This is a genomic window from Hymenobacter ginkgonis (assembly GCF_009755225.1).
Lineage (GTDB): Bacteria > Bacteroidota > Bacteroidia > Cytophagales > Hymenobacteraceae > Hymenobacter > Hymenobacter ginkgonis.
The window spans coordinates 115,344-230,686 of the sequence record NZ_WQKZ01000005.1 but is presented as its reverse complement, the minus strand read 5'-3'; the positions used below and the strand labels follow the sequence as shown (position 1 = coordinate 230,686).

At 57.5% G+C, this 115,343-nt stretch carries 94 protein-coding genes (2 of these 94 cut by a window edge); 52 read left to right on the top strand and 42 right to left on the bottom strand.

The window, feature by feature from the left end; all coding sequences use genetic code 11:
* The 3 genes from GO988_RS19665 to GO988_RS19655 all read right to left on the bottom strand — a co-directional run.
* Window positions 1-2,912, bottom strand: partial view of a glycoside hydrolase family 3 N-terminal domain-containing protein gene (locus tag GO988_RS19665; protein WP_157568774.1) — the 5' portion only. It extends 238 nt beyond the left edge of the window; 2,912 of the gene's 3,150 nt are visible here — the first part of the coding sequence; its start codon is at window positions 2,910-2,912; its stop codon lies off the left edge, out of view.
* 56 nt (window positions 2,913-2,968) lie between these two features.
* Window positions 2,969-3,691, bottom strand: coding sequence for an adenine nucleotide alpha hydrolase (locus GO988_RS19660; RefSeq protein WP_232341605.1), 723 nt, complete (start codon window positions 3,689-3,691; stop codon window positions 2,969-2,971).
* A 181-nt stretch (window positions 3,692-3,872) separates the two neighbouring features.
* The gene (locus GO988_RS19655) at window positions 3,873-4,826 is read right to left on the bottom strand and encodes a hypothetical protein (RefSeq protein WP_157568772.1); all 954 of its coding nucleotides are present in this window, start codon (window positions 4,824-4,826) and stop codon (window positions 3,873-3,875) included.
* Between the two features lie 125 nt (window positions 4,827-4,951).
* On the opposite strand from GO988_RS19655, the gene GO988_RS19650 reads away from it, so the two are divergent.
* From GO988_RS19650 to GO988_RS19640, 3 genes are read left to right on the top strand one after another with little or no spacing between them, the layout of a single operon-like run.
* Window positions 4,952-5,563, top strand: coding sequence for a methyltransferase domain-containing protein (locus GO988_RS19650; RefSeq protein ID WP_157568770.1), 612 nt, complete (start codon window positions 4,952-4,954; stop codon window positions 5,561-5,563).
* A 60-nt stretch (window positions 5,564-5,623) separates the two neighbouring features.
* Window positions 5,624-6,484, top strand: a complete 861-nt coding sequence (gene kdsA / locus GO988_RS19645; RefSeq protein ID WP_157568768.1) for a 3-deoxy-8-phosphooctulonate synthase — start codon at window positions 5,624-5,626, stop codon at window positions 6,482-6,484.
* Between the two features lie 40 nt (window positions 6,485-6,524).
* Window positions 6,525-7,052, top strand: coding sequence for an STM3941 family protein (locus GO988_RS19640; protein ID WP_157568766.1), 528 nt, complete (start codon window positions 6,525-6,527; stop codon window positions 7,050-7,052).
* A gap of 16 nt (window positions 7,053-7,068) precedes the next feature.
* Here GO988_RS19640 and GO988_RS19635 read toward each other — a convergent pair whose 3' ends face one another.
* Both GO988_RS19635 and apaG read right to left on the bottom strand, forming a co-directional pair.
* Complete coding sequence (locus GO988_RS19635) at window positions 7,069-7,854, bottom strand: O-methyltransferase (protein WP_317164934.1); 786 nt, start codon at window positions 7,852-7,854, stop codon at window positions 7,069-7,071.
* Between the two features lie 110 nt (window positions 7,855-7,964).
* Complete coding sequence (gene apaG, locus GO988_RS19630; protein WP_157568764.1) at window positions 7,965-8,351, bottom strand: Co2+/Mg2+ efflux protein ApaG; 387 nt, start codon at window positions 8,349-8,351, stop codon at window positions 7,965-7,967.
* A 130-nt stretch (window positions 8,352-8,481) separates the two neighbouring features.
* On the opposite strand from apaG, the gene GO988_RS19625 reads away from it, so the two are divergent.
* Entirely contained in the window at window positions 8,482-9,147 is a 666-nt protein-coding gene (locus tag GO988_RS19625; protein WP_317164939.1) for a uracil-DNA glycosylase, read from the top strand.
* 130 nt (window positions 9,148-9,277) lie between these two features.
* On the opposite strand, the gene GO988_RS19620 is transcribed toward GO988_RS19625, so the two are convergent.
* From GO988_RS19620 to tsaD, 3 genes are all read right to left on the bottom strand, one after another.
* Entirely contained in the window at window positions 9,278-10,066 is a 789-nt protein-coding gene (locus tag GO988_RS19620; RefSeq protein WP_157568760.1) for a C40 family peptidase, read from the bottom strand.
* Between the two features lie 30 nt (window positions 10,067-10,096).
* On the bottom strand, window positions 10,097-10,558 hold the full coding sequence (smpB, locus tag GO988_RS19615) for an SsrA-binding protein SmpB (RefSeq protein WP_157568758.1): 462 nt from the start codon (window positions 10,556-10,558) through the stop codon (window positions 10,097-10,099).
* 102 nt (window positions 10,559-10,660) lie between these two features.
* Window positions 10,661-11,734 (bottom strand): tRNA (adenosine(37)-N6)-threonylcarbamoyltransferase complex transferase subunit TsaD, encoded by a 1,074-nt coding sequence (gene tsaD, locus GO988_RS19610; RefSeq protein ID WP_157568756.1) that lies wholly within the window; start codon window positions 11,732-11,734, stop codon window positions 10,661-10,663.
* Between the two features lie 232 nt (window positions 11,735-11,966).
* On the opposite strand from tsaD, the gene GO988_RS24665 reads away from it, so the two are divergent.
* The 19 genes from GO988_RS24665 (at window position 11,967) to GO988_RS19515 (ending at window position 35,958) form a co-directional block, all read left to right on the top strand.
* Window positions 11,967-16,580: a translocation/assembly module TamB domain-containing protein gene (locus tag GO988_RS24665; protein ID WP_157568754.1), complete on the top strand. Its 4,614-nt coding sequence runs from the start codon at window positions 11,967-11,969 to the stop codon at window positions 16,578-16,580.
* A 160-nt stretch (window positions 16,581-16,740) separates the two neighbouring features.
* Window positions 16,741-17,625, top strand: a complete 885-nt coding sequence (locus GO988_RS19600; RefSeq protein WP_157568752.1) for a cell division protein FtsX — start codon at window positions 16,741-16,743, stop codon at window positions 17,623-17,625.
* 94 nt (window positions 17,626-17,719) lie between these two features.
* Window positions 17,720-18,073, top strand: coding sequence for a DUF3098 domain-containing protein (locus GO988_RS23845; RefSeq protein ID WP_198172917.1), 354 nt, complete (start codon window positions 17,720-17,722; stop codon window positions 18,071-18,073).
* A 109-nt stretch (window positions 18,074-18,182) separates the two neighbouring features.
* A complete protein-coding gene (locus tag GO988_RS19590) occupies window positions 18,183-19,013 on the top strand; it encodes an undecaprenyl-diphosphate phosphatase (protein ID WP_157568750.1) in 831 nt (276 codons plus the stop codon).
* Window positions 19,010-19,870, top strand: a complete 861-nt coding sequence (truB, locus tag GO988_RS19585) for a tRNA pseudouridine(55) synthase TruB (RefSeq protein WP_157568748.1) — start codon at window positions 19,010-19,012, stop codon at window positions 19,868-19,870. The genes GO988_RS19590 and truB overlap by 4 nt, the downstream gene beginning before the upstream one ends.
* A gap of 11 nt (window positions 19,871-19,881) precedes the next feature.
* The gene (locus GO988_RS19580; protein WP_157568746.1) at window positions 19,882-20,829 is read left to right on the top strand and encodes a bifunctional riboflavin kinase/FAD synthetase; all 948 of its coding nucleotides are present in this window, start codon (window positions 19,882-19,884) and stop codon (window positions 20,827-20,829) included.
* 36 nt (window positions 20,830-20,865) lie between these two features.
* The gene (locus tag GO988_RS19575; protein WP_157568744.1) at window positions 20,866-22,110 is read left to right on the top strand and encodes a carboxypeptidase-like regulatory domain-containing protein; all 1,245 of its coding nucleotides are present in this window, start codon (window positions 20,866-20,868) and stop codon (window positions 22,108-22,110) included.
* 128 nt (window positions 22,111-22,238) lie between these two features.
* Window positions 22,239-23,423, top strand: coding sequence for a carboxypeptidase-like regulatory domain-containing protein (locus GO988_RS19570; RefSeq protein WP_198172915.1), 1,185 nt, complete (start codon window positions 22,239-22,241; stop codon window positions 23,421-23,423).
* Window positions 23,420-24,121, top strand: a complete 702-nt coding sequence (locus GO988_RS19565) for a CoA transferase subunit A (RefSeq protein ID WP_157568739.1) — start codon at window positions 23,420-23,422, stop codon at window positions 24,119-24,121. The genes GO988_RS19570 and GO988_RS19565 overlap by 4 nt, the downstream gene beginning before the upstream one ends.
* 72 nt (window positions 24,122-24,193) lie before the next feature.
* The gene (locus tag GO988_RS19560) at window positions 24,194-25,510 is read left to right on the top strand and encodes a serine hydrolase domain-containing protein (RefSeq protein ID WP_157568737.1); all 1,317 of its coding nucleotides are present in this window, start codon (window positions 24,194-24,196) and stop codon (window positions 25,508-25,510) included.
* A 110-nt stretch (window positions 25,511-25,620) separates the two neighbouring features.
* Window positions 25,621-26,286: a 3-oxoacid CoA-transferase subunit B gene (locus GO988_RS19555; protein ID WP_157568735.1), complete on the top strand. Its 666-nt coding sequence runs from the start codon at window positions 25,621-25,623 to the stop codon at window positions 26,284-26,286.
* Between the two features lie 72 nt (window positions 26,287-26,358).
* Window positions 26,359-27,483 carry a T9SS type A sorting domain-containing protein gene (locus GO988_RS19550; protein ID WP_157568733.1) on the top strand — a complete coding sequence of 375 codons (1,125 nt, stop codon included), beginning with the start codon at window positions 26,359-26,361 and terminating at the stop codon, window positions 27,481-27,483.
* A gap of 284 nt (window positions 27,484-27,767) precedes the next feature.
* Window positions 27,768-29,315 carry a carbon-nitrogen hydrolase family protein gene (locus GO988_RS19545; protein WP_232341614.1) on the top strand — a complete coding sequence of 516 codons (1,548 nt, stop codon included), beginning with the start codon at window positions 27,768-27,770 and terminating at the stop codon, window positions 29,313-29,315.
* 79 nt (window positions 29,316-29,394) lie between these two features.
* Window positions 29,395-30,078, top strand: a complete 684-nt coding sequence (locus GO988_RS19540) for an energy transducer TonB (RefSeq protein ID WP_157568729.1) — start codon at window positions 29,395-29,397, stop codon at window positions 30,076-30,078.
* Between the two features lie 29 nt (window positions 30,079-30,107).
* Window positions 30,108-30,479 carry a DMT family protein gene (locus GO988_RS19535; RefSeq protein ID WP_157568727.1) on the top strand — a complete coding sequence of 124 codons (372 nt, stop codon included), beginning with the start codon at window positions 30,108-30,110 and terminating at the stop codon, window positions 30,477-30,479.
* A gap of 177 nt (window positions 30,480-30,656) precedes the next feature.
* On the top strand, window positions 30,657-31,493 hold the full coding sequence (locus GO988_RS19530) for a hypothetical protein (RefSeq protein WP_157568725.1): 837 nt from the start codon (window positions 30,657-30,659) through the stop codon (window positions 31,491-31,493).
* A 117-nt stretch (window positions 31,494-31,610) separates the two neighbouring features.
* The gene (locus GO988_RS19525; RefSeq protein WP_317164932.1) at window positions 31,611-32,297 is read left to right on the top strand and encodes a response regulator transcription factor; all 687 of its coding nucleotides are present in this window, start codon (window positions 31,611-31,613) and stop codon (window positions 32,295-32,297) included.
* A 3-nt stretch (window positions 32,298-32,300) separates the two neighbouring features.
* Window positions 32,301-33,740: a sensor histidine kinase gene (locus GO988_RS19520; protein ID WP_157568721.1), complete on the top strand. Its 1,440-nt coding sequence runs from the start codon at window positions 32,301-32,303 to the stop codon at window positions 33,738-33,740.
* Window positions 33,741-33,948: 208 nt separating this feature from the next.
* A complete protein-coding gene (locus tag GO988_RS19515) occupies window positions 33,949-35,958 on the top strand; it encodes a DUF4394 domain-containing protein (RefSeq protein WP_157568719.1) in 2,010 nt (669 codons plus the stop codon).
* A gap of 248 nt (window positions 35,959-36,206) precedes the next feature.
* Here GO988_RS19515 and GO988_RS19510 read toward each other — a convergent pair whose 3' ends face one another.
* Window positions 36,207-36,932 (bottom strand): RDD family protein, encoded by a 726-nt coding sequence (locus tag GO988_RS19510; protein WP_157568717.1) that lies wholly within the window; start codon window positions 36,930-36,932, stop codon window positions 36,207-36,209.
* A 98-nt stretch (window positions 36,933-37,030) separates the two neighbouring features.
* Here GO988_RS19510 and GO988_RS19505 point away from each other — a divergent pair, with 98 nt between their 5' ends.
* The 8 genes from GO988_RS19505 to GO988_RS19470 all read left to right on the top strand — a co-directional run bounded on the left by GO988_RS19505 (window position 37,031) and on the right by GO988_RS19470 (window position 45,765).
* Window positions 37,031-38,038, top strand: coding sequence for a stage II sporulation protein M (locus GO988_RS19505; protein ID WP_157568716.1), 1,008 nt, complete (start codon window positions 37,031-37,033; stop codon window positions 38,036-38,038).
* A gap of 34 nt (window positions 38,039-38,072) precedes the next feature.
* Window positions 38,073-39,089, top strand: coding sequence for a hypothetical protein (locus GO988_RS19500; protein ID WP_157568714.1), 1,017 nt, complete (start codon window positions 38,073-38,075; stop codon window positions 39,087-39,089).
* Window positions 39,070-39,903 carry a DUF4129 domain-containing protein gene (locus GO988_RS19495; RefSeq protein ID WP_157568712.1) on the top strand — a complete coding sequence of 278 codons (834 nt, stop codon included), beginning with the start codon at window positions 39,070-39,072 and terminating at the stop codon, window positions 39,901-39,903. Before GO988_RS19500 ends, GO988_RS19495 begins: the two co-directional genes overlap by 20 nt.
* 30 nt (window positions 39,904-39,933) lie before the next feature.
* Entirely contained in the window at window positions 39,934-41,007 is a 1,074-nt protein-coding gene (locus GO988_RS19490) for a glycosyltransferase family 4 protein (RefSeq protein WP_157568710.1), read from the top strand.
* A 165-nt stretch (window positions 41,008-41,172) separates the two neighbouring features.
* Window positions 41,173-42,576: a DUF4350 domain-containing protein gene (locus tag GO988_RS19485; protein ID WP_157568708.1), complete on the top strand. Its 1,404-nt coding sequence runs from the start codon at window positions 41,173-41,175 to the stop codon at window positions 42,574-42,576.
* Window positions 42,577-42,778: 202 nt separating this feature from the next.
* A complete protein-coding gene (locus tag GO988_RS19480; protein ID WP_157568706.1) occupies window positions 42,779-43,867 on the top strand; it encodes an AAA family ATPase in 1,089 nt (362 codons plus the stop codon).
* Window positions 43,868-44,419, top strand: a complete 552-nt coding sequence (locus tag GO988_RS19475) for an NADAR family protein (RefSeq protein ID WP_157568704.1) — start codon at window positions 43,868-43,870, stop codon at window positions 44,417-44,419.
* On the top strand, window positions 44,416-45,765 hold the full coding sequence (locus tag GO988_RS19470; protein WP_157568702.1) for a DUF58 domain-containing protein: 1,350 nt from the start codon (window positions 44,416-44,418) through the stop codon (window positions 45,763-45,765). The genes GO988_RS19475 and GO988_RS19470 overlap by 4 nt, the downstream gene beginning before the upstream one ends.
* 8 nt (window positions 45,766-45,773) lie before the next feature.
* On the opposite strand, the gene GO988_RS19465 is transcribed toward GO988_RS19470, so the two are convergent.
* Window positions 45,774-47,570: a DUF2339 domain-containing protein gene (locus GO988_RS19465; RefSeq protein WP_157568700.1), complete on the bottom strand. Its 1,797-nt coding sequence runs from the start codon at window positions 47,568-47,570 to the stop codon at window positions 45,774-45,776.
* 84 nt (window positions 47,571-47,654) lie between these two features.
* Here GO988_RS19465 and GO988_RS19460 point away from each other — a divergent pair, with 84 nt between their 5' ends.
* Entirely contained in the window at window positions 47,655-49,667 is a 2,013-nt protein-coding gene (locus GO988_RS19460) for a beta-N-acetylhexosaminidase (RefSeq protein WP_157568698.1), read from the top strand.
* 59 nt (window positions 49,668-49,726) lie between these two features.
* The gene (locus tag GO988_RS19455; protein WP_157568696.1) at window positions 49,727-49,921 is read left to right on the top strand and encodes a hypothetical protein; all 195 of its coding nucleotides are present in this window, start codon (window positions 49,727-49,729) and stop codon (window positions 49,919-49,921) included.
* Between the two features lie 91 nt (window positions 49,922-50,012).
* Here the strand turns inward: GO988_RS19455 and GO988_RS19450 are convergent, their stop codons facing one another.
* Both GO988_RS19450 and pucL read right to left on the bottom strand, forming a co-directional pair.
* Window positions 50,013-50,972, bottom strand: coding sequence for an XdhC family protein (locus tag GO988_RS19450; RefSeq protein WP_157568694.1), 960 nt, complete (start codon window positions 50,970-50,972; stop codon window positions 50,013-50,015).
* A 96-nt stretch (window positions 50,973-51,068) separates the two neighbouring features.
* On the bottom strand, window positions 51,069-51,917 hold the full coding sequence (pucL, locus tag GO988_RS19445) for a factor-independent urate hydroxylase (RefSeq protein ID WP_157568692.1): 849 nt from the start codon (window positions 51,915-51,917) through the stop codon (window positions 51,069-51,071).
* Between the two features lie 57 nt (window positions 51,918-51,974).
* Between pucL and allB the strand changes: the two genes are divergently transcribed.
* From allB to GO988_RS19415, 6 genes are all read left to right on the top strand, one after another.
* Complete coding sequence (gene allB, locus GO988_RS19440; RefSeq protein ID WP_157568690.1) at window positions 51,975-53,309, top strand: allantoinase AllB; 1,335 nt, start codon at window positions 51,975-51,977, stop codon at window positions 53,307-53,309.
* Window positions 53,310-53,405: 96 nt separating this feature from the next.
* Window positions 53,406-54,656 (top strand): allantoate amidohydrolase, encoded by a 1,251-nt coding sequence (locus tag GO988_RS19435; RefSeq protein WP_157568688.1) that lies wholly within the window; start codon window positions 53,406-53,408, stop codon window positions 54,654-54,656.
* Between the two features lie 53 nt (window positions 54,657-54,709).
* Window positions 54,710-55,459, top strand: coding sequence for a (S)-ureidoglycine aminohydrolase (allE, locus tag GO988_RS19430; RefSeq protein ID WP_157568686.1), 750 nt, complete (start codon window positions 54,710-54,712; stop codon window positions 55,457-55,459).
* A 61-nt stretch (window positions 55,460-55,520) separates the two neighbouring features.
* Window positions 55,521-56,024, top strand: a complete 504-nt coding sequence (gene uraD / locus GO988_RS19425; protein ID WP_157568684.1) for a 2-oxo-4-hydroxy-4-carboxy-5-ureidoimidazoline decarboxylase — start codon at window positions 55,521-55,523, stop codon at window positions 56,022-56,024.
* Complete coding sequence (gene uraH, locus GO988_RS19420; RefSeq protein ID WP_157568682.1) at window positions 56,021-56,359, top strand: hydroxyisourate hydrolase; 339 nt, start codon at window positions 56,021-56,023, stop codon at window positions 56,357-56,359. The genes uraD and uraH overlap by 4 nt, the downstream gene beginning before the upstream one ends.
* 58 nt (window positions 56,360-56,417) lie before the next feature.
* Window positions 56,418-57,851, top strand: a complete 1,434-nt coding sequence (locus GO988_RS19415) for a DUF6986 family protein (RefSeq protein WP_157568680.1) — start codon at window positions 56,418-56,420, stop codon at window positions 57,849-57,851.
* Between the two features lie 93 nt (window positions 57,852-57,944).
* Here GO988_RS19415 and GO988_RS19410 read toward each other — a convergent pair whose 3' ends face one another.
* From GO988_RS19410 to GO988_RS19310, 21 genes are all read right to left on the bottom strand, one after another.
* A complete protein-coding gene (locus GO988_RS19410) occupies window positions 57,945-60,236 on the bottom strand; it encodes a xanthine dehydrogenase molybdopterin binding subunit (protein WP_157568678.1) in 2,292 nt (763 codons plus the stop codon).
* A gap of 141 nt (window positions 60,237-60,377) precedes the next feature.
* Window positions 60,378-61,907, bottom strand: coding sequence for an FAD binding domain-containing protein (locus GO988_RS19405; RefSeq protein WP_157568676.1), 1,530 nt, complete (start codon window positions 61,905-61,907; stop codon window positions 60,378-60,380).
* An 87-nt stretch (window positions 61,908-61,994) separates the two neighbouring features.
* Entirely contained in the window at window positions 61,995-65,876 is a 3,882-nt protein-coding gene (locus GO988_RS19400; protein ID WP_157568674.1) for a hypothetical protein, read from the bottom strand.
* A gap of 61 nt (window positions 65,877-65,937) precedes the next feature.
* Complete coding sequence (locus GO988_RS19395; protein ID WP_157568672.1) at window positions 65,938-69,726, bottom strand: sensor histidine kinase; 3,789 nt, start codon at window positions 69,724-69,726, stop codon at window positions 65,938-65,940.
* Between the two features lie 45 nt (window positions 69,727-69,771).
* Window positions 69,772-70,053, bottom strand: a complete 282-nt coding sequence (locus GO988_RS19390; RefSeq protein ID WP_157568670.1) for a DUF983 domain-containing protein — start codon at window positions 70,051-70,053, stop codon at window positions 69,772-69,774.
* Between the two features lie 107 nt (window positions 70,054-70,160).
* Entirely contained in the window at window positions 70,161-70,412 is a 252-nt protein-coding gene (locus tag GO988_RS19385) for a hypothetical protein (RefSeq protein WP_157568668.1), read from the bottom strand.
* A 59-nt stretch (window positions 70,413-70,471) separates the two neighbouring features.
* Entirely contained in the window at window positions 70,472-71,053 is a 582-nt protein-coding gene (locus GO988_RS19380) for a DUF420 domain-containing protein (RefSeq protein ID WP_157568666.1), read from the bottom strand.
* Window positions 71,037-71,711 (bottom strand): hypothetical protein, encoded by a 675-nt coding sequence (locus GO988_RS19375; RefSeq protein ID WP_157568664.1) that lies wholly within the window; start codon window positions 71,709-71,711, stop codon window positions 71,037-71,039. Before GO988_RS19375 ends, GO988_RS19380 begins: the two co-directional genes overlap by 17 nt.
* 24 nt (window positions 71,712-71,735) lie before the next feature.
* Window positions 71,736-72,089, bottom strand: coding sequence for a cytochrome C oxidase subunit IV family protein (locus GO988_RS19370; RefSeq protein ID WP_157568662.1), 354 nt, complete (start codon window positions 72,087-72,089; stop codon window positions 71,736-71,738).
* A 91-nt stretch (window positions 72,090-72,180) separates the two neighbouring features.
* Complete coding sequence (locus GO988_RS19365; protein WP_157568660.1) at window positions 72,181-72,960, bottom strand: cytochrome c oxidase subunit 3; 780 nt, start codon at window positions 72,958-72,960, stop codon at window positions 72,181-72,183.
* Between the two features lie 44 nt (window positions 72,961-73,004).
* Window positions 73,005-73,595 (bottom strand): cytochrome c oxidase subunit 3, encoded by a 591-nt coding sequence (locus GO988_RS19360; protein ID WP_157568658.1) that lies wholly within the window; start codon window positions 73,593-73,595, stop codon window positions 73,005-73,007.
* A gap of 103 nt (window positions 73,596-73,698) precedes the next feature.
* Window positions 73,699-74,550 (bottom strand): heme o synthase, encoded by an 852-nt coding sequence (gene cyoE, locus GO988_RS19355; protein WP_157568656.1) that lies wholly within the window; start codon window positions 74,548-74,550, stop codon window positions 73,699-73,701.
* A 54-nt stretch (window positions 74,551-74,604) separates the two neighbouring features.
* Window positions 74,605-75,795, bottom strand: coding sequence for a COX15/CtaA family protein (locus GO988_RS19350; RefSeq protein ID WP_317164931.1), 1,191 nt, complete (start codon window positions 75,793-75,795; stop codon window positions 74,605-74,607).
* Window positions 75,796-75,861: 66 nt separating this feature from the next.
* Entirely contained in the window at window positions 75,862-77,727 is a 1,866-nt protein-coding gene (locus GO988_RS19345) for a cytochrome c oxidase subunit I (protein WP_157568652.1), read from the bottom strand.
* A gap of 29 nt (window positions 77,728-77,756) precedes the next feature.
* Entirely contained in the window at window positions 77,757-78,857 is a 1,101-nt protein-coding gene (locus GO988_RS19340; protein ID WP_157568650.1) for a cytochrome c oxidase subunit II, read from the bottom strand.
* Between the two features lie 99 nt (window positions 78,858-78,956).
* The gene (locus GO988_RS19335) at window positions 78,957-80,279 is read right to left on the bottom strand and encodes a quinol:cytochrome C oxidoreductase (RefSeq protein WP_232341604.1); all 1,323 of its coding nucleotides are present in this window, start codon (window positions 80,277-80,279) and stop codon (window positions 78,957-78,959) included.
* Between the two features lie 4 nt (window positions 80,280-80,283).
* Window positions 80,284-81,036, bottom strand: coding sequence for a c-type cytochrome (locus tag GO988_RS19330; RefSeq protein WP_232341603.1), 753 nt, complete (start codon window positions 81,034-81,036; stop codon window positions 80,284-80,286).
* Entirely contained in the window at window positions 81,036-81,563 is a 528-nt protein-coding gene (locus GO988_RS19325) for a DUF3341 domain-containing protein (RefSeq protein WP_157568648.1), read from the bottom strand. Before GO988_RS19325 ends, GO988_RS19330 begins: the two co-directional genes overlap by 1 nt.
* On the bottom strand, window positions 81,556-83,031 hold the full coding sequence (gene nrfD / locus GO988_RS19320; RefSeq protein WP_232341602.1) for an NrfD/PsrC family molybdoenzyme membrane anchor subunit: 1,476 nt from the start codon (window positions 83,029-83,031) through the stop codon (window positions 81,556-81,558). Before nrfD ends, GO988_RS19325 begins: the two co-directional genes overlap by 8 nt.
* Before the next feature lie 50 nt (window positions 83,032-83,081).
* Window positions 83,082-86,147, bottom strand: a complete 3,066-nt coding sequence (locus GO988_RS19315) for a TAT-variant-translocated molybdopterin oxidoreductase (RefSeq protein WP_157568646.1) — start codon at window positions 86,145-86,147, stop codon at window positions 83,082-83,084.
* A 117-nt stretch (window positions 86,148-86,264) separates the two neighbouring features.
* Complete coding sequence (locus tag GO988_RS19310; protein WP_232341601.1) at window positions 86,265-87,620, bottom strand: cytochrome c3 family protein; 1,356 nt, start codon at window positions 87,618-87,620, stop codon at window positions 86,265-86,267.
* Window positions 87,621-88,067: 447 nt separating this feature from the next.
* On the opposite strand from GO988_RS19310, the gene rpsF reads away from it, so the two are divergent.
* The 6 genes from rpsF (at window position 88,068) to priA (ending at window position 96,264) form a co-directional block, all read left to right on the top strand.
* A complete protein-coding gene (gene rpsF, locus GO988_RS19305) occupies window positions 88,068-88,445 on the top strand; it encodes a 30S ribosomal protein S6 (RefSeq protein WP_157568644.1) in 378 nt (125 codons plus the stop codon).
* Window positions 88,446-88,464: 19 nt separating this feature from the next.
* On the top strand, window positions 88,465-88,737 hold the full coding sequence (gene rpsR / locus GO988_RS19300; protein ID WP_157568642.1) for a 30S ribosomal protein S18: 273 nt from the start codon (window positions 88,465-88,467) through the stop codon (window positions 88,735-88,737).
* A gap of 93 nt (window positions 88,738-88,830) precedes the next feature.
* Window positions 88,831-89,274, top strand: a complete 444-nt coding sequence (gene rplI / locus GO988_RS19295; RefSeq protein WP_157568640.1) for a 50S ribosomal protein L9 — start codon at window positions 88,831-88,833, stop codon at window positions 89,272-89,274.
* Between the two features lie 78 nt (window positions 89,275-89,352).
* A complete protein-coding gene (locus GO988_RS19290) occupies window positions 89,353-91,524 on the top strand; it encodes a GSCFA domain-containing protein (RefSeq protein ID WP_157568638.1) in 2,172 nt (723 codons plus the stop codon).
* A 59-nt stretch (window positions 91,525-91,583) separates the two neighbouring features.
* On the top strand, window positions 91,584-93,650 hold the full coding sequence (locus GO988_RS19285; RefSeq protein ID WP_157568636.1) for a thioredoxin domain-containing protein: 2,067 nt from the start codon (window positions 91,584-91,586) through the stop codon (window positions 93,648-93,650).
* 73 nt (window positions 93,651-93,723) lie between these two features.
* Window positions 93,724-96,264: a replication restart helicase PriA gene (priA, locus tag GO988_RS19280; protein WP_317164930.1), complete on the top strand. Its 2,541-nt coding sequence runs from the start codon at window positions 93,724-93,726 to the stop codon at window positions 96,262-96,264.
* A gap of 89 nt (window positions 96,265-96,353) precedes the next feature.
* On the opposite strand, the gene GO988_RS23840 is transcribed toward priA, so the two are convergent.
* On the bottom strand, window positions 96,354-96,965 hold the full coding sequence (locus GO988_RS23840) for a hypothetical protein (RefSeq protein ID WP_198172913.1): 612 nt from the start codon (window positions 96,963-96,965) through the stop codon (window positions 96,354-96,356).
* A gap of 197 nt (window positions 96,966-97,162) precedes the next feature.
* Between GO988_RS23840 and GO988_RS19270 the strand changes: the two genes are divergently transcribed.
* Window positions 97,163-97,963: a class I SAM-dependent methyltransferase gene (locus GO988_RS19270; protein ID WP_232341600.1), complete on the top strand. Its 801-nt coding sequence runs from the start codon at window positions 97,163-97,165 to the stop codon at window positions 97,961-97,963.
* Between the two features lie 146 nt (window positions 97,964-98,109).
* On the opposite strand, the gene GO988_RS19265 is transcribed toward GO988_RS19270, so the two are convergent.
* Complete coding sequence (locus GO988_RS19265) at window positions 98,110-99,399, bottom strand: aminopeptidase P family protein (RefSeq protein ID WP_157568634.1); 1,290 nt, start codon at window positions 99,397-99,399, stop codon at window positions 98,110-98,112.
* 124 nt (window positions 99,400-99,523) lie between these two features.
* Between GO988_RS19265 and GO988_RS19260 the strand changes: the two genes are divergently transcribed.
* A complete protein-coding gene (locus tag GO988_RS19260; protein ID WP_157568632.1) occupies window positions 99,524-100,240 on the top strand; it encodes a phosphatase PAP2 family protein in 717 nt (238 codons plus the stop codon).
* Between the two features lie 7 nt (window positions 100,241-100,247).
* Here GO988_RS19260 and GO988_RS19255 read toward each other — a convergent pair whose 3' ends face one another.
* Window positions 100,248-101,315, bottom strand: coding sequence for a fatty acid desaturase family protein (locus GO988_RS19255; protein ID WP_157568630.1), 1,068 nt, complete (start codon window positions 101,313-101,315; stop codon window positions 100,248-100,250).
* 342 nt (window positions 101,316-101,657) lie between these two features.
* Between GO988_RS19255 and GO988_RS19250 the strand changes: the two genes are divergently transcribed.
* From GO988_RS19250 to GO988_RS19235, 4 genes are all read left to right on the top strand, one after another.
* Window positions 101,658-102,980 carry a flavin monoamine oxidase family protein gene (locus GO988_RS19250; RefSeq protein WP_157568627.1) on the top strand — a complete coding sequence of 441 codons (1,323 nt, stop codon included), beginning with the start codon at window positions 101,658-101,660 and terminating at the stop codon, window positions 102,978-102,980.
* A gap of 304 nt (window positions 102,981-103,284) precedes the next feature.
* Window positions 103,285-107,001, top strand: coding sequence for a DNA polymerase III subunit alpha (dnaE, locus tag GO988_RS19245; protein WP_157568625.1), 3,717 nt, complete (start codon window positions 103,285-103,287; stop codon window positions 106,999-107,001).
* Window positions 107,002-107,119: 118 nt separating this feature from the next.
* Window positions 107,120-107,449 (top strand): thioredoxin, encoded by a 330-nt coding sequence (gene trxA, locus GO988_RS19240; RefSeq protein WP_157568623.1) that lies wholly within the window; start codon window positions 107,120-107,122, stop codon window positions 107,447-107,449.
* Window positions 107,450-107,761: 312 nt separating this feature from the next.
* Complete coding sequence (locus GO988_RS19235) at window positions 107,762-108,139, top strand: hypothetical protein (RefSeq protein WP_157568621.1); 378 nt, start codon at window positions 107,762-107,764, stop codon at window positions 108,137-108,139.
* Window positions 108,140-108,212: 73 nt separating this feature from the next.
* Here the strand turns inward: GO988_RS19235 and GO988_RS19230 are convergent, their stop codons facing one another.
* On the bottom strand, window positions 108,213-108,698 hold the full coding sequence (locus GO988_RS19230; protein WP_157568619.1) for an Lrp/AsnC family transcriptional regulator: 486 nt from the start codon (window positions 108,696-108,698) through the stop codon (window positions 108,213-108,215).
* Window positions 108,699-109,170: 472 nt separating this feature from the next.
* Here GO988_RS19230 and GO988_RS19225 point away from each other — a divergent pair, with 472 nt between their 5' ends.
* Entirely contained in the window at window positions 109,171-110,496 is a 1,326-nt protein-coding gene (locus tag GO988_RS19225; RefSeq protein WP_157568617.1) for a hemolysin family protein, read from the top strand.
* 98 nt (window positions 110,497-110,594) lie between these two features.
* Here GO988_RS19225 and GO988_RS19220 read toward each other — a convergent pair whose 3' ends face one another.
* The 5 genes from GO988_RS19220 to GO988_RS19200 form a co-directional block, all read right to left on the bottom strand.
* Window positions 110,595-112,043, bottom strand: a complete 1,449-nt coding sequence (locus tag GO988_RS19220) for a Gfo/Idh/MocA family protein (protein ID WP_157568615.1) — start codon at window positions 112,041-112,043, stop codon at window positions 110,595-110,597.
* 186 nt (window positions 112,044-112,229) lie between these two features.
* Window positions 112,230-112,739 carry a gamma carbonic anhydrase family protein gene (locus tag GO988_RS19215; RefSeq protein ID WP_157568613.1) on the bottom strand — a complete coding sequence of 170 codons (510 nt, stop codon included), beginning with the start codon at window positions 112,737-112,739 and terminating at the stop codon, window positions 112,230-112,232.
* A 45-nt stretch (window positions 112,740-112,784) separates the two neighbouring features.
* A complete protein-coding gene (locus GO988_RS19210; protein WP_157568611.1) occupies window positions 112,785-113,771 on the bottom strand; it encodes a radical SAM protein in 987 nt (328 codons plus the stop codon).
* 71 nt (window positions 113,772-113,842) lie between these two features.
* Window positions 113,843-114,619: an endonuclease III domain-containing protein gene (locus GO988_RS19205; RefSeq protein ID WP_157568609.1), complete on the bottom strand. Its 777-nt coding sequence runs from the start codon at window positions 114,617-114,619 to the stop codon at window positions 113,843-113,845.
* Window positions 114,620-114,693: 74 nt separating this feature from the next.
* Window positions 114,694-115,343 carry the 3' portion of a DMT family transporter gene (locus tag GO988_RS19200; RefSeq protein ID WP_157568606.1) on the bottom strand. The gene runs 277 nt beyond the window's last position, so 650 of the gene's 927 nt are visible here — the last part of the coding sequence; the start codon falls outside the window, past its right edge — the gene reads right to left on this strand; it ends in the stop codon at window positions 114,694-114,696.

Sequence of the window (115,343 nt, the reverse complement as noted above, 5' to 3'; positions counted from 1 at the left end):
CCGCGCCGGTTGCCAGTGCCGCAAAATTGGCAGCGCGTGTAATCAGCCAGCACATTGGCTTGGAAGATTTGCTGGCCGCCGTAGCGCCCGCCCCAGGCGTAGGCCTGCGCGAGCTGCGCCACATCGTTGGCCGAGCCGAAGAGCCCCGCGTGGCCCGAAATGCCGCCCAACAGCGCCGCGCCTTCGTCGTCGACGTAGCCGCGCAGCAGTTGGCGGCGGAACAGCGAGTCGTACTCGGTAGGCACTAGGCGGCCTTCGGCAAAATGGTGCAGGGGCTGAAAATGCAGGTTAGAACCCAGTGGCCGGTATATGTGCTTGGTCAGAAAATCCTCAAAGTGCTGGCCCGTTCGCCGCTGCACCAGCCAGGGGTAGAGGTAAAAAGACAAATCGGAATACACGTAGCCCGGCTTGGCATTGAGGGGCGCCGCCCCAATTTGGGCGTAGATATAAGCCGGCAATTTGCGCCTACCCCACAGCCCGCGCGCCACCGGCAGCGGAAACCGCGCCGACGAATCAGCCCGGAACCAACGGCGGCGCAGCGTGCCATCGGGTTTGGTTAGCGCCTTCCAAAACGGAATCCAAGCGGGCAGCCCGGCCTGGTGGGCTAGCACATCGCGCAGCTTCAGGTTGGCCTTATTCGTCTTTTGCAGAAAAGGAAAGAACTGGCCCAACGTACTGTCTGGGCTGAATTTGCCTTGCTCTTGTAGCTTAAGCAGCGCCGGCGTAGATGCCAGCACTTTGGTGAGCGACGCGAGGTCGTATACATCGGTATTCTGCACCAAGCGCGGGCCAACTGGCCGGGGAGCAGCGGCAACTGAGCTAGCCCCAGCGGCGCCTGGCTCACTCCCAAAGTTACCCGCCGCCGACGCCACTATGCCAGTCGGCGTAGCGGCTACTGGCGACGCAGCCCCACTTATAGCAGCCTGATAGCCATAGCTTTTGCGCAACACTACCACTCCTCGGTGAGCAATGAGCACCTGGCCACCCGGGGTAGCCTGGGCGGCCAGCGCTTGCTGCATAAGGCTATCGACGCGGGCTTCGAGGCGCCGGTCCATACCGGCATCTTCGGGATGAGCGTAGGCTAGGCGCAGGCCGGGCGTGGTGCTGAGGCCGAAGCCGGCGGGCAGGTTGTTAGCGACCGTCACCGGCAGCTTTCCACTGGCGCCGATGCCGCCAAAAATGAGTTGGGCCGCCAGTTCCTGCGCTTGCGGGCTTTCTTGGTAGGCCAGCACCACAGCGCTGGCACGGTCGAAGTCGCGCACCTTCGCCACGGCGTAGGCCGAGCCAAATACGCTAAGTATTACCTGCTGGCCGGGTTTGGTTAGCTCGCGCAGCAGCAAGTTGTCCTCGGGTGTAATGCCAAAACTGGTGGCGGGCAGGCGGCCCAGACTTTGCAGGGCCACCAGCACCACATCATACGAAAACAGCTTGGCCCGAATATCCACCAATTCATCCAGCGTGGGTGCGGCGGGCAGGTGGAAGTGCACTACCGGCGCATAGTCGGCCACGGCGCGTTGAAAATCAGTTGTATCGCCAGGCGTGCCCCCCAGTACCAGCGTGGCAATGCGCAGGGTGTCAAGCCGCTGCAAGGGCAAGATAGTGTGTTGGTTACGCAGCAGGGTGATGCTGCGCTCAGTTAGTCGGTGGCTGACGTAGCGGGCGTGCGCGGGGTTTAGGTCCTCGAAAATATGCTGCTCCGATACGGGCTGGTAAGCTTTCAGGCCCGCCCACTGCTTGAGAGCCAGCACGCGGCGGCAGCTTTCGTCGATGCGTGCCTGCGAAATACGGCCGCTGTCTACGGCCGCCAGCACAGTTTGCAGGGCAAGGGGCACGTTTTTGCTGAATTCCAGCACGTCGTTGCCAGCTAGCAGCGCCCGCACCTCGGCCTCGCCGGGCGGCACCCGCTTGATAACGCCCTGCATATTCATGGCATCCGTAAACACTACCCCTTTAAAACCAAGCTGTTGGCGCAGCACGCCCGTTACGATAAGCTTCGACAGGGTGCTAGGGTCGCCCGACGTGTCGAGGGTTGGCACGTTGAGGTGGGCCACCATCATGCCGCCAATACCGCTGCTAATCATGCTTTTGAAGGGCGGCAGCTCCAACGAATCGAGCCTACCCCTATCTACCCGCACGAGGGGTAGGGCGAGGTGCGAGTCGGCATCGACGTCGCCGTGGCCAGGAAAATGTTTGGCTACGGCTAACACGCCCGCATCCTGCATTCCTTTCATATACAGGCGACTAAGACGCGACACAGCCACTGGGTCTTCGCCCCACGAGCGGAAGCCGATGACCGGGTTGGCCGGGTTATTATTGACATCGACTACGGGCGCAAAGTTGACGTGCATGCCGAGCCGCCGAAACTGCTGCGCCACCTCGCGCCCCATCTCGTAGATGAGCGCCGAATCGGCCTGCGGCACCGCGCCCAAACTCATCTGGTACGGGAAGCGCAGCACGCTGTCTAGGCGCATGCCGGCGCCCCATTCGCCGTCCATCGCCACTAGTAGCGGCACCTGGCTTTGGCTTTGGAAGCGATTGAGCAGCCGCGTTTGCCGCACTGGCCCACCCTGAAAATAGATGAGGCCCCCAATGCCGTACTGCTTTATCAGCGTGGAAATAGAGTCTTGGTAAATAGCAGGCTTGTTTGAGTAAGCCGCCACCATAAATAGCTGCGCCACCCGCTGCCGGGGTGTGAGCGTGCGCATCAGGCTATCAACCCAGGGAGAATGCAGGTAGCGCAAAAAGGCAGGGGTAGTACCCGAAACTGGCGCGGGCTTCAGGGCAACCGTTTTTTTGGTGGGCCGGGCAGCCGAGCGGCGCTGGCCAACCGCCAGCAGCGGCCCCACCAGCAACAGGAAGAGCAAAAGGTATTTGGTGCGCAACGGAAATACGGCAAGGGATGAGACGAGCAAAAGTCGGCAGTAATCCTAGAATCTGCCTACCTCCGCTACTCTTGCCCCGCCGCAGCTTATGCTGGCTGCAAATCGCAGTACCAAAAGCCTGCCGCGAAGGGGTCGCCTACCCCCCTATCGGTAGCGCTGCCTGCGGGCGGCGCGTAGGTGCGGCGCACCAATTCGCCCTTTGTGAAGGCAATGGGCTGGCTGAAATACGGTGCATCAAACACGAAGCTGTGGTACTCGCCATTCTCGCCGCAGGGGTCTACGCCAGGCGGCAAGTCACGCAGGAAATCGCGGTCGAGCAGCCGGCCACAAAAGCTGGCGTCGAGGTAGCGGTCGTTCACGCACACGATTATTGCCTGAAAACCTTCATCCAAAAACTCACGCAAAATAGCACCGCTCGCCATTTGCCACAGCGGAAACACGCCGTGCAGCGGCACCCGCGCCAACTGCTGCTCGCGGTAGGCGCGCAGGTCCTCCAAAAAAATGTCGCCGTAGATGACGTGGGTAGCGCCTTGCTGCCGTAGTTCCGTCAGCGTTGTAAGCAGGGCGTGGTCGTAGTCGGCCATAGAAGGCATTTCGGGCAACAGCAACTGCGTGAGCGGCAACCCAAGGCGCTGGGCTTGCGCTTCGAGCAGCTCTATCCGCACGCCGTGCATCGATACGCGCTGGTAGTGCGCATTCACGCTCGTGAGCAGGTCGCTGACGTGGTAACGCGGGTCGCGCAGGGCATGGTGCAGCGCCAGGGCCGAATCCTTACCCCCACTCCAACTCATAAAGGCTTGCTCAGGCATTGCGCTAGCTAGTTTTTGGGGGGATGGTGAGAACGTTCTATTTATAAAAAAGAACGTCCTGCTGAGCTGGCCGAAGCATCTCGCTCTCGCCGCTGGGTTACTAAACCCAACGAGGCAAACAAGATATTTCGACCAGCTCAGCAGGACGCTCTTTCTGTTTTTTTAGCTCAGCTAAAACCTTCTATTTCAAAGTAAACACCGTCTTGCCCATTAGGGCACCGCCCTCGTAGAGTTCCACCGTGTGCTGGCCAATTTTGTAGTCGCCGCCTTTGGCATACACAAAGTTCAGCGCTTGCTTGGTGTTGTCGTACACCACATCTTGCTTCATGGTATAGAAGGCCTCCTGGCCATCGACGGTGAACGTACCACCGCCGGTGCTCAGGTTATACAGCGCCGCACCGTCGGGCTCCAAAATGCGCAGGTAAATCTGCTTGGTTTCTTTGGGCGACACGTCATTGCGAGCCAAATTGAAGGTCACTTTCACGCGGTCCACTTTCTTGGCCTTAAACTCCTCCTTGTCGTCGTCCTTCTCCTTGTCCTTCTTATTCAGTACACTTACGTGAATATTATCGGCTTGCAGGCGTGAGGCTATCGTTACTTTATCGCTCAGGTCGCGGTTGGTTTTGGCAATGGTGCTGATGGTGTCGGTCAATTTATTCTGCCGTTCCTTCAGGGTCGTAGTTTCGGTATACAAGTTTTCGTTCGACTGCTTCAGCTCCGCAATCTGGTCATCCTTCTTTTTCAGCTGGCTTTCCAGGTTGAGGGCGCGCTGCTTGAAGCGCTGCTGCTCGGCCACCGAAAACGAGCCCGCTTTAAACGAGCGCAGCTTCAGCAAGTCGGCGTTGATGCCGGCAATGCGAGCCTGGAGCGAGTCGTTGCTCAGGCCTAGCTTTTGCAGGTCTTGGCTTTGGCGCTCGTAATTGGCTTTGAGGTCTTCAAATTCTTTAATTTGAGCTTGCAGCTTATTGTCAGTCACTTGCACCTGGGTAGTGAGCTGCTCATTTTCCGTTTTCTTCTGGGTATTCAGGTAAAAAAGCACCCCGTTGATGCCTAGCAGCACGAGGACGAGCGCGACCCAGAGTAGGACGCGGCTGTTGTTCTTGCGGGGTTCGGGATATTCCTGTTGAGGGTCCATGTGGGAGAGAACGAAGGTGAAAGATGCGAAAAATCAGGACCAGCCGAGGCCGGCTCCTACCTTTGTGGCGGGTAAAAATAGCGTTTTTTTCTACCCCGCGCTGGTTTCGTGTATACTTGGCTGCCATGCAAACAGTTTCTTCTGCCTTCGATGCTGCTTATTGGCAAGGCCGTTATGCCACAGCTGGCCGCGATACCTGGAGCGTTGGGCGCATCACGCCGCCGCTGCAAGCCTATCTCGACCAGCTGGGGGTAGGGCCGCAGCCCCGCATCCTGATTCCGGGGGCCGGGCGCGGCTACGAAGCGGAGTATCTGCACCAGCGCGGCTTCCGGCACGTGATGGTGGCCGACTTTGCCCCCGAGCCTTTAGCTGAGCTAGCTGACCGCGTGCCCGGCTTTCCGCCGGAAAATCTGTGGCAGGCCGATTTCTTCCAGCTGGCTCCAACCGAGCCGTTTGATTTACTCATCGAGCAAACCTTCTTTTGCGCCCTACCCCCTGCTTTGCGGCCAGCCTACGCCCAGCAGTGCGCCGCGCTGCTACGGCCCGGCGGCAAGCTGGCCGGCCTGCTTTTCGATACCCCATTTGCGGGCGCTACCGAGCCCCCGTTTGGCGGCAGCCGCGAGGAATACCGCGCTTACTTTGAGCCGTATTTCGCGTTTATTCACTTTGACACTGCGTACAACTCCTTGCCTGCTCGCGCCGGCCGCGAGCTGTTTATTTGCCTACAAAAACTGTAATCCTGCGGCGCAGCTCTTCGCGTCCCTACCCTCTTCTAAATTTTCAGCTCGCTCCCGCTCATGCTCGCCTCCCTCGCCAAAGCCCTACCCCACTTCCGCAACACCAACTCCGGCCAGTTCTTTTTAATGGCGGGGCCGTGCGTCATCGAGGGCGAAGACATGGCGCTGCGCATTGCCGAACGCATCAAGCATATCACCGATAAGTTGCAGATTCCCTACATCTTCAAGGGCTCGTACCGCAAGGCTAACCGCTCGCGGCTCGACTCGTTTACGGGCATTGGCGACGAAACGGCGTTGCGCATTCTGCAAAAAGTAGGGCGTGAAATTGGCGTGCCAACCGTGACCGATATTCACGAATCGGACGAGGCTGCTCGGGCCGCCGAGTACGTCGATGTACTGCAAATTCCGGCCTTTCTCTGCCGCCAAACCGACTTGCTGGTGGCCGCTGCTAAAACCGGCAAAGTGGTGAATATCAAGAAAGGCCAGTTTTTGAACGGCGAGGCCATGCGCTGGGCCATGGATAAAGTAAATGGCGCCGGCAATCCTAACGTTATCCTTACCGACCGCGGCAACTCGTTCGGCTACAGCGACTTGGTAGTAGATTTTCGTAATCTGCCCACCATGCGCCAATTTGGAGTGCCCGTGGTGATGGACGTGACGCATTCGCTGCAACAGCCCAACCAGGCTAGCGGCGTCACGGGTGGCCAGCCCGCACTCATCGAAACCATTGCCAAAGCGGCCATTGCCGTGGGCGCCGATGGCTTATTCATCGAAACGCACCCTACCCCCGCTACCGCCCTCTCCGACGGTGCCAACATGCTGCCCCTCGACCAGCTCGAAGCGCTACTCCAGCGCCTTACTCGCGTGCGCGAAGCCGTGCGCCCCGCCGGCGACATCGACCCGCACGGCCTGAATGCTTAGAAATTTATATTCTCTTTGCTAAACGTCTTACAGTTAAGCAATGCCGGAAATTAAATTTTATAAGTCACGCTGGAAGGGTATTAGGTTAATGTTTCTCTGCTCGCTATTCGTAGCAGCCGGAATCCTCATGCTGAATCAGGCAGATAGCCCAAAACTGATAGCTTGGCTTGCTATTTTATTTTTCGGCTTAGGGTATCCTGCTGGTTTATACCAGCTATTCGACAGGCGACCACAAATTATCATTAATGAGCTCGGCATCTTTGACCGCACAACCCATCATGATTTTATCAACTGGGAAATCATCCAAGATGCTTATATATCCGAAGTGCATAAGCAAACTTTCATTTGCTTGGTAGTTAATGAGGAGTTTGAACCGTCGAGAAAAAAGGGCAAGTTTCGACAAACTGTAGCCGAGCTTAATAAGGAGCTTGGTTTTCAAGAACTCAATCTATCGCTCTCTTACGTAGGCATTGATGCAACACGCCTACTCCACTTTATCCTCGTCGCCCGAACGGCAGAACGACCTCAGCGAGAAACGCTGTTGCAGCAGTTAGCGGCTTCGGTCTAGCTACTGCAATCTGGCTTCAAATACGCAAGCTAAAATCCTGACGCGGCTGCTTTTTGCGGAAAAACACCAGTCCCACGTAGAATAAATCGACCGTAATCGTCACGGCAGGATTGGCTTTAATTGCTTCCCAGGCCCGCTCCATTTCGGCCGACCAGTGGATGTCATCTAGCACGAACACACTGTCTTCATGGGCTTTAGCTAAGCACTGCTCGAAATAGCGCAGCGTAGGCTCGTAGCGGTGGTTGCCGTCGAAGAACACAAAATCGAGGGGGGTAGGCAGGCTAGCCAGCGTGGTAGGTAGCGTGGCGTCGAGGTTGCCTTCTACTAGCTGCACATTTTTCAGCGCCAGCTTAGCAAATGTGTCGCGGGCCACGGATGCGGTATTCGGGCAGCCCTCAAACGTGATAATGTGGCTGCGCGAGTCGGCCGCCGCCAAGTAGGCCGTGGTTAGGCCCAGCGACGTGCCCAGTTCCAGGATAGTAGCGGGCCGAAAGTGATTGACGAGCCGAAACAATAGTTGCGCCAGGCGCGGCGGCTTGGCGGCGTGGCGGGCAATGTCGCGCAGGCGGCGCTGCTGCCCACCCGCGCCTGCTACCTGCGAGCCAGCCCCAAAATCTGCTACGGCAATGCTGTCAGCACTGGCCAACAGCTCTTTGCGCCGAGCCTCAATACGCTCAAATGCCGCGAATTGGCCATCGTGGCGAATAACTGTGGTGTACAGCCCGAACACGAAAGGCGAATGCAGGCCGTGCGCATTGCCCGAGCGCATCCAATAGCGGAAGTAAGAAAAAAGTTGGTACAAGCGTCTTTATAGAACGTCATGCTACATCCAGGGCTGCCACTTTTCGGACTTGCGAGGGTGCGAATCTGCGCGGAGCAGCCGCTCTAGGGGTAACACGACTTGCGAAACTGCTAATTCAAGCGGAACGGCACCACGAGCGTAAACTCCGGAATATTAACCCGAAACTGCTCGCCGTTGGCGAGGCGCTCCATAAGGTAGGTACCGCGCATCTTCCCTACCCCCGACTTTAGGTTGCAGCCACTCACGTATTGGTGGATTTCGCCGGTTTCGAGCACGGGCTGGCGGCCCACCACTCCTTCGCCTTCTACCTCACGGGTAGCCGTGCTGGCATCGGATATGTACCAATGACGCCGCAATAGCTTGACTGTAAAGGCACTGTCATTGCGGATTTCAATGCGGTAGGCAAAAACAAAATGCTCCTGCGCAGGGCTGGAGTAATCTGGCAAGTAATTGGTCGTAACCGTAACGGTTACGCCCTGCGTAGTGGTAGTAGGCATAGCGGCGGCCGGCGAAATTACGCTACGGGGCTAACAGTGGTCTCGAAACTTTGGTTTTATTTAGCAGCTTAGCCTCTAACAACTCGCTAGCGCCATTATTTTTTTTTATCCTGAATCCCTTTCTTCTCCCATCATGGTTAAAATTGCCGAAAGCTGGCAGCCGGTATTAGCGGCCGAGTTCGAAAAGCCTTATTTTCAGAAGCTCACGGCCTGGGTGCGGGGCGAGTACGCTACCACCACTGTGTACCCGCTCGGCTCGCAGATTTTTCACGCCTTCGACGCCTGCCCGTTTGATGAGGTGAAAGTCGTTATCCTGGGCCAAGACCCTTACCACGGCAAAAACCAGGCGCATGGCTTGGCCTTTTCGGTAAATGAAGGGGTACGCACGCCACCATCGCTACAAAATATTTTCAAAGAACTGCAAGACGACATTCCTGGCACCCCTCCCCCCCCCAATGGCAACCTCGACCGCTGGGCCCAGCAAGGCGTGCTGCTGCTCAATGCTACGCTCACTGTACGGGCTGCTACCCCCGGCTCACACCAAAAGAAAGGCTGGGAAGAATTTACCGACGAAGTTATTCGCAAGGTGTCGGCGGGCCGGCCGCACGTCGTGTTCATCCTCTGGGGAGCCTATGCGCAAAAAAAGGCAGAGCTAATTGATGAGCGCAAACACCTGATTTTAAAGGCTGCGCACCCTTCGCCCTACTCAGCCGACCGTGGCTTCTTCGGCTCGAAGCCCTTTAGCCAAACCAATGCGTGGCTCGAAAAGAACGGCGAACAACCGATACAGTGGTAAGCTGCATAAGACCGTCTTGCTGAACGAAAGGAAGCAGCTTTACCGCGCTGTTAGGACGACTAATCCAACGGCGCGGTGAAGCTGCTTCCTTTCGTTCAGCAAGACGGTTTTCCTGCCCTCGTCCCTTACCCTACAATACCCGCTTGATTAAGCGCAGCTTATGGCTATATTTCTGCCGGTCGCGGTTGAAAATGCCGTGGTGGTCGAGCGGGTCGAGGCGCACTTCGCCGTGGGCGTGCAAGATGAGGCTATCGTCGAGCACGAGCCCTACGTGCACGATGGCACCGTCGGCATTGTCGAAGAATGCCAAATCGCCGGGGCGAGCCTGCGTCACAAAATCAACGGTTTCGCCGCGTTCAATCTGCTGGCGGGCATCGCGGGGTAGCTGCACACCGACCAAGCCAAATAGCTGCTGGGTGAGGCCCGAGCAGTCGAGCCCAAAAATGCTTTTGCCGCCCCACACGTAGGGCGCCCGCAGGTAGTGCTGCCCCATTTTGCGCAGCAGTGCTAGCTGGCGCTCGGGCTGGCAGGGCTGCCCCGTATTGGTGGCTTGGCCGTTATAGAATAGCGGGCGGTCGTCGCCCAGCCTCAGGGTCATGCCGTCGAAGAAGGGTAGGCGGCAGCCAAGCGTGATGGGCTGGCGCGTAGCCGCATCCGATACCACCTGCACCACGTCGAGCGCCCGTGGGTGGTCTTGCGCGCACCAGGCTTGGAAGTAAACCGGGCTTACCGGGCAATGCTGCTTAAAATCTATCCAGCCCAAGTAGTTATCGGCGGCAATTTCGATGCGCAGCCAGTTGCCCTGCGTGAGTAGCACGGTGTAACAGTCACCAAAAAGCAGTTCGGTTACCAGCTCGGCCTTATCACTGGCCTCGGCGCGGACGGGAACGGCGCTGAGCGCGCAAATACCGTAGTTCAATGCGTGAATAAGTAAATGAGTAATTGCCAGTTAGCGAACGAAGCGCTCCATTTCACGCCTTTCATCCTTGGCCTTGAGGTCTTGGCGCTTGTCGAAGAGCTTTTTGCCCTGGCCCAGCGCAATTTCGAGCTTGGCAAAGCCACGGTCGGTCACGAACAAGCGCAGCGGAATGATGGTTAGGCCCGCGTCTTGGCTTTTGCTGGCGAGCTGCCGCAGTTCGCGCTTGTTCAGCAGCAGCTTGCGGGCCCGCATGGCGTCGTGGTTGTTGTAAGTCCCTAAGGTATAAGGCGCAATACGCACGCTGTGCACCCACAGGTCGCCCTTGTGGTCGAAGGTGCAGTAGCCATCCTGCAGGTTGACTTCGCCAGCGCGGATGCTTTTTATTTCGGTGCCTTGCAGCATCATACCCGCGTCGTACTTGGCCAGAATCGTGTATTCGTGGGTGGCGCGGCGATTCTTGATGTTAATGTTGGCGGGCGTCTTGTCTTTCATAATAAGCGCTGATTTTGCAGATTGGGCAGATTCCGCAGAGGCAATCGGCGTGGGCGTAAAGGTATTGGCGGAGCTTTACGAATAAGTGGGGGGTAGGGCTGGCTACGTCAGCTTCAGGCGCGGGTCGGGGCTGGTGAGCTGGCTAGCGAAATCGCCGGCTTCGTACTGAAATAGGGCGGCTTGGCCTACCATCGCTGCATTATCAGTGCAAAACTCAAAATCGGGGATAAACACCTCCCAACCTTCAGCCTCGGCCAGCGCCTGCAAGCCTTGGCGCAGGCCCGAATTAGCTGCTACCCCCCCAGCCAGCGCTACCTGCCGCAAACCAGTAGCGTAGGCCGCACGCTTGAGCTGGCGCAGAAGCGTTTGCACAATCGTGTGCTGAATACTGGCGCAGAGGTCGGCCAGGTTTTCCTGCACGAAGGCGGGGTTGGCGGCGGTTTGCTTCTTGAGAAAATACAGCACCGACGTTTTCAACCCGCTGAAGGAAAAATTGTAGCCTTCGAGCGCGCCTTCGGGAAATGGAAAGCGGAGCGGGTTGCCGGTTTGGGCCAGCTTGTCTAGCCGCGGGCCGCCGGGGTAGGGCAAGCCGAGCAGCTTGGCGGTTTTGTCGAAGGCCTCGCCAGCTGCATCGTCGATGGTTTGGCCCAGTATTTCCATATCGGCCGGGCTGCGCACTACCACTAGCTGCGTGTGGCCGCCGCTCACGGTGAGGCACAGAAAGGGAAAAGCCGGCCGCGGCGCCCGAATAAAATGCGCTAAAATGTGCGCCCGCATGTGGTTGACGGCCAGCAGGGGCTTGCCCAAAGCCAGGGCCAGGGTTTTGGCAAACAGATTCCCTACTAATAAGGAGCCCAGCAGCCCTGGCCCCTGGGTAACGGCCACCGCATCGAGCTCGTTTTTGCTGATGCCAGCTTGGCGCAGCGCCGCCGTCACCACGGGCAGCAAGTGCTGCTGGTGCGCCCGCGAGGCCAGTTCGGGCACTACCCCTCCGTATTGCTCGTGCACGGCTTGGCCAGCTACTACATTGCTGAGCAGCTGGCCATTGCGGAACACGGCCGCGCCAGTGTCGTCGCAGCTAGATTCGATAGCAAGAAGCGTAAGAGTTGAAAAGGTATCCACCGTATTTTCTACTTCTGAATAAATAATAGCTGTTCTGCTGAGTTGGCGAAGCATCACTACCGCACTAACGGATTCTCCCGCTGATGCAATAGCGGTGCTTCGCCAGCTCAGCAGAACGTTCTTTTAGGGTGAGGGCTAGCTATTCCTACCCTCCCCACGCAAGCAAAGGTCGGGCTGAACCCGCGAACCGCCCCACACGTTTGCGCCCTCACTGTGCGCTAAAAGCCGCACCTTTGCGTTTTAAGCGTCAGCCCTCCTGTTTGATAACCTGCCTTCGCTGTATTTCGTGCGTCGTTTTTTCTCCCTTCTGCTAAGAATTGTGCTAGGCCTGGTGGTGCTGGTGCTGCTGCTAGTGGGCGGAATATTGGTGGCCTTACGGGTGCCGAGCGTGCAAACGCGGGTGGCCCACGAAGCCGCCAGCGTGCTGACGAAAAAGCTGGGCCAAGTAGTAGAAATCGGCAGCGTCGATGTGCGGCCCTTTAGCCACGTATTGCTCGAAGGCGTGCGAGTGCTGGACCGGCGCGGCGGCGATTTATTCGGGGTAGGGCAAGTGGATGCCGATATCCAGCTGTTTTCGGTGTTCAATCCGCGGCACTTGCACGTGGGCACGCTCACGCTCACCGAGCCGCAGTTTGCGCTCCGCGACGTGGCTGGGCAACCCGATTCGACCACGCTCGACCAGTTTTTGCGGGCGGTGAAGCGCTTGACGGGGCCGCCCGACACGACGAAGACCGACGCCCCGCCGTTTGATTTCCAGGTGCACGATATTGCGTTGCGCAATGGCCATTTTACCCTCGACCGGCCCGACCGGGCCCGCGACCCCGCCTATGGCCGTAGCATCGACTACGCCCACATGCAGGTCGATAGCATCTACGCCGATGTGTCGGCCCTCGACTGGCATACCGATACGCTGCGCGTGCGCGTGGCGGGGCTGCGGGCCGTAGAAACGCCCTCGCAAACCCACCTGCGCGAGCTCACGGCCGATATGCAGTACAACGCCCATTTCTGGGATTTCGCGGGCCTGACGTTGCGCGTGGGCCGCAGCGAGCTGCGCAAGTACGTGCGCTTTGAGTACCACCGCTTTGGCAATTTTTCTGATTTCAACGATTCGATGCGGGTGGTGACGCAGCTACGAGGCGCCAAAATCTACTCGGATGATATCGCCAAGTTTGCGCCGCAGCTGGCAAGCCTGAAAGATTCGGTGCAGATTTCGGGCGATGCCAAGGGCTACGTGCGTGATTTTCAGATAAAAAATCTCGATGTGCGCTACGGCCGTCGCACCCACGTGGTGGCTACCCGTGCCCACGCCGACAACCTACCCCGCTGGCGCGAGAGCTTGATTGACCTGCGTTTACAGCCTTCCCAAGTCGATGCGGCCGACCTGCGCCGCTTCCTACCCCCCGCCGCCAACCGGCTGGTGCAGCGCCTGGGCCTTATCAAGCTGAACGGGCAGTTTGTGGGCTTTTACAATGACTTTGTGGGCAAGGCCTCGTTCAACACGGCCCTGGGCCAGGTTTCGACTGACCTTAACCTGAAGACCAAGAGCGATTTCGACCACGCCGTGTACGAAGGCACGGTGCAGAGCACGGCCTTTAACCTAGGCAAGTTTTTGGGCGACGAGTCGATGATTCGCGACATTACGTTGAGCGGCCGGGTGCGCGGTACGGGCTTCGTGCCGCCCATTGCCAAAGGCCACGCAGTCGTGACGGTGCCCGCTATTTGGCTGAATGGCTATCGCTACCACAACCTGAGCCTTGATGGCGATTTTGCAGGCCAAGGCTTCAAAGGGAAGGTAACGGCCAATGACCCAGCCGTGCAGTTCACCGCCACTGGCGACTTCAACCTCGACCCGCGCCACCAGCACATCAACGTGAGCGCCAACGTGAACCGGGCCAACCTGGGTACGCTGGGCCTGCTGCCTACCCCCCTCATTGTGAGCACCACGGCCCGCGTGAACCTGCGCGGCACCCAGCTCGACTCGCTGCTGGGTACGGCCACGCTGCGCAACTCTACCTTCCGGCTCCGCGACCAGCGACTGGACCTCGATACGCTCGATGTCAGCAGTACCCGCAGCCGCCAGGGCCAGCGCCGCGTGTCATTGCGCTCGGAACTAGTGGACCTGACGGCCAACGGCAGGTTTGAAACCGCCGCCGTGACGCGCGACATGGAAGTGCTGTGGCACGAATACCGCCTCAATTTTGAGAGCAATGCCGCCGCCACGGCGGCCTACTACCGGCGCAAGCAGCAGCGCCGCCTGCCCAACTACGAGGTTGACCTAGAACTGAACCTCAAGCACTTAAACCCAGTGCTAAACCTGTTTATGCCCGACTTGCAGGTGGCCGACCACAGCCGGCTCGATGGCTCGTTTCGGCAGGGAGAAACCTCGATTTTGCAGCTTGGCGGCAAGTTCGACAGCATCTGGTACGGGCCAGTGCATACCGTAGCCACGGAGTTTGACTTCACCACTTCCAAACCACCTTACCAGCCCGAGGTATTGGCCCAGGCCAGTGTCACGTCTGACAGGCAAATACTGCCCGGCCTTGGCCGCACCGAAAAATTTGTGGTGGAGGGAGTGTGGGACCAGCAAAAAATCAATTTCTCGACCTCTTTGGCGCAATCTGGCACTACTAACCGCGCCAATATCAACGGCTCGCTGGAGTTTTTGCCGCGCACCGTGCAGGTGGTTTTTCGCCAAAGCGGCCTGCACCTACTGGACAAGGAATACACGATTGCGGCCGATAACGTGGTGCGCATCAGCGACTACGGCCGGCAAATTGATATTCAAAACTTCGTACTCAGCAATGGCAACCAGCGGCTGAGTGCGCAGGGCGTCATCTCGCCCGACGCGCACCAGCCGCCACTCAAGCTCGACATTGCCAACTTCGAGTTAGGCACGCTCAACTCGGTCATCAACCAGCGGCTGGGGGGTAGGGTGAATATGCAGGCTACGGTAAGTGGCATTTATAACCAACTGGCTATCAGTGGCACGCTGGCCGTTGACTCGCTAGTGTACGAAGGTACCCCCATAGGCTCGGTGGCGGGGCGAGGCGACTGGGACAACCCCAGCGGCCAACTACGCGTGAACCTAGATGTGGCGCGCCAACAACAGCGCGTGCTCACGGTAACGGGCTACCTGGCGCCCAAATCTGAAACCCAACAGTTTAACCTCACCGGCGAGCTGGCTGATGCGCCAGTTGTGTTGGCGCAGCCTTTTCTAGCTGGTATTCTGAATAACCTGGGCGGCACGGGTGAGGGTTCGCTGCACCTCGGCGGCATGTTTAGTGCGCCTACCCTAGCGGGGGCGGTTGATGTGAAGGATGGCCGCTTTACCTTCGGCTACCTGGGCACTACCTACACCTTTGCCGACCGCATTACGTTCACTACCAGCACTATCCAGCTCCAAAACATCCGGCTGCGCGACGTACAGGGCAACCAGGGCACCGTGGACGGCGTCATCACGCACCAGGGTTTTCAAAATATGCGGCTGAGTTTGAACGCAAGCTTTCGGAAGTTTCAGGTGCTAAGCACCACGCGGCGCGACAACGACCTGTATTTTGGCACCGCCTACGCTACGGGTACCGCTACCGTGCGCGGCCCCACCGACGACCTGGTGGTAGAGGTACGCGCCACCTCGGAGGCCGGTACACGCCTGGCCCTACCCCTCGACAATGCGGCCAAGGCCCAGCAGGCCAGCTACATCAAGTTTGTGAACCGCAACCTGCCCGACTCGGTGCTGCGCCGCCAAGCCATCACGGCGGCCACGGTTGCCGCCCAGAACAAGGTGGATTTGTCGGGCATTCAGCTGAATATGAATTTGACGGTGACGCCCGATGCCTACCTCGAGATTTTGCTTGATGAGGCTACCGGCGACGTCATCCGGGGTGCGGCGACTGGGCAGCTGCGCCTAAACATCGATACGCGCGGCGACTTCAACATGTATGGGCAGGTAGAGATTGTACGCGGCGCCTACAATTTTACTCTGCAAGGCCTTGTTAATAAAGAATTTGTAGTGCGGCCCGGCGGAGTTATTACCTGGAACGGCGACCCGCTCGACGGCCAAATGAACGTAACGGCCACCTACACGCAGCGCACCTCGCTAGCACCAATTCTGCAAACAGCGGGCTCGGGGGCGGGAGCGGCGGTAGTGCCCGTCACGGCCGTTATGAACCTTACTGGGCCACTGCTGCTGCCGACAATCAAGCTAGCGCTGGAGTTTGATGATGCGCCAAGCTCATTGCAAAACGACCTGGCAGCCTTTATTGCATTGCTGCGCAACGACGAGCAGGAGTTAAATCGACAGGTATTCAGCTTATTGGTTTTCAGAACCTTATCGCCCCAGAATGCGAATGGGTTCAGCAGTATTTCGCTCACGGGGCAAGGCAATGCCGTGCAAAACAGTCTGGGTCAGATTATTTCGTCGCAGCTTGGGCTGCTGACTTCGCAGATTGACCCCAACCTGGAAATCGATTTCAATATCAACGGCCTCACCGCCGAGCAGCTGCAAGCGCTGCAAGTGCGCCTGAGCTATTCGTTTCTCAATGGCCGCCTGCGCCTCACCCGCGAGGGCGGCATCAGCAACTCGAGCGGCAACACAATCAACCCCACCACTGGCCTACCCTATACCACCGGCCAGTCGTCGCTGCTCGGCGATTTTAGCCTTGAATATTTCCTGCGGCCCGACGGTAAGTTCCGCGCTAAACTGCGCTACGAAACCACCCCGCGCGACAACATCGTAACCACCGTGAACCAACCGCGGGCAGGGATTTCGCTGCTCCAAACCAAAGAATTTAACAACCTTGGCGAGCTGTTTGGCCGTCAAAACCCGAGCCGCCGCGAGCGCGACACCCGCCGCGCCCGCCAAGTACTGACGGTGGAAGAGGACAAGCGCACCAGTCTATAGCCTGTCTGCATAAGCCTAAGCTTAGAACCTCATGCTGAACGCAGGGGAGTATCTCGCTCACGTTGTTCACGTCAGGCAAGATGCTTCTCTGCGTTCAGCATGACGTTCTTTCTATCATTGAAAGAAACTCTTAAGTGATGCAGCCTACCTTTGCGCTTCTATGGCCGCGCACCGCAAAAAGAAACTTGGCTCCTACCCCACCTTCCTGGTTGTATTCAGCATTACACTGGCGCTGATGGTCATTGGGCTGTTTGGCCTGCTGCTGCTACACGCGCACAAGCTGAGCGAAAAGGTGCGCGAAAACCTGGAAGTGCAAGTGTACCTAGAGCGCAACCTGCCCGAAACCGAGCTGCTGCGCCTGCGCCAAGACTTGGAGCACCAGCCCTACGTGGCCGAGCGCGGGGGCCAGCCGCAGCTCCGCTTCGTGAGCAAAGAGGATGGCGCCCGCGAACTGCTAGCGACTACGGGCGAAGACTTCCGCTCCTTTCTGGATGATAACCCGTTGCGCGACGCTTTTGCCCTCAAAATCAAGCCGGAGTACACCGACACTACCCACCTGCGGCTGCTGAGCCGCAGCTTGAGCAGCCAGCGCGGCGTATTTGAAGTGCAATACCCGAAGGACTTGTTTGTTAGCATCAACCAAAACCTGACGCGCGTGAGCCTCGTGCTGCTAGGCTTTGCGGCAGTGCTGGTGGTAGTGGTGGTCGTGCTGATAAACAATACCATCAAGCTGGCTATGTTTTCGCAGCGCCTGCTCATTCGCTCGATGCAACTGGTGGGCGCTACCCGGTTCTTTATCCAACAGCCGTTTTTGCGGCGCGCTACCTGGCAGGGCCTGGGCAGTGGCATTCTGGCGGCGTTGCTGCTAGTGGCCGCGCTGCAATATGCCTACCTCGAAGTAACGCAGTTGCGCCTGCTGCGCGATGATTACCTCACTGGCTTACTGCTGCTGGGAGTGGTCGGGCTGGGCACGGTCATCGGCTTTTTTAGCTCGTATTGGGCTGTCAATAAATACTTAAACGTGTCGCTCGACGAGCTATACTAACTACTTGCCAAAGAATAACCACCAATTGCTTAGTTCATAACAAAGCTGATACGGCCATTGATACTTGTTCTTTGACAACTGCTCATTAACGCTTATGCAACCTACCTCCCCGGCCCCGCGCTTCGCCTTTGGCCCCCGCAACTACCGCCTTATGTGGACTGGCCTAGCCGTGCTGGCTGCTGGTTTCATCGCCATGATGCTGGATACCGCCGACTACGGCGAAGGCTTTTTGGGCCTTACCGTAGGGCCAATTTTGCTGGTTGTCGGCTTCATCATCGAGTTTGCAGCCATCTTGGTACGCAGCAACCCTGGCGAGCTGCTGCCAGCAGCGCCCATAGCACCAGTTGAGGCCGCTACGGTAGCCACCCCTAAGCCAGTAGCCACGGCTGCACCTGCCACAGCCCCTACCCCCCCTGCGGCCAGCAAGCCTGCTTACAAGCGCCCCTAATTAATGATTAAATGGTGAGTGATGAAGGGTTGACAGGCAGAGACGAAAGCTTGTTTCTGCCTTTTAATCACATATTTGCTATTTATCATTCATCACTAACGACTGCATAATGACTTACTGGCAAGCGCTGCTGCTAGCAATAGTGGAAGGAATCACCGAATTCCTGCCCGTTTCAAGTACCGGCCACATGATTATCGCTTCCCAGTTGCTGGGCATTGTGGCCACCCCCTTTGTAAAGCTGTTCTTGGTAGTTATTCAACTCGGCGCCATCCTGTCGGTGCTGGTGGTGTATTGGAAGCGCTTTTTTCAAAATATCGACTTTTACCTCAAGCTTTTAGTAGCGTTTCTGCCGATTGTGGTAGTGGGGTTGCTGCTAAAAAAACACATTGATGCGCTCCTCGAATCGGTTACTACGGTAGCCATTATGCTGTTGCTAGGGGGCATAGTGCTGCTATTCATTGACAAGTGGTTTCCGCAGGAAGACCCGCAGGGAGGCGGCCACCCTGTCACGACGCCCAGCTTCAAGGAGGCGTTTATTATTGGCTTATTTCAGTGCTTGGCCGTGGTGCCGGGGGTAAGCCGCTCGGCCGCCACCATTATCGGGGGCCTCTCGCAGAAGCTAACCCGCAAGGCCGCCGCCGAATTTGCGTTTTTCCTGGCGATGCCAACGATGGCCGCCGCCGCGGCCAAAGACATTTACGATTATTACAAAGAAGCTCACAGCCAGGGCGTTGAATTAAGCCAGCTGTTCTCGGGCCAAGAAATAAAACTGCTAGTGCTCGGCAACGTAGTGGCCTTTGTGGTAGCGCTGCTGGCCATTCGGCTATTTGTAGGCTTCGTAGCCAAATATGGCTTCCGAGCTTTCGGCATCTACCGCATTTTGGTGGGCGGTATACTCTTGCTGCTCATTGGGTTGGGAGTTAATTTACAGTTGGTATGAGGGAAAAACAACTAGCCGATTTTGATTTTGAAACGGGCGAGGTGCTGCTGCTCGATAAGCCGCTCACCTGGACGTCGTTCGACGTGGTGCGCAAAGTAAAAAACACGTTGCGCCCGCGCAAAATCGGCCACGCTGGCACGCTCGACCCGCTAGCCACCGGCTTGCTTATTCTCTGCACGGGTAAGAAAACCAAGGAGATAGACCAGATTCAGGCGCAGGAAAAGGAGTACGAGGGCACCTTCCGGTTGGGCCAAACTACTCCTAGCTTTGACCTCGAAACTGCCGTGGACGCCGAAGCGCCCTACGAGCACTTAACAGAGGCTGAAATTCGGACAGCCGTGGCTACGTTTTTGGGCAAAATTGAGCAGATACCACCAGTTTTTTCGGCGGTTAAAGTAGATGGCAAGCGCGCTTACGAGCTGGCTCGCAAAGGCCAGGAGGCGGAAATCAAGCCGAAGACCGTAGAGATTAAAGCCTTCGAACTGACGCGCATCGCGCTGCCAGAGCTTGATTTCCGGGTGGTGTGCTCGAAGGGCACTTACATCCGCAGCTTGGCCCGCGACTTGGGGGTAGCACTGGGTAGTGGCGCCCACCTTACGCGCCTGGTACGCACCCGCATTGGCGAGTACCGCCTGGCTGATGCTTGGACGGTAGCCGATGTGCAGGCCCTGCGCCCGCCTCGCCCCGAAGTCGCCGATGGCCCTACCCACCTACCGCAGCGCGAACGGCGCGAACGCACCCGCCCGGCCCGCGCCGGCCTGGAGTATTACGCGGCACAGCAGGCGGCCGAACCCGCAAATGCATCTGCCGCAGCTTTGCCCGCGCCCGAAGCTGTGGCAGCCGCCAAATCAGCGTAAATCTGCGATTCATGCAAGTTATCCGCGACCCCGCTGACTTCCCGCCCCTCTCCAACGCCGTCGTGACGAGCGGCACGTTTGATGGCGTGCACCTGGGGCACCAGCGCATTTTGGGGCGGCTGCGGCAAGTGGCCGACACTGTGGGTGGCCAAGCAGTGGTTATTACTTACTGGCCGCATCCGCGCTTGGTGCTGGGCCCGCCGCCTACCCACCCCGAAATGCTAGAGCTCCAGCTGCTCAATACGTTGGAGGAGCGCATTAATCGGCTGGCCGAGTTTGGCGTCGATTACTTGCTGGTGATGCCTTTCACCCGCGAGTTTGCGCAGTGGACTTCCGAGCAATACATCCAGGAGCTGTTATTGAAAACGGTGCAGGCCAAGCACTTGGTGATTGGCTACGACCACCGGTTTGGGAAGAACCGCGAGGGTGGTTTTGAATATTTAAGTCAAAATGCCGCACGCTACGGCTTTACCGTTGAGGAGATTCCGCGCCAGGATGTAGACGCCATTGGGGTAAGCAGTACGCGCATCCGGCAGGCGCTGCGGGGCGGCGACGCGGGCACCGCTACCCGCTACTTAGGCTATCCCTACCCCCTCACGGGCGTGGTAGTGCACGGCCAAAAGCTCGGCCGCACCATTGGCTATCCTACTGCTAATTTGCAAGTTGTAGAGCCTTTGAAGCTTGTGCCGGCGCAGGGTATCTACGCCGTGTGGGCAACTACGGCCGCCGGCATGCGGCACCAGGCTATGCTCAGCATTGGCGTGCGGCCCACCATTGGAGCTGGCTTGGCGCAGACGATTGAAGTCAATTTGCTGGATTTTAGGGGTGACTTATACGACCAGCTGCTGACCCTGGAATTTGTGGCTTGGCTGCGCGGCGAAGAAAAGTATGACGGGTTGGACGCGCTAACGGCACAATTATCGTTAGATGCCCAGAACACGCGGGCGGCGCTGGCTTAGCCAGCCGCTACGCTCATTTTTTTCTGCTTCCTACTTATGGGTTTTTCGCGCATATATTTTTTGGTTGTTTGCCTGGTGAGTTTGGCTGGCTCGGCGCTGGCCCAAGGCCGCCTCAATGGCGTGGTGCAAGATTCCGTCACGCACGAGCCGCTGGCGTTTGCCAGCGTATTCCTGGCCAATACCACGCTGGGTGCCACTACCACTGAAGACGGCAAGTTCGATTTTCCGCGCGTGCCGAAGGGTAATTACGACGTAGTAGCCTCGTACGTGGGCTATCGCTTGGCCAAACAGAATATTACTGTAGGCACGGCGGCGCAGTCGGTTACGCTGCGGCCGGCTTCGTCGGGGCCGCAGTTGGGCGAGGTAGTTATCCATGCCAACCCCCACCAAGAAGACGACTACCGGAAGTTTACGGGGCTGTTTTTGGGCACCACTACGTTTGCTAAGCAGTGCCGCATCAGCAACCCCGACGCCGTGTTGGTGGCCTATAACGACACCACGAAAGAACTCACGGCCTCGGCTGAAAACTTTGTGCAGGTCGAAAACGAGGCGCTCGGTTACCGCCTAAAATACTTTGGCCTGCGCTTTAATTACAATACCGAAAGTGAATCGGTTAGCTACGACGGCCAGCCGGTATTCGAAGCCATGACGCCGCGCGACGACCGCCAGCAGCAGCAATGGGAAGCCAACCGCGCCGCCGCCTACCACGGCTCGCAAACCCACTTTTTGAAGAGCGTGTACGACAACCGGGTGGCCGAAGAAGGCTTTTTGGCCCAGCAAGTGCGCCTGGTGCCCGTGCCCCGCGCCGCGCGCGGTATGAGCTTGCTAAGCAAGAAAAAAACCCGCCTCACGGCGGCCGAGCAAGATTCGCTGCGCAAGTGGCAAGACCTGCCACTCATTGCGCGCCTCTACCCCGCCGCTCGCCCCATAGACAGCCTGCGCCGGATATCGCCCGACAAAGACCAGGTGTTTTTGCGCTTTACGCACGAGCTGCAAGTGTGCTATTTCGGCGAAGCCCCCGACCCTAACTACGATGCGCCTATGTCGGCCATCGGGCCGGTGGGAGCTACCATGCCCGCCAAGCGGCAGGTATCGCGGCTATTGCTGCTAGCGCCTGAAACCCGGATTCGCCCCAACGGCTCGCTGGCCAACCCGCTCGATGTGGTAACCGGCGAGTACTGGGGCTTCCAAAAAATCGGCGATTTGCTACCCCTCGATTATGAGCCGCCGGTAGCCACGGCCCGCACGCCCCTGCCTACCCCCCCTGCTAAAGCCAACTAACGCCCCGGGCCCATGCCGGGTGCCAATACGAGGCGGCAGGCCTACTTTTACCCGCTGCTACGGGCCTTATTTGATAGTAGCAGCGCCGTATGCGGGTCGTAATAGCCTCTTTATTATTGCTTCTTTGGGTGCCGCGGCTTGCCGCTGCGCAGGAACGCCTGGCGGGCGTGGTGCAGGATTCCGTCACGCATGCGCCGTTGGCGTTCGCCAGCGTATTCCTAGCCAATACTACGCTGGGCGCTACCACCACCGAAGACGGCAAGTTTGAGTTTCCGCGCGTGCCCGCGGGTACGTACGATGTGGTGGCTTCGTATGTGGGCTACCGCTTAGCTAAGCAGACGATTACGGTTGGCGCAACCGCACCACCGCTGGTGCTGCGCCTGAGCCCATCGGCCAACCGACTGGGGGAAGTGGTGGTGCGCGCCCACCGCACGCGCACTGACGACTACCAACGGTTTGTGCAGCTGTTTTTGGGCAATACTACATTTTCCAAGCAGTGCCACATCCGCAATCGCTCTGATGTGCAGGCGTATTTTGATGCGTATAACAGGGAACTGACCGCCACGGTCGATAACTTCTTACAGGTCGATAACCAGGCACTTGGCTACCGTATCAAATACTTCGGCTTTAATTTCAAATGCGATTTTAGGCAGCAAACCCTCTCTTTTTACGGCCAGCCGGTATTTGAAGAAATGACGCCGCGCGACGACCGCCAGCAGCGGCAATGGGAAGCCAACCGCGTTGCGGCCTACCACGGCTCACTCACTCATTTCTTGAAAAGCGTGTACGACAACCGCTTGTCGGCCGAAGGCTTTCTGGCCCAGAAGGTGCGCATCGTGCGCAACCCGCGCTACGCCCTTGCCGATAGCCTAATGCAAGCGCTGCGGGCGAGCCACACGTCGTACAGCGCAGCCTACCAAGATTCGATGGACCGTTGGCGCCAGGTGCCGCCCGCTTTTGCCTTGCTCTACACCGCCGAGCGGCCCGCCGATAGCCTGCGCCGCGTATCGGCCGATGGGGCGCACACGCTGTTGCGCTTCACCGACGAGCTGCAAGTGTGCTATTTCGGCGAAGCCCCCGACCCGCGCTACGGCCAGCCGATGGCGGCGCTGGGCCCGCCGGGCGCCCCAGCACCGGCTAAGCGGCAGGTGTCGCGCCTCCGGCTTTTGGCGCCCGAAGCCGAAATTCAGCCCAATGGCTACCTAGTCAATCCACTGGCCGTATTCGTGAGCGAGTACTGGGGCTTCGAAAAAATCGGCGAATTCCTACCCCTCAACTACGTGCCGCCCGCTTCTCCCTCTCCCACCCCATGATAAATAAAGTAGTTTCCGACGCCCAAACGGCCCTCGCAGGCCTAACCGACGGCATGACCCTGATGCTTGGCGGCTTCGGCCTGTGCGGCATCCCCGAAAACGCCATTCAGGAACTGCTGCGCCTCGGCGTGCGCGACCTCACCTGCATCTCTAACAACGCCGGCGTCGATGATTTTGGCATTGGCTTGCTGCTGCAAAAAAGGCAGGTAAAGAAAATGATTTCCAGCTACGTAGGCGAAAATGCCGAGTTTGAGCGCCAGCTGCTGGCCGGCGAGCTGGAGGTAGAACTGATTCCGCAGGGCACGCTGGCTGAGCGCTGCCGGGCGGGCGGGGCCGGCATTCCGGCCTTTTATACCCCGGCGGGCTTCGGCACCGAGGTGGGGGTAGGGAAAGAAAGCCGCGAATTCAACGGCAAAATGTACTTGCTCGAAACGGCCCTGCGCGCCGATTTTGCCCTGGTAAAAGCCTGGAAGGGCGACACCGCCGGCAACCTCATCTACAAGGGCACGGCCCGCAATTTCAATCCCATGATGGCCACGGCCGGCATTATCACCGTGGCGGAAGTGGAGGAACTGGTGCCAGCCGGTGCGCTCGACCCCAACCAAATTCACACGCCGGGCATCTTTGTGCAGCGTATTTTTCAGGGCCAGCACTACGAGAAGCGCATCGAGCAGCGCACCCTCCGGGCCACGAATTAGGGAGGGTTGCAGCGGAGTTAGTTTCGCCAGCCCTCAGGTCACAGATTTTGCAGACGTTATCCACTGAACTTTATGAGACAGTATGTGCTGGGGCTGTTGGTAGCGCTGAGTGGCTTTGAGGGTTGTACTAGTGCTTTAGCCCAATCGGCGGCGCCCACTGTGCTGCTGGCGGCCTCGCCCAAAAAGGTGGGGGTAGGCGCCGAAGGCTTGCAGCGCATCGACCAACTTTTGCAGGAATACACGGCCGATAGCCGCGTGCCGGGCGCCATTGCGCTCATCGCCCGCGATGGCAAAATCGTGTACCGCAAGGCGTTTGGCTACGCCGACATGGCGGCCAAATCGCCACTGCCGCCCGATGCCATCGTGCGCATTGCTTCTCAGACTAAGGCCATTACCAGCGTGGGCGTGATGCTGCTCTACGACGAGGGCAAGTTTCAGCTCGACGACCCCATTTCGAAGTACCTGCCCGCCTTTCGCAACCCAAAGGTGCTGGCTACTTTCAACCCTAAAGATTCGACCTATACCACCGTGCCAGCCCGCAGCGAGGTTACCATCCGGCAGCTGTTGACGCATACTTCGGGTATTGGCTACCCAATTATCGGCTCGCCCGAGGCGCAGGCTATCTATGCTAAAGCACACATTCCGAGCGGTATTGGCTCGATGGGCGGCACGCTGGCAACGGCGATGGAGGCCCTCGGCTCCCTACCCCTACTGCACCAGCCGGGCGAACGCTTTACTTACGGGCTGAGCGTGGACGTGCTCGGCCGCCTGATTGAGGTGCTGAGCGGGCAGCCGCTCGACCAATACCTGCGGGCGCGCATTTTTGAGCCGCTGGCCATGCGCGACACCTATTTCTACCTGCCCGCGGCCCAGCAGGCGCGCCTCGTGCCGCTCTATACCGAAGATGCGACCCACCGTACGGTGCCCATGCCCGCCGCAGGCATGCTAGGCCTGCGGCCCGACTACCCAAACACGACGGGCACGTACTTTTCGGGCGGCGCGGGGCTGTCGTCAACCATTGATGACTACGCCGTTTTCCTGCAAATGCTGCTCAATGGGGGCACCTACAACGGCTATCGCCTGCTCAAACCAAGCACCGTGGCCCTGATGACGCAAAACCAGATAGGCGACGTCAACCAGGACCTCAACAAGTTTGGCCTGGGCTTCAGCATCACTACCCCCCGCGGCGCGGCCCAGACGGGCCAATCAGTGGGCACCTACGAGTGGGGCGGCATCTTCGGCACCACCTATTGGGTCGACCCCAAGGAGAAGCTGATTGTGCTGCTTTACACGCAGAAGTACCCTAATACTACGACTCCCGACCTGGTGCCCAGGTTCAAAAAGCTGGTGTATGAGGCGCTGGCTAAGCAAAAGGCACCTAGTAAATAACAGCTTTCTATTCAACCGGCATGTCATGCTTGGGCAGGCTCCGTATGATGTGCTGCATTAACCATTGACAATTAACCCTTACTTCTTTCCCTACCCCACCTACATTTCTCATGCTTGATAAACACGGCATCGCCCGGCGCATTGCGCAGGAAGTGCAAGACGGCTCCTACGTCAACCTCGGCATCGGTATTCCTACCTTAGTTGCCAATTATATACCAGCTGGTATCAACGTGGAGTTGCAGTCGGAAAATGGCCTGTTGGGCATGGGCCCCTTCCCAACCGAAGCCGAGGTAGACCCCGACCTTATCAATGCGGGCAAGCAAACCGTGACGACGCTGCCGGGCTCTAGCCTGTTTTCGTCGGCCGACTCGTTCGGCATGATTCGCGGCGAGCACGTGGACCTAACCATTTTGGGGGCGATGGAGGTGAGCGAGCGCGGCGACATTGCCAACTGGAAGATTCCGGGCAAGATGGTGAAAGGCATGGGTGGTGCGATGGACCTGGTGGCATCGGCCAAAAACATTATTGTGGCCATGCAGCACGTGGCCCGCGATGGCAGCAGCAAGCTTCTCGCCGACTGCACTTTACCTATTACGGGCCTGCGCTGCGTGAAAAAAATTGTAACCGAATTGGCCGTGCTCGATGTCACGCCCGACGGCTTTGTGCTGCGCGAGCGGGCCCCCGGCGTGTCGGTGGCGCAAATTAGGGCCGCCACGGCCGGCCGGCTAGTGGTGCCCGGCGGCGACGAGGCCGTGCCCGAGATGGCCGGCGTGTAGCCTCTACCCCCTCCCAAACCAGCCGCGGCGCTTTAGCTTTGAGTTAAAAATAAACCTTTTAGCTTCTGGCCTATGCGTCGCTACCCGCTACTTTTTCTGCTTTTTGCTTCCATCGGGGCCGCCCGGGCGCAGACTTCGCCCAGCATCACGGCGGCCGATATGCCGGCGGTTGGCGATTCATTGCGCCTGAGCCAGGCGGCCCTGACGCTGCCAGCCAGCGCCCCGCCCCTCACCCGCAACGGCGCCGACCAAACCTGGAACTACGCTGGGCTAGTGGCCACGTCCCAACGCGTTGACCGGTATGATAATGTAAATACCACGTCGGGGCTACAACAGCTGGCATTTGGTATTTTGGGGGGCGTGAACCGAGCTACGCTGGTGGCGCCGCGTGCCCTACCCGCAGCGGCTGGGGCGGCCCTGCCGGTAACGGACCCGCTGGAGTTTTTCAACCTCTCGGCCAGCGATTTCCGCTCGGTGGGCTTTGGCGCTACGCTGAACGGGTTGGCCCTCCCCGTTACCTATGCCAGCCAGGCCCAGCAAGACATCATTTACCGCTTTCCGCTCAGCTACGCCAGCACGCCCGACGTCAGCAACTCCTACTTCCAAGTGTCGGTGCCGGGTACGGGTTTCGCGAGCCAAAAGCGGCGCCGCACCAACCAACCCGACGCCTGGGGCACGCTCACTACCCCCTTTGGCACGTTTCAGACGGTGCGCGTGGTGACGACGCTAGCCGACCACGACAGCGTGGCCATCGGCGCTATCCCCGGCCAGGGCCTCGACCTACCCGTGCGCCGCGAGTATAAATGGCTGGCCCCGGGCGTGCACGTACCCGTGCTCACCATCACCACGCTCACGGTGGCGGGCCAGGAAGCCGTGGCGCTGGTAGAATACCGCGACGTGCTTCGCCGCTTCGTGCGCTTGGCCACGCTGCCAGCTGCGGCCGACGCGGTGCTGAGTGCCTACCCCAGCCCTTCGGCCGTGGGCAGCGCGGTGCACCTGGCGCTGCCTGCGGGCAGCGGCGAGCTTACCGTGGTAGCCACCGACCTGGCTGGGCGGCAAGTATTTAGCCGCCACCTAAGCGGCGCGGGTGGCTTGGCTACGCTGGATGCGGCGGCCTTTGGTGGCTTCCGCGGGGTGCTACTGCTCACCATCACCACGGCGCAGGGCACGGCTACCCGGCGCGTGGTGCGCCAGTAACCTTACGCACCTATTGGCTCGTTTAATTGTTAAGAAACCCGTTGGCTGCGGCCGACGGGTTTTTTTGGGGGTAATTTTGACTACTGCTCCGCTTTTAATTTGCAATTTATTCGATAGTAATGGCTGTATCTTCTTCCAACGGCAAGGCTGCCCCTGGCGGCACTCACCACAAAAAAATAGGCAAGCCGACGCTCGATGAGCGCTTGACACCCACCGCCGTACCCGCTCACAAGCTGGTGCTGCGCCAGCTGCGCCGCGCCGATTTCAAGGCTATCAAGGCCATCATGGAAAAGGTGTACTCCAATATGGAAGGCGCCTGGACGGCCGACGAATTTGCCGCGCTGCTGCGCAAGTTTCCCGAAGGCCAGATTTGCATTGAGGACAACGGCGAAATAGTGGCTGCCGCGCTGGCTATCATCGTGGACTACAGCAAGTTTGGCGACAAACATACTTATGCCAAAATTACGGGCAACGGCAAGTTTGACACCCACGACCCGGAGGGCGACACGCTCTACGGCGTCGATGTATTCGTGGACCCCGAGTACCGCAGCCTGCGCCTGGGCCGCCGCCTCTACGATGCGCGTAAGGAACTGTGCGAGAGCCTAAACTTGCGCGCGATGGTAGCCGGCGGCCGCATTCCGGGCTACGCGGCTTACGCCAACGAAATGACGCCCGCCAAGTACGTGGAAATGGTGCGCAACAAGGAGCTGGTGGACCCTATCCTCACGTTTCAGCTCTCAAACGAGTTTTACGTGCGCAAAATTATCCGCGGCTACCTACCCTACGATTCTGAGTCGAAGGCCTACGCCACGCTGCTGGAGTGGATTAACGTGTACTATGACGAGGAATTTGACAAACTCATTGGCAACCAGAAGTCTAACGTGCGCATTGGCATTGTGCAGTGGCAAATGCGTGCCACTAAGAGCTTAGAAGACTTCTACCAGCAAATTGAGTTCTTCGTAGATACAGTAAGCGGCTACAAGGCTGACTGCGTCCTATTTCCGGAGTTTTTCAATGCTCCTATGATGGCGCTTACCAACGAGTCGTCGGCGTCGGCGGCTATCCGGGGGATGGCGGCGTTCACCGAGCCCATTAAAATCCGGATGATGGAACTGGCCGTGAGCCACAACATCAACGTAATTGCCGGCTCGATGCCTGTCTATGAGGATGGTAAACTCTATAATGTAAGCTATTTGTGCCGCCGCGACGGTACCGTAGACGAGCAATATAAATTGCACGTAACGCCCGACGAGGCCAGCTACTGGGGCATGCGCGGCGGCGACAAAATCAAGTGTTTCGACACGGACTTTGGCAAAATCGGCATCCTGGTATGCTATGATGTGGAGTTCCCAGAGCTGTCGCGCATCCTGAGCGACGAGGGCATGAAAATCCTGTTCGTCCCCTTCTGGACCGACACTAAAAATGCCTACCAGCGTGTGCGCATCTGCGCCCAGGCCCGCGCCATTGAAAACGAGTGCTACGTGGCCATCACGGGCTCGGTGGGCAACCTGCCGCGCGTCGAAAACATGGACATTCAATACTCGCAGTCGGCCGTGTTCAGCCCCAGCGACTTTGCGTTTCCGCACGATGCCATCGTGGCCGAGGCTACCCCCAACACGGAGATGACGCTCATTGCTGACCTCGACCTCGACTTGCTGAAGGACCTGAATACCAGCGGCGCCGTGCGCAATCTCCGCGACCGGCGCCACGACCTCTACAGTGTAAATTGGATACCTAAGAAGACCGAGCGCGACGACGAGCTGCTGGCCCAAGGCGAGGAGCGCTCACCCGCTGCCCGCCCCAACCGCCGCAAGGCACCCGCCCTAAGCTAAGGCCAGGCAATACGCATAAAATGCACTATATAAGGTAGGCTGTACTTTTACAGCCTACCTTTTTTGCTTCGTGTGCCCTATGCTAGCAATACGCTACACCATCGCATTTTTTCTATTACTAGTCAGCACCTTAACCTTCGGCCAGACAAAGAGCGTTGCCAACCAGTTTGAGCGTGGCATCCTCACCAAAGGGCAACCGACTGGCGTGTGGGAATACTTCGATGAGGCTGGCCAGCTTGACTTGCGGATGAACTACGATTCGAGCCGCATCAGCTACCGCCGGCCCGACACGGCCCGCTACGAACTACGCATTAATGATACGTGGCAGCTCGTGCACCCTACCCGTGCGCCTGGCTTGCTGGGCAGCCGGGCCGGCCGCCGCCAAGAGCTGCTAAAGGGAATTCGCTACCCCGGAGCCGCTTTGCAGCAACAACTGCAAGGCGATTTTTTGCTTTCCTACGTGGTGCAGCCCGATGGCCGCACTACAGATTATACGGTGCTAAACAGCCTGTCGCCGGCTTGCGACCAAGAGGTATGGCGCGTGTTTCAGCAGCTGCCTAACCGCTGGATTCCAGCTGTTTACCAGGGCCAGGCCAGAGCCGCACGCTATTATTTATGCGTGCGCTTTGAGATGGCAACGGCCCGTAGCTTTGAAGAGTATAAAGCCCAGCCGGCAACGTCGTTGCCTTCAGGGCCGTTCACGGACGCCATTACCGTTACCGCGGTAGGTATCGAGCGCGCCGTGCGCATCGAGCGGCGGTAACTCCCTCTGTGCCCTACCCCCCTCTTTTTATGAAAGGTGCTCTTACCATCTTGCTGCTCACCATCTCCAACTTGTTCATGACCTTTGCTTGGTATGGGCATTTGCAGTTCAAGAAGTTAGCTTGGTTTAGCAAGCTAGGTTTGGTGGGCGTGATTCTGGTGAGCTGGGGGCTGGCGTTTTTCGAGTACGTGTTTCAGGTGCCGGCCAACCGCGTGGGGTTTGAGGAAAACGGTGGGCCGTTCAACTTATTCCAACTAAAAGTTATTCAAGAGTTTATCACCCTCACGGTGTTCACGCTGTGCACGGTGTACGTGTTTAAAACCGATAAGCTCGGCTGGAACCACTTGGTGGGCTTTGTGCTCCTTATTCTGGCCGTGTATGTGATTTTCAAAAAATGGTAGATTCCTTCCTGTTGGTTAAAAAGTCCCGCCCACGTGTCAACGCCAAAAGTGGGCTGAAGAAAAATTAATGTGGGCTTAAGCCTCACCTCAGGGAGCGATAGAAATTTTGTAGCGTCGAAAGGGCATCCGGAGTCCACCGACCCACTTTTCACGCGCACCATTTTTCTTCCCTACCCCATGAAAGAGTCAATTGCTACGGCCGCCCTACTGGCTGCCGTGCTGGCCGGTACCACCGCCCACGCCCAACAAACGGTTGTCAAAACCAAAACTAAATCGGCGAAAAACGCAAAAGCGGCGGCCGCTCTACCGCCCGCGCCGTTGGCGGGCCCGCCCGCTTCCGGCCCCGCAGGCCCCCCGCCCCCACCACCCGCCGGCGGCCCCCGCGGAGAAAACGGCCCCGGCCCCAAAGGAGGTCCCGGCGGCCCAAAAGGTGGCCAAGTACACGTGCTGAGCGACGTGCGCGGTACCCTTACCAGCTACCAGGCCCGCAACGATGAGCAGGTGTACGATGCTTTCGTGCTGCGCCCCGAGGGCAGCGCGGCTCCAGATACCATCCATTTTCCGCGCCACTTGGGCCAGCAGCTTACCTCGGCTGCGAAGGCAGGCAGCAGCATCACGGTAAGCGGCTTCCGGCAGGCGGGGCCCGATGGCCGCAGCCGCTTCCACTTCGTGAGTTTGACCAGCGGCGGCCAGACCGTGCGCGACACGCCACCTGTGCGCCCTACTACCCCGCTCGCCGAAGAGTCGGCTACGGTGCGCGGCACCATCAGCCAGCTGCGCCGGGGGCCTAAGGGCGAGATTAAGAGCCTCGTGCTCAGCGACCAGAGCATCTTGCAGCTGCCGCCCCGCGCCGTGGAGCAGCTGGCCGACAAGCTGACCACCGGCGCCAGCATCGAGGCTACTGGCACCCTGCGCGGCGCCCACGCCGGCGAGGCGCTAGCCACCACCACGCCCACCCGCGTAGTGCGCGCCGAAACCCTTACGCTAGGCGGCAACAAGTATTTAGTTCGCTAATAGCCTGCTGTTTACGAGGGAGCGTTGGCCGGAAAATGTTGGCCAACGTTTTTGGTTTCTGCCCGCTGCTGGTGCATAGCAGTGGCGGGCCCTACCCCACCTCTTACCTTTCACCACGTGCGCATTCTCATCGTTGAAGACGAAAGCCGGCTGGCGGGCTTCGTGCAGCAGGGCCTGACGCAGGCCGGCCACGTGGCCGACATTGCCGCTACCGGTCCTGAGGGCTTGGAGCGCGCCGCCACCACGCCCTACGACGCCATTTTGCTCGACCTGATGCTGCCGGGCCAAAGTGGGCTCGACGTGCTGCGCAACCTGCGCGAGTTTGGCATCGCTACACCGGCGCTCATAGTCAGCGCCTTAACGGATAGCAAGCACGTGGTGGGCGGCCTCGAAGCCGGCGCCGTAGACTACCTGCGCAAGCCATTTGCGTTTGAGGAATTGCTGGCCCGCCTGCACATTATTGGGCGCAAAACGGCCGGGCCTGCTGGGGCCGAAGCCCTCCGGCTGGCCGACCTGGTACTCGACCCATTGGGCCGCGTAGTGACGCGCGCCGGCAAGGTTATCAGCCTCACCAACCGCGAGTTTGCCGTGCTGGAGCTGCTGCTCCGCAATGCCGGCCGGGTAGTGAGCAAAACCCGCCTCGCCGAGAAAGTGTGGGATGTGGACTACGACATGGGCTCGAACGTGATTGAGGTGCACATGTCGCAGCTGCGCCGCAAGCTCGACCGCGATTTTGCACCTGCTCCTGCCTTGCTCGAAACCGTGATTGGCCAAGGCTATCGGCTTCGAAACCAAGAAGCGTAAGCCATGAGTTTTACGCTGGATAACTCCCTAAAAAATACGCCGCGCCGCTGGTGGCAGCTAGGCCTGCGTGGGCAGTTGCTGCTTGTGTTTGGGCTGGTGCTGGGGCTGGCCACGCTGGCGGCCGGCGGCTACCAATACCGCAGCCTGCGCCAGCAGCTTACCCGCGCTGACGACGAGCTGCTGCGCGCCCACGCCCAGGAGCTGCTGAGCCGCATCAGCCTTGACCCGCTGCCCACGCTACCCCTACCCAACCAGCCGGGCGAGGTCATGCGGGTAGCTTTTGCAGAGGCCGGCCAGCCGGCCCGCGAGTTGTTTCGGTCGGCACAGTTTCCGGCGGGGGTGGGCCCAGCCCTACCCCCGCCTGGCGCACCGGGGCGCGAGTTGGGGCCGCGCCGCCTGGTGGCGGTGGGGCGCGCGGCGGCCCCGCCCGGCTCCGGCGCCGATGAGGCCGCCGCTACGGGCCGGCTCACGCTGTGGCTGGGCCACCCGGCGGCGCCGCTCGAGCAGGCTGTGGCGCGCGTGCGCCGCACCCTGCTGTTGGGGTTGCTAGGCAGCTTGGGGCTGGCCGCGCTGCTGGCGCCACTGGTGGCGGGCGTAGTGCTGCGCCCGTTGCGGCTCATGGCGGCGCAGGCCCGGCGCATTCAGCAGGCCCAGGATATTGCGCCGCTGCCGGTGCCCGCCACTGGCGATGAGGTGCAGGAATTGGCCGAAACTCTTAACCAGCTACTAGCCCGGCTATCGGGTCAGGCTACGGCGCAGGCCAATTTTCTAGCAGCTGCGGCGCACGAGTTGCGCACCCCGCTGGCCACGCTCCAGACTGGCCTCGATGTGAGTGGCCGCGACCCCGCCCTACCCCCCGCTACCCGCGCCGCCTTGGCCGGCCACGATGCGGAGCTGGCCCGCCTGGGCCGGCTGGTGGATGATTTCTTGCTGGTAGGGCGGCTGGGCGCCGGGGCGGCGTTGCCCGTAGCCCAGCAACTAGTGGCCCTCGATGAGCTGGTGCTGGCGCTGGCCGACCGCGAGCTGACGCGCTTTCGGGCGGCGGGCCGCACCCTCACCATTGCCTTGCCCGAGGACGCTGCTGCCGCCAGCCTGCGCGTGCGTACCGACGCCGATCAGCTGACGACCATCTTGCTGAACCTGCTCGACAATGCCCGTAAGCACGCGGCACCCGGCACCCCCGTAACGCTGCGGCTGCTACCCCCCACTACCAGCACCGGCCTAGTAGTGGCCGTCGAGAATGCGCTGGCCGTGCCCTTGGGACCTCAACTGGCGCAGCTTACCGCCGCCTGGTACCAGGCCGACCCGCTGGCACCCGGCACCGGCCTGGGCCTCTGGATAGCCGGGCGGCTGGCCCAGGGCCTAGGGGTAGGGCTGCACCTGCGCGAAACGGGCCGCCAACTCACGGCACAAGTGCAATTTGAGAAACCAGTAAGCGGCTAATACTGCGCCTGCCGCAGGGGTGAGACCGGGTGCGTTTGGGACCCTTTGCTGGTTGCGCTCGCTCGGCAGGCAGCGCGGAAGAAGTTAATTTGTGATTAAAATTCATAAACACTTCATCCAAAGAAAACGCTTTCCCGTAGATAAGGAGCAGCCTTATTGCCACTGACAATGAAGCTGTTATTAACAACCCTTCTCCCTTACCTACCTCATGCGCAAATCTTTTACTTCTCTCTCTTCTCTGCGTGGCCCGCTGTTGGGGCTGGCTATGCTGGGGCTTTCGGCGGGGGCTGCTCAGGCCCAAACGGTGTATGGCCTCTCGATTACCAGCAACCCGGCGGCAGTTAGCCTAGTGACGTTTTCGGCCACGGCGCCGGGCACGTTTACGGCCACAGTGCCTATTACAGGCTTCACGGCGGGGCAGGCAATTGTGGGCATTGATGTGCGTCCTAACACGGGCGAGCTGTTTGCACTGGGCTACAACCCAACCGGCACGCAGGCGCAGCTTTACGTCCTCAACCGCACCACGGGGGTAGCCACGGCGGTAGGCGCGGCGCTTACCCTGAATCTGGGCACGACGACTTCGCGCATTGGTTTCGACTTTAACCCGACCGTGGACCGCATTCGGGTGACGAGCGCGGCGCGTACCAATTTCCGCCTCAACCCCAACAACGGGGCCCTGGCCGCCACCGACGGCACGCTAACGTACGCCACCGCCGACGCCAATACCAGCCAGACGCCGGGCGTGGGCTCGTCGGCCTATACCAACAGCTACATCGGCTCGACGGCCACTACCCTCTACAATTTGGATGAGGCCAATAGCCGCCTCGTCACCCAGGCACCGCCCAACGACGGTACCCTGAACACGGTGGGCGCGCTGGGCATTGCCACCAACGGCGTCAGCCAAGCTTCGGACCTCGACATTTACTACAACGCCAGTACTGGCACCAACGTGGCCTACCTGACCACGGCCATTTCGACCAGCACCACGGCCGCCACTTCTACCCTCTACACCGTAAACCTGACTACGGGCGCCGCCACAGCGGTGGGCGCGCTGGGCACCGGGGCCTTGGTGGCTATCACGGACATCACGTTTGCCATCGACCGGCCGGCCACGCTGCCGGCCATTACGGGGCAGCTGGCTTATGCGCTGGCGGGCACCAACTTGATTACGTTTGACACGGGCGCGCCGAGTACCATTCGCACGTCGGTGGGCATCACGGGGGTTGACGCCACACAGACGCTGGCGGGCCTCGATGTGCGGCCGCTCAACAACTCACTCTACGGCCTGGGCTACAATGCGGCGGCCGCAACCGGCGTAGCCAACGCGCAGCTCTACAGCATCAATGCCGTGTCGGGCGTGGCTACCCCCATCGGGGCGGCCGTGCGCCTGGAGCTGGGCACGGGCAGCATTGGGTTTGACTTTAACCCGACCGTGGACCGCATTCGGGTGGTGGGCGCTAATCGCAACAACTACCGCCTCAACCCGACTAATCCTGCTACCGGTATTTTGGCCGCTACCGATGGCCAGGTGGCTTATACTACGGGCACCAATACGCCGAGCATCGGCGCGGTGGCCTACACCAACAGCTTTATGGGCGCCAGCGCCACGTCGGGCACTACCCTCTTCAATTACGATGAGGCCCTGAACGTACTCAACACGCAGGCCACCGCCAACCCGCCCGCCGACGGCCAGCTCACGACCATCGGCTCGTCGGGCATCGCGGTGAACACTACTGCCCCCAACGTGGACCTCGACATCTACAGCACCGGCGTGGGCGCGAACACCGCCTATTTGGTGGCCAATACTGGCACTTCGGCCAATACCTCGCTCTATACCGTGAACCTCGCCACGGGTGCCGCCACGCTGGTGGGGGCCATCGGCAATGGCATTGCGGCCCGCGATATTGCCGTGGCCGCTTCTACGGGTGTCGTTACGTCGAACCGCTCGGAGGAGCTGGCGACTAGCCTTTCGCTCTACCCCAACCCCTTGGCCGGCTCGGCGGCCGTAGCCTTTGGCCTGCCCCGCGCCGCCCACGTCGAGCTCACGGTATCGGATGCGCTCGGCCGCACCGTCGATAAAGTAGATGCGGGCTTGCTGCCGGCCGGGCCCCAGCTCATCCGCTGGAACCGCCAAAGCCAAGCGGCGGGCATGTATTTCTTCCGCCTCAGCTTCGATGGCCAGCCCGCCGGCACCCGCCAGGGTATGCTGACGCAATAGTAGTTGCTTTGGTTGAAGCCTAAAAAAGGCTGGCTCCGCGAGGGGCTAGCCTTTTTTAGGGCTACCCCCTACCCCCTTCGTTTGGCTAGAGGCAATTAGGTAGGCAGCTGCATACCAAGAACACAAAACGAACGTCCTGCTGACGATAAGAAGCCTCTCTACTGCTTCGTTGGATTTAGTATCCGAACGACGCGGTAGAGAGGCTTCTTATCGTCAGCAGGACGTTCGTTTTAAAAAAATAGCTCTAATTACTCGGCCGCCGCCAGGTGGGCGTGGTCGCGCAGAATAGTGCGCAGGAACGTCTCGTCCGACAAGTCGCTTTGGATGTGGAGCAGCTGCTTTATTTTGGTAGCGGTCTCGTTGAGAACCAAGTAGTTTTCTTGTTTTAGGCCGCGACCCAGCAGCTGGCGCAGCAAGGCCACGTCGTGGTCGCTGAGGTCGGCAGCCTGCGGAAATACCGGCTGGTAGCCCACCGGCGCGGCCGCCCCCGGCTGGTAGAGGGGGGTAGCGGCCGGCCGCAAGTCGATGACGGTGGTGCCGGCCGCCAGGTCGCCAAGGCGCTGGCCTTTGCCATTGGCGGCGATGGTGATGACGGCCACCAGCCCGCTACCAATACCGGTGTCGATGAGGCGCAGCAGCCAGCGCAGCACGTAGTCGCCGAAGCGCGGTGCGGTGCCATCGAGGCGCACCACCCGAATGTGGCGGGCTTTTTTGCCCAGGCTCTGGCCATTGAAAAATACCTCGCAGGCTAGGTGATAGAACACGATTGGAATGCCCACCAGCAGGCCAATAATCCAGGCGCTGAGGGTGCTGCTACTGCTACCCATGAGGCTGCTAATGAGCACGGCTACGGCCCCAAACCAGGCCCCCATAATAAGGTTGTCGATGATGGCCGCCACAATGCGGCTGCCGATGCTGGCGGCTTCGTATTCGAGGGTAACGTTTTGGGTAGTGTGTACGCGGATAGTGCCCATAAAGCTTGGCTAAAGTAAACTGGCCCGAAAAATACACCTTCTCCGCTAAGTACCTATTCGGCCGCTGCCTACCTTTAAGGCCCTAACCCCGCCTACCCATGCGCGAAGCCACTTTTCTGCGGCAAAACCAGGCCCGCTGGCAGCAGTACGAATCTCAGCCTACTACCAATCCGGATGAGCTGGCGGCGCGCTTCGTGCACCTCACCGACGACCTGGCCTACGCCCAGACCTTCTACCCTACCTCCCCGGCCACGGCCTACCTCAATACCCTGACGGGCCGCCTGCACCAATCACTCTACAAAAACCGGCCCGAGCAGTCGCGCCGCCTCGGCCACTTTTGGGCCGTGGAAGTGCCGCTTGTAGTGGCCCGGCACCAGCGCTCGCTGGCCTGGGCCATGGGGCTCTTTTTGCTGTTCACGGCCATGGGCGTGCTGTCGGCAGCCTACGACGAAAATTTTCTGCGCGTGGTGGTGGGCGATGGCTATGTGAACCAAACGCTGGCCAACATTCGGCGCGGCGACCCCATGGCCATTTATAAGTCGGGCAGCTCGTCGGTGATGTTTGTGGGCATTGCGGCCAACAACCTGCTGGTGGCCCTCAAAACTTTCGTCATGGGCCTCACGCTGGGGGTAGGCACGTTGTATTCGTTGTTCATGAACGGCATTATGCTGGGCGCTTTCCAATATTTCTTTTACCAAGAGCACGTGCTGCTCCCCTCAGTGCTCACCATCTGGATTCACGGCACGCTCGAAATTCCGAGTATCGTGCTGGCCGGCGGCGCGGGCTTTATTTTGGGTGCTGGCGTGCTGTTTCCGGGCACCTACTCGCGGCGCGAGTCGCTGACCCGTGCCGCCCGCGATGCCGTGAAGCTGGCCATGGGCCTTACCCCCATCATTGTGGTGGCGGCCTTCCTCGAAAGCTTCGTGACGCGCCACACCGAAATGCCGGTGGCGCTGAGCCTGCTCATTATTGGCGGCTCGGCGGCGTTTATCGGCTGGTATTTTGGCCTTTATCCGCGCTTGGTGCGGCGGCGCCAGCAGGCAGCTGCTTTGCCGGCCGCAGCCGAGGAGGCTTACCTTGCTACCCAGTTGCCTACGAGCGTTTAGCACTGCTTAACTAGCCTATTATTCCGTTAGCTATATGAAAAATACCTATACTCAAGCTGCTGATTTTTGGCAGGAGCGCGACTTTGGCGCCAAGATTTCCGCCACCTTCGAATTTATCGGCGCACATTGGCGCCTGCTGGGTAAGTGCCTACTATACTTTACTTTGCCCTTTAGCTTGGTAATGGGCATCGGCCTGGGGTTCTTCAACAATTCGGTGTACAATATGTCGGGGCGCGCCGTAGCCGCCCAGCATAGCGGCGGCGCATTTCCTACGGCTAGCTCGCCTTTTGCCATGTTCAGCTTTGGCGGACTGGGCTTGGCGGTGGCGGGTGGTGTACTGGCCTTTTTGGTGCTTAGCGGCACGCTTTACGGCTACCTGCGGGCGCGCCTACGCTTGCCCGCCACCGAACCCGTTACGCCCACCGACGTTTGGGCCGAGATGCGCGCCAAGCTGGGGCGCATGGTGCTGGCCTCATTGCTGTTAGCCTTTGGGGGCGGCCTGGGCTTTAGTATCCTATTTGGTGGGCTGGTGGGCGGTATTGCAGCGGTGCAGCCGGGGGTAGGCGCCACAGCACTAGCATTTTTACTGGTGCTAATACCGAGCATTTACTTAAGTATTGCGCTGAGCCTTTATTTTCCCGTATTGTGGCTCGAAGACCTGTCTATTTTAGCCTCTATTGGCCGGTGCTTCCACCTGATTCGGGGGCAGTGGTGGGCTACGTTGGGCCTGCTGCTGATAGCTGGCTTTCTGCAATCAATACTCAGCATCGTGTTTGCTGTTCCGCAATACGCCGTGATGTTTGGCAAAGTGCTCCAAGTACCAGGGCTCAACTCCGATGTGCTCGGCCTTATTACCAACTGCCTGTATGCCACTGGCATTATCTTCACCTACACGATACCGCTGCTGGCGCTAGTCTTTCAATATTTTAATTTAACAGAGCAAAAAGACGGTTTTGGTTTGCGTCTGCTCGTGGATAAGCTGGGCCAGAGCCAAGGCCTACCCGTGGCCCAATCCAGCCACTACCGGCCCGATGAGGAAGGTGAATATTAAGCTGCTGAGCGCCCGCACTGGCGGCGCGCTGGCGTTGCTGCTGGCCCTGGGCGGCGCGCCCGCGCTGGCCACGCCGCCCCAGTTGCCAGCTGCCCTACCCTCCCTTTCGGCCCCGGCCGATACGGCCACTGCCCCGCCCCTACCCCCCGATGCGGCCGTACCCCAGCCGGTGCGCCGCCCGGCAGCCAGCCACCTGCGCGAGCTGCGCGGCCAGCACGATTTTCAGTACACCGACGTGCGGGAGGAGCCCGAGCAGGCTGGCTTTTGGGCTCGGCTGCTGCGGTGGTTTTTTCGCGGGCTGAGCCGGTTATTCGACACAAAAGGGGGCCGTGTGGCGTGGGACGTTATTCTCTACCTCCTAATTGGGGGTGGGCTAGTTTATGCCGTGCTCAAGTTTCTGCAAGTAGACCTGACCAAAGTTTTTGGCCGCGCGCCGCGCGCCCTACCCCTTGCCTATGAGGCGGGCCAGGAAAACATTCACGCCCTGGATTTTAGCCAGGCGATTGCGCAGGCCGAAGCCACCGGCAACCTGCGCCTGGCCGTGCGCCTGGGCTACTTGCAGCTCCTCAAGCAGCTCACCGACCGCGAACTTATTGCCTGGCAGCCCGACAAAACCAACCAGGCCTACCTGCGCGAGCTGGAAACCAGCCGCCCCACCGCCCGCGCGCCTTTTGCCGAGCTCACGCGGCAGTTTGAATACATCTGGTACGGCGAGCTGCCGCTGCCAGCGGCCCTCTACGCGCCGGTGCGCGAAAGCCAACGCCAGTTTGGGCAGCAGCTGAGCGGCGCTGGCGTGCGCCCACCCGCTGCTTAATTCCCGGGCTTCCGGCTTCGATTTTATCTCATGTCCTTACCCCGCATTATCCTTGACTGCGAGCCGCTTAAAGACCGAAACAGCGGTTTCAGCCACTTTGTGGTGCCCCTGGCCTACGAGCTTATTCGCCAAAACCAACGCTACCACCTTTACTGCTACGTGCCGCCCGCCGAGGTGGGCGGGCTGGGTAGCACCGGCGTGCGCTACCTCACCCAGCGCAGCTTTCACAAGTACTTCAACCCGCCCAGCTACGGTTTTCGGCTGTGGCACGCTACGTCGCAGCTGAGCTGGTACGTGCCCACCAGCCCCTTTACGAAAGTGGTTTTGACGGTGCACGACCTCAATTTTCTGCACGAAAGCCCCGATGAGCGCACCTACACCCGGCAGCTAGCCATGGTGCGCCGCAACATCCGGCGCGCCGATTACCTGGTGACCATTTCCGACTATGTGCGCCAGGACATCCTGCGCCACGCCGATTTGCTGGGCTATTCGGCGGCCAAGCCGCTGCGCTACGTGCGGCGCGGCGTCGAGGCGCTGGCGCCTCTGCCAGCGGGCCACACGCCGGCTTACGTGCCGCGGCGGCCCTTCCTGTTTGGGCTGGGCACAATTAACGCCAAAAAGAACTACCACGTGCTCCCGTCTCTTTTACAAGGCACTGACTACGAGCTGCTAATAGCAGGCAGCTTTGCTGAGGAGAGCTACGTGGCCGCCATTCGGGCGGCGGCCGCACAGGCGGGGGTAGGCGACCGCATAACCATCCTTACGGGCATTTCCGAAGCCGATAAAACCTGGTATTATCAGCACTGCCAGGCCTACCTACAACCGTCGCTAGCCGAGGGCTTTGGGCTGCCGGTAGTCGAGGCAATGCAGCTGGGCAAGCCCGCGTTTCTGAGCCGCCTCACGTCGTTGCCCGAGGTGGGCGGGGCGGCAGCTTATTATTTCGACGACTTTTCGCCGGCCCACATGCAGCAGGTACTGGCGACTGGCTTGGCCCAGCACTCACCGGCGCGGGCGGCGGCGGCGCAAGCGCAGGCCGGGCAGTTTAGTTGGCAGCAGGCGGCGGCCGATTATTTGCAGGTTTACGAAGAATTACTGGGCCGGTAATCTATGAGAGCTACTGAAAAAGAGCATCATGCTGACGGTAATAAGCCTCTTGGCTGGTTGCGTTTGAGTTGCGCCTGACGATGCGACCAAGATGCTTCCTATCGGCAGCATAGCGTGCGACTATAACCTAAATTTTATTCCAATAAACTTTTATCCTTTAGCACCTTGACTACTTTTCGCTGGTACCTGCTGGGCATTCTGGTGCTGTTTGGGGGCTATGTGGCGCTCGAATACTACCGCCCCAAACCCGTGGACTGGACGCCCACGCTCAGCAGCAAGGATAAGATTCCGTACGGTACCTATGTGGTGTATGATGGCCTACCGCAGGTGCTGGGTACCGACTCGGTAGTGGGGGTGCGCCAACCCATTTTCAACCAGCTGCTGGGCACCGAAGAGCCCCAACTGCAAGCCGGCCGGCCGGAAAATGTCACGTTTTCTGACGATTCGGAAGCGCCTGCCGACTCAGCAACCAGCGACTCGCTAGCTACCGAAGCCCGGCAAGCGGCCGCCAACGACCAAGCCGCCGCCGAAACCGAAACCGCTACTCTCCCGCTCGTTGCCACTCGCGCCAATTATCTTTTCATTAAACAAGATTTTGAGGCCAGCCGCCTCGAAACGGCTGCCTTGCTGCGCTTCGTAGCGGCGGGCCACGACGTATTTATTGCCGCCGAAGATTTTGGGTCTAACCGGCGGGGCTTTCTGGCTGATACCTTGGGCATCAGCACCTACGAGGCCGATACCACCAGCCGCTCGCTGGTGCCCCAGCTAGGCCGCCCTACCCCCCACGATTCGGTGCAGCTGCACCTGCTGCGAACCCGGCCGGGCCTCGCCACTACTGACTTTCGCTTTGCATCGGCTGTGGCGGGCTACCGGCTGGCCCTGGCGGCCCGGCGGCCGCACCAAGGCGCTACCCTGGCGGCCGATGCGCAGGGCCGGCCGGTACTGCTGCGCCTCGACCACGGGCGTGGGCATTTTTACTTGTGCTCGGTGCCGCTGGCGTTTGGCAACTACTGGGTGCTGCGGCCTCGCACCGCCGACTTTGCCTTTGCGGCTTTGTCGTATCTGCCCACCGGCCGCCCCGCTTGGTGGGACGAATACCAGAAGCAAGGGCGCGCCGGCGAGCAGTCGGTGCTGCGCGTCATCATGGCGCACCCAGCCTTGCGCGCCGCCTACTACTTGCTGCTAGTGGCGGGGGTACTGTTTGTGCTGGTAGAGGCGCGGCGCCGCCAGCGCGTCATTCCCACCATCAAGCCATTGCCGAACACTACGCTGCTATTTGCACGCACCGTGGCTGGCCTTTATCAGCAGGGACGCAACCACTCGCTCATTGCGGAGAAGAAGGTAGCCTTGTTTCTGGATTACCTGCGCACGCGCTTCCACGAGCCTACCCCCGACCTAAGCGATGAGGCTTTCCGCGAGCGCCTGAGCCAAAAAGCGGGCCTGCCGCGCCCGCGCATCGACGAGCTTATCCGCTTTATCAATTTTGCGCGCACCGCGCCAACCGTCACCGACCGCGAACTGCTTATCTTGAGCCGCGCTATTCATGATTTCAAAGTGGAATCGCGCTGATAAGCTTTTTGCACTTCTTTTATAAATTGTATTTTATTAATTTATAACTTTTCTTATATAACCGCATTGCACATCCCAAATGCTGATTTTAGAAGGTAAAAGATTCTGATTTAACGACTGATAATAATACTTTTTATAGCAGGCTTAGTACCTTTTATTATCCCCCAGCGAAGCTAGGCTTTTGCCCGCTACCTCTCAATTTATGGACCCGCAGCTTTCTACCGACGATACCCTACCCCCCACCTCAGCCGCCAGCTTGCCCCTACCGGCTACCCCGCCCGACGCGCTGCTCACCGATGCTCCTACCCCTGCCAGCAACACCAACAGCTTTGCTCCGCGCACCGACCTTGCGCAGCTGACGGCCCGCACGGAGGCCGTGCGCACGCAAATCGGCCAGGTGATTGTGGGCCAGCAGGATTTGCTGCAACTGCTACTCACGGCCTTGCTCGCCGACGGGCACGTGCTGCTCGAAGGCGTGCCGGGCGTAGCCAAAACCCTCACCGCTAAGCTACTAGCCCGCACGCTCGACGTACCCTTCAGCCGCATCCAGTTTACGCCCGACCTGATGCCGGCCGACGTGCTCGGCACCAGCATTTTTCGGCCGGCGCAGGGCGATTTTGAGTTTCGGCCCGGTCCCATTTTCGCCAGCGTGGTGCTGATTGACGAAATCAACCGCGCGCCGGCCAAAACGCAATCGGCGCTGTTTGAGGTGATGGAGGAGCGCACCGTGACGCAGGACGGCCGTACCCACCGCATGGCGTCGCCGTTTGTGGTGCTGGCTACGCAAAACCCTATTGAGCAAGAAGGTACTTACCGCTTGCCCGAGGCACAGCTCGACCGCTTCCTCTTCAAGCTGAACGTGGGCTACCCAACCCTAGCCGAGGAAATCCAGATTTTGCAGGGCCACCACAGTGGCTTTGGCGGCACGCCGCTCGAGCGGGTGAAGCCGGTGCTAACGGCCACCGACCTGGCGGCACTGCGCCAGCAGGTAGGCCAGCAGCGCGTGGAAGCCAACGTGCTCGAATACATTGCCAAAATCGTGGGCCAGACCCGCGCCCACAAAGCCCTGTACCTGGGCGCTTCGCCCCGCGCGAGCCTGGCGCTGCTCAACGGCGCCAAAGCACTGGCCGCCCTGCGCGGCCGCGACTTCGTGACGCCTGAGGATGTGCAGTTTCTGGCCGCGCCGGTGTTGCGCCACCGCATCATGCTCACTCCCGAGCGCGAGATGGAAGGCGGCACGGCGGATGAAGTGGTGAAAACGATTGTGCAATCGGTAGAAGTGCCCCGCTAGATGACGTACTCTACTGCCTGGCTGCTGGCCGAACTCGCGCAAGAGCACCGCGTTAAGTACCTCTTCTTTTGGGGGCATCAGCCTAGTAAAGATGGTGTTATCACCAAATCTTGCCTTAGCCAATGGTGGGTAGCCGACTTTGTAGTGGCCGGCGTCACGTACCGCTCAACCGAGCACTGGATGATGGCTGAGAAGGCTCGGCTTTTTGATGATGCCGCAGTTTTAGCCCAAATTTTGGCCGCTAAAAGCCCCGCCGAGGCCAAGAAACTGGGGCGCGCGATTCACGACTTTGTGCCCGACGTCTGGGAAGCTCACAAGTACGATATCGTCAAGACGGGTAATTTCCACAAGTTCAGCCAGCACAAAAACCTGCTTACTTTCCTGCTGGCCACCGGCGACCGGGTGCTAGTTGAGGCTAGCCCCGTTGATACCATTTGGGGGATTGGCTTGGCCGCCGACCACGTCGATGCCGAGAATCCGGCCCGCTGGCAGGGGCCCAATTTACTGGGCTTTGCCCTAATGGAAGTTCGCGACCAACTCCGCCGCCCATGAGCTTTTTCCTAACCCGTCGTTTTTTCTACTTGCTCACGGCGCTCATCGTAGGCTTCGTGGTGGCGTTTTTCCTACCCTGGCTGCTGGGGCCGATGCAGGTGCTGCTAGCCGCAGCTGCGCTGCTAACGCTGCTCGACGCGGCGCTCCTCTATGTGCCAGCAGGGGGTAGGGCCGCGCCAGTGTTTGGGCGGCGGGAAATGGGCGATAAGCTGGCCAACGGTTCGGACAACGACGTGCGGTTATTCATAGAAAATCGCTACCGCTTTGGCATTCAGGTGGAAGTGATTGACGAGATTCCGCACCAGTTTCAGCGGCGCGACGTGCTGTTTGAAACCACCGTGCTGCCGGGGCAAACGCAGGTTATCAGCTACCAGCTGCGGCCCACCAAGCGCGGCGAGTACGAGTTTGGGGCGCTAAACGTGTACGCCGCCTCGCCGCTGGGGCTCGTGCGGCGACGCTTTCGCTTCGACCAGGCGCGGGTGGTGCCGGTGTACCCGTCCTTTTTGCAGATGCGGCAGTACGAGCTGCTGGCCATCCACAACCGCCTCACCGAGGTGGGCATCAAGCGCATTCGGCGGGTAGGGCAAAGCATGGAGTTTGAGCAGCTGCGGCCCTACGTGGCCGGCGACGACCCGCGCAGCATCAACTGGCAGGCCAGTGCGCGGCGCACCATTCCGGGCGCTACCGATACGCTGGTAATCAACCACTTTCAGGACGAGCGCGCCCAGCAAGTATACTGCCTCATCGACAAGGGCCGGGTGATGCGCATGCCATTTGAAGGACTGAGCTTGCTCGATTATGCCATCAATGCCACGCTGGTAATGAGCAACATTGCGCTGCTCAAGCACGACAAGGCGGGCCTTATTACCTTCTCGAACAAGCCCGGCGCCACCGTGGCCGCCGAGCGCCGAGCGGGCCACATGCGCACTATTTTGGAGGTGCTGTACCACCAAAAAACGCAGTACCTCGAAACCGACTACGAGCTATTGTACGCCACAGTGCGGGCCAAGGTGAAGCAGCGTAGCCTGCTCATTCTGTTCACCAATTTTGAGACCTTGCAGGGTATGCAGCGGCAGCTACCCTACCTGCGCGGCCTCAGCAAGGCGCATTTGCTGCTGGTGGTATTCTTCGAAAACACCGAGCTGCGCACCTTCTTAGACGCGCCGGCTGACACGACGGTGGACGTGTATAACCAAACCATTGCCGAGAAATTTCAGCAGGAAAAACGCCAGATTGTGCTGGAGTTGCAGCGCTACGGCATTCACGCGCTGCTGACACCGCCGCAGCAACTGACGGCTAACACGATAAATAAGTACCTGGAATTCAAATCTCGCGGCCTGATATAGACCGCTTGTTACTCGTCAAACGCAGCCAGTTGGGCGTTATCAAACCGCACGGCGGTGTGCCCGGCGTGCAGGAAAACGACCGTGATGTGGTCGTACTCAACGGGCGGCGCTTGAAAATAGAAACGCAATAGCTGGGCGCGGTTGGGCAGCAGCACGCGCTGAAAGCGGGCGCTGCGCTCGCGCATCACCTCAGAGCCCTTGCAAAAGCGCACCACAAATTGCGTCATTTCCCACGAATTCCAGATTTCGCGGTCGGTGCAAGCCAAGGCGCTGCCTTGCACCCACTCAAATTGCCCCGGCCGCGCCGGAATCGTGTACTCGGCGCTGGCAGGGTGCGCCTCGTCGAGCACCAGCGAGCAGCGGCCTTGCAGCGCGGGCTGCGCGCAGGTGGCACCCGGCAGCGCCTCAAAATCTTGGCGCCACAGGGTACGGTAGTGGCGCGGCGTACCCGTAAAATCGAAGTCGGTGTCGAGCAGCAGGCGGGTTTCGCGCGGCACGTCGTAGCGCCCCAAAATGCGCCACCAATAGGCGCCTTTCATTTGGCCCACGAAGAGCAAGCCGCCGCGGTACGCTTGGTGCGTGAGCCACACGCTGTAGTAGCACAGCACGATGGCCAAGCTCGCGTAGGCGAGCAGCCACGGCCGCCGGGCGAGCAGCCACCGGTGGGCCGCCGCAAAGGGCCAGGCCAGCACGGCGTAGCTCTGCACCATAGCCCGCTGGCCAAGCGCACCGCCGTAGCGCCACTCGTCCCAGGCAAAGGCGATGTAGGCAAACAGGACGAAAAACACTAGCAGCGCCCAAAAAGCTTCGGGCTGCTGCCGACGCAAACTCCCGAACCCCACCAGCGCTACCACCAGCAGCGGCGAATACAACAGCCAACCGCTATCGAAGCTAAAAATACCGTTCCAGAAGTGTGGCTGCAACCAGCTAAAGCCCTGGTCTTGATAGCTGTAGATAACCCACTCGCCGCCCACATAGTGCCAGTACAGCGGCTGAATGCTCAGCACCGCAGCGCCCGCCAGCACGGCGCCCACCAGCAGGCCCGCGTGCTGCCGCCAGAAAGCCAGCCGCGCCTGCCCTACCCCCCGCTCGGGCCGCAGGCCCCACAGCAGCGGAATCAACACTGCCAAAATATCGGTGGGCCGAGTGAGCGTCATCAGGCCTACGATGGCCCCGATGGCCAGCGCCCGGCCCAGGGTAGGGTGCCGGTAGAAGGCGGGCGTTAGCAGCAGCAGAGCCGCGTACCAGGTAAAAAGCCAGTTGTGCGCCATAGCGCCAGCCAACGCGCTATAGCACAAATAATTAGTGCCTAGCATAATAGCCAGCAGGGTAAGCGCCGTGGGCCACTCGCCAAAACGAGGCCGCAGGGCGCGCCGCACCAGCCCCAAGCCTACGATTGCCATCAGCACGCTGCCCGCCAAAATGGCCATTTGGTAGGGGGGTGAGAAGCCATCGGGGGGGTAGCCCAGCGGCGCTGCTAGCGCGTGGGCCACCCAAAAAAACGGCAGAAATTGCACGGCCAAGCCCGCCGAATATTTCAGCACGTAGTGCCCGCTAACGGGGTGCCGGTAGGCCTGCTGAAAGTCGGGGGTAGGCGCGTAGTCGCGCAGCATTTGCTCGTGAAAACGCAGTTCTCGCAGGTCGTGGTGAATGAAGATAGCCGGCAGGTAGAGGTAGTAGCCCGACACATCCCAGCTGATAACCGCCGCCGTGCCCGTTGCCTGCTGGCGCGGCAAATAGCCGAAAGCCACTGTTATCAGAAACAAGCTGCAAAATAGCCAAGCCAGCCAAGAAGGAGTTTTCATAGAAACGGTAGCCAAACGCATAGTTGTCGCAAGTTGGGCGTAATCGGCCAGCCGAGGGCAAAATCTGGCCGTACTTTTGGCTGAATGATGAGATTTTGGATTGGTTTGGAGCACCAACAGCGCTTTTCCTTCGGCAACCTAGCCTTATCGGCAAAAATGGGCACCCTGGTGCTGCTCCTACTAGTAAGCTTAACTGCTCAGGCGCAGCGCCCGCTGCTACCCCTGCCGGCGCAGGCCAGCTGGCTGGCTGGCTATTACGCCTTCAAAACGGCACCGCTGCTCGCCTTGCGCCGCCAAACCACCGGCGCGGCTACCTCCACGGACGAGAGCTACCGCCTGCGCATTACGGCGGCGGGGGCCAGCCTCACGGCCGCGTCGCCGCTGGGTATTCAGCGCGGGCTGGCCACGTTTCGGCAGGTGATTGAGAGCACGCCGCGCGGCTGGCGGGCGCAGTTTTGCGATATCCAAGACGCGCCCCGCTTTCGTTGGCGCGGGCTGCTGCTCGATGCGGCGCGGCACTTTCAGCCGGTGGCCGCGGTAAAGCGCAACCTCGACGGCATGGCCGCCGTGAAGCTCAACGTGTTGCATTGGCACCTCTGCGACGACCAGGGCTGGCGCGTCGAGAGTAAACTGTTTCCGCGCTTGCATACTGTGGCTGGCGCCACGGGCTACTACACCCAGGCCGAGGTCCGCGAAGTGGTGCGCTACGCCCAGGCGCGCGGCATTCGGGTGGTGCCCGAATTCGACTTGCCGGGCCATACCGGCGCGCTGCTGGCTGCCTACCCCCGCCTGGCTTGCAACGACTCTATCAAAGCGGTGCCCATTCGCTGGGGCGTGCTCAACATTGCCCTCGACCCTACCCGGGAGGGCACTTATACCATGCTCGACTCGGTGCTGACGGAGATGAGTGGGCTTTTCCCGGACCCTTATTTTCACATTGGCGGCGACGAAAACGACGGCCGGCAGTGGCGCCACAACCCACGCATTGTGGCCTTTATGCAACAGAAAGGCTTCGTAAAAACCGGCACCACGGTGCCCGACAAGCACCAGCTCCAAAATTATTTCAACCGCCGCATTTTGGTTACGCTGCAAAAGCTGGGTAAAACGATGATTGGTTGGGATGAAATTTTGGGCCCCGACCTGCCCCAGGCAATTATGGTGGAAAGCTGGCGCGGCCCAAAAGGCGTGGCCGAGGCGGCGCGCCAGGGCCACCCCGCCCTGCGCGCCCACGGCTACTACCTCGACCTCTACCTCACGGCCGCTTCCTCCTACGCCGCCGACCCCTTGCAGGGCGTGCCCGACTCGCTGCAAGCCCGCGTGCTGGGCGGTGAGGCCGCCATGTGGAGCGAATTTGCCGACAGCGTCATTTACGAAAGCCGCGTGTGGCCCCGCGCCGCCGCCGTGGCCGAGCGCCTCTGGAGCCCCGCCGCGCTCGCCCAAAACGTGCCCGATATGTACCGCCGCCTGGCTTTCGTGTCGGAAGAACTGGAGGCGCTCGGCTTGCGCCACCGCCGCGTTCCGGCTGCGCTGCTGCGCCAGCTGGCCGCCCCCTACCCCGCTGCCCTACCCGCCCTGCAAACCCTAGCGGCCATTGCCGAACCGGTGAAGGAGTATAAGCGCCATTTCCAAGGCTTTAAGTATACCACCGAAACGCCCCTGACCCGCCTCGTAGACGCCGCCCCGGCCGAATCGGATGTCGCGCGCCGCTTCGGGGCCACCGTAGATAGCCTGCTGGCGAGCCTTAGCATTGTGGTGCCCGCGTTTCCGGTGGTGGCGGGGCCGCCCGCGCTGTCGCCCGCTAGCAGCCGGCAGCTGGCTAGCCTGCGCCAGCAAGTGGCCGAGTGGCAGCACGCTACCGAGGCCCTACCCCCCCTGTTCGTGACTAGCCCCAGCCTGGCGGAGTACGCGCCGCTGTCGGCGCAGCTCGGCATTGTGGCGGGGCTGCTCAGCCAGCGCCTTACGCAGCTAGCGCAGGGCCAACCTGCGCTAGCTGCCTGGCAAGCCGCCGCCAAGTTGCAACTCGATGCCGCCCAAAAGCCGGTTGGCCAAACTGAGCTGGCCATTATAAGTGCGGCGCGGCTGCTGGTGGGTATGTAGCAGCCGGAAGGGCCGGTGCCCGCCACAACCGGCACCGGCCTTTCTTGCGTAAGCAGCTTATGCAACCCAACACCTCCCTACCCCCCGCCGACGACCAGCAGCCCGCCAACGACCACTTTTTGGAAGATATGGTGGCCCTGACTGGCTTATTCACTCCCGAAGTAATTTGGCACGAAGAAGAAAAGCTGGACGACCTGGATGAACAGGCGGCCCTTGCTCAGAAAAACCAGCCAGCACCGCCCGCACACGACTAAAGCTTAGGCTGGGGGCAGCAGGCGCACCGGGCACTTAAGTGCTCCTTGCGCAATGACAGACGCACCTATATCCATCAGCCAGCCACTTGCCCTACCCCCCGTTGCGCACCCGAATCAACTCGGCAGCCACGCTCACGGCGATTTCTTCGGGTAGGCGGCTGTTTATCTGCACGCCGATGGGGCCGCGCAGGCGGGCCAGGTTGGCTTCGGCAAAGCCTTCTTCGCGCAGCACCCGGCGCAACTCGGCTACTTTGGTGGCGCTGCCCATCACGCCAAGGTAGCGGTAACTATGGCCTAGCAGTTGCCGCAGGGCCACGGCATCGGTGCGGTAGCCTACCGTCATGACCACTACGTAGTGGTGCGGGCCGGGGGGTAGGGCCAGGGTTTCATAGTTTACTTGCCGGCGGTGGTGGGCAAAGTGGTTGGCGCTGAGCGTAGGCAAGTCGGGGCGGTCGTCTAAGACGGTTATTTCAAACTCCAAATTGGCTGCTAGTTGCGACAGCGCCAGGCTGACGTGCCCGCCGCCCACGATGGTTAGCTGGTCCCGAAAGCCCAGCTGCTCGCGGTAGCGCCAAGCCGGGCCAGGCTGGTAATCGTAGAAGGCGCCCGGCACCTCCGTTGTCCGGTGCAGGCCGGTGGCGGCGCTCACCTCCCACGCACCGCCGCCGAGGTCTTGCAAAGCAGTTTCAATAGCCTCAACTACCGGCAAATCGGCCACTTGCAAGGGCCACAGCAGCACTTCTTGTTCGCCGGCGCACATCATGCCCGAGCGGTCGGCGGGGGCCTCGCGCCGATGAATTTGGGGGCGTAGCAGCGGCGTGCTATCGCCTTCCCGCAGGCGCTGGCGAGCCAGCTCTACCCATTTATGCTCCATAATACCCCCGCCAATGGAGCCAGCCACGGCCTCAGCCGTCACCACCATTTTAAAGCCCTGGCGGCCGGGGCTGCTTCCCTCGCTCTGCACCACGCACAGCAGGGCGGCCAGCCGGCCGGTGCGTAGGGCGTCGGCGGCCAGCGTCCAGGCAGGCAGGTCGCGGGGGGTAGCAGGCATTTTTTAATAGTTAATGATAAATGGTTAATCTAGTGCGTCATGCTTCCCTGGGTTCAGCATAACGCGCTAGATTTAACGCGCGCTCACAGCACTTCCCTACCCCCGCACCACTGTGCCGGTGATGTAGCCGAATGGCGCATCGGTAGCCACAAATACTTCGTTGGTATTGGCTTGGCCGAAGGGCTCTAGGTTGAAGGGAATGTGGTGCTTGTTGGGCATGATGAGGCTAATTTCCTTCACCTCATCGGTTTCTTCCAGAATTTTTTCGCCGATGGCATAAAGCGTATGCTGCACCGACAGGCTTTTGTGCGTCGAAAAAGTGCGCAGCAAACTGAGGTGGACTTGCTGGTACAACTCCTCAAAATTGAGGTCGGCGGCGGTATACTCCCATTCGGCCTCACATTCGGTAGCCAGAATGCGGTCGGTGGTTTCGGGCAGCACCGTGTACTCGTCTTTGGGGTAGCCCGCAAAGCCCGAATCAGTGGTTTTGAGCAGCATCAGCCCTTTGATACCGGCCCAGACGGTGGTTGTGCCGTCGGCGTGCAGTTCTACCACGGCGCGGCGCTTCTCGGAGCCGCCACCGGTGAAGGCGTGCGGATGCGCCTGCCCCTCAAAGCTCATGCGCTGCCAGAGGTGCTCCAAAATCTCGATGCGCGCTTTGCTCACCTGCGCATTGCGCGACACAAAATGGCGAGCTAGCACCAACCCAAATGCCTCGATGGTGCCCGTAAAATGCTCCTTCGCCAGGGCGTATACCGTGTTTTTTTGGGTGTCGGTGGGGAGGATTAACGAGTTGTCGCCCAGCGTATGGGCCGCGTCGAAGTCGCCCGTCAGCTGCACGCTCACCGATACCTGCCGAAACTCGTGGTGGCCCGCGTGGCGGATGATGCGCGACAGATTAACGGCGTTTTTGCCGTAGGCATTGGGTCCGAGTTTAATGGGCATAGCGCGTAGATTGCGGGGCAAAAAAAGAGCGGCAAGATAGTCGCCAGTCGCCACCGTATGCCAGATGTATTTCTAAAAAGCACCGCCGTTGTCACGCCGGCCGGCCAGCGCCCGGCCCTGCTGGTGCTGCAAGGCGGGCGCATCGCCGATGTGCTACCCCCCGATGCCGCCGTGGCCGGCCCCGTGCTCGACCTAGGAGATGCGGCCATCTTGCCTGGCGTTATCGACCCGCACGTGCACCTCAACGAGCCGGGCCGCACCGATTGGGAAGGCTTCGACACGGGCACCCGCGCCGCGCTGGCTGGCGGCCTTACTACGCTAGTAGACATGCCTTTAAATTCAGCTCCGGTTACTACTTCGGTAGCGAATTTGCGGCTCAAGCAAGCCGCCACGTCAGGCCAGCTGCATACCAATGTGGGTTTTTGGGGCGGCATCGTGCCTGGCAATGCCGCCGAGGTGGGGCCGCTCATTGCGGCGGGCGTAGTGGGCTTTAAGGCGTTTCTGACGCACTCAGGCATCGACGATTTTCCGAATGCCACGGAAGATGATTTGCGCCGGGTGATGCCGTTGCTGGCTCGCCACGGCCTGCCCCTGCTGGTGCACTGCGAACTATCAGAAGACAACGACGAGTGGCAGCAAGGCGACACGCGCTCCTACCCCAACTACCTCGCTTCACGCCCCAAAAGCTGGGAGGATGAGGCCATTAAGCTGATGATTCGGCTGTGCGCCGAGTACCGCTGCCCAGTGCATATCGTGCACCTGTCGTCGGCCAATTCCCTGGCGGCCATTGCCGAAGCGAAAGCGCAGGGCCTACCCCTCACCGTGGAAACGGGCCAGCATTACCTCTTCTTCAACGCCGAGGATATTGCCGATGGCCAAACGCAGTTTAAGTGCGCGCCGCCCATCCGTGAGCGGGCCAACAACGAGCAGCTGTGGCAGGCGCTGCAAAGCGGCCTCATTGACTTTGTAGCCACCGACCATTCGCCCGCGCCGCCCGACCTTAAACAGCTAGCCAGCGGCGATTTTGCCAGCGCTTGGGGCGGTATCGCGTCGTTGCAGCTGGCCCTGCCCGTGCTCTGGACGGCCGCCCGCCCGCGCGGCGCTACCCTCCCCGATTTGGCCCGCTGGCTTAGCACCCATCCGGCTCGGCTCATCGGCCAATCGCAGCACAAAGGTCAGATTACCAAAGGCTACGATGCCGATTTGCTGGTACTGGCCGCCGACCAATCCTTTACCGTGACGGAAGCCCTGCTGCACCACCGCCACAAGGTGTCGCCCTACTTGGGCCGCGAGCTGACGGGCGTAGTGACGCACACGTTTTTGGCGGGCGAGGAGGTTTTTCGCCATCCCGATTTTCTGCATCTTAACCGTGGGCAGCTGCTAAGCCGCTAGCGCCGCTTCTTTGTCAACTACCAATTATCGACCAGCTATTAGCCGCTGTTCGCCGGTAATTGCGTCTTATCCATTGCTTCTCGTTAGTTGTTACTTATGCCCGACTATCCTTCTCGTACTCAGCGTATTCTGAGCCGCATCGAGCAATTGGCTGCCATTAGCGAAGACCCAGATGGCACGACAGTTACGCGCACTTTTGGCACGCCGGCTTTCGTGCGGGGGCGCGACCTGGTACAGAGTTGGTTTGAAGCCGCCGGCCTGAAGGTGCACCTCGACGGCATTGGCAACCTGCGCGGGCGGTGGGCCAGCCAGCGGCCGGGAGCCAAGACGTTCGTGCTGGCCTCGCACATCGATACGGTGGTGAATGCCGGCAAGTACGACGGGCCGCTGGGCGTAATAATGGCCTTGAATTTAGTAGAAAGCCTTATGGAACAAGGCAGTACCTTGCCGTTCAACTTAGAGCTCATTGCTTTTAGCGACGAGGAAGGCGTGCGCTTTCACACGACCTACCTGGGTAGCAAAGTTGTGACCGGCGCCTTCGACCCAGCGACGCTACTGCGGACTGATGCGCAAGGCATCACGCTGGCGCAAGCTATTGCCGATATGGGCGGCAACGCCGCGCAACTGGCCACCGATGCCCTACCCCCCACCGAGTGGCTGGGCTACTTCGAGCTGCACATCGAGCAGGGGCCGGTGCTCTGGGAAAGTGGCGTGCCAGTGGCCTTGGTTACGGCCCTGGCCGGCCAGCAGCGCGTAGAGCTAACGTGGCAAGGCATGGCGGGCCACGCCGGCACCGTGCCCATGGCCATGCGGCAGGATGCGCTGGCCGCCGCCGCCGAGTTTATACTGGCGGCCGAAGCATTTGCGCTGCACCACGGCCAGCGCCTGGTAGCCACGGTGGGCCAACTGCGCATTCCGTATTCAGCCAGCAATGTTATCCCTGGCCAAGTGGTGCACAGCCTCGATTTGCGCAGCCCTGATGCCGGCCAGCTAGCTACTGCCTACGCCGACTTGCAAGCGCGGGCGGAAGCCATCGCTACCCGGCGCGACGTGGCGCTCGACTGGCAGCTTATTCAAGCTACCGCCCCCGTTACCTGCGACCCGGAACTGAACCGCTTGCTCGGTCAGGCTATCGCGGCCAGTGGCCACGAGGTGGTGGGCCTGGTGAGCGGCGCGGGCCATGATGCCGTACCCATCTCGGCCGTGGCGCCGGCCACCATGGCGTTCATTCGCTGCTACAAAGGCATTAGCCACAACCCGTTGGAGAACGTGGAGCCGGCCGACGTGGCGGCCGCCCTAGAAGTGGCCGAAGGCTTTTTGCACCGCCTCATCACCGCGCATTCTTAACGCTTATTTCCTACCCCGGCGCGGCTGGCCGCGTCGTTATAGCTGCTTTCTTTATGGAATTTCCCTCTTCTCTTACTCGCTCCGTGGTGCGGCGTAACCACGCCATCATCGCGCCCGATGGCTACATCAACAGCAACGTGCCCGGCTGGACCGGCGGCACCGTCAACGTCATCATCAACGAGCAAATGGGCGCGCGCCTCTGCCAAACGCTCGTGACGCTCACCGACACGGGCCAGCTGACGGGCACCACCGAAGCCAGCCAAATTTTCTTCTATATGGTGCAAGGCCAGGTGCAGGCCACCATCGGCGACGACAGCCGGATTCTCACAGTAGGCAAGTTTGTGTACGTGCCTATTGGCCAAAGCTATACCTTTAAGAACCCCACCGCTAACACGCAGATTCTCACCTTTCATAAGGTGTACGAGCCACTGGCGGGCTCCCCCCCACCTAGCGTGTGCTGGGGCGAAAAAGACGACAGCAAGGCCCCCGTGTACATGAACGACGAGGCGCTGCGCATTCAGGAGCTGCTGCCCAACGAATTAGGTTTCGATATGGCGGTCAACATCTTCACCTACCAGCCCGGCGGCAATCTGCCGATGGTGGAGACGCACATTATGGAGCACGGCTTGCTGTACTTGCAGGGCCAGGCTATTTATATGCTCGACCAGCAGTGGTACCCCGTCCAGAAAGGCGACTCTATTTGGATGGCACCCTATTGCCAGCAGTGGGCCGCCTCGATTGGCAAGGAGCCGTCGGTGTATATCTATTATAAGAACGTCAACCGCTTCCCGACGGTGCTATAACGCCCGGCAAAAGCCGCCATTGCGCCTCTTCAGGCTATAGGGCGAACTTGAGCGTAACGCTATGAAATTACCAGACCTGAACGCCCTACCCCCCGCCCAGCGTGCTGAGGCCCTTGCCACCTGCTGCGGTGCTAGCGCCTGGGTAGCCGCTCTGAACCAGCAGTTTCCCTTCGCCACGGCCGAAGCCCTCTATGCCGAGGCCGACCGCAGGTGGCACCATCTCGCCGAAACGGACTGGCGCGAAGCCTTCGCGCACCACCCCAAAATCGGGGATGTGAAGGCGCTGAAGGAGAAATTTGCCAGCACCGCCACTTGGGCGGCGGGCGAGCAAGGCGCCGTGCGCCAAGCGTCGGCGGATACGTTGGCAGCCCTAGTGGCGGGCAACGAGGCCTACGAGCAGAAATTTGGCTACATCTTCATTGTGTGCGCCACCGGCAAATCGGCCGACGAAATGCTGGCTTTGCTGCAAGCCCGGCTACCGCATGAACCTAGCCAAGAAATCCGTATTGCCGTGGGCGAGCAGGCGAAAATCACGCGCCTGCGCCTCGAAAAATTACTTGCATGAGTCAGCTTACCACTCATATTCTGGACACCACCCAGGGCCGCCCGGCGGGCGGCGTTACCATCGCGCTCTACGAGCCCGAGGGCGAGAGCTGGCGCGAAATTGCGCGCGGCATCACCAACGCCGATGGCCGTATTCCTGACTTGTTGCCGCAAGAAAAAATACTGGCTACGGGCATCTACAAGCTCAAGTTTTTCACTCAGGAGTACTTTGAGCGCGCTGGACTGACGCATTTTTATCCCTTTGTGGAAATTTGCTTTACCGTGGCCGATGCGGCGCACTACCACGTGCCCCTGCTGCTTAACCCCTTCGGCTATAGCACCTACCGCGGCTCCTGATTTACTTTCTACCTTCTGCACGCCTTCTGCGAAACCCGCTGCGGTGCAACTACTTCCCATGAAACTCAGCCTCCAGGATTCCGATAAAGCCGCCCTACTCGACCAGTTGGGCGAGGCCAACCTAGCGTTCCAAAAAACCTACCCCGGCGACCGGCCCGACCGCCAGCCCGTGCACACCGTGTACGGCGGGGCCAACCTTTTCAAAGCCGATACCTGCGTGCGGATGGGCGAAATCGCCCTGCGCAACCTCCAGACCTACGCGCCCAACTTTGTGGAGCTGGCGCGGGTGCTGGAGCTAGCCGGCCACGAGCACCTGCCCACGCTCGAAAAAGATATTCACACGCTCACCGCCAAGCTCGACGCCCTACCCCCCACCGAGCGCCGGCAGGAGCCCGCCTGGCTGGCTTACACGGTGTACAACAAGATTGTGCAGAAGCTTAAAACTGAGGGCGTCGAAGATTTTCGCGTCGATTTTGAGGATGGTTTCGGCAACCGGCCCGACGCCGAGGAAGACGCCACTGCCGTGCAAGCGGCCCAGGAAGTAGCCAAAGGCATGGCGCAGGGTACGCTCTCGCCCTTCATTGGCATTCGCATCAAGCCCTTCACCGAAGACCTAAAGGCGCGCGGCGTGCGCACGCTCGACATCTTCCTGACTACCCTGCTCGCCGAAACGGGGGGTAAGCTGCCCAACAACTTTGTCATTATGCTGCCCAAGGTGACCATTCCCGAGCAGATGACCACCATGGTACGCTTGCTGGAGCTATTGGAAAAAGCCAACAACTTGGCTCCCAACACGCTCAAAATGGAAACGATGGTGGAGGCCACCCAGATTATCATGGATGAGGAAGGCCGCAACCCGCTGCTGCGCATTATCCGGGCCAGCGAGGGGCGCTGCATCGCGGCGCACTTTGGCACCTACGATTACACGGCTTCGGCGGGCATTACGGCCAAGTACCAGACCATGGCACACCCCGTCTGCGACTTTGCGCACCACATGACCAAGGTAGCGCTCGGCGGCACCGGCATTTTCCTTTCCGACGGCGCAACCAACGTGATGCCCATCGGCCCCCACCGGGGTGATAACCTGACGTTTGCGCAGCTGCGCGAAAACCAGGAAGCCGTGCACAGCGGGTGGCGCCAAGCCTACCACCACACCATGCACTCGCTCATCAATGGCCTGTACCAGGGCTGGGACCTGAACCCCGCGCAGCTACCCATGCGCTACGCCGCCACCTACAATTTTTTCCTCAGCTCTTACGAAAGCGCCGTGCACCGCCTCAAAACCTTCGTGGAGCGGGCCGCCATTTCGACCCTCACCGGCGATATTTTCGACGACGCTGCCACCGGCCAGGGCCTACTCAATTTCTTCCTCAAAGCCCTGAACTGCGGCGCCATTTCGGAAGAAGATATCGTGCCCACCGGCCTCACGATTGAGGAAATTGAAACCCGCTCGTTCTACCGCATTCTGGCCGGACGCCGCCGCCAGGCGTAGGGAGAAATCCATAGCTAAAAACAAGTTTAACAAATAATAAAAGAACGTCATTCCGAGCTTGCCGAGGGATGACGTTCTTTTTGGTTCATATCCTTATTCGGCAACCACTTGCTTCGCAGCCGCCACCGCCACAAATTCCGGGTACAGCCCCCCCAGCACCCGCTCGGGCGTCATGGGGGCTACTAGGGGTAGGGCTACGCCGGGCTGAAAGGCGCGCACGGCATCGCGCAGGGCGAAGTAGGCGCCGATGCCGTACATCAGTGGCGGCTCGCCCACGGCCTTGGCACGCAAGATGGCGTTGGGGTGTCCCGGCGTGTCGAGGAAGTGTACATCGAGCACGGCGGGCACCGAGTACAAGTCTGGTATCTTGTAGCTGTTTAAGGAGTTGCTGATTAGCCTACCCTCCTCGTTGTAGCTCACCTCTTCGAGCGTCATCCAGCCGATGCCCTGCACCGCGCCGCCCTCAATCTGGCCGCGGTCGATGGCCGGGCTAAAGCTCTGGCCAAAATCGTGGGCGATGCGCACGGCATCGATGGTGTAGGTGCCGCGCAGGCAATCGACGGTGGCCGTAGTCAGGGCCGTGCCATACACGTGGTAAGCAAACGGGTGGCCCTGCTCTACGCTGGCATCGAAATGCACGCCGGGCGTGGCATAATGGGCATTTTCGGTGAGGGCTACGCGCCGCACGAAGGCGCTAGAAACCAACTTTTCCCAAGTGGTTTCGGCCGGAATGCCGGCGGCGAGTACCTGTTCGTTTTCAATTTGAATGCCTTCGTAATCGACCGCAAACTCGGCGCTGGCGTGGCGGAGCAAGCGCTCGCGCAGGGCCTGGCAGGCCATTTCGGTGGCTTTGCCGTTGAGGTCGGCGGTGGCGCTGGCGGCGCTGGGCGAGGTATTGGCAACGCGGGTGGTGTTGGTAGTTTCGATTTTGATGCGCGCAATCGAAATGCCCAGCGTGCGGGCTGCTACCTGCGCAATTTTGGTGTTCACACCCTGTCCCATCTCTACCGCGCCCGTGCTGATGCCCACCGAGCCATCGGTGTAAATGTGCACCAGGGCCCGCGTCTGGTTCATAAACGTCTTGGTGAACGAAATGCCGAAGCAGATGGGCATCATCGCCAAACCTTTCTTGAAGAGCTGATTACGCTGATTGAACTGCGCAATGGCGGCCCGCTCGCCGGCTAGGTCAAACAGCTCGGCGGCCGTGTCCCAGGCTTGCTCGGCGTGGCACATTTCGGCGGGCTGGCGGTAGGGAAACAGGTCGCCCTCACGCAACAGATTGCGCCGTTGAATCTTGCTAGGTGGCACGCCCAATTCCTCAGCTGCCTTGGTGATGGCCGACTCAATGACGAACATGCCCTGCGGCCCGCCAAAGCCCCGAAAAGCCGTATTGGGCGGCAAATTGGTGCGGCACGAGTTGGCCGTGGCCGTCACGTTGGGGATGCAATAGGCATTAGTGGTGTGGAAAAGCGTGCGCTCTAACACAGCCGGCGACAGGTCGGCCGAGGCGCCGGCATTTTGGTAATACGTCACCTCGTAAGCCATGATTTTCAGGTCTTGGCTTAGGCCGATTTTGAAGTCGGACGAGTAGGGGTGGCGCTTGCCGGTCATGCGCATATCGGCCATGCGGTCGAGCACGAGCTTCACCGGCTTTTTAACCACAAAAGCGCCCAGCGCGGCCAGGCAACCCCAGGGCGTAGCCTGGTCTTCCTTACCCCCAAAGCCACCGCCGAGGCGCGTCACATCTACTTCAATTTGGTGCATCCCGAGTCCCAGCACCACGGCGCAATGGCGCTGCACGGCCGTTGGCCCCTGGGTGGAGGAGATGATTTTCACCCCGCCAAGCTCAGTCGGGTAGGCGTAAGCTGCTTGCGTTTCAATGTACAGATGCTCTTGCCCACCGGTTTCGGCCACGCCCTCAAACACGTACGCGCACCCAGCAAACGCGCCCGCCGAATCGCCGATGCGGAAGGTGCGCGGTGGCACAATCAGTTCGCCCTGCGCGGCGGCCTCGCGCGGGTCGGTGATGATGGCCAGCGGCTCAATGTCGGCCTTGATGAACTTGAGCGCCGCGTGGGCCTGGCGCTCGGTGCGAGCCAGCACCAAGGCCACCGGCTGCCCCCGAAAGTGCACGTGGCCTTCGGCCAGCAGCGGCTCGTCGGGCACGATGCCCCCGATTTGGTTGCGGCCTGGAATGTCGGCCGCCGTGAGGATGCGGACCACGCCAGGCGCCTTTTGCGCTGCGCTTAGGTCGAGGCCACGCAGCACGCCGTGCGCCAGCGGCGACTCGTACACGGCTGCGTAAAGTGTGCCTTGCTGCACGGGCACATCGTCGAGGTACTGCGATTCGCCGCGCACGTGGCGCTGGGGGTCGAGGTGGTTCATGGCTACTTAGCTGATAACCGTAAGAACGTCATGCTGAGCTTGCCGAAGCAGCTCGCACGCATCGTTGAACGATTGATGTTACTACCCCACGCGAGTTGCCTCGGCAAGCTCAGCATGACGTTCTTTTTAATTTTTACTGCCTTAAATCAGTTCTGCTAGCGTCATCTCGGGGGCGAAGCGCAGGAAATGCGCAAATAGCAACTGCCGCAGCAGCAGCCGCTTATAAGCAGCCGTGCCGCGCACGTCGCCAATGGGGCTAATTTCTTCCTGCATTACCTCATTCGCGCCGGCTACCGTTTCGGCGCTCAGCTCGCGGCCAACTAAATATGCCCCGGTGCGGCGCAGCAGCAGCGGCACCGGCCCTACCCCCCCGGCCGAGATGCGGGCAGCGGCAATGACACCGTTCTCCACACGCAGCCAGGCGGCGGTATTTACGCTGGCAATGTCGAGGTGAGTGCGCTTCGATACCTTCTCAAAATTAAAAAAGTCGCCCGCCTGGGGCGCCGGGAAACTGACTTCGGTCACCTGTTCGTCGGCCGTTTTTGCGAGCTTTTTGTAGCCTACGTAGAGGTCAGCTAGCGGCAAAGCGCGCCCTACCCCACCGGCATTGGCCAACGTGACCTCCGCGCCTAACGCTAGAAACAAAATGGTTAAATCGCCAATAGGCGAGGCATTTATGAAGTTGCCGGCCACCGTACCCATGTTGCGGATGGGCGTGCTCGACACCAGTTTGAGGTAGTCGGGCAGGCGGGGTAGCAGGCCGCGCATCAGCTCCGACTCTAGCAAGTGGCTGGCGGTAGTAGCGGCGCCTAGCACCACCCGCCCTACTCCCGCTTCGTGGCGAATGCCGCGCGGCCCGTGGTCGAACAGCAGGCGCACAGGCTGCTCGCGCAGCGTGTCGAGCTGCTGCACTAGCAAGTCGGTGCCACCGCTCAGCAGCGGGTGGGTAGCGTGGGCAAACTGGCTATTGGCGTGGCCATTTTGGCTTTGGGCATGGCCGTTGGGCGACGTAGAAACAGCGCCGCCGCTGGGCGATTGGCCGTTGCCCTGCGTAGCGGCGGGCGCTTCGGCCAGAGCTACCTCGGCGCGCAGGGCGGCCAGCTGGCCGGGCATGGCTTCGAAATAAGCAGGCACGAACTGCTTGTTGCTCAGCCACTGCACGCTGTTGGTGCTGGGGCGCTCGGCTAGCTCGGCGGTGAGGGTGGCAGCGGCGCGTTCCAAGGCTTTGTAGCCGGTACACCGGCAAATGTTGCCGTCAATGGCCGCGCGCGTATTTTTCTCGGTAGCGGGCTTTTCGCTTAGGCTGTGGCCCGTGAGTGACATCACGAAGCCCACCGTGCAGAAGCCGCACTGCGCCCCGTTGTGGTCCACAATGGCTTGCTGCACCGGCGTGAGCTGGCCGCTGGCTTGGTTGATGCCTTCGACCGTGACGACGTGCTTGCCGTGCATATTACCCAGTGGCGTGAGGCAGCTCGTCATGCTCTGGTAGGCAATGCGTTGGCCATCGGGGGCTAGCTCGCCCACGAGCACAGTGCAGGCGCCGCAATCGCCTTCGCGGCAGCCAATTTTAGTGCCCATCAGGTGCTCGTGGTAGCGCACGAAGTCGAGCAGCGCGCTGGCGGCTGGCTCGGCCGTGTGCACCGGCTGGTCGTTGAGGAAGAAAGAAATCATATGCGGCAAGCCTTTCGCCAACAGCGCAAAAGGGTCAACAAATTACTGCCGGGGGCGGATATTCTGCTAATTTATCCGCCCGTATTTTTAAAACAGCACCGCCACCTGCATGCGGCCGGTGTGCACTACTCCTACCCCGTTGGCCTTGCGGCCATCATACGCTACGTTGATATTCAAGCCATTGGCGAGGCGCTGCTCAATGTTCAGGTTCCAGGTGTAGTTGGTGCCGGGGCGCAGGGCCTGCAGTATTTCGAGGCCCACCACGGAATTTAGCAGGCTGGGGTCGCTGGGGAAGGCTACCCGGGTGACGTGGGTAGCTGCCGTAACGGTGCGCTTGCTCACCTGGCTGAGACGAGTTTCGAGGCCCAAGTCGTCGAACGTGGCGTTGATGTCGGCGTCGCGGGTAGGCAGGATGTTTTGCTTGCTCGTGTGCAGCAGCGAGCCAGTGAGGCGAAACGAGGGGCTGGGCTGGTAGCTAATTTCGGGCTGCACCGTGTAAATGAGCAATTTATAATTGCGGCCGCTGAGGCTAGTGGTAGCGAGGTTGTAGTCGGTTTGGGCCTCCCGAATGTCGCGGGCCGTGGTGAGGCGCCCCGTGAACGACTGCGCCAATGTGCGGCGTAGCAACAGGCTCTGGGTGTTAAGGTTGCGCAGGTCGAAGCCCTGGGTGAGCAAGGTTTTCTGCTGGGTTTGCTGCACCGTTAGTTCGGCGCCGAAAATGGGATTGGCCCGGTTGAAGTACAGTGTATTGCGAATCAATTGATTAAAAGCTAACAGCTTATCATCTTCCTTGTTGAAGCTGAACGGACTAATACGCGAGAGCAGGCCGGGGCTCGTGGTGCGGCGGTCCACGGTGATGCTGCTGACGCTAGAAAACCGCGCCAGCGCTGCCTGCCAGCCACCGGCATCGCGCCAGCCGCGCGGCGCGGCCACGGTAAGGCGGTAGCTGAGGCGGCTCTGATAAGCAGTGATGTAGTCGGCGGTGGGCAAATACACCTTGATGTATGTGCGGTACTGGGCGTCAGAGGTTTGCGCCTCAAAAAACTCGTCTTTCTGCTGCACGCCGTCGCCGTTCACGTCGGAATAGTAGTGGGTGCCCTGGCCGGCGGGCACGGCCACGAAGGAGTAGTCGCGGCGCAGCTCGCGGCCGGTTTGCACACTATATGTCAGTTCGGAGCGAATTTGGTTTTGGAGCAAACCCAGCGTGTGGTCAATTTTGCCCAAAATGTTGCGTTGGTGGGCGCTGTCGGGGTTGCTTACCAGGTTAAGGTCGCGGTAACTGGCAATGATGCGTAAGTCCTGGTATTTGCTGAGGCGGGTCGTGACGTTGCCCTGCCAGGTCTGCGATTCGCTGTGCACCTCCAGGTTGTTCTGCTCGGCGGTGGGCGTGCGGTCGCGCCGGTAGCTGTAGCTGAGGTTGTAGCGGGTGCGGCCGGTATCGGGGCTTTGCAGGTACAAGGTGTGCTCGTCGAAGTAGTTAGCCGAGCGAATGGTATCGCCCTGCGGCGATACCACCTTGTTTTTATCAAACTTGTAGGTGTAGCCCGGAATAAGCCTACCCCCTCCGTAGCGCACGTTCAGCTCGCCGCGGGCCCAGTCGGAGTGGTAGCGCCCGGCCTGCGAGTTCAGCAAGAAGAATGCGCCGCGCAGCTCCACGCGCCCCACCTGCTGGGCCACATCTACCCAGTGCTGCAAGCCGTTGACCTCGCCCGGGCGGTAGCGCCGGCTCAGGCGATAGTTGATGGCGTGGTTGGCATCGCGGGTGAGGCCCACGGCGAAGTTGAGAATATTGTCCTCGCGCGGGTCGGTGGCCGTGGCGTTGGCCGTGCTCACGGTGCTCCAGTTGCGGTCAAATTCGATGTCGCGGTAGCGGTCAATGGGCGCAAATTTGGGGGCCGTGTACTCGTAATCGAGTGCCGAACGCAGGCGGTATTTTTGCAGCGCGGCGGGCGCCCAGCTGGGCAAGGCGCGGTCTTGCACGGTGTAGCCCAGGCGCATGGCTCCGCCCTTGTCCTCGGTGCCTAGGGCGAAGCGGTTGCGCTGAATCTGGGAGCTGGCCACGTCCACAAACACCGAGGCGGTGGGGTCAATTTGGTAGGTAGCCCCGCCCGACACCATTTGCTTGAGCAAGGGGGTAGGGAGAATGCGAATGGCCCGGTAGCGCCCCTGCCCGGCGCCCACGTAGTCGTACACCCGGCCGTTGGTATTGGCATTGGTGGTACTCAGGGCGTAGTCGCCGAGGCCGGCACCCACGTCGGTGAAACGAATGGTATACACGCCGCTGAGCGAGTCGGTGGCATACTCAAACACGTACTCGCGCTGCCCGGTAGTGGTGTTGAGACGCGGCACGCGGTGGTACTGCACCACCGTGCGGTTGAACCCCGTAGAGTCGCTGCGCGAGGCGGGCACCTGCACCTGCGACACGTTGCCGGCGGCGCGCAGCGTCTGCAAGTCGGTGCCCGATAGCGTGAGGTTGGCCGCGTTGTCGGGGTTGTCAGATTCTTGGTAGAAATTGCCCCGCACGTTCAGCTTGCCCACTTGCTGGTAGTGGCTGACGGTGTAGAGCGAGCGGGCGTAGTTGAGGTCCGAATACTCAAAATCGACCTTGAGCCGGGTATTGGTGGTAATGAGGTGGCGGGGCGAAAACGTGATTTCGGCTAGGTTATAGTCGATGGTGTAGTCGTAGTCGAAGCCCCGCGTTTGCAGCCGCCCATCGATGTACACGCGCTCCGAACCGGCTAGCACAATGATAAACTGCTCGCCATTGGGGCCGGTGAGGCGATACGGGCCCTGCACGTTTTCGAGCGGCGCCAAGTCGATGCTGGCAAACTTGCCTTTGGCCACGCCGCCCGCAATGAGCGTCGAGGAGCGAACCTGGCCCAACTTGTCGAGCACCGTTACGGCGCCCGTGCCGGTGGGCGGCGCGCTGGGCGCTGCCTGCACCTGCCCGCCGCCGGGCACCGCGGCGGTGGGTAGGGCTAGGGTGGGCTGGGTGTTGCCAGTGGGCGCCGCGCTGTTGTTGGTCACGCCGTTGGTGTAGGTCGTGAACGACGAGGGCGGCGCGTTGCTCACGCTATTGTTGGTGGCACCGGCTTGCAGCGGCTGCGGGCCGGGCGCGCCCAGGTTGGCCTCCACAGCCGCGCCCTGAATGTTTTTGTAGTAGCGCAAGAAGTAGTCGGGCTTGTTGCGCAGCACCACGTCGCCGGCCGTCAGGTTCCACTGCGGGCCAGTAAGGGTAATGTAGATTTTGTCGAACTGCTGGAGCGTCTGCGTATTTCCCTCGGGCTGGAACGGCACGTTCTGGTCCGAAATGGCCGCTGTGAGGCGAATATTTTCCGTGAGCCTACCCTCTAACTGGAGGTTAAGGGCCGAATTGACAAACACGTTCTGGGTATTGCCAAAGGAAATTCCGCGCGACAAATTGCCCGTTTTACTAATGCCCGGCGTGCTCAGAATCTGCTCCTGCTGCGAAAAATCCTCCACCGTCAGCATTCGCCTGTCGCGGAAGTCAATGCTGTCCATCAGCCCACGCGGGCGCCGAAAGCGGGCCCGCAGCAGCTGCATAGGCAGCACCCGGTAGCAGAGTAGCACCGAGTCGGGCAGCGGGGCGCCGCTGCTATCGCGCGGGGCGAGCCGCACCAGCTGGTAGCGGTCGGTGCGCGCATCGTAAGCCACCGAGCGCCCATCGGCCGACACCGAGGCCGGCACAATCGTGAGCGTGTCGGTAAGGGCAAAGCTGGTGGTATCGCGGCCGGGCGCCAGGCGCAGGTAGCGGCAGCGCCGGTTGCTAGGCGGCGCCACTTCGGCAGCTGCGGCCGCTTTGGTCGGCGCGGGCAGGGTGGGCACCGGCGGCGGGGGTAGGGCCGTGCCCTGGCCCGGTTGCTGCGCCCAAGCGGCCGTACTCAGAAAAAACAACGCTGCCACGAGCAGGCCCACTAAAGGGAAGCACAAATGGTAGCGAAGGGTCATAGCGTAAAGTTCGGCAGTAGCCGGGGCACAACGCTGCGAAAGTCCAATTTGGTGCCTGCGGCTACCCCGCTAGCGGCAGCTCAATAAAGAAAGTCGTCCCTACCCCCTCCTCCGTCTCAAACCAAATGCGGCCGCCCGCACTCTCGATGCCGCGCCGGGCCACGGCCAGCCCAATGCCCGAGCCGGTAGCCTTGGTGGTAAAGTTGGGCATGAAGATTTTATCGCGTGCGCCTTCGGCAATGCCGGCTCCGTTGTCGGCAATGGTTATCAACACTTTATCTACCCCACTGGCTTGCACGCCCACTTCTTGAAAAGGGGGCCGCCCAGCTGGCACAGCTTGCTTGGCGTTGAGCAGCAGGTTGTTGAAGGTGCGCACCAGCAGGCTTTCATCGGCAAAGACGGTGTAGGTGCCATCGGGGGGTAGGGCCAGGCGTAGCTCGCCATTTTCGGCCCCGTCGCTCTCCCGAAACAAGTCGGCGCAGTGCCGCAGCACGGCCACTAAATCGAGGCGCACGGGCCGCATGGTGGGCAGGTTGGTAAAGGTGCTGAACGAGGTAGCAATGTCGCTAAGCACATCAATCTGGGTAATCAGCGTTTGCGAGATGCGCCCAATGAGCTCCTCCGCATTGGGCCGGCGCTCGTTGATGGCCTTTTGCAAGTACTGGAGGCTCAGCTTCATGGGTGTGAGCGGATTCTTAATTTCGTGGGCTACCTGGCGGGCCATTTCGCGCCAAGCAGCTTCTTTTTCCTGCGTAGCCAGCTCGCGCTTGCTAGCCTCCAACTTGTGCAGCATCGTATTATACTCGCGCACCAGCAGGCCAATCTCATCGTCGGAAGACCGGTAGTCGAGTAGCTCGTTCTCACCGGTGAGGGTAGTGCGCATCAGGCGCTGGGTCAAGAGCTTGAGGGGTGCCGTAAGCTGGCGCGTGGCCACGAAAGCCAGCCCCAGAAACACCAAGAACATGAGCGTGAAGATGTTCAGGATGGTCGTAAACAACTCGGTCAGCTTGCTATCCAACTCCTTCTGCGAGTCAAAAAACGGAATACCCACGTAGCCCAGTAACGGCCCGGTGCTGCTACCCGTCTCGCGCACCGGCAAGTACAAGGACTGAAACGAGAGCGTGCCCGCCCGCTCGGTAAGTAGCGTGCGGCTTAGGCCACGCTCGTGCAAGTCGGCAATGGCCTGGGGGTTCAGTAGCGGCCCCAGCAGCCCCGCCTCGAAGATAAGCGGCTGCGAGCTGACCAGCAGCATACCCTTGGTATCGTAGAGGTTGAGGTCGGTTTCGGTGAGCGAGGCTACGTTGCCAGCCAGCGCCGTGAGGGCCGGGCGGGCCGTGGTATCGGCCAGCAGCTCGCGCCGCCGTAGCAAGTTCTCGAGGGCAATGCGCCCGCGGCGCTCGTATGTGCGGCGCAAGTCGCGCTGGTAGCCCGAAATAACCTGGCTGGCCGTAGCTAGGCTCACTACCAAAAGCGGAATGAGGATGCCGATATTAAGCAGCAACTGAATGCGGGCGCTGAAGTTGACCTGCACACCCCACTCGCCGCGGCGCAGCAATAAGTACACGCCAATGACCAGCAACCAGCCCAGCACATTTAAGATTAGCTGGAAGGAGAAGTTGGACAGCCAATCGACGAAAGAGTAGGTAGAGGTGGTAACAATAACCACGCGCCCGCTCGAATCGCGCACCCCTAAGTGGTGGTAATCACTAATCACCAACCCGTTGGTATAGAGGCGGCGGTCTTTGAGCAGCGCGGGGGGTAGGCGGTTGGCATAGTCGAAGTCACCCTCGCTGTAGGCGAGGCGGCCTTTGGCGTAGCCCGCGTAGCTGAGGTCGGTAGCCAGGCCCGGCTGAAAAAACTTTTGGTCGACCAGCAGTTCGGGCAGTACGCTGTAGCTCGACAGCTTTTTAAGGCTAAGCATCAGCAAAATAGTGCCTGCCGGGGCGGGTGGCCCAATGCCCGCGCGCGGCGGGGCTATCACCGTCACCACCACCGCGTAGCGCCGGGAGTTAAATGAATTGTCCGATTTTAACAGGTACACGCCCGCTTGGTCGGTAGTGGTGGCAAGGCGCGTAAGCCGGTCTCGGGCCTGGTTGAACGTCAAGGTATCCCCTTCGTCATTCGGAATGGGATTGCCAGCAGGGTCAAAAAAATCGATATCTTCTTCGTACTTATCAAAGTAGTCGCGCAGGTACTGCCGAGAAATGCGGCGGCGTAGCACGTCGGTGCGCACTGGCGCGTTCTGCAATTGCCGCGCAATTGAAGGGTCAGCCGCGAGCAAGTGCAACCGCTGACCTAGGAGAAACTCTCCTTGCAGGTCATTGTCTATTAATAGATTGCTTGCTATTTTTTGTTTGTCAGACAATAGCTGCCGGTCGAATTGTTCATACAAAGCCAGCGCCCCCGTTGCCGCGCACAGCCCTAGCAAGAGGAGCAGCAAATACTGCCGGCCCCCTTGCGACTGCGGCTCGTCGAGGCTGCCGCCCCGCACCAGCGCCAGGTAGGCGCACGCCAACCCCGGCAGCACCAACAGCGACTGCTGCCTTACCCCCCCCGTTAGCAGTAAGATAGCTGCTAGCAGCGCCAGCAGCCACGGCACTACGCGGTAGCGCCGCAGGCGGCGCAGGTCGGGCGCCAGCAGTTGCGTCAGCACTACGAAGCTGCTCACGAAGGCCGCGGTGTGCAGCAGCACGGCCAGCATCAGTACTAGTCGAAAACCGCTGAACTGGATGCTCTGGGTAATATCCAGCGACAACTGCCGGTTGTTGAACGTGCTGGCATAATAGCTATATAACCCACTCAAAACCAATAAAAACGCCAGCCCAGCCCCCAAGCCCCAGCGGCCAGGCGCCGCCTGGGCAGCGCGCTTAGGCAGCCGATAGTGGCGGCTCAGCAGCATAGCCCCTATACCAGCCAGCAAAGCCAGCAAGCCGTTTAATAGTAAGTCGCCTAGCGAAGGCGCCCAGCCCGATACAGCATATACACGCGGGTCAAACAGCGGCAGTTCTACCCACGTAGAAGGAAGACTCAAGTACAGCAGCACCAGCCGCAACAGCGCGATTGGCACTACCAGCGCTCCCACGGCCGCCCCACCTTGCCCCTGCCGCCACCAACGATGCGCAATGCCTAGCCAGGCGGCCACGTAGCTCAGCACTCCCAGCAATAAAAATAATAAAGGTAACTCGTTATTACCCAATATATTACCCGGCAGCTGCACTACCGAAAACAAGTAACTTCCCTTCGAGTCTACTAAGGCTGCTACGGAGCCAGCAGCAGTACCGGCGGCTACTTGGTGGGCTTGCACGCGCACTTCCAGGCCCTGAAGCAGGGCTGGTTCGGCATCATCGCGTAGGTAACGGTTGTTGATGCCGTAGTGGCGGGCCAGCGGAATATAAACCAGCACGGCGACCGTCCCGACAGTGCGCCGCACTACTAAAAACTCACCTAAAGCATTCTGCACCAAGCGCTCCGCAGCGGGGTCAGCCAAGTCAGAGGGGGTAGGCTCGGGCCCAGAGGCCGACCAGCCTAGCAGATGCCCATTCACCGCCACAAACGTGGGAAACGAGCTTCGGGCCAGCAGTTGGCCAAAATTGGGAGTCGCGGGGGGCTGGCTCCTCAAGGCAATGTATGTAGCCTCGCGGCTAGCAGTAGCGGTAGCCTGGTTCACCAAGCCTTGCAGCCGCGCCGCATCGGGGCGCATCAGGCCATCGCTGGGTAGCTGGGTGTAACTAGTGGCTAGCTGCGCGGCTCCAAAACTCAAAAATGCCAGCAGCAGCAGCGCCCACGGCCAATAAACAACCAGCCGCTGCCGGATAGGAGGGGAAAGTAACGGCAGGTTACTGCTTGACAAGGGGTAGGGATGCTGATTAGGTAGCTGCAAGCTAAGGCCAAAGGCCTATTTATGCTTCAGATAGCTTGGGTCGAAACGCACGCCCCCAAAAGCATATAGCATCACAGCACGGGCATAGCGGAATGATGGTGGCGTAAGCACCAGCATAATAATCGCCACGCAGGTTACGTACACCCACGTGTCGGGGTCGCCGGCCAGCCAGTAGAGCACAGCGCCAGTCAGCAGCACAATGGGCACCGAAAACCCGAAGCTGATATACATTGCCCCCCAGTAAAAGCCAGGTTCAGGCTCGTAGTGCTGCCCACAAACGGGGCAGTTTTCCGGCATATCCGTAAACTTACTTAAGTTATACGTGCTATGCGAAAACAAGGGCCCCATATGGCAACGCGGGCAGCGCTGGGCCAGCAAGGCTAACCACCATGCGCGAATCGGTCTCAAGAGTTGGCCGGACGCTTAGGATGCGTGCGACGATACCATACAAAGCCAATGGCGCCCATCAGGATGTAGGGAGCCGTCATCATATACACGATGCCCTTGTTAAGGCCCGACACATCATAATCGTCTTTCTCCTGTCGCGCAGCTTCTACCTGGCTCTTGCACATAACGCACTGGGCAGCAGCCCGACTTGGCGCCCAAAAGCCTAGCAGCACAAAGTTTATAGTCAGTATCAGAAGGAGCTTTTTCATATGGTCACAACCTCAGTAAGCAGAATAAAGTTAGTCAGTAGCTACTGTTTTTCTACCCCCTACCCAGCTGGGTAGTACGGAGCAATCATAAAGTAGACGATTACGCCAGTTATTGAAACGTAAAGCCAAACTGGGAAAGTCCACCGGGCAATGCGCTTATGCTTGGTGTACTGACCAGTTAGCGCAAAGTATAGCGTAAACAGCACCAACGCTACTGTTACCACAGCTAGGCTAATGTGCGTCAGCAATAGCAAAAAGTATACGGCCCGTAACGCGCCAGTACCTCCAAAATGCGTGCTGGCCACCTGCGAGTGGTAGGCTACGTACGATACCAAAAAGAGAGCACCTAAGCCAAAAGCTGTACCCATAGCCGCTCGGTGGGCCAGCACATTTTGCTGCCGAATGAAGTAATAGCCCACCAGCAGCGCAACGGCCGTGAGCGAGTTAAGGGCAGCATTGAGGGCAGGCAGAAACCGCAAATGTGCATCAGCCCCCTGAATCTGGAATATCCCTTTGTAGTAGAAAAGTATTGCTACCAGTACCGGCACAATCACTCCCAAACCACCCAGAATGATTTTGTACTTCGTGTAGTCTCCCGGTTCTAATACGGGAGGATGCAACTGCTCAGTGGCTGTGGTCATAGGTGTATAGCAAAACGTTTATCTCCGTAATCAGCCGCTCTATCTCATGGATATCGGTGCCATCGTAATAGCCCCGCACATGCTGGTCATGGTCGATTAATAACAACCGGCCGAGCGGCAGGTTCCCCGGCTCAGTAGTAGGGCGAAATGGCAAATGGGCAGGTTGTAGGGTAGTCACGCCAAATTCCTGACTGGCTAACTGCTGCAACGTGTCAGCGGGTGCGGTCAGAAAAAACCATTTGCCACTTATAGTGCCATATTGTTCACTCAGCTTCTCCAATGAGACAGCTGCTTGCAGGCTACCAACTCCTTCGGGGGATGGCACCAGGGTAGCTAAGCGTACCCGGGGCTCACGCCGAAACTTCTCCTGCAAACGCGCTAAATAGCGTGTCACCTCCGCATTAGCTTCTCCAGTACCGAAAAACTGTACTACATACATCCCTTGTCCTAGCTCAGTAGCTGAAACGTACCGCCCCCCTACCCCCCGCAAGCGGAATGACCTTACCCGGTGAAAAACAGTATCGCGCTGCCCCCCTGTAGCCGAGCGAACAGGTTCTGTTCGCTCGGGCAAATAGGTTGGCAGCGCGTAATGATTTCGACCGAAGCCGTAAAGGAAAAGGAACGCCAGCACTGGCACCAGCAGGAGCAGGCCCAGCAAAATGGTCTGGCGTGGCCGCATCCGTTAGCTACTGAACATATGCGATAGCACTTCGCCCACGTAGGAACCTTCCGTTACGAGGGCTACCACTAGCCACACCAACAAAGCAGTTGGCACCAAAATAGTCCAGATTAGGCTCTTGGTTTCGTGCTTTAAGTGCATGAATTCGCCCACGATGAAGAAAGCCTTCAAAATCGTCAGCACAATAAAGATGCTGTTGCGCAGTGTGCGCAGGCCGGGCGAAGTCATACCAAAAGCAAAGGCAAACTCTATAGCCGTGATGACAACTAGGATTACAAATACTCTCCAAATCCAACGCGTATTGGGCTTGGCAATTTCGCCGGGATGCAAGGCGAGTTCTTCGGCGTGATTAGACATAATCGATAAATGAGTAAAGAAGTAAGGTAGTATTGAGAAAAATGAATTGCGCGAAGGCAACTACTCATTTACCTCAACTGCTCATTTGCTATTAAACCAAGTAGAAGAAGGTGAATACAAACACCCAAACTAAGTCTACAAAGTGCCAATAGAGACCGATTTTCTCAATCATTTCGTAGTGGCCGCGCTTTTCGAAAGTGCCGTTGGTAGTGGCAATAAAGCACCACACCAATAGGCAGACACCGGAGAACACGTGCGTACCATGGAAACCCGTAATAAAGAAGAACAAGTCACCGAATAGCGGCGGACCGTATTGGTTCATCGCCAGGTTGGCACCAAAAAAGGGCGTTCCATCAGCCATAATGGTAGGCTCTACGTGGCCGCCAATAAAGTGACTCCATTCCCAAGCCTGTGAGCTTAGAAACATTGTGCCGAAGAGGATAGTCCAGAGCAGCCACTTTTGTACGTCGGCTTTGTCCATACGGTGGCCAGCTTCTACCGCTAATACCATCGTTACAGAGCTGAAGATGAGAATCATCGTCATAAGAGCCACAAAAGCCAGCGGCAAATCCACGCCGTGCAGGCCTGGGAAGGCATTAAACACTTTTTCAGGCGTCGGCCACCAAGCCGAACTGAAGTGGAATGTGCCTTGCGTAGTAGGGTCAAATACGCCGTGCTTGTGGCGAATGAGGCCGTAGGCAGTCAGGAACGCGCCAAAGGTGAAGGCATCCGATAGCAGGAAGAACCACATCATCAGCTTGCCGTAGCTCGCCTTGAAGGGTTCATTGCCGCCGTCCCAGGTACCAGTGCGCGGAGCATCGGCGTAGGCGGCGGGGGCAGCGGTAGGCTGCAAAGTAGTGGAATGGGCCATAACGGACAACAAAAGGACAGGCTTGGTTTACGCCAAAAGCCCGTTTAGTGGTTCAAAAGTAGGAACAAATACAAGTACCACCAAAGCCCACCCAGGAAGTGCCAGTAAATGGTGGCGTTGCCAATCGAGAGCATTGCGCGCGAATGCACCTGATAATTAAGGCTTCGCTTCAATACAACGGCTACAAAAATGAGACCCGTGATAAGGTGAAACGCGTGCACCCCCATGAGTACATATACAAATGAACCCGACGGATTAGCATCAGCCCCACCAAAGAAGGTGTGCCCAGCCACTAACTCGCTCCAAGCATGCAGCTGCCCAAGCAAGAAAACGACCCCTAACCCCAAAGTCAGGAGTAATCCCAGGTTCACCCGTTTTACCTCATCTTGTTTAGACGAATAGTAGGCCCACTGCATGGAAGCGCTACTCAACGCAATCACAATAGAGTTGAATAATAGGCTCATGGGCAAGTCAAACTCGCGCCAGTTGCCTTCGTCGCGCCGCACGATATAGCCGCTAGTAAAAGCCGCAAACATCATGATGATGCTAAAAATCAGAAGAATAAGAATTATGCGTTTAGGATGGGTTCCCAATCCTACCTCTTTGTCAGCCAGCGTTGCTTCTGAAGCTTTCATATTATAGTTGATGAGCAGTTAATCGTATCAGCAAATAAGTTCTCTACTAGGCCAGCGTGAGCGCTACTTGCTTCTTATCGAACACCTGAAGGCGCAATAAAAATCAAACTTTATCTAAAACCAGCGCTATTTGTACAATGGGCAAATAGAGGAATGATGCAAACATGATACTTAGAGCCGCCTTGCGGTCTTGGGTGCGCATGAGCCGCACAGTAAGGATTAAAAAGAGCACGCCACACACCAATGCTACCCCAGCTGAAATGCGCCCTGATATACCCAGTACCAGTGGGAGAAGCGATACCGGAATCAACAGCACCGTATATGTCATTATTTGGAAAGCGGTGCGCAAATCGCGCTCGCCGGGCGAGGGCAGCATCTTAAAGCCAGCCCGCTTATAGTCGTCGTCGGCCACCCAGGCAATGGCCCAGAAGTGCGGAAACTGCCACATAAACTGAATGCCGAACAGTACCCAAGCTGGTATGCCAATGAAGCCTGTAGCGGCCACCCAGCCGATGAGGGGAGGTAGGCCGCCCGGAATAGCACCTACCGCTACGCACACCGGTGACACCGTTTTGAGTGGCGTGTAAATGAAGCCATACAGGATAAGCGAAAGCAACGACAGCGCCGCCGTAAGCGGGTTGAAGCAGTAGGCCAGCAAGGCCAGCCCTGCTACCCCTAGCAGCACGCAAAAGGCCCAAGCCTCATTAGACGACACGCGGCCAGTAGGCAATGGGCGGTTCTCGGTGCGGTGCATCAGCTTATCAAGGTCTTTCTCGAACACCTGATTGATGATGTTCGCCGAGCCCGTCACCAGCAAGCCTCCTAGCAGTACTAGCAGCGTTTTGCTCCAACTTATGGTGTGGGCTCCGAGCAAATATCCTAGCGCACTCGAAAACGCTACCGTAAACGAAAGCCGGAACTTGAGTAATTGAAAATAGGCGCGGGCCTTCGACATTAACCTGATATAATTGCGACTGCAAAGGTACGCCCGATAGCACGTAGGGTGTCCTTACCCCCGCTCGGAACTAGCAACCGCTTCTGCAGAAGATATCGGTACTAATGACTTGCCACTAGCCAGCTGCCTTAGCGCTAGCAGGGTTAAAAATTGCACCCCAAATAGTAGGGTAGCCAATGTGAGGTGGATAGGCTGTATAAAAGCCGGTAATGCGAAATAAGCCAACGAAATACCTGCTAGCATTTCTAGGCTAAGTATGACCAACGTACCTCCTACCAGTATACGAAGCCTACCCCCCTCTACCTGCCACAGCTGGTAGCTAGTAAAAACATTCATTAGGACTACGATGGCTGATAGCGTCCGGTGCGATTCAAATACGCTTCCGAGTTGGTCTATCCACCCTGCCCGGCCAGTATAATTGGCCGCTGAAGCCACTATATCCACTTGCTCACGCACTTGAGTACCCAACACTATCTGAACGAAAGTGAGCATGATGGCTCCCCACAGCAACCCTTGCAATCCAGCACTAACGGCAGATGCTTGATTATTCTGTTTTACTGCTGTTTCTGAAACTGCTAGCTCTATCGATTTTTCTTCGTCCCTACCCCCCCATTGCGCACGGTGGGCGGCATAGAGTAATAGAGCCATTATCAGCAGTGCCAAGCCCATGTGAATAGTGACCATAACCGGCAATAGGTTAGTCGACACGACAAGTGAACCTAGCCAACCTTGTGCTCCCGTTAATAACCAGCTTGCAACTGCTAACCAAAAAATCGGTCGGTCACGTTTCCAATACGGGATGGCCACTATCGCAGTCACAAATACAAAAACCCCAATTAGTGCCCCTAATAAGCGGTTTAGGTATTCAATCCAGGTTTTGGTTGCATTAAAATCAGTTTCTATATACTGCGTTGGATGCGCAAATATTTCGCCAGCCACTTGTTTAAAGCCTAAGCTTGCTAAAGTGCGGGCTAGTTTCTGATTTTTTGCTACTCGTTGTGCTGTATATACTTCCTTATAATTAGCAGGAAGTTGGCTACTAGCAGTGGGCGGCACCCACTGCCCAAAGCAACGGGGCCAATCGGGGCATCCCATACCTGAGCCAGTAGCACGCACCACTCCACCAACTAATATTAATAAATAAATACTAATGACAGTCACAACGCTCCAGAAACGGAAGCGTCGTATAAAACCAAGTTCTTTCATCTCTTTTATAAAACAAATTAGGATGGCCTTATCTCTCACTAAAAGGCAAAATAAAACGGGCCGCCGTGGTGCGGCGGCCCGTTTAGGCAATGTCAACTCAATTTGTTAATCGTCTAGTTCGCGCTCGTAAGGCAGGTTAGACGAAGCAGTCTGGGAATACGGCACGTTCTGCGGAATGAAATCAGTTTCTGCACCCGGCTTGCTATAATCGTAAGGCCAACGGTATACAGCGGGGATCTCACCAGGCCAGTTGCCATGGCCCGGTATTATCGGGGTAGTCCATTCAAGCGTAGTAGAGTTCCACGGATTTTGCGTGGCGCGACGGCCGCGGAAAATGCTGTAGAAAAAGTTGAATATAAAGATGAACTGAGCAAAAAATGCAATAATCGCGGCAGCTGAAATGAACTTATTCAAATCAGCAAATTGTGAGAACGCATCAAAACCAGTCCAAGAATAGTAGCGACGGGGGAAACCAGCGATGCCTACATAGTGCATTGGCATAAATACCAAGTATACACCTATGAAAGTCAACCAGAAGTGAATGTAACCCAACTTCTCGTCCATCATCCGACCAAACATCTTTGGAAACCAATGGTAGACACCAGCGAACAACCCAAAGAAAGCCGAAGAACCCATTACCAAGTGGAAGTGAGCTACCACAAAGTAAGTATTGTGCATCTGGATATCAAGAGTAGCATTACCAAGAATAATGCCCGTCAAGCCACCAGAAATGAACAGCGATACGAAGCCGATAGCAAATAGCATAGCTGATGTGAAGCGAATATTTCCACGCCACAGGGTTGCTAGCCAGTTAAACACCTTAACACCCGATGGAACAGCGATAATCAATGTTAGGAACATGAATACCGAACCAAGGAAAGGATTCATACCCGTTACGAACATGTGGTGTGCCCACACAACGAACGATAGAAGTGAAATACCAATCAGCGAGCCAATCATAGCGCGGTAACCGAAGATAGGTTTACGCGCATTGGTAGCGAGTATTTCTGAAACCATACCCATAGCGGGCATAATTACAATGTACACCTCAGGGTGACCTAAGAACCAGAACAAATGCTGGAACAGTACTGGCGAACCACCTTGGTTATGCAAAGCCTGCCCGGCAATGTAGATGTCAGACAGGAAAAATGATGTGCCAAAAGAACGGTCAAATACGAGCAGCAGTGCTGCCGAGAAGAGTACTGGGAATGACAAAATACCCAGAATAGCTGTTAAGAAAAAAGCCCATATGGTAAGGGGCAACTTGCTCATGCTCATCCCGCGGGTGCGCATATTAATGACGGTAGTCACATAGTTTACACCACCTAATAGCTGAGACACGATAAAGAATACCATGCTCACCAACCACATCGTCATGCCCATTCCTGAACCTGAAATGGCTTGTGGAAGTGCACTAAGTGGCGGGTAGATAGTCCAACCAGCCGCAGCAGGGCCGGTCTCCAAGAACAGCGAGCTGAACATAATAACACTGGACAGAAAAAAGAACCAGTAGGATAACATGTTCATAAAACCCGAAGCCATATCGCGGGCGCCCACTTGTAGCGGAATTAAGAAGTTGGAGAATGTACCCGATAAGCCTGCCGTTAGCACGAAGAACACCATGATGGTGCCGTGCATAGTTACAAGAGCCAAATAGAATTCGGGGTCTAGCTTGCCACCTGCAATCCATTTACCAAGGAGTGGTTGCAACCAATCAAGTGTAGCCTCCGGCCAGCCAAGCTGCAAACGGAAAAGACTTGATAATAGACCACCAATAACTGCCCAAAACATTCCTGTAATAAGGAACTGCCGAGCAATCATCTTATGGTCTTGGCTGAATACGTACTTCCACAACCAATGCTGGTCATGATGCTCGTGGTCGTGCAGGTGGTCGTCATGCTCGGTATGGGGCACTGGAGCAGTGCCAATACCGCCTTGCGACTGTGCGGAAACCGGAAGGTTAGTAGCCATATTAAAGCGCTTATTCTAAGGAGTAAATATTAGAGCGAAGCTTGGGCAGCCAGTGGTACAGCTGGAGTTTCTCCAGTTTCCTCAATAGCCTCAGCTCTAGCTGCTTTGCTATTCCCTTTACCCAAACCAGTTTGTTGGCTCATCTGCTTAAAGGAAGCCATCAAATCAGCATTTTTAGATACTGGAGTTTGAGCTGCAAACCATGCTACGTAATCATCTGGCTCATCTACTACAATATTGAGCTTCATAGCAAAGTGACCTTTGCCACAAATTTGATTGCAAGCCAGTTCGTAGTTAAACTTAGGATTACCTAGTTTAGCTCGCATTTCATCAGTAGTTGTAGTGGGAGTAAACCAAAAACGCGTTGGCATACCCGGCACTGCATACATCTGCACACGGAAGTGCGGCATATATACAGCATGTAATACATCGCGTGAGCGAATTTTAATGAGAACTGGATGACCTTTTGGGACGTGTATCTCAGAAGCAGTAAAATCATCTAAAGCTGATTTATCGCTCAAGTCAAACCCAAAGTCATTCGAGGCATCAATCAAGCGGTAGTTTACAACGCCCAATTTCATGTCTCTACCAGGATACCGTACTAACCAGTTAAACTGCTTACCCATTACCTCTAAGACAATGGCATCCTTAGGAGCAGGACCCGTGATACGCGTCCACGCTTTCCAACCAGCAAAAATCAAAGCAGCCATTACAATAGCTGGGATAATAGTCCAGATTACTTCGATTTTATTATTGTGGGCAAAAAAGTAAGCGCGACGCCCATCTTGATGCTGATACTTATAAGAATAGATGAACAGCAAGGCTTGCGTAATAGCGAAAGCAACGCCAATTACTATCATCGTTGTCCAAAACATTTTTTCCATTGCATGGCCATGGACCGAAGCAATAGGAGGATTCATCTTAGAAAAGTTATTGGCGAAAGACCAGAAGAAGGCCGCACCACCTACTACCATGAACACCAACATGAGCAATGCATTAATGCGATTGCTCATGCCTATCTCCTTCACGTAGGAACCAGAGAAAATAGAAGTCAGAATCTGGAGGCGAAACAATAGGCCGAAAACGACCAAGAGCAGCACCAAAACCAGCAGTATAGTTAAAGCAGTCATTTGAGGGGGGGTAGAAGTCAGAAGCTAGAAGCTAGAGCAAAAACGGCAGGAGCATACAAAAACTCTTGTCTATTTTTCTAGCTACTATATTCTAAAACATTAAGTCGTATGGTGAACGCTTTCCTCGACAAAGGGATGATTTACTGGTATCAGCGAAGCTGAAACCAAGCGGCGAGTCACTAGAATGAGAAATGCACCTAAGAAAATCATGGCAATCCCAATCTCAATGAGGAACCCATTATCCCCCTTCAAAGTGCCCGGCATTATCATTAAATAAAAGTCAGACCAATGCCCAATTAGAATAGCAATGCAAACGATTTTCATAATAATCATTTGCCGCTTAGCATCTCGGGTCATCAAAGCCAAAAAAGGGAAGGCGAAGTTGATAACAAGGTTGAAGTAAAACATCCAAGTATATCGGCCTTCAAATCCACCTAAGCGCTGATTGAAGTAGACTGCCTCTTCAGGTAAGTTGGCATACCAAATAAGCATGAACTGGGAGAACCATACATATGTCCAGAAGATGCTGAAACCAAACATCAATTTACCTAAGTCATGAAAGTGGTTAGAGTTCATGAAGCGCAGGTAGCCAGCTTGCTTTAAGAAGATAGCAATAAGCGTAGTTGCCGCAATACCTGATACCCACCAGGAAGCAAATACATACCAGCCAAACATGGTGCTAAACCAGTGGACGTCAACTGACATTACCCAGTCCCAAGCCGACATGGAAGAAGTAACGGCAAATAGAACTAAGAATAAGGCTGCTGTTTTGACACTTGTGTGGAAGTAACTAGTGCCACCATTTAGGTCTTCTTGTATTGATAACTGCCGCAACCGCCAAGAAAAAACTGCCCAAATAGTAAGGTAGGATATCATACGTATTAGGTAAAAACCCAATGTCAGAAATCCTGATTTGCCAGCTACAATTTTATCGTAAGTAGCTGAGCCCTTCGTCATGATGCCTTCGTGCGTCCAGTGGAAGATATCGTGGCGACCGATGAGGAAAAGCACAACTAGCAATACACCCCCAGGGATAAGCCATGCGCTAAGTGCTTCGTTAATGCGCTTAACTATTACTGACCAACCTGCATAGGCTACATACTGGATGGCCATAAAAACAGTACCGACCACTGATACGCCGATAAAGAATACATTACTATGCCAAAGACTGACAATAATGCGGCGAACTAACACTGAGTGGCCTTCATGAGCATCAGCATCGTGAACAGCTGTAGCCCCTAAATGACTTGCTGCTTCACCAGCCTCGTGATGCTCGCCCCAGTGCATTAGAGCAGCGATTATACCGATTATCAGTACTAGTACTCCAGCTCCAATAATAGCCATGAACGTGCGCTGAACCTTAGGGTCCAACTCCAACTGCTCAATAGCAGCAGGTTCGTGATGATGAGTCAGCGTTGACATACAGTTACATCGAGCCGTTTCGGCCTTTAGTGCCCTGCCCGGGCGTTTCAGAGCCTTTGTGCGCTTGCGCTTGGCCCTCTGGATTTTGGTTAGAACCGTCAGTCATAGCTGACGCATCACCTTTAGTCTCGCTAGTTGTTGGGGCTGGACTACTAACTCTAACTATTTTAGGTAGGTCAGCTGGGTCGTTATTTATTTGCAAGACGTGCACATACATCGCAATTTTCCAACGTTCCTCAGGATTTACTTGTGAACCGTGCGGCATCATACGATTGCGGCCCCATTCGATTACATGGTAAATGTGCCCATCGTTCATCGTCTTATAAGTGCCAGCCGAATAATTAGGCACCCCTTTGAATTTCATGCCCACTGGGCCTTGTCCATCACCCTTCTCGCCATGGCAATGCTGGCAGTTGCGGGTGTAAAGTGCCTGCCCTTCCTCGATATTCGCTTTTGTGTACGGATATGGGTTGTGCAACGTCCGCTCAGCAATAGTTACACTATCCTTAGGGATGTGGTCATAGTAAGCTAGTTTGCCTCGAGGTACTGTACCTACGGCAGGTACCCGCTCATTGATGCCAAAGGCATTGATAGTATTGAAGCTCGTTTGCCGTAACGGTTCGTATGGAATTGACTCATACATTTCCGGAGCATATTCAACCCCAGGGTCATTCGGGTCGGACGAGCAAGAGGCTAAGCCCGCGCTCAGCAGCAGCGAAGCTGTGTACAGCCCGTGTTTGAGAGAAGGCGACATCATTAGAATTTGGTCATTTCCTTTTGATTAACTTCACTAGCACCATTTTCACGGAGTAGTTTAGTTAATTGTGGCAATTGCGAACTACTTTCATCCAACTCAACTGCCATAACAAATTTGTCATCTGTTGAGCGGACATCCAGTACTGGCGTTTTGAAACGTGGGTATAACTTGGAGATAGTATAGAAAGTGATTACCATACCATGACAGGTGAAGAATACTGTCAATTCAAAACTCACCGGAATAAAAGCAGGCAAAGCAATATTTGGTTTACCACCAATTATCATAGGCCAATCAAAGCCAAGAGTATATATCTGCAGCCATAGTGCGAAAGCCAAACCACACATCCCGTAGAAGAATGCTGCAATAGGCAACCGTGAACGCTCAATACCTAGTGCATCATCAATGCCGTGTACTGGATAAGGAGAGAATACATCATATATTTTCACTCCGTTTCCACGCACATTATCAATGGCATGAAGGAGTACATCTTCATCGTCAAAGATGCCGAGGGCGAAGCGCTTAGTCATGTTTATCGTAGTTTACAGGTGCTGAAGCAGGAACGCCAGGAGTGGAATAAGGAGCAGGCGACATATGCCGGTCGGCAAGTTGTGCACCATTATTAGGACCATTATAAGTAGGACCATTATCTACCCCATATTTCAGGATAGACTTCACTTCAGCCATGTTGATAACGGGGAAGAACTTGGCAAACAGGAGGAATAGAGTAAAGAAAAGACCAATAGTCCCTACATAAACTCCAACGTCAATGCGAGTTGGTGAGAACATTGCCCAGGAAGAAGGCAAATAGTCACGGTGCAAAGACGATACGATAATTACAAAGCGTTCAAACCACATCCCGATATTCACAATGATAGACAAGGTGAAGGTCATTGGAATGCTGTAACGGATGCGACGGAACCATACAAACTGAGGCGAAAGCACATTGCAACTCATCATGCTCAGATAAGCCCACCAGTAAGGGCCCGTAGCACGGTTGATAAAACAATATTGCTCGTATTCAACTTGCGAGTACCAAGCAATGAAGAACTCTGTGATGTATGCTACGCCTACGATAGAACCTGTCACCATCATGATTTTATTCATGAGTGCAATGTGTTCTAACGTAATGTAATCTTCTAATTTAAATACCACTCGCGTGATAAGCATTAGCGTCAATACCATTGCGAAGCCTGAGAAAATTGCGCCCGCAACAAAGTATGGAGGGAAGATAGTAGTATGCCAACCTGGTACAACCGAGGTTGCAAAGTCCATCGATACGATAGTGTGTACCGACAATACAAGGGGGGTAGAAACACCAGCCAGGATAAGCGAAACCGTTTCGTAACGCGACCAATGTTTAGCTGAACCTGTCCAGCCCATGCTAAGTAGTGAATAGCTAACTTTAGCAATTTTCCCTTTAGCACGGTCACGGATAGTAGCAAAATCCGGCACCAGACCTGTATACCAGAATACTAGCGAGACAGTGAAGTAGGTTGAAATGGCAAATACATCCCACAGCAGAGGCGAATTAAAATTTGCCCAAAGCGAACCTAACGTGTTTTGCAGAGGAAAAACGTAAAAAGCTAGCCATGGACGGCCCATGTGCAGTACCGGGAACATAGCAGCGCAGATTACAGCGAAAATCGTCATCGCTTCTGCTGCTCGGTTGATAGAAGTCCGCCATTTCTGGCGGAAAAGCAGCAACACAGCTGAAATCAGCGTGCCCGCGTGACCGATGCCTACCCACCACACGAAGTTGGTGATGTCCCATGCCCAACCAATTGTTTTGTTTAGGCCCCACTCGCCAATACCAAACCAAAGGGTCCGGTACACAGAGTAGAAAAATACCCCGAGCAGAACGAGCGCCACAGATAGGGCACCCATCCAACGCACGTTAGGCGCAGCCTCTACCTGATAGCAGATATCCTGAGTTACGTCGTGGTACGTTTTTCCACCCGTTACGAGCGGGTTACGTACTGGTGATACGTGCTGCATAATGATGAAGATTTAAAGACTTGTTTTCTTACTAAAAAGCTATTGCTAGCTTAAGCATTTTCTTCTTCGGGGAAGAAGGTCGAAGCCGCGTTACGGATTTTGGTTAGGTACGTAACGTTAGGTTGCACGTTGATAGAATCAAGTACATGGAATGCGCGCTCACCATCTTCACGGCGTAGCAACTGACTGATACGGCTACTAGGGTCGCGCATATCACCAAACAAGATGGCCTCTGTAGGGCACGACTGAGCACAGGCTGTTACAACCTCTCCATCCTTAGGCCGGCGTTTTTGCTTCTTAGCTTCCAGCTTACCTAACTGGATACGCTGTACACAGAAGGAGCATTTCTCCATTACCCCACGAGCACGAACTGTTACATCGGGATTCAGAACCATACGGCCAAGGTCCGTAAACATATGCCCGTTTACATCCTCGAATTTCTCGTTAGAATAGTAGGAGAACCAGTTAAAACGACGGACCTTATAGGGGCAATTGTTTGCGCAATAACGTGTACCTACACAACGGTTGTAGGTCATCTGGTTCAAACCTTCCGAGCTGTGCGTAGTAGCAAGTACTGGGCACACAGTCTCGCAAGGAGCATGGTTGCAGTGCTGGCACATCATAGGCTGAAAAATTACTTGCGGATTATCCGAAGGGTCCTCCATTGCCGCATACGTTTTCAGCTTGCCTTCTTTCTCAAATTCGTCTTCGTGGTGGTCGGAACTATAGTAACGGTCAATACGCATCCAGTGCATTTCGCGCCGATTGATGACCTGTTGCTTACCAACTACAGCAATATTGTTTTCAGTTTGGCACCCAATCACGCAAGAACCACAGCCAATGCATGAATTGAGGTCAATAGCCATGCCCCAGTGGTGGTCATTATACTGATAATCCTGCCACAACGACACTTTGTTAGGCTTTTCTAAGCCATCGGGAGTCGCAACTCGTTCGTATTCAGTAACCTCTTTGGGATTCGCAATATATTTAGCTAGCGTACTTTCCTGCACCACCTCACGGCGGTCCATGATAGTATGGTGAGTCTGAGTTTGAGCGATAGGACTCGTAGCACCTGTTTTCTCTAATGTTACTACGTTATAGTATACTGGGCCATCAGACGTGGTCTGGACTAGAGGGAAAGCATTAGCACCTAACTGGTTGCCAACTTTACCAGCCATTGTACGGCCATAGCCAACGGCAATACTTACTGAGCCTTCAGCCTGGCCGGGCTGCACTAGCACGGGAACCTCGATGCTCTTACCGTTAGCCGTTACCTTGATGACATCACCTTGCTCCCATTTATTGTCAACAGCCATTTTGCGTGGCACGGCAATGTAGTTTCCCCAAGTAGCTTTAGAAACTGGGTCCGGCAATTCATGCAAAAAAGGATTATTACCTTCTACCCCACCCTCGCCAATACCTACCTTCTCATACAATGCAACTTCGATCGCACCTTTTTTAGCACCGCGAATATTGCTGATGGCAGTAGCGATACCTGGGGCAGCGGCCGCAAAGGTGGGGGTAGGCAATACTGAACCAGATGCTACGCCATCATGCACTGCTTTATCCCAAGCAGCTTGGAAGCCGTTTGCACCAAGTGCCGTACGCCAACCATCTTTCATGAAGTTGTAGTACGTTTCATTAGAACCTGCCCAACGCAAGAAAGTCTCTTGTGCCTGACGAGTTTTGAATATAGGCGTAATAGCTGGCTGTGCTAAGCTCAAATAACCACGCTTTGGCTCATAGTCATTCCACGATTCTAGCCAGTGGTGGTCAGGCGCTTGATATTGACAAAGTGAGCCAGTCTCATCCAAGCGGTCGTTAAGCGATACACTAAGCGGCACCTTACTAATGGCCGTCTTAATTTCTTCACCCCGTGGGTGGTTATACACTGGGTTAGCGTGGTAAAAGATAACTGCACTGATAGCGCCGCTCTTCAACTCATCTACAAATTGGCTCATGCGTGCGTCATTACCCTGACGCACAAACGAGGGTGCAGTTAAATTAACAGTGGTTCCAACATTACCAAGAGTCTGGTTAATGGCGGCTACTACTGTCTGCACTGCGGGGTCATTTGATCCCGATACCACCAACGAAGCCCCACGGTTAGCTTGCAAATCAGCTACTACACGGGCCATCTGTTTTTGAGCAGCAGCAGGCAGTGCTGTGGCTGAACCAGTACCTGAAACGGCATTATATAGTGCTACTGCTACAGTACCAATGTCGGACGGCTTTACTGCGATACGCACATCAGCATTAGAACCAGTCAGAGATAAATTGCTCTCAAACTGGTAATGGCGCGACATAGCACGCTTGTCGGTGCTCAGTTTGCGGTTGGTAACGTACTGGCGCGAATATTCAACAGGTGAAATCCAAGTACCTAGAAAATCAGCTCCGAGACCCACAATGATTTTGGCTTGGCTAAAATCATAGGCTGGTAACACACCACTATTAGCTTGTAACAAGCCAGACGCCGAGTTCACATCATACATGATATGTTCTACGTTGCGATACCGGCCTGCTAAAGCTGCTATTGCACGCTTAGTGCTAGGGCTGATAATGGTAGGGGATACCACAGCTATCTTGCCTGTCGCACTCGATAAACCAGCGCGGACCGCATTATCTAACTGGTCAAAGTCAGTTTTCTCGTGCCCATTACCCTTCTTCATCATGAAGTGAGGTAAGCGAGCTCCATCATACAGGTTGAGCACAGCAGCTTGAGCGCGTGCGGAAAGACCACCACGGGTAATTGGCGACTCTGGATTACCTTCTAACTTGATTGGACGACCCTCACGCGTCTTAACTAAGACCGCGTTATAGTCAGAACCCGTGAAGTAAGTAGACGCGTAGAAATTGGAGATAGTAGGGTCTACTTCCTCCGGCTTATTCAGGTAGGGTATAGCCTTGCGTACCGGCGTTTCGCACGAAGCGAGGGTAGCTGCTGCTACTCCAAAGCCCATAAGCTTCAAAAAGTCGCGACGCGGAGCTACCGAAGAGTCCTCGACTTCTCCAGCCCGCTTTTCCTTAACCGGCAAAAAGTCAGGAAACTCGGCGAAAGCGTGTTTTGCGAACTCCGACGAGTTGTCTAGCTCTTCAATTCCCTTCCAGTATTTCATCTTATCAGTAAGGCGACACCGTAATGAAGCAGGGGCTGAGAGTTAGTAAACCCGTAGGTATTCCTTTACTCTCAGCCTGCTCCTGTTGTCTTATATAAAAGGCTTAGCTAAAAAAACTTAGTAGTGGCACTTCGAGCACTCAGTACCGCCGTTCGACGATACGGTGAAGGGTACAGCGCTATTCGATTTGTCGTGCAGTTTCACAAGGTTATCGTAATAAGCATTGCCTTTCGTATTGAGAGGTGTCTCGCGGTGGCAGTTAATGCACCAGCCCATAGTAAGAGCTGAATATTGGTAAACCACTTCCATATTCTGGATAGGACCGTGGCAAGTCTGGCACTGAATACCACCTACCTGTGTGTGCTGTGAGTGGTTAAAGTAAGCTAGGTCGGGTAGGTTATGTACCCGTACCCACTGAATGGGCTGCTTACGCTCAATGGCCCGGTAAATTTTCTTGATTTCAGGCGACTCTGTCTTAATCTGCGAGTGGCAGTTCATACAAATGTTAGCCGAAGGAATGTTAGCCGATTTGCCCTTGTACACAGAAGTATGGCAATAGGCACAGTTAATATTATTCTCACCAGCGTGGATTTTGTGAGAGAAAGCAATTGGTTGAGTCGGCTGGTAACCCTGCGTCAAACCTACCGCCATTACACTTTGCACGCCTACATAGAGTAGCACCAAAGCAAATACTACCCCTACAATTCCGCGCAAAGCTGAAGATTGATATAAGCCAGCCCAGTTAAAGCGTTGCTCCAGGATTTCGACGTCGCGACCATCAAGGTCTTTACGACCCTGCAGTACGTCTTTCATCAGGTTGGCAATGATGGCAAGAGTTACTACCAACACAATCAGCACAACTACCAGTACGATAAGTAGTACATCCATGTACTTACCCCCGCCACTAGCATCAGCACCATCAGCCGCAGCTGCATTGCCAGTAGTTACACCACCGGTTGCCGCAGTAGCAGCAGCGCCACCACCGCCACCTTCTTGCGAAGTAACCCAAGCGATGATGCTAGTAATTTCCTTGTCCGACAATTGTGGAAAGGCAGGCATTTGTTGTTTGCCGTTGTCGTTGAACAACTTAACAGCGTACTCATCACCACTAGCAATAACCTTAGAAGAGTTATGCACCCAAGGAATAAGCCACGATATGGTACGACGTTTGCTAATACCGGCTAAAGCAGGGCCTACTACCTTATCGTTAACAGCGTGGCACTGGGCGCAGTTGTTTTTAAATAAGGCGTCGCCGGCAGCAATTGCAGCGGCATCACCGCCACCAGAGCCTGGGGCGGCTGCGGCTGGCGCTGCGGCGGCTCCAGCAGATGCGGTTGCAGCGCCGCCAGGTGCTACGCCAGCTTTGCTAACGTTGGCAGTAGAGGCAGCATCTTGGGCGAGCGCGGGCCCGGCCAGTGCCAAAAATAGAGCTAGCACCCAAGAACTGGTGCGTGATAGAAAGCTATTCATCATCCAAACGAACCGGTAAAACGGATTGCGGGGGTACCCTTTCCGGGCTACAAATGTAGGCTAGGAATCGCGGGTGGCAAAGGTAAAAAGGCGGTTTTCGCCTTAGTCATCTTTATTTAGAATACAAACAAATAAGGCCCAATTCATTTCAAATAGTGCCGTTTTTTTGTGTTTGTTCTAGCAAATTAATGGATAATTACCAAATATTGTTTCAAAATGCCTTGTGTTTTGCAAAAAATACATCTCTCACTCAGAGCACGCAACAGGGGTAAGGCCAACAGTACTTGAGCTACCTCCTTGGTGCAACGTTTAAAGGGGGGTAGGGTCAAGCTGCTCCGTATATTTATGACGCAGCTGAGTAAAAAGCTAAAGGGCTTTGGTAATGCGGCGGAAAATCAGTACCTTTGCCCCCCAATTCATTTTTTTCACATTCAAAAATCAACCCCGTCAATGGACGTAAGAAATTACGAGACGGTCTTCATCCTTACCCCCGTGCTAAACGAGGGCCAGGTGCAAGAGACGGTCGAGAAGTTCTCGCAGGTGCTTAAGGAAAATAGCGCCGACCTCATTTCTACTGAAGCCTGGGGCTTGCGCAAGCTAGCTTATCCAATTCAGAAGAAATCCACTGGCTACTACTTTACCCTGACCTACAATGGTTCAGGCAACATTGTAGACGTGCTGGAGCTGGCGTTTCGCCGCGACGAGCGGGTAATCCGCTTTCTGACTACGGTGCTCGACAAGCACTCGGTAACCTACAATGAGCGCCGTCGCAACGGTGAAATGAACCAGCAGCGGGCTCCGAAAGAAGCCGAATCTGTAGCTCAGTAACCCTCTAGTAAATAACCCGATGGCTACCTCGAACAACCGCAACAACGATCGTAACAACGGCAATAAGCCCGTTGACACGCGTAACAAGTACTGCCGCTTCAAAAAGAACGGTATCAAGTACGTAGACTACAAAGACCCGAACTTCCTGCTGAAGTTTGTGAATGAGCAGGGCCGCTTGCTGCCCCGCCGCATCACGGGTACCAGCCTGAAATTCCAGCGCAAAGTAGCTCAGGCCGTAGCAAAAGCTCGCCACCTAGCTCTAATGCCTTACGTAACCGACGCCCTGAAATAAGTTAGATGTTGAAGGCTGTCAGCCAGCAATTATATTTAATATAATTTGCTGATTATCAGTCTTTGATTTAACTTTTTAACTCTCAAAATACTCATGGAAATTATCCTGAAAGACGACGTTAAGGGGCTGGGTTATAAGAACGACCTCGTAACGGTAAAGTCGGGCTACGGCCGCAACTATTTGTTGCCCCAAGGCTTAGCAATGTTAGCCGACAAATCGGCTAAAAAAATCGTAGCTGAGAACGTACGTCAAGCAGCCCACAAAGCCGAGAAAGTACAAGCTGATGCGCAAGCAGTAGCTGACCAAGTTGGCAGTCAGGTATTCGATTTGCCCGCTAAAGTGGGTGAAACCGGCAAAATCTTCGGTCGGGTTACCACGCTACAATTGGCTGAAGCCTTGAAAAACAAAGGTATTGAGGTTGACCGCAAGCGCCTGAGCTTCGACCAAGAGCCTGCCACTGCTGGCGACTATACCGCTACCCTCAACCTGCACAAGGAAGTGAAGCACACCGTACACTTCCGCGTAGTAGCTGCGTAAGCGCTAGCTATCAACGCATTACAAAGACGTTCTGCCGTGAGGTGGAGCGTCTTTTTTTTGGGCCTACCTTTGCAATTCATGTTTCGGACTGAACTAACTATTGCGCCGCAAGAGCGGCAACTAACCCGCACGGCACGGGTACTAACGGTAGGCTCATGCTTTGCTGATACTATCGGGGAGCGGTTGCGCCTGAACAAGATTTCGACGCTAGTCAATCCGTTCGGCACGGTGTTTCAGCCACTGGCGCTGGCACAGTTGCTGCGAGCAGCAGCTGGCGAAGAGCAAGATTGGCAGCAGCATGTAGTGGAAGCTCGTGGCCGGTGGCAGAGCTATGATTTTCATAGCACCATCGGTGCTGACTCACCAGTTGAGTTGCTGCAAACCATCCAAGATACGGTGCGTCGGGTAGGTGACTTTTTACGGACGACTGACACAGTAGTATTGACTTTGGGGACGGCCTGGGCTTACCGCCTACGCGAAACTGGGGAACTGGTCAGCAATTTACATAAGCTGCCAGCAGATTTATTCGAGAAAGAACTGCTGACTGCTGATGAGATTGTGAATGGCTTGGCCGAGGTACACGCTCTGGTGCGGCGGTTGAACCCCAATATTCGTATCGTACTCACGGTGAGCCCGGTGCGCCATATTAAGGACACCTTGACCCTGAATGCAGTAAGCAAATCGGTGCTCCGGGTGGCTTGCCATTATCTAAGTGAATTGCTGCCAGGCGTGAGCTATTTCCCAGCTTACGAACTGCTAACAGATGACCTGCGTGACTACCGCTTTTATGCGGCTGACATGCTACATCCGTCGGAGGTAGCAGAGAATTATATTTGGGAACGGTTCACACGGGCCTATTTCGATGCAGATTTTGGCCGCTTTCTTAAAGAGTGGGCGGCAGTACGTCAATCGCTGGGCCACCGGCCTTTACACCCGGGCGCGCCCGAGCACCGCACTTTCCTCGACCAAACTCGCGAGCGTTTGGAGCGGCTGGCCAACCAGGGCGTCGAGGTGCGTCAGGAATTGCGTGATGTACAGCGCCAGCTAGCCGCCCTACCCCCACCCCGGCCCACCAGGGTGCTCGAGGCTGAGCTGGATGACGACGAGGAACGTATTGATATTGGCAATGCGACTGCCGAATCAACTAACTCAACGCTAGTTTCACGCAGCGTTTCACCGCCTGAGCGCCGTCAAGAAAATCGACGCGATGGCCGGCGCTCCGAGCGCTCGGGCCAAGACCGCCGCAATAGCCGGCCAGCCCAGCCAGTAGAGGAAGAACAGGTTTATACCAACGAAAGCCTTATACCAGCGCCTACTACACCACCAGTAATCTCGTTAGAGGTTAATCCGCTGGAGCCGTTGGCGTTGGAGGAAGCTGCCTACCCGGCCAAGAAGAAAAAACGGCGCTCGCGGGGCGGTGCCAAGCGCACGGCTCGTAAGCACGCTGCATTGCTGGCGGCCGAGCAGCAGAGTGTACAGTCATCGTCTCTGGCAGAAACCGAGCTGATTGAAGAATTAGCGCAGGAAAATGCTGACTTCACTGTTGAAGCACCGGTAGCCGAGCTACCTAGTAGCTTGCAAACTGCTACGGCTGAAGCTGAACTTGCTGGAGGTAGCACCAGCAGTGCACCCCTACCCCCTTTGGCGCAGGCAACCTCGCAGCCTTCCGCTCCCGTGCGCAAGCGTGGGACTGGCCCAACGCCTAAGAAATCGAAGGTCATTACTAAATCGGGGTTGGTAAAGCGGGGCAACCGCAACAGTCTGTACCGGTCGCCCGCTCCCGAGCCTGTAGAAACGTCGGTCCCAGCCCCCGCGCATCCTGCTACGGCACCCATTATTTCTCCGCCTATTATTCCGGAGATGCTATTGGAGCGGCCGGCGGTAGACACAGCTTTTTTTCCTCCTCCAATGGAGGCCCCGCAAGAAGCACCTACGCCCACCGAGCCAACCTCTGCAACGCCAGCAGTAAAACCTAAGCGTGGCCGCCCCAAAGCAACTACGCCTCGTACTGCGCCTACCCCTACTCCTTCGGCAGACGTCAATCCGCCAAGTAGTACGCCTGAGCCAACTGTGCCTGTCGTTGAAGAAACAATTGCTCCGGCTAAGCCTGCAAAGAAGCCTACTGCTAAGACTCCTAAAGCGACCAAACCGGTAGCGCCGAAGAAAGCGCCAGCCAAAACAGCGGCCACGCGGCGCAGCCGCCCGCCAGGCAAAAAAACGCCCCCGCCGGCTGATAATCCGGCAACCTAGTTTGTTACTAAAACCCAGCCCCCTCGGCTGGGTTTTATTTTGCCTAGCCCCTGCATCTTATGTCCGTCGATAGCCCTACCCTGCCTACCAATCGCTTAGCTCACGAAACCAGCCCATACTTATTGCAGCACGCGCACAACCCCGTGGACTGGTACCCGTGGGGCCCGGAAGCGCTGGCGCGGGCACAGGCCGAGCAAAAGCCAATTATTGTGAGCATCGGGTACGCGGCTTGCCACTGGTGCCACGTTATGGAGCGGGAATCATTTGAAAATGAACAGGTAGCGCGGGTAATGAACGAATATTTTGTGTGCATCAAAGTAGACCGCGAAGAGCGACCCGATGTGGACCAAGTTTATATGGAGGCAGTCCAGGCGATGGGTATTCAGGGTGGGTGGCCACTCAACGTGATGCTAACGCCAACAGCCAAGCCTTTTTATGGGGGTACCTACTTTCCACCGACCAACTGGGTTAAACTACTCGAAAATATTGCCCAAGCCTACGCTGGCGAGCACCGCGCCGAACTCGATGGTTCGGCCGAGCGCTTCGCCCAAGTGCTGCAAACAAGCGAGCTGGAGAAATACGGCGCAGCTGAAGCTGGCTCTGCTGCTGCGGTGAACGACGAAGAATTTAAGTTACTTGCCTACAACCTAGGCCTACGCTTCGACCATGAGCGGGGTGGTACCAACCGCGCGCCGAAGTTTCCAATGCCTAGTATTTGGCGGTTTTTGCTACGAGCATACCATATTTCGGGTAGCCAAGCTGTGCTAAACCAAATTAACCTCACGCTACGCGAAATGGCTTGGGGCGGCATTTACGACCAGGTAGGCGGTGGCTTTGCCCGCTACTCTGTCGATGCCGAGTGGCTGGTACCGCACTTTGAAAAAATGCTGTATGATAATGGCCAATTGCTCAGCCTCTACAGTGAAGCCTATCAGGTAACGCAAGACCCATTATACCGCCAGGTCGTTTTTCAAACCGTGGCATGGGTGCGCCGCGAGCTAACTAATCCCGAAGGCGGCTTTTACTCGTCGCTCGACGCGGATAGTGAGGGCGAAGAAGGCAAGTTCTACGTCTGGACCCGGGAAGAATTACAGGCAATTTTGGGTGAGGAAGAGCCTTTAGCGGCGGCCTACTACCAGTGCACGGGGGTAGGGAACTGGGAGCACGGCCGCAATATTTTGCACCGGCGGCAGTCAGACGCCGATTTTGCGGATGCACATGCCCTAGAGCCGCACGTACTGGCGAAGCTGGTGCACGGCTGGCAGCAACAGCTTCTCGCAGCTCGCACGAAGCGGGTGCGCCCTGGGCTAGACGACAAGGTATTGACTGGTTGGAATGCCCTCCTGCTCAGCGGACTGGTAGCCGCCTATCGCGCTTTTGGCGAGGCAGAACTACTTGAATTTGCGCTGCGAAATGCCGATTTTTTGCAGCAGAACCTACGGGAAGGACCGCGGCTCTTCCGCACCTGGAAGAATGGCCGCGCCACTATCAACGGTTTTCTGGAAGACTATGCGCTAGTGATTGAAGCCTACCTCAGCTTGTACGAAGCTACTTTCACCGAAAGCTGGCTTCGCGAAGCTGAGACGCTGACCACTTACGTGCTAGAGAACTTTTTTGACCCCGCCGAGCAACAGTTTTTCTATACCGATGCCAGCGCTGAGCCACTTATTGCGCGCAAAAAGGAATTATTCGACAACGTTATTCCGGGGTCTAACTCCGTGATGGCGCACAACTTATGGCGGCTTGGCCGCCACCTCGAAAACACCCCTTACCAAGAACTAGCCGCCGCCATGCTCGGCCAGGTGCAGGCATTAGTCGCCAAGGAGCCGCAACACCTCACTAACTGGGGCAGCCTTTACGTAGCGCTGTTGCGGCCGGGCGCCGAGGTGGCCATCACGGGCCCAGAAGCTGAGCGGTTTCGGCGCGAAATAAGCCAATACTTTCTGCCCAACGAGGTGCTGGCCGGCAGCTTGGCTTCCAGCAGTTTGCCGCTGCTAAAAGGCCGGCATAACGCAGCTAAAACCACCCTCTATGTGTGTCGCAACCGGGCTTGCCAGTTGCCAGTGCACACGGTGGCCAAAGCCCTTGCCCAGCTCGCGATACCCGAACTTCCGAGTCACCACTAATCCGGTTTACGCACCTCGCCCTACCGGCTGCCGGGGTTATCTTTACTATTCGCCTGCCTGCTATTTATTCGCTGTGTCGCTTACGTTCGAATTCGCTTCCCCTACCCCCGCCCCAGCGGCCACGCCCGACCGCGTGACGCTGTTTGTGGACGTTATCTTGCCCCTACCCCTGCCTAAGCTCTACACCTACCGGGTGCCGTACGAGCTAAATGACAATGTGGTAATCGGTGGGCGGGTTATCGTGCAGTTTGGGGCCAAGCGCACGCTCAGCTGCATTGTGGCGGCCGTGCACGAAACGCCGCCCAAGGAGTACCAGGCCAAATATATTCTCGAATTTATCGACGACGCGCCCGTCGTGACCCAGCCACAACTCAAGCTATTTCGCTGGATTAGTGAGTATTACATGTGTACACTGGGCGAGGTTATCAACGCCGCCCTACCCTCGGCGCTCAAGCTGAGCTCGGAGTCGCGCATTCAATTACACCCAGCTTATGTAGCTGACGGCAGCCCCTACCCCCTCGATGAAAAGGAAGAGCGCATTGTAGAGAACCTACGTAGTGAAGATGGCAAGGCGCTGACCTTCACCGAAGTGGGTGACTTGCTAGAAATTGCGTCGTTTCACAAGGTTATTAAGTCGCTCATGCAGAAGGACATTATCTTTCTGTTTGAACAGCTTTCAGATAAATATTCGCCCAAAGTGCTAAAGAAGGTGCGGCTGGCTGCGCACCTAGTAGCAGGGGTAGAGCAACTTTTTGAACAACTTGCCACCAAGCCCAAGCAGGTAGATGTGCTGCTGAAGTACTTGCAGCGTGTGCCGGTGCACCACAACGAGCACCTCAACCACCAAGGCATTGAGAAAGCGGCTCTTACGAGTTCGCCGCACCTCTCGCCTTCGGCCGTGAATACGCTGATAAAAAACGGTATTCTGGAGCAGTTTGACCAGATTGTGTCGCGCTTTCCTTTGGACGAGAACCCCGTGGCCCAGATGCCCTTTCAGCTCAACGAAGCGCAGGTAACGGCGCGCGATGAGGTGATGACGCTTTTTGGCCAGAAGGACATTGTGCTGCTGCATGGCGTCACGGGTTCGGGCAAAACAGAAATCTACATCGACCTCATTCGCCAGGCCCTCGATGGCGGCGGGCAAGTGCTGTACCTGCTGCCCGAAATTGCGCTCACGGCCCAGATTGTAACGCGGCTTATGCGGGTGTTTGGCTCGCGGCTGGGCGTGTACCACTCCAAGTTCTCAGACAACGAGCGGGTAGAAGTGTGGAATGGCGTGCTCTCGGGTCGCTTCCAAGTGGTAGTGGGCGTGCGGTCGGCGGTGTTTTTGCCGTTTGATAACCTTGCACTTCTCATTGTAGATGAAGAGCACGAATCGAGCTACAAGCAGTACGACCCCGCTCCGCGCTACAACGCCCGCGAAGTAGCCCTGATGATGAGCAACTTCCAGGGCGCCAAGGTGCTGCTGGGTTCGGCCACGCCAGCCGTGGAAACCTATTACCAGGCACGCCTCGGCCGCTACGGCCTCGTGACACTCAGCAAACGCTTTGGGGAAGCCGGTATGCCCGAAATCGAGCTAATTGATACGCGCAAGCTGCGCGCCGAGAAGAAGATGCATAACCATTTCTCGGCCGATTTGCTGAATGCAATGGAGAGTAAAATCGCGCAGAACGAGCAGGTTATTCTCTTCCAGAACCGCCGCGGCTATGCCCCGGTCACGGCCTGCAACGACTGTGGCTACATTCCGAAGTGCCAGAGCTGTGCCGTGAGCTTGAGCTACCACAAGCACGCCCACGAGCTGCGCTGCCACTACTGCGGCTACCACGAAGGCATGCCTACGCAGTGCCCAGCCTGCGGCTCGCGCGCTTTGCGCACCCAAGGCTTCGGCACCGAAAAGCTGGAAGATGACCTCAAAATCATGCTGCCGCAGGCCAATGTGCAGCGCATGGACCTGGATACGACGCGCGCCAAAAACGCGTACCAACAGATTATCGGCGATTTTGAGCAGCAGAAAACCAATGTGCTCGTAGGCACGCAAATGGTGACCAAGGGCCTCGACTTTGAAAACGTGAGCTTGGTGGGCATCGTCAATGCCGACAGCATTATCCACTACCCCGACTATCGGGCCCACGAGCGCGCTTACCAAATGTTTGTGCAGGTGAGCGGTCGCGCGGGCCGCAAAGGCAAGAAAGGCAAGGTATTGATTCAAACGGCCGACCCTACCCAGGTGATTTTCGATAAGGTTATCCGCAACGACTACCTCGAATTTTATGAGTACGAGATTCAGCAGCGGCGTGAACACGAGTACCCGCCCTTTACCCGCATGATAAAGCTGACGGTGAAACACATGGACCAAGAGCTGGCCCAAAAGGCAGCTATCTTACTCACCCAAGAACTAGCCGACCGCCTGGGCCGAGGCCCGGTGCTGGGGCCCGAAGCGCCGTACATCTTTCGCATCCGCAATTTCTTCTTGCAGGAAATTGTCATCAAGCTCAGCCGCGAGCACACGGTGCTCAAGAAGGCCAAGCTAGATATCTGCGCGGCGTTGGACGTGGTTCGCGACCAGAAGGAATACCGCCAAGCGCGGCTAGTGGTCGACGTTGACCCCATGTAAGCAAGGGCGTTTTTCAGCCCCTACCCCATCAAAAAGCCCCGACTACCATAGGTAATCGGGGCTTTTGCATTAGCCGTGGCTAAGGCATACTACAACTCGTCGAGCAGCCAGAGTACGATAAAGATTACACCGATAAGCGCGATGATGGTACCAATCAGGCCGCTGAAGATGCCTACAATCAGACCAATAAGCAGCAGAATAAGACCCGTACGTAGGTTCCCGCTAATACGGGCAGTATCGGCCGTGGCATCCTTTTGCTTTAATTGGGGGGTAGAGGCAGCCAGCTTGTTAAGTTTTTTCGTGACTTTGGCCAATGCCATCCGCTGCACCAAGTTGAGCTTGGGGGCAGCCGCGGTGGCAGTTGGGGCTTCGGCCTTAGGAGCGGCTATTGCCGATGCTTCTACTTTCGGCGCTGCTACTGGCGCAGCGACCGCTACGGCCGGCGCTGGCGTAGCTACCGCTGGCATGGTGGCCACTGTAGCAGCAGGCGACTCCGCCTCGGGGGTGGGGGTAGCAACTACCGCCGTGGCGGCACTGGCTGCTGGGGCTGCCGAGCGAGGTACGGAGGCTACCGTAGTGCTGCCCAGATAAGAAGCCGAACGCGGCAACGTAGCGTACTCAGCACGGTTGCACGAGCCTAGCGCGAGGGCGCCAGTCAGCACCACGGCAATGCGGCCCATGGTAGAAGTCAGGTTTTTCATAAGGCGAAGAGGTAAAAGAATGAAAGAAATATGCCCGCAATACGTTGAGGAACGTACTTTGGCTGGATTAGAACTCACTTTTTTTGCGAAGAGGAACTAATTGGCCTAACCAGTTTCGCTAACTGGCTGCTGAACGCTAGGCAGCCAGTGGTTGTTGTGCCGGCGGAAGGCTCTGCCTCGAATTGAATTTGTTGTTTATGAAGAATGCAGTTGTAATGGGGCTGAGCTTGGGTACGTTGGCGCTGGCTGGGGCCTGCACCCAGCTACCCATGGAATCGAACGCCGCTGCCCAGCCGGGGCTACGCTCGGGGCTAATTGCCACTGCTTCGTCTATTCCGGATTCGGCGGGCTACGAAAACCGGCCGCCCCGCGACCCCAACGGCATTGGGCGCTACTACCAAGGCCGCCAGATAGCGCACGTGATGGGCCACGAGGGCGCCGACTGGCTAGAGCGTGACGACCGCTCGCAGGAGGAAGGCACCGAAACCTTGGTAAAAGAACTGCATTTAAAGCCTACCGACGTAGTAGCTGATATAGGCGCGGGCACGGGCTTTTTCTCGTTTCGGCTGGCAGCGCTGGTGCCGCAGGGCGAGGTGCTAGCCGTTGATATTCAACCCGAAATGATAGCAGAGCTAAAGCAGCGCCAGCTTAAAAATGGCTTGCGCAATGTAGAGCCAGTGCTCGGGACTATCAGCGACCCGCATTTGCCCGCTGGCAAGGTCGATGTTGTGCTCATTGTGGATGCCTACCATGAATTTGACCACCCGCATGAAATGGGTTTGGCCATTCGCAAAGCGTTGCGGCCCGGCACTGGCCGGCTGGCCCTGGTGGAGTATCGTGCCGAAGACCCCAACGTGCCCATCAAGCAGATTCATAAGATGACCGTGGGCCAAGCCAAAAAAGAGATGTCGGCCGTAGGGCTAGAGTTTGTAGAAGTGCGCGAAACACTGCCCCAACAACACCTGCTGCTGTTTCGCCGGCCAGCGGCTAACCCCTAGAGCTACTTATTGGTCAGCGTAAGCTAAGACTAAAATAGCCACACAACGCGCCTACGCTAGCCAACTAACTGTACCATGTTATGCCCTAGCCGCCTAGCCCGCTCACCTAAAATTGTGAGGCTACGCTAGGCGACCAGGATTTAAAACTAGCGTTGCATAAGCCGCTCAATATCGGCGAGTTCGATGGGGATGTTGGCCATGAGGTCCTCGTTGCCGGAGGGGGTAAGGAGGAAGTCGTTTTCGAGGCGAATGCCCAACTTCTCTTCGCGGATGTAAATGCCCGGCTCACAGGTGTACACCATACCAGCTTCAAACTTGCGGTATTTGTAGCCTACGTCGTGCACATCGAGGCCGAGGTAGTGGCTGGTGCCGTGCGGAAAATACTTTTTATAAAGCGGCGCGTCCGGGTCCTGGTTTTTGACGTCGCTGGCGTTGAGCAGGTCGAGGTTGATTAACTCCTGCTCCATGGCCGCACCCACTTGCTTGTGGTATTCCTCAATCTCGTTGCCGACTACTAAGCGGGCGCTGGCAAATTTGAAAACGCGCAATACAGCCTCGTATACTTGGCGCTGCCGCGGCGTGAAAGTACCGTTGACCGGAATGCTACGTGAAAGGTCGGCAGCGTAGTTGGCGTATTCGGCGCCGAAATCGAGCAGTAGCACGTCGCCGTCTTGGCACTGGCGGTCGTTGCTCACGTAGTGCAGAATAGTAGCACTTTCACCGCTGCCGATGATGCTGCCGTAGGCTGGCCCACGCGAGCCACCACGCACAAACTCGTGCAGTATTTCGGCTTCAATCTCGTACTCCCACACCCCTGGCTTCACAAAGCCCAGCACGCGGCGGAAAGCCTTGTCAGTGAGGTCGGCGGCCTTGCGCATGAGGCGAATTTCCTCGGGGCTTTTGATGGCGCGCAGTTGGTGCGTGAGCTTGGCGGCGCGGCGATACTGGTGCAGGGGGTAGCGGCGCTGCAAATCTTTAATAAAGCGTGCATCGCGGGTTTCGACCTCTACCACCGCCCGAATGTGCTCGTTCGAGTTGAGGTACACGTACTCGGCCTCGTTCATGAGGGCAGCCAACACGGCCGGGAAGCTGTCTAGCCACATAATAGTGGGCACGCCCGACACGGCTTTTGCCTCGTCCTTAGTTAGTTTATAGCCTTCCCAAACCAGAATGTGCTCCGACGTTTCACGCAAAAACAGGATTTCGCGGTACTTGGGTAATGCCGCGTCGGGGCAAATCACAAGGATGCTTTCCTCCTGGTCGACGCCGCTGAGGTAAAATAAATCAGTGTTTTGCTTGAGCGCCAGCGTGCCGTCGGCGTTGGTAGGTAGGATGTCGTTAGCGTTGAAAATGGCCAGCGACTGCGGCGGCAGCAGTTCGCGGAAACGACGGCGATTTTCACTAAACAGCTCGGGGGCGATGGGACCGTAGCGCATACTAAAGGAGAGAAAGGGCGGTTTAACAGGCGCAAGTTAGGCCGCGCCCAAACGACGCCCGGCCGCGCGGCGGTAATTTTGCCCGGCCCCTACCCCACCCTGGCGCGGGCGGCCCGCTTCCCTTATGCTCCAGCTGCTTCGGCAAACCCGCACGTTTCTAGTTCCCTACGCTGTGCTGCTGCTGGCCGTGGGCGGCGTCCTGCTCCTCACGCCCAAGCACGCCGCTTTCTTTTGGGTAAATGGACACCACGCACCTTTTTTCGATTATTTCTTTCGGGCGTTTACCAACGTGGGCGACGGCCTTTTTTACGTACTCGTCGTATTGGCGCTGCTGTTTGTACGCTTTCGCTGGGCGCTGCTCGCTTTTGCGTGCTTTGCCCTTACATCCTTGGTGGCTCAAATAGGTAAGCACTTGATTTTTACGGGTCACCCGCGGCCTTTTCGGTATTTCAGCGAAAACCCTGGTTTCCCTCCCTTGCACGTAATAGAGGGGGTAGTGATGGGTACGCTCAAAAGCTTTCCCTCGGGCCATTCTACGTCAGCCTTCTCCGTATTTTTGGTGCTTACACTGCTGGCCAATAACAAGAAATGGGGCTATGCCTACCTACTGCTAGCGGCCGGTGCCGCCTACTCGCGGGTATACTTGGCCCAGCATTTTATGGAAGACGTGTACGCGGGTTCCCTCTTAGGCACCGCGCTTACATTGTTGATAATCAATTGTTTAAACCCCTACCTTGACCACCACCCGCGCCCCTGGCACCAGTGGCGACTGCGCCGGCCGGGCCAAGCCCGGCGGCAGGGGCAGGCTGGGCCTACCCCCTTGGCTGGGGCTAAGGGGTAGCAATGACCTAGGCTAGCTGCGGCATGAGTACTGCCCGCCCGATGCGGCGGGTGCGACTGCGCAACAGGTCTATCACTTCCGATTCGGTGCGGGCTACTCGGTCAAGTAGCACGAAGTGCTTGGCCAGCAAGTCGTAGCGCTTGCCCATAAGGAAGAAAAAGATGTGCAGAAAGTGAATGCCATCGAACACAATGGCCTCGTTGCTGGCGTACTGCGCGAGGTTTTGGCGAAAATGATGGGGGTGGTCGGTCCAGTGCAAGGCCGGCTTGAGGTGATGGCTGATGTGGTAGCCATCGTTCCAACACTTGTGGTTGTAGGGCGTGTTGATGCACGTCACGCTATTGCGGTAGCAATTTTCGGGGCTGTTGGCATCAATAAACGCGTGTTGTGCCCAGTTACCAAGCATCATAATGACGCGCGAGAGCACAAATGGCACAATAAATACGGCTATGGTGGCCGGCAGATCCACAAACGCTAATCCTAGCGTGACTACACCATACAGCACTTCTCCGCGCAGCAAGCGGTAGCGCAGCGTTGCCTTATTGTTGCGGTTAAAATACCCGACTAGCCGCGGGATGCCGAGCACCAGGAAATCGCTGAGGTAGCGCAAAAAACCTAGCGCCGAGTCGCGTTGGTAAAACATGGTGGAGCTTTCGTCATCCGGCAGGTTATTTTCTGGGTGGTGCATGCCCATGTGGTGAGTAAAATACGTCTCGGGCGTTTGGCCAAACAGCGGCCCAATTACCCATGGAATGTATTTATTCAGCCAAGCGTACTTCTTCTTGAACAGTACCCGGTGGCTAGTGCAGTGCAGCATCAGGCCAAATGGCCCCTTAAAGCGCAAATTTCCTAGGAATAGATACGCAGCTAGCGCCGCCCACCACGCCCAGCCCGTGAGGGCTGGCACATATAGCAGCACGGCCAGCGGCAGCATCGTGGCCGATATTTTGAGAATCAAGTAAGCAAAAGGCATATCTCGCTCGTCCTGCACGTAGCGACTTAGCCAGTTGGCTATAATAGAAGGGGTAGCCGGCCTGGTATAAACCGGGTCGGTAGAAGGCATCAACAGCTTCATGGGGGCTTCGAAAAAATCGACAGCTATCCCAATCTCTTAACGCTGTGGCTGCTAAGGGCAGGCGACCAGGCAAGGTGGGTTAGCTCAAAAAGAGCTACTCGCAGCTCAAGCGGCAGGCCAGCATTGGCCCCTGATAATCAACTAAAAATCCTCAACACCCAAAGTTAGTGTTCAGGTAAGCGTAACTAAGCCAAAGTAGTTCAGTGGGTCAGCCGCGGTGCCCGCCCAGCGCCGCTTTACTACCCCCCTATTTGTGGGCAGTTAGGTGTGTAGGGGCCCTCAAAGGGGCTGCATCCGCGCCTGCTTATTTTTCGAAGGGCACGGCTAGCTTTTCTTTACAGTATGAACAAAAGTCCCAACACCGCCCCCAGCCGCCCCGAGCACCAAACCGAGGTGCTCATCATTGGCGCTGGCGCAGCGGGGCTGCTAGCGGCCCGCGACCTAGCCGCCGCTGGCCGCCAAGTGCTGCTGTTAGAAGCCCGCGAGCGGGTGGGCGGGCGCGTGCACACGCTCACACCGCCCGGCTTCACGCAGCCCATTGAGGCCGGAGCCGAGTTTATGCACGGGGCCGTGCCGCTTACCAGAGCCTTGCTAGCCGCAGCGGGGATAGGCTGGCAGGACACCGCTGGCCGCACTTACATCGTGCGCGATGGCCAGCTGCAAGCCGACGCTGATTTTTTTGCCCAGCTGCCGCTTTTAGTCGAAAAACTGGAATTGCTGACCGAGGACTTGCCCTTGGCTGAGTTTTTAGCTCGCGAATTTCCGGGCGCGCAGCATGCGCAGCTGCGCGCTACTGCTACGCAGTTTGCCGAAGGCTACGATGCAGCCGACACGCACCGCGTGAGTGCCTGGGCCTTGCGCGACGAATGGGCAGCAGGCGGCGCCGACGACTCGCCGCGCCCAGTGGGTGGCTACGGCCCGCTGCTGCACTGGCTAGCCGCGCAGGCGCAGGCCGCCGGGGCTACCCTGCACCTAGCCACCGTGGTGCAAGAAATTCGCTGGCAGCCTAGCAGCGTGGAAGTACTCACCGAAACAGGCGCCAAGTACCACGCTCAACAGGTGCTGTGCACGGTGCCGCTAGGCGTGTGGCAGTTGCCAGCAGACCAGCCCGGCTACCTCCGCTTCATGCCCGACTTGCCGGCGCACCGGGCAGCGGCAGCGCAGCTTGGGTTTGGGCCAGTAATCAAGATTGTACTTGAATTTCGGGAGGTTTTTTGGCACGAGCGGCTGCCCGAGTTAGAGTTTTTGCTTTCGGAGGCACCCGTTCCTACCTGGTGGAGCCAACTGCCCAATCCGTGCCCCCAGCTGACGGGCTGGGTAGCCGGGCCCGCAGCGCAGCGCCTACAAGCCGCTTCGGCTGAAACCATTTTGCAACTAGCCCTGGATTCGTTGGCTGAGTTGCTGGCCGTTTCGCCCTTGGTGCTGCAAGAACAGCTCTGCGCTAGCCACGTGCGCAACTGGGGCGCCGAGCCGTATGCATACGGCGCCTATTCGTATCCTACGGTAGGCTCGCGGGCCGCCCGTGCGGCGCTGGCTACCCCCGTGGCCGGTACGCTGTTTTTTGCAGGTGAAGGCCTCCACGAAGGGCCCGACGCTGGCACCGTCGAGGCTGCGTTACGAAGCGGCCAGGCAGCGGCTTGCACCTTACTGGCTTCGCGCGCATAGCAGCCTACCCCCTTGAAAACTAAGGAGCTTCACGAAATAGCTCTTTAGCAAGCACCTAGAAATGCTGAGGCACATCACTCTGAGCAGTAACTAAGCTCTGCCCTACTTAGGAGTTACCGAGTAGGTGTATCGGAGCGATAGCCGACGCGTGAAGCCGCTTAGGCTCACTAGCACACATGCGCAAAAAGACTGCTTTGTCTAACCATACTGTGAAACAGCGACTCTTTAGGAAAGGTCGGTTTTAAGGCATAAGCCCTGGCAGGAGCAGTTGTATCTTTACTTACTAACTGCCCGCACCGCTTCTATGCCCACTTTCTCACATCTGCACTCGCACACCCAGTACTCGCTGCTCGACGGCCAAGCCAGTATTTCGGCCCTGATGAAAAAAGCGCAGGCCGACGGGATGCCCGCTGTAGCCCTCACCGACCACGGCAACATGTTTGGGGCATTCAACTTCGTGGCCGAGGCGAATAAGTACAACGTAAAGCCTATTATCGGCTCCGAATTCTACATGGTGGCCGACCGCCACAAGAAGACGTTCTTGCGCGAGAAGGGCGAAAAGGACAACCGCTACCACCAGCTGCTGCTCGCCAAAGACCAGGCCGGCTACCACAACCTAGCCAAGCTCAGCTCTTTGAGCTACATCGAAGGCGTGTACTCCAAGTTTCCGCGCATCGACAAGGAGCTGATTTTGAAGTACCACGAGGGCCTCATTGCGACCAGCTGCTGCATCGGGGCCGAGATTCCGCAGGCCATTCTCTTTGAGGGCGAAGCCAAGGCGGAGGAGCTGTTAAAGTGGTGGCTCGACGTGTTTGGCGACGACTACTACATTGAGATTCAGCGGCACGGGCTGATGAACTTCGATGGCACTGGCAAAAGCCAAGAAGACGTGAACCAGGTGCTACTCAGCTTAGCCAAGAAGTATAACGTCAAGGTTATCTGCACCAACGACTCGCACTATGTGGAGCAGAACGACTACGCGCCCCATGACCTACTGCTGTGCGTGAACACGGCCGAGGAGCGCAATATTCCGGTTGGTGACTTCGAGACGAACTACTACACCATTCTCACCGCCGACCAGCGCGTGCACTACGATACGCTGGACAACCTGCGGCAGACGCACGGCTACGATGAGCACGCCCGGCGCATGCTGTCGCGCATCGACGACGAGCTGCAAAAGCCGCCTAAGCAGCGCCGCCGCCGCTTCGGGTTTGCCAACGACCAGTTCTTTTTCAAGAGCCAGGCGCAGATGAACGAATTGTTCTTCGACGTGCCCGAAAGTGTGGATAACACCAACGAAATTGTGGATAAGGTGACGCCGCCCAAGCTAGCGCGCGATATCCTGCTCCCCAACTTCCCCCTACCCCCCGAGTTTGCCAATGCCGACGAATTTTTGCGCGAGCTAACCTACGTGGGGGCTTTTGGGCCGGCGGCCGGCAATGGGACGGTGACAATGAGCAAGCCGCCGCGCTACTCCGAGCGCACGCCCGAAGTGGAGGAGCGCCTAGACTACGAGCTGCGCATTATCCAGACGATGGGTTTTGCGGGCTATTTTCTTATTACCCAAGACTTTATTAACAAAGGCCGGAGCATGGGCGTGGCCGTGGGCCCCGGCCGGGGCTCGGCGGCAGGGTCGGCGGTAGCCTACTGCGTAGGTATTACCAACATCGACCCCATCAAATATTCGCTGCTGTTCGAGCGCTTTCTGAACCCCGAACGCGTGTCGATGCCCGATATTGACATCGACTTTGACGACGTGAACCGCCAGAAAGTCATTGACTACGTGGTGGATAAGTACGGCAAAACGCAGGTGGCCCAGATTATCACCTTCGGTACCATGGCCGCCAAGTCGAGCATCAAAGACGTGGCGCGGGCGATGGAGCTGCCCCTACCCGCCGCCAATGAGATAGCGAAGCTCGTGCCCGAAAAACCCGGTACTACCTTGGCCGGCGCCTTCCGCGACGTACCTGAGCTGCAAGCTATTCGAGCCGACCAGAGCGACTTAAAGGGCCAAATTTTGGCGTTGGCCGAGCGCCTCGAAGGCTCGGTGCGCAACACAGGTATCCACGCGGCGGGCGTCATCATCGCGCCGGATGACATCACTAAGTACATCCCCGTTTCGACTTCCAAAGACTCGGACCTGCTCATCACGCAGTTTGATGGCAAGGTGATTGAATCGGCGGGCATGTTGAAGATGGACTTTCTGGGTCTTAAAACCTTGACCATCATTGTAGACGCGTTGAATTTGATTGAGCGTAATCACGGCGTTAAAATCGACATCGACGACATTCCGCTCGACGACCCCAAGACCTACGCGCTCTACCAGCGCGGCGATACCATTGGCACGTTCCAGTTCGAGTCGGAAGGCATGCGCATGTACCTCAAGGACTTGAAACCGACCAACATCGAGGACCTGATTGCCATGAACGCCCTGTACCGGCCGGGCCCGATGCAGTTCATCCCGGACTTTATCAACCGCAAGCACGGCCGCGAGCCCGTAGAGTACCCGCACGAGCTACTGAAACCCATTCTGGAATACAGCCAGGGCATTATGGTGTACCAGGAGCAGATTATGCAAACGGCCCAGATTTTGGCTGGCTACTCGCTCGGCGGCGCCGACTTGCTGCGCCGCGCCATGGGTAAGAAGGACATGAAGAAGATGGCCCTGGAGCGCGAGAAATTCGTGAAGGGCGCGGGCGAAATCCACAAGATTCCGGCAAAAAAGGCTTCTGAGGTTTTCGACGTAATGGAAAAGTTTGCTGAGTACGGCTTCAACCGTTCGCACTCGGCCGCTTACTCAGTAGTCGCGTATCAGACTGGCTACCTGAAGGCTAACTACCCTGCCGAATACATGGCCGCCGTGCTCACCAACAACATGGGGGACATCAAGAAGGTGACCTTCTTTATCGAGGAGGCCCGCAAGCAGGGGGTAGCCGTGCTGGGCCCCGACGTGAACGAATCGGAACAGAAATTCAACGTGCCCCGCGAAAACCAGATTCGTTTCGGTCTGGCCGCCGTGAAAGGTGCTGGCGAAGCCGCCGTACTCGAATTAGTAGAAGAGCGCCAGAAAAATGGCCCATTCACCGACGTATTCGATTTTGCTAAGCGCGTAAACCTGCGCTCAGTGAATAAGAAAACGTGGGAAAGTCTGGCCCAGGCTGGCGCCTTCGATAGCTTCGAGCGGTACAATCGCCGGCAGTTTATGGACGCCCCCGCCGGCGACCAAAACCTCATCGAGAAGGCGATGAAGCTAGGCCAGCAGCACCAAGCCGCCAAAGAATCGGCGCAGCATAGTTTGTTCGGAGCCAGCGCGTTTGGGGCCGTGGCCGCGCCACTGCCCAAAGTACAGGACCTCGACGAGTGGAGCGCTCCCGAAAAGTTGCGCCGCGAAAAAGAGGTAGTCGGCTTCTACCTGTCGGGCCACCCGCTCGACACCTACCGTATGGAAATCGACGCCTACTGCACCTGCCCACTCGACAAGCTAGATGCCCAAAAAGGCAAGGATGTGAATGTGGCCGGCCTCATTTCGGGCGTGACGTTCCGCACCACCAAAAGTGGCCAGCCGATGGTTTCCTTCAACATTGAGGACTACGATTCAAGCCTTAACCTGGCCTTGTTTCGCGATGACTTCTCGAAGTATGGGCCGCTCATCAACCCCAAAAATTACCACAACGACCAAGTGCCACCCATGTTTGTGCGCGGCAAAATGGAGCTACGCTACGGTACCCAGGACCAGTGGGAATTGAAAATCAAGACGATGGAGCAGCTCAGCAACGTGGCCGATAAGCTCAGCAAGGGCGTGCGCGTGAAACTGGATTTGCGCACTGTCACCGGCCCCATGATTGACCGTTTGCAGGAGGCTATCGAACACGCCAAGGGTTCTAAGCGGCTAGAAATTCAGTTTGTAGAGCCGCACGAGCGCTTAGCGGTAGATATGTTTTCGCGGCGCTTCCAAATTGAGCCTAAGGTCTTTATCGATAAAATGAAAGAGTTTGAGCTTGATGTATGCTCCCTTATTTAAGCTGCAAAAAACTGCGCTGAACTTTCCTACCCCCTCTTTGTTTTACCACCACTCCGCTACCTTGCGGCCGCGTTGGCCGTACACGCCGGACGTTTTTTCACTTTAAATTCTTAGCGTCATGGCGCACAAAGCAATTGAAATAACCGATGCCAACTTCGAGGAGATTATCAACTCGGATAAGCCGGTACTCGTGGACTTCTGGGCCGAATGGTGCGGCCCCTGCCGCATGGTAGGCCCAGTAGTAGAAGAACTGGCTGGCGAATACGAAGGCAAAGCCATCGTAGGCAAGGTAGATGTAGACGCTAACCCTCAGACTTCTATGAAGTTCGGTATCCGTAGCATTCCAACGCTGCTGGTATTTAAGAACGGTCAGATTGTGGATAAGCAAGTAGGCGCCGTGCCCAAGCACGTGCTCGCCCAGAAGCTAGAAGCCCAAGTAACTGTTTAAGCAGTTAGTACTTTCTCTTCTAAAAGCCCCGCGCCATTCTTGGTGCGGGGCTTTTGCTATTTAAAGCCAACTGCGGCGCTTAGCTATTGGGCAGCTACTAGAGCCGAGTTGCTACGCGAAGAAAGCAGTAACTCGCAAGCCCTAGGATGGCCTCAAAAGCTGGAATGAATTTTGGGTTGCTGTGAAGAAGGATTATGTGAGATACCTCGCCTGGGCCCTACCCCCTACTTTGGGCTAAAGGTTCTATATTTCCGCCCTATTGCGGCGGGCCACCGCCGCGCTTGTCTTCTCCCACCTTTTTTTCTTTTTCACATGAAACGTATTCTCAGTTTTCTTTCCGCCTTGCTGGTAATCGGCGGCCTGTCGGTGCAGGCGCAAACTGCCCCCGCCACCAGCACCATGAGCAACAGCTCTACCAAGATGACCACCACCAAGGCAGCCCAAGCGCCGGCTAAGGTGACGCATACCACCACTACCACGTCGAAAACCGGCCTAATGTCCCCGGCGAAATCGGCTTCTGCACCTGCTGCTAAAATGAAGGCCGATGGTACGCCCGATATGCGCTACAAGGCCAATAAAACTACCACTTCTTCTAGCGTGCAAACCGGCCCTACCAAGGCCGACGGCACCGCCGACATGCGCTACAAGGCCAACAAAACCACTACAACTACCAGCAAAACCAAGATGTAAGCGCTGGCCATAATGGCCACAAAAAGGGTGCTACCCCCGCACGGGGGTAGCACCCTTTTTGGCACATAATAAGCTACTGCTGAACCTGGTCGGGATTGCTAAGCTGCACAGCGCGGCTGAAAGCTTGGTCTAGCAAAATTAGAGTTTCGGTGCGCTCTACTCCTTCGATAAACATAATTTGGTCGTGCAGCACGTTGCGCATGTGCTGCGTGTCGCGGCACACCAGCCGCACAAACAAGCCGTACGAGCCGGTAGTAGCGTAGGCATCCGTTACTTCCGGAATAGCTTGAAGCGCTTCTATAACACTCAGGTACAGCGAGTTTTTATGCAAATAGACGCCCACAAAAGCCTGCATACCGTAGCCGAGCTTGGGTAGGTCGAGGTCGAGCGTAGCCCGGCGCACGATTCCCAATTCTTCCAGGCGGCTCATGCGCACGTGCACGGTGCCTCCCGACACGTGCACTTGGCGAGCAATTTCAGTATACGGCATCTTCGCATCCTGCATCAATAGATTCAGAATGCGGTAGTCGATGTCGTCGAGCTCGTAAGTACGGGCCATGGAAAAATAGCAGCAAAAGATGGCATCAAAAGTAGCCTTATATTAGGGCTTGCCAAGAGATTTTCGGCAATTTAAGCCCAAAAATTTGCTAAGTACTTGGTACTATACGTACTTTTGTCTCCTGTAAACGGAAGCGCCGTTTTAATAAATACCTTGTAGTGTGGTGAAACTGGCAGACACGCCCTCCTATCTCGGGGGTGAAGACACTGGGATAAAGTGCAGGTGCTTCGGCACTTGTATCTAACCACTTCGTGGAGGTTCAAGTCCTTCCGCTACAGCCTTAGCAAAAGGCGGCTTCCTGGCGGAAGCCGCCTTTTCGCGTCTTACGCACAGTTGTTTGTTTGGTGGAAGGTGGCTATTACTGCCCCAACCCTAAGCATTTAGCCGGCCGACGCGAACTCCCCTTGCTAACCTGCGTACTTTTGTAACAACTAGGCCACCCGACCGTCTGCGTCTAAGGGAGGCCAATCACATGGGCTTAAAAATATTACTTACCCTATTACTAGTTTTAGTAAACGGTTTTTTTGTGGCGGCTGAGTTTTCGCTCATCCGCGTCCGGTTCTCACAGCTAGAAATTCGGGCGAAGGAAGGCAGCCGTTTGGCACAGCAGGCGCTTAGCGTATTGCATAAGCTCTACAGCTACCTGTCGGCCACGCAGCTCGGCGTCACCATCGCCTCGCTGATACTGGGTGCCGTGGGCGAAGAAGTAGCCACCGAGCTGATTCTAGGTTTGGTCAATAAGCTGGGCTTTAGCCTGGCGCCGGCTGCAGCGCACAGCATTGCGGTAGTGTCGGGCTTGGTTATCATCACGGTGCTGCACGTGCTGTTTGGCGAATTATTTCCGAAGGCGCTGGCCATCCAGCGGCCCGAGGCTGTGAGCATGGCGTTGGTGCTGCCGCTACGGGCGTTTTACGTGGCTACTCTACCCCTCACTTGGTTTTTGTCGAAGGCTTCCAACATGCTGCTCGGTGCCATAGGCATCGACAACGTGCACGGCAACGAGGCGCATACCTCCGACGAGCTGCGCCTGCTGATTGACCAGAGCAAGGAAAGCGGCGAAATCCAGGATTCGGAGCACGAGCTGATTGAGAACGTTTTCCAGTTCAACGACCGCATGGTAAAGCAGATAATGGTGCCCCGCACCAAGCTGTCGGCCATCAACGTGCACGCCACCGACGACGAGATTCTCGAAACGGTGTTCAGTGAAGGTTATTCGCGCCTCCCGGTGTTCGAGGGCAATATCGATAACATTGTGGGCGTGCTCTACGTCAAGGACTTGCTGCCACTGGTGCGCCAGCAGCAGCCCATCGAGCTGGCCCGCATTATGCGCCCGGCCTACTTCGTGCCTGAAACCAAGAAAATCAACCGCTTGCTGCGCCAGTTTCAGCGCAAGCACTTGATGATGGCCGTGGTAAGCGACGAGTTTGGCGGCGTGTCGGGCATCGTCACCATCGAGGATATTATGGAGGAGCTTGTAGGCGAAATCCAGGACGAGTACGATAACGAGGTGCCGGTGGTGGAGAAGGTATCCGAAACCGAATACCGCGTCAGTACCTCTACCCCCATTTCCGATGCCAATGAGTATCTGCCCTACCCCCTCCCCGAGGGTGACGACTACGAAACAGTGGGCGGCTTGCTCAACGTGCTCTACGGCAATATTCCGGAAGTTGGCGATGTAGCCGTGCTCGAACCCTACGAGTTCCGGGTGCTGAAGCGGGCGCTGCGCGTAGTAGAACTGGTGCAATTACGGGTGCTGACTACGACTACATCGCCTGAGATTGACCCGATAGAGAGCTAGCCAATACCTTGGCTTATATAACCACAACGGGCGCCTTACCATGAGTGGTAAGGCGCCCGTTGTGGTTATATGGAGGGGGTAGGGACGTTAGCTGGCCTCTACCCCAGCTGCCAACCTTGGCGGTAGTCGCGCTTAACGAAGCGATTAATATCGTCCAGGTTGGTGACTTTAAGTTGCTTCGGGTCCCAGAGTAGTTCGAGGCCGCGGCCGGGGTAGTCCATGCCTTGGCCAGTGGCTTTGGGGCGCTGCAAATCGTAGCCCCGAATGGCTAGGTTGGCCACGAGCAGCGCTTCGGTAAGCGGGCCGGCCAGCTCGAAGGGCGAGCTTACCTGTTTTTTGCCGTAGCCAGCCAGGCAGGCCTCTACCCACTGCCCATAGTGGCCATTGGCGCCGCCCGGCACGCGGGCTAGGGTTTGGGGCACCTGGGCCTGCTGGGTGCGGCTGGTGGGCAGCAGGCGCGGGTCGGCGGAGTAGGTGCTGGCCATCATCTTGCCCTTCTCGCCAATGAAGAGCATGCCGTTGCCGCCGTCGCCAAATACCTCGTTGGGGCCTAGCTCGGCGGGGCGCTCGGGCTGAATGCCGCCGTCCATCCAGTGCACGGTGATGTCGCCCTTGGTCTTGTTGGTTTTGGGGAAGCGCAGGATAACGTGGCTCGACGGCGGGCAACTATCGGGGAAGTAGCCGCGCTTAAATTCATCCACATATACGCTACCCACGCTGGCTTGCACAGCACTGGGATATTGCAAGTTAAGCACACGAAACGGCGCCTCCAGCAGGTGGCAGCCCATATCGCCGAGCGCACCGGTACCGTAGTCCCACCAGCCGCGCCAGTTGAAAGGCACTAGCTTTTCTACAAAAGGCCGGTAGGGCGCCGAGCCGAGCCACAAGTCCCAGTCGAGGGTAGGCGGCGGGGTAACGGCCGTGGTAGGCCACGGAATGCCCTGGGGCCACACGGGGCGGTCGGTCCAGCAATACACGGTGTGCACATCGCCGAGCAGGCCAGCGTCGTACCACTCCTGGAGCTGCCGCACACCGTCGTTAGAGGCACCTTGGTTGCCCATTTGGGTCACCACTTTGTAGCGCTTGGCGGCTTCGGTGAGGGCGCGTGCTTCGTAGATGTCGTGAGTCAGCGGCTTTTGCACGTACACGTGCTTGCCGTGCTGCATGGCGGCAAGCGTTACGGCGGCGTGGTTGTGGTCGGGCGTAGATACCGACATAGCGTCGAAATGCTTAGCTTCTTTATCCAGCAGCCGGCGCCAGTCTTTGTAGTACGTAGCCTGCGGAAAAGCTTGGCGCGAGTTGGCGGCGCGGCGGTCATCTACGTCGCACAAGTAGGCAATGCGGACTTTACCTGTTTTGGCAAACATAGCCAAGTCGCTTTCGCCCTTGCCGCCTACCCCTACCCCCGCCACGACTAGCTGGTCGCTCGGGGCAGTGTAGCCTTTGCCGCCTAGCACAAAGCGCGGCACAATCAGAATACCGGCCGTAGCTACGGCACTGCTTTTAAGAAATTTGCGCCGAGACGCAGGTTCGGGAAACTCGCTCATGAGAAAGCTAGTGGCTGAGGTGGGAAAGAGGGCAAAAGGTACGGAATTGCCGGGAGTTATTCCCTAGCTTCGGGGCCCACCGGGGGGTAGGGCCGGCCTTACGCAGCACTAATTTCTTCCCGCAGCAACTGCTTACCCTGCTTGCTCAGCGCTAGCACGTTGTGCTGTCTTGGCTAGCCACTGCTGTTAAAACCAACTGGCGTATAACTGGTAGTTGGCCGCCGTGCGGCGCAGTCCCGCCGCTTGTTCGGGGTTCACGGGCTTTATTTTTTTGGCGGGCACACCGGCGTAGAGGTAGCCGGGCTCGCACACGGTATTTTCGAGCACTACGGCGCCGGCCGCAATGAGGCAGCCCTGCCCTACCACGGCATGGTCCATTACGATGGCGCCCATGCCGATAAGCACATCGTCGGCAATGGTGCAGCCATGCACCAACGCCCGGTGCCCAATGCTAACGCGCGAGCCAATGGTGAGCGCCGCCTTTTCGTAGGTGCAGTGCAGCACAGCACCGTCCTGAATATTGGTTTCGTCGCCGATACGGATGCTGTTAACATCGCCCCGCACTACGGCCGTAAACCACACGGTACAGCCCCGACCCAGCACCACATCGCCCACAATGGTAGCGTTATCAGCGACAAAACAATCGGTTGGGATGGTAGGCAGGATGCCGTGAACGGGGAGGATGAGAGCTGGCATTTGTGAGCAGTGAGCAGGACGTTGTTAACTTATTCTCGGAACCGATTAATTACTGAAAACCAACCGTTTCCAGGTGCCTTTTTCCCAGTTGTACTTTAAGGTGCTGGGTAAGGCTTGCCAGAAATACTTGCTGGTTTCGACTGCGAAACTGGGCTGCATGTAGCAATTGATGGTGCAGCCCTCGCACTGGGGGAGGCGGCCTTCGAGGGCAGCAAGGCGCTGGGTTTCGGGCGCGTTGTAGAGGTCGAAGAGGTGGCCGTCGATGGGAAATTTTTGCTGGCCGAGGTGGTAGCATGGCAGCACCAACTCGTTGTTGGGCGAGATGACAAGCGTGGTGCTGGCCGCCCGGCACACGGGCGCGGCTACGTGGTTGCCCCCGTCGCGCCGCAGCGCAATAAAGCCTTCATTTAGGTACACGCCCTTGCGCTTGCCGAATGCGGAGAGGTAGCTCAATTCTTCCTCGGTGAGTTGCTCGCCGGTTTCGACCTCGCCGTACTCAAAGGCGGGGTTTATAATGAGCATCAAGCCATTGGGCTGCGTGATGTCGCGGTACACTGCCTCTAAGTCGGCTAAATTCTTGCGAAAAACGGTGAACAGAATATCCGGCTTCTCGCCCAGCTCTTTGGCCACGCGAATGCTTTCGAGCACGAAGTCGTAGCAGGCTACCCCCCGCCCGAGGTCGTGGGTAGCGCGGTCGGCCGAATCGAGCGAAAAGTGCAGCATATCGACCTGGCCGCGCAGCTTTTCAGCATTTTTTGGGTAGAGCAGGCCGTTGGTCGTGACGGTAGTAATGAAACCCAGCTTGCGCGCCAACGCCAGAAAATCAGGCAATTGCCGGTGCAGCAATGGTTCGCCGCCCGTAAAATCGATTACATTGACTCCCAGCCGCTTGAGGTCGCGCAGGTTGGCTTCCACATCAGCTAGGGTGATATAAGGCGAAGGCTTTTCCCAGATATCACAAAACGAGCACTTCGCGTTGCAGCGGTACGTGACGTAGTAATTGCAGAGAACCGGGTGGCGAACAAGACGCATAAGCAAGGGCGCAGGCGTAGCAGTGCGCGCTTGAATAACCAAACGCGGCCTACAAAGTCTGCGCTACGAAGTTAGTGCGGCAGCTTACCCCAGGCAGCCGCGTCCCAATGCGCGGGAGTAGCGGCCAGGGCTTCGGGCGTGGCTTCGCCAAAATGCTCGAGGTAGTAATTGCAGAAGCCTTTGAGCGGGCAGCGTGGGCAATTGGGCCGCTGAAAAAAGCAAATTTGCTGGCCGTGCCAGTAGTTGTGCTTATGAAAATTGAATAGCCCTTCGGGGTCAAGCTCGGGCTTGAGTAAGTCGAGCAGCACCGGGTGGGCTTTCTCGACTGATACCTTGGGGCCCAGCACGCCCAGGCGCTGCATCACGCGGTGCACATGCGCATCGACGGGCAGCACGGGCTTGCGAAAGTTGAAGAGCAGCACTAGCGATGCCGTTTTGAGGCCAATGCCGGGCATGTCGGTGAGCCAGGTCATACCGCGCTCGGTGGGCCAGTCGGCCAGGAAATTAAGGTCGAACGAACCGCCCGTTTCGGTCTTGATGCGCCCCAGTATTTCCTGAATGCGCGGTGCCTGCGTGGCCGGCCAGCGCGTGGTGCGAATGGCGTGAATGAGGTCATCGAGCGGTGCGGCCAGCACACCCTCCCAATCGCCGAAAGCTTCGAGCATCCGGTCGTAGGCCAGCTCTTCGTCGGCGTGGGTGGTGCGGTGCGAGAGCAGCGTCGAAATAAGCTCGCGCATGGGCGTGCGCCGCGCTGCCGTGGGCACCCGGCCATAAAAGTCGTCCAGGATAGTGTGGTCGGCCAGGGCTTTGTCGAGTGGCGCGGCGGCGTAGGTAGGAGTAGCAGGCATAAGCGGCTGTACCGCAGAGCGGCCGGCCGGGTTGTGGTCTTTCGCAAAAATTGGTGGTTGGTGGCCCTACCCCCTTAGTTAAGACCTAGGCTTTCGGGCTGCGTTTGGCGGGCCTCGCGGTATTTTTTCATGCGGTGCTCTACCACCGGGTGCAGCAGCACGCTTAGTACAATAAGACCCGTGCCGAGGTAGAAGCCGCCCGCCATGCGCTCCTTATCGCCGAAGAAAAGCACGGCCAGCGCAATGCCATACACCGGCTCCAGGTTGATGGTGAGGTTGACGGCGAAGGGCGAAAGCCGCCGCATCAGCTCGACCGACGCGGCGAAGGCGTACACCGTGCAGGCGCCAGCCAGCAGCGCCAGCCACAGCCAGTCGTAGCCGTGCAGCGCTAGGTGCAGCTGGTGGTCGGGCGTAAAAAACCGGGCGTAGAAGGGCAGAAACAACGCCACGCTCAAGCAGGCACCGGCCATCTCCCAGAGCGTGAGCACCAACGGCTCGTGCCGCCGCACCAATCGCGAATTGATAATCGAAAATAGCGCCGACAGCCCCGCGCTTACCACTGCCACACCCAGCCCCAGCAACTGGGTAGGCGCCGCGCCACTCACCAGCCACAGCCCCAGCAGCGATAGCAGCCCCAAGCCGATTTCGTAGCTGCGCACGGGCCGCTTTAGCAGCAAGGGTTCAAGCAGCGACGTCCACAGGGCTAGCGTAGCCAAACCCGCCA

Bases quoted from the DNA above. Each gene is read 5' to 3' on its own strand.
- GO988_RS19555 (WP_157568735.1), top strand. From the start codon at position 25,621: ATGCTTGATAAACACGGCATCGCCCGGCGCATTGCGCAGGAAGTGCAA.
- pucL (WP_157568692.1), bottom strand. From the start codon at position 51,917: ATGCCCATTAAACTCGGACCCAATGCCTACGGCAAAAACGCCGTTAAT.
- GO988_RS19540 (WP_157568729.1), top strand. From the start codon at position 29,395: ATGCTAGCAATACGCTACACCATCGCATTTTTTCTATTACTAGTCAGC.
- GO988_RS19370 (WP_157568662.1), bottom strand. From the start codon at position 72,089: ATGTCTAATCACGCCGAAGAACTCGCCTTGCATCCCGGCGAAATTGCC.
- GO988_RS19500 (WP_157568714.1), top strand. From the start codon at position 38,073: ATGAAAAATACCTATACTCAAGCTGCTGATTTTTGGCAGGAGCGCGAC.
- GO988_RS19580 (WP_157568746.1), top strand. From the start codon at position 19,882: ATGCAAGTTATCCGCGACCCCGCTGACTTCCCGCCCCTCTCCAACGCC.
- GO988_RS19495 (WP_157568712.1), top strand. From the start codon at position 39,070: ATGAGGAAGGTGAATATTAAGCTGCTGAGCGCCCGCACTGGCGGCGCG.
- GO988_RS19345 (WP_157568652.1), bottom strand. From the start codon at position 77,727: ATGGCTACTAACCTTCCGGTTTCCGCACAGTCGCAAGGCGGTATTGGC.
- GO988_RS19650 (WP_157568770.1), top strand. From the start codon at position 4,952: ATGCAAACAGTTTCTTCTGCCTTCGATGCTGCTTATTGGCAAGGCCGT.
- GO988_RS19335 (WP_232341604.1), bottom strand. From the start codon at position 80,279: ATGTCAACGCTGACTCATCATCACGAACCTGCTGCTATTGAGCAGTTG.
- GO988_RS19660 (WP_232341605.1), bottom strand. From the start codon at position 3,691: ATGCCTGAGCAAGCCTTTATGAGTTGGAGTGGGGGTAAGGATTCGGCC.
- GO988_RS19310 (WP_232341601.1), bottom strand. From the start codon at position 87,620: ATGATGAATAGCTTTCTATCACGCACCAGTTCTTGGGTGCTAGCTCTA.
- GO988_RS19535 (WP_157568727.1), top strand. From the start codon at position 30,108: ATGAAAGGTGCTCTTACCATCTTGCTGCTCACCATCTCCAACTTGTTC.
- GO988_RS19405 (WP_157568676.1), bottom strand. From the start codon at position 61,907: ATGATTTCTTTCTTCCTCAACGACCAGCCGGTGCACACGGCCGAGCCA.
- GO988_RS19390 (WP_157568670.1), bottom strand. From the start codon at position 70,053: ATGCCGGAAAACTGCCCCGTTTGTGGGCAGCACTACGAGCCTGAACCT.
- GO988_RS19455 (WP_157568696.1), top strand. From the start codon at position 49,727: ATGCAACCCAACACCTCCCTACCCCCCGCCGACGACCAGCAGCCCGCC.
- smpB (WP_157568758.1), bottom strand. From the start codon at position 10,558: ATGAAAGACAAGACGCCCGCCAACATTAACATCAAGAATCGCCGCGCC.
- GO988_RS19215 (WP_157568613.1), bottom strand. From the start codon at position 112,739: ATGCCAGCTCTCATCCTCCCCGTTCACGGCATCCTGCCTACCATCCCA.
- trxA (WP_157568623.1), top strand. From the start codon at position 107,120: ATGGCGCACAAAGCAATTGAAATAACCGATGCCAACTTCGAGGAGATT.
- tsaD (WP_157568756.1), bottom strand. From the start codon at position 11,734: ATGCTTCGCCAACTCAGCAGAACAGCTATTATTTATTCAGAAGTAGAA.
- GO988_RS19315 (WP_157568646.1), bottom strand. From the start codon at position 86,147: ATGAAATACTGGAAGGGAATTGAAGAGCTAGACAACTCGTCGGAGTTC.
- GO988_RS19265 (WP_157568634.1), bottom strand. From the start codon at position 99,399: ATGCGCTACGGTCCCATCGCCCCCGAGCTGTTTAGTGAAAATCGCCGT.
- GO988_RS19470 (WP_157568702.1), top strand. From the start codon at position 44,416: ATGAGCTTTTTCCTAACCCGTCGTTTTTTCTACTTGCTCACGGCGCTC.
- allB (WP_157568690.1), top strand. From the start codon at position 51,975: ATGCCAGATGTATTTCTAAAAAGCACCGCCGTTGTCACGCCGGCCGGC.
- GO988_RS19385 (WP_157568668.1), bottom strand. From the start codon at position 70,412: ATGAAAAAGCTCCTTCTGATACTGACTATAAACTTTGTGCTGCTAGGC.
- GO988_RS19235 (WP_157568621.1), top strand. From the start codon at position 107,762: ATGAAACGTATTCTCAGTTTTCTTTCCGCCTTGCTGGTAATCGGCGGC.
- GO988_RS19400 (WP_157568674.1), bottom strand. From the start codon at position 65,876: ATGACCCTTCGCTACCATTTGTGCTTCCCTTTAGTGGGCCTGCTCGTG.
- GO988_RS19475 (WP_157568704.1), top strand. From the start codon at position 43,868: ATGACGTACTCTACTGCCTGGCTGCTGGCCGAACTCGCGCAAGAGCAC.
- GO988_RS19365 (WP_157568660.1), bottom strand. From the start codon at position 72,960: ATGGCCCATTCCACTACTTTGCAGCCTACCGCTGCCCCCGCCGCCTAC.
- GO988_RS19450 (WP_157568694.1), bottom strand. From the start codon at position 50,972: ATGCCTGCTACCCCCCGCGACCTGCCTGCCTGGACGCTGGCCGCCGAC.
- GO988_RS19410 (WP_157568678.1), bottom strand. From the start codon at position 60,236: ATGAACCACCTCGACCCCCAGCGCCACGTGCGCGGCGAATCGCAGTAC.
- GO988_RS19515 (WP_157568719.1), top strand. From the start codon at position 33,949: ATGCGCAAATCTTTTACTTCTCTCTCTTCTCTGCGTGGCCCGCTGTTG.
- GO988_RS19415 (WP_157568680.1), top strand. From the start codon at position 56,418: ATGAAACTCAGCCTCCAGGATTCCGATAAAGCCGCCCTACTCGACCAG.
- GO988_RS23845 (WP_198172917.1), top strand. From the start codon at position 17,720: ATGCAACCTACCTCCCCGGCCCCGCGCTTCGCCTTTGGCCCCCGCAAC.
- GO988_RS19205 (WP_157568609.1), bottom strand. From the start codon at position 114,619: ATGCCTGCTACTCCTACCTACGCCGCCGCGCCACTCGACAAAGCCCTG.
- GO988_RS19255 (WP_157568630.1), bottom strand. From the start codon at position 101,315: ATGAAGCTGTTGATGCCTTCTACCGACCCGGTTTATACCAGGCCGGCT.
- GO988_RS23840 (WP_198172913.1), bottom strand. From the start codon at position 96,965: ATGAAAAACCTGACTTCTACCATGGGCCGCATTGCCGTGGTGCTGACT.
- uraH (WP_157568682.1), top strand. From the start codon at position 56,021: ATGAGTCAGCTTACCACTCATATTCTGGACACCACCCAGGGCCGCCCG.
- GO988_RS19490 (WP_157568710.1), top strand. From the start codon at position 39,934: ATGTCCTTACCCCGCATTATCCTTGACTGCGAGCCGCTTAAAGACCGA.
- rpsR (WP_157568642.1), top strand. From the start codon at position 88,465: ATGGCTACCTCGAACAACCGCAACAACGATCGTAACAACGGCAATAAG.
- GO988_RS19285 (WP_157568636.1), top strand. From the start codon at position 91,584: ATGTCCGTCGATAGCCCTACCCTGCCTACCAATCGCTTAGCTCACGAA.
- apaG (WP_157568764.1), bottom strand. From the start codon at position 8,351: ATGCCTACTACCACTACGCAGGGCGTAACCGTTACGGTTACGACCAAT.
- GO988_RS19520 (WP_157568721.1), top strand. From the start codon at position 32,301: ATGAGTTTTACGCTGGATAACTCCCTAAAAAATACGCCGCGCCGCTGG.
- GO988_RS19435 (WP_157568688.1), top strand. From the start codon at position 53,406: ATGCCCGACTATCCTTCTCGTACTCAGCGTATTCTGAGCCGCATCGAG.
- truB (WP_157568748.1), top strand. From the start codon at position 19,010: ATGAGGGAAAAACAACTAGCCGATTTTGATTTTGAAACGGGCGAGGTG.
- rpsF (WP_157568644.1), top strand. From the start codon at position 88,068: ATGGACGTAAGAAATTACGAGACGGTCTTCATCCTTACCCCCGTGCTA.
- GO988_RS19575 (WP_157568744.1), top strand. From the start codon at position 20,866: ATGGGTTTTTCGCGCATATATTTTTTGGTTGTTTGCCTGGTGAGTTTG.
- GO988_RS19560 (WP_157568737.1), top strand. From the start codon at position 24,194: ATGAGACAGTATGTGCTGGGGCTGTTGGTAGCGCTGAGTGGCTTTGAG.
- GO988_RS19210 (WP_157568611.1), bottom strand. From the start codon at position 113,771: ATGCGTCTTGTTCGCCACCCGGTTCTCTGCAATTACTACGTCACGTAC.
- GO988_RS19330 (WP_232341603.1), bottom strand. From the start codon at position 81,036: ATGATGTCGCCTTCTCTCAAACACGGGCTGTACACAGCTTCGCTGCTG.
- kdsA (WP_157568768.1), top strand. From the start codon at position 5,624: ATGCTCGCCTCCCTCGCCAAAGCCCTACCCCACTTCCGCAACACCAAC.
- GO988_RS19270 (WP_232341600.1), top strand. From the start codon at position 97,163: ATGAAGAATGCAGTTGTAATGGGGCTGAGCTTGGGTACGTTGGCGCTG.
- GO988_RS19590 (WP_157568750.1), top strand. From the start codon at position 18,183: ATGACTTACTGGCAAGCGCTGCTGCTAGCAATAGTGGAAGGAATCACC.
- GO988_RS19340 (WP_157568650.1), bottom strand. From the start codon at position 78,857: ATGACTGCTTTAACTATACTGCTGGTTTTGGTGCTGCTCTTGGTCGTT.
- dnaE (WP_157568625.1), top strand. From the start codon at position 103,285: ATGCCCACTTTCTCACATCTGCACTCGCACACCCAGTACTCGCTGCTC.
- GO988_RS19465 (WP_157568700.1), bottom strand. From the start codon at position 47,570: ATGAAAACTCCTTCTTGGCTGGCTTGGCTATTTTGCAGCTTGTTTCTG.
- GO988_RS19380 (WP_157568666.1), bottom strand. From the start codon at position 71,053: ATGACCACAGCCACTGAGCAGTTGCATCCTCCCGTATTAGAACCGGGA.
- cyoE (WP_157568656.1), bottom strand. From the start codon at position 74,550: ATGTCGAAGGCCCGCGCCTATTTTCAATTACTCAAGTTCCGGCTTTCG.
- GO988_RS19480 (WP_157568706.1), top strand. From the start codon at position 42,779: ATGGACCCGCAGCTTTCTACCGACGATACCCTACCCCCCACCTCAGCC.
- GO988_RS19290 (WP_157568638.1), top strand. From the start codon at position 89,353: ATGTTTCGGACTGAACTAACTATTGCGCCGCAAGAGCGGCAACTAACC.
- allE (WP_157568686.1), top strand. From the start codon at position 54,710: ATGGAATTTCCCTCTTCTCTTACTCGCTCCGTGGTGCGGCGTAACCAC.
- GO988_RS19640 (WP_157568766.1), top strand. From the start codon at position 6,525: ATGCCGGAAATTAAATTTTATAAGTCACGCTGGAAGGGTATTAGGTTA.
- GO988_RS19460 (WP_157568698.1), top strand. From the start codon at position 47,655: ATGATGAGATTTTGGATTGGTTTGGAGCACCAACAGCGCTTTTCCTTC.
- nrfD (WP_232341602.1), bottom strand. From the start codon at position 83,031: ATGCAGCACGTATCACCAGTACGTAACCCGCTCGTAACGGGTGGAAAA.
- GO988_RS19325 (WP_157568648.1), bottom strand. From the start codon at position 81,563: ATGACTAAGCGCTTCGCCCTCGGCATCTTTGACGATGAAGATGTACTC.
- GO988_RS19250 (WP_157568627.1), top strand. From the start codon at position 101,658: ATGAACAAAAGTCCCAACACCGCCCCCAGCCGCCCCGAGCACCAAACC.
- GO988_RS19655 (WP_157568772.1), bottom strand. From the start codon at position 4,826: ATGGACCCTCAACAGGAATATCCCGAACCCCGCAAGAACAACAGCCGC.
- GO988_RS19360 (WP_157568658.1), bottom strand. From the start codon at position 73,595: ATGAAAGCTTCAGAAGCAACGCTGGCTGACAAAGAGGTAGGATTGGGA.
- rplI (WP_157568640.1), top strand. From the start codon at position 88,831: ATGGAAATTATCCTGAAAGACGACGTTAAGGGGCTGGGTTATAAGAAC.
- GO988_RS19600 (WP_157568752.1), top strand. From the start codon at position 16,741: ATGGCCGCGCACCGCAAAAAGAAACTTGGCTCCTACCCCACCTTCCTG.
- GO988_RS19230 (WP_157568619.1), bottom strand. From the start codon at position 108,698: ATGGCCCGTACTTACGAGCTCGACGACATCGACTACCGCATTCTGAAT.
- GO988_RS19220 (WP_157568615.1), bottom strand. From the start codon at position 112,043: ATGAGCGAGTTTCCCGAACCTGCGTCTCGGCGCAAATTTCTTAAAAGC.
- uraD (WP_157568684.1), top strand. From the start codon at position 55,521: ATGAAATTACCAGACCTGAACGCCCTACCCCCCGCCCAGCGTGCTGAG.
- GO988_RS19565 (WP_157568739.1), top strand. From the start codon at position 23,420: ATGATAAATAAAGTAGTTTCCGACGCCCAAACGGCCCTCGCAGGCCTA.
- GO988_RS19510 (WP_157568717.1), bottom strand. From the start codon at position 36,932: ATGGGCACTATCCGCGTACACACTACCCAAAACGTTACCCTCGAATAC.
- GO988_RS19260 (WP_157568632.1), top strand. From the start codon at position 99,524: ATGCTCCAGCTGCTTCGGCAAACCCGCACGTTTCTAGTTCCCTACGCT.
- GO988_RS19530 (WP_157568725.1), top strand. From the start codon at position 30,657: ATGAAAGAGTCAATTGCTACGGCCGCCCTACTGGCTGCCGTGCTGGCC.
- GO988_RS19550 (WP_157568733.1), top strand. From the start codon at position 26,359: ATGCGTCGCTACCCGCTACTTTTTCTGCTTTTTGCTTCCATCGGGGCC.
- GO988_RS19545 (WP_232341614.1), top strand. From the start codon at position 27,768: ATGGAAAAGGTGTACTCCAATATGGAAGGCGCCTGGACGGCCGACGAA.
- GO988_RS19505 (WP_157568716.1), top strand. From the start codon at position 37,031: ATGCGCGAAGCCACTTTTCTGCGGCAAAACCAGGCCCGCTGGCAGCAG.
- GO988_RS19225 (WP_157568617.1), top strand. From the start codon at position 109,171: ATGGGCTTAAAAATATTACTTACCCTATTACTAGTTTTAGTAAACGGT.